The organism is Bittarella massiliensis (ex Durand et al. 2017), assembly GCF_017566145.1.
GTDB lineage: Bacteria > Bacillota > Clostridia > Oscillospirales > Ruminococcaceae > Bittarella > Bittarella massiliensis_A.
Window position 1 is genome coordinate 1 of the sequence record NZ_JABFCL010000007.1, and the last position, 112,746, is coordinate 112,746.

A 112,746-nucleotide genomic window follows, 5' to 3' on the forward strand; every position below is an offset into this window, starting at 1 on the left:
ATCGAGGTGTTTACACCTCGAAAATCAGATGGGGACACGATGGCGACTACTCGTCGCCATCGTGTCGACCGGTTTTAACCTGATTTGGATCATGCCAACGTAGGGAAAAGAGCGCCGCCCCAACCAGGGGGCGCGGGGGTGCATTCAGTCGGGTGCATCCTCTTTTTTGTGCCCAAAATTGTGCGGAGAGGGAGCGATCTTTTTGCTGGGACAGTACTTAAACGCCCTGCGGGAGCGGGGGCCGCTGATCCACTGCATCACCAATGCCGTCACCATGAACGACTGCGCCAACGCCCTGTTGGCGGTGGGGGGCAGTCCCATCATGGCCGACGACCCCGATGAGGTGGCGGAGATCACCGCCCTGGCCGGGGGACTGGTGCTCAACATCGGCACCCTGCGCCGGCAGAACCTGGACGCCTTTTACCGGGCGGGGAAGGAGGCGGCCCGCCGGGGCATCCCGGTGGTTTTGGACCCGGTGGGGGCAGGGGCGTCCCGCCTGCGCACCGAGACAGCTCGCGGCCTTTGGAGGGAGCTGCCGCTGGCGGCCATCCGCTGCAACCTGTCGGAATTGCGGGCGCTGCTGGGCGAGGGCGGCGGGGCCCGGGGGGTGGACGCGGCGCCGGAGGACCTGGACGCCAGCGCCCCTCTGCAGGAGCGGGCAGCCCAGATCGCGGCCTTTGCCCGCCGGGCACAGACGGTGGTGGCGGTCACCGGCGAGGTGGACTTTGTGAGCGACGGGGAGAGGACCTTTGCCATCCGCGGCGGCCACCCCCTGATGGCCCGGGTCACCGGTACCGGCTGCATCCTCACCGCCGTCACTGGGGCCTTTCTGGCGGCCTCGCCCGAGCAGCCACTGGAGGCCGCGGCGGCCGCCGTCTGCACCATGGGGCTGTGTGGCGCCCGGGCGCACCGGCGGCTGCTGGAGGAGACGGGACGGGAGGGCACCGGCAGCTACCGGGTGCTGCTCATGGACGAATTGGCCTGCCTGAACGGCGGGGAACTGGATGGAGGAGAGGACATTGAAATTTTCGAGAGAGCAGATTAAGAGCGCCATGCGGCTGTACGCCGTGACCGATAGGGCCTGGCTGCGGGGGCGCACCCTGGGGCAGATGGTGGAGGACTGCCTCAAGGGCGGCGCCACCTTTGTGCAGCTGCGGGAGAAAGAGGCCGGCGACCGGGAATTTTTGCAGGTGGCAAGAGAGGTCAAGGCTGTGACCGATCGCTATGGGGTGCCGCTGGTGATCGACGACAACCTGACTGTTGCCCAGGCGGTGGACGCCGACGGGGTGCACATCGGCCAGACCGACCTGCCCTGTGACCTGGCGCGCAAAATCCTGGGCCCGGACAAGATCATCGGGGTCTCTGCCAAGACCATCGCCCAGGCCCGGGAGGCCGAGGCACAGGGGGCCGACTACCTGGGCACCGGCGCGGCCTTTTTCACCACCACCAAACAGATCGACGGCACCATGTCCATGGAGGAGATGAGGGCCCTCTGCGAGAGCGTCTCCATCCCGGTGGTGGCCATCGGCGGCATCCACCCGGAAAACCTTCTGGAACTGGAGGCCAGCGGGGTAGACGGGGCGGCGGTGGTCTCGGCCATCTTCGCCCAGGACGACGTGCTGGCCGCCACCAGAGAGCTCGACGAGCTGACCCGCCGGCTGTGGAACTGACGCCCAAGGCCGCGGCCTTTGATCTGGACGGCACCCTGCTCTGGACCATGGATGTGTGGTCGGGGGTGGGGGAGCGCTACCTGGTGGAGCAGGGGGTCCCGGTGCCGGGGGATTTGGATCGGCGGCTGACGGCCATGAGCCTGGAGCAGTCGGCCGCTTGGTTTTCCCGGGAACTGGGGGTGCCCTATCCCCCGGAGGAGGTTTTGCGCCAAATTGATGAGATCGTGGCCCGCCGTTACCGGGCGGCGGTTCGGGAGCGGGGGCGCTCGGTGATCCTGCCGGGGGCGGAGGCGTACTTGCAATGCCTGGCGGAGGCAGGGGTGCCCTGCTGTGTGGCCACCGCGGTGGAGCGGGCCACCGCCGAAGCGGTGCTTGACGAGTTGGGGCTGCACAGCTATTTTGCCTTTGTACACAGCTGCACCGAGGCTGGCTGCAACAAGGAAGTCCCGGATTTTTATGCGTCTGCGGTGGCCCGTCTGGGCGCAGTGCCGGAGGAGACCTGGGTCTTTGAGGACGCCCCCCACGCCCTGGCGGCGGCCAGGGCTGCGGGTTGCCACACAGTGGCGGTGACCGGCAGCGCGGGGGTGGATCGCGTTGCCGACCGGGCGATTGTGGACTACCGGGAACTGCTGTAAGCCGTGGATAAAGAGAGAAAGGCCCCTGGGTTGCAAAGCGCGCTACCTCTTTTGTCGGAGGCAGCGCGCTTTGGGCGTCTGCGGCCACTGGCAGGGGCTGTTCCCACCAGCACGCGAGGGCGGCGCGACGGGGAAAGTGAGCCGCAGGGGGACAGCTGAAAGGTGGCGGAAGAATCCGGTTGGGCCGCGTTCTGCACAGCGAAACGGGGAAGGGCCCTGACAGGGAGGGGCGGCCTTCTCTCCCTCTGGCCCGGCGTCGGGCAGCCTCTTTTCCCCGCCGGGCAGGCAGCCAGCACAGGGGCCTTTGGTTGACGGTGGGGGGCAAACCCGGTAGAATAAGAGAAAATAAAGACGAAAAGGAAGCCGCCACCATGAGCAAACTCAACCGCTTTGAATCCCTTCACCTCTACATCCAGTCCATCTCCCTCTACCGGGAGACCGCCGAGAGTCCGGCCCTGCGGGAGCTGGAGCGCCTCTGCTCCCTCTTTGGGGGGGACTTTGACCAGGTCTGCCGGGCCTGGTGCGGCTTCTACCGCGCCCTCTGCGAGGGGGATGGCCAGGGCTCGTTGCCCGACTACCTCTTTGGCCGGGCGCTGCAGGACGAAAACCCCTTCTCCGCCCTCTGCGCCCGCGAGGGCTTTTTGGCCACCCCGTCCCACCTGCGGCAGGCGGCCAAAAACGATTTGAGCATGCTCTGCGCCCTCTCCAAGGCCTCCGCCAAGGAATTGAAGGTGCTGCTCTTCTCGGCCTACGGCGACAGGGAGCGGGTCATCGATGTGCTGCCCGAGTGGACCGAAGAACATAAGAAATACCGGGCCGAGGGGGACTGGGGGGACGAATTGGTCCGCCTGGCCGAACACTACCGGGAAAACGGCTGCGGCTTTGCGGCCCAGTGCCCGGTGTTTTGCTACACCGAGGAGGGGGAACTGGCGCCCCAGCCCCAGTCGGGCCCCAGCCGCCGGGAGACCCTGGCCGGGCTGGACGGGTGCTATGAAAAGGGACAGGCCCTCTTCTCCCTGGCGCCCCAGGGGGCAATGCCCCGGCTGCTCATCACCGGGGAGGAGGGCGCGGGCAAGACCACCCTGGCCAAGACCTGCTGGTTTGAGTGCGCCCAGGGCACCCGGCTGGTCTGGTGCCGGGGGGAGGATGTGGAGTCCCTCTTTGCGGCGCTGGGGGAGATGCCCGCCCGGTTTTTGGTGCTCTGCGACGACATCACCGACGCCCAGTTGCGCGCCATCGCCCACTATTTTACCCAGGTGGGGGCGCTGCCGGAAAACGTCTCCCTGGCGGCCACGGCGGTGAGCGCCGAGGGGCTGGCCGACGCGGGGATCGTCTTTGAGCGGGTGCTCCCTTTGCAGAAGCTGACCCAGCTGGAGTACCTGGAGCTGCTCTACAAGCTGGCCCCACTGCGGGGGCTGGACATGTCCCGGGACGAGCTCAAGCGCCGGGCGCTGGAGTGGGAGCTCAAGCAGACGGCCTTCACCCCCCAATCTGCCCAGCGGTTGCTGGGCACCCTGCTGGTGGAGGCAGATGGCTAGGCGGCGCGGGCTGGCTTTGCTGCTGGCGGCCGCCCTGCTGTTGGCCGGTTGCGGCAAAAAGGGCTTTCCGGCGACGGTGCAGGGGGTGACGATCCCCAGCGCGCCGAAGCGGGTGGCAGTGCTCTCGGAACAGCTGGCGGAGGCGGCTGTGGGGATGGGTTACGGCGGGCAGATCGCCGGGGTCTGCGACGGCAGCCAACTGCCCGGGCTGGAGGACGCCCAGCCGGTGGGGACTGCCCTCCTCCCCGACGGGGCGGCCATTGCCCAGCTGAAGGCCGACCTGGTGCTGAGCACCCAGCCCCTGCCCGAGAGGGCTGTGGACTGCCCGGTGGTGGTGCTTGCCGCCCCCACCTCCCTGGAGGGGCTGGCCGGCTTTTACCGGGACATTGCCGCCTGCTTTGCCGGCGGACAGGCCGAGGAAGGCCCCCTCTTCGCTGCGGATGTGGAGAGCTGGGTGGCAGCATTGGATGAAAAGATCGGCGCCGCGCATCGCCCCAGCTTCGCGGTGCTCTGCGACCCGCGGGGCTACCTGGCGGGGTCGGGGACGCTGGAAGCCGACCTCTTCGGCCGGCTGCTGGGGGAGAACGCTGCCGCGGCGGCAGAGGGGTACGCCGCCCTGGAGGAGCCGGTCGAGCCGGAGGTGCTCTTTTGCACCGACGAGCTGACGCTGGAGGAGCTGCAGCAGCTGCCGGGCTTTGCCGAGATGGCCTGTGTACAGGAGGGGCGGGTGACCTTTTTGCAGATGGCCCCCTTTGAGCGGTGCAGTTCGGCCCTGTTTTTGCAGCTGATTCCCGCCGTCACCGCCCAGTACCCCCAGGTGTTTGGTGGAGTGAACTGATTTTGTTTTTGTGAAAAGAGCGCCGGACAGATTTCTGTCCGGCGCTCTTTTGGTCGGTGAGGTGGTGGTCAGGCGTACTCGTAGCCGCCCCCCTCGACGGGGGCGAAGAGGGCGGTGTTCAACAGGAGGATGCGCCCGCCCTCCCGGCGGAGGGCGCCCGCCTCTTCCAGTTGGCGCAGGCAGCGCTGCAGATGGCGGTAGCTGGCCCCCAACAGGGCGGTGGCCGCCGAGAGGTTGACCTGCACCGACAGGCTGCCCTGCTGGCGGGCCTCATACCCCAGGTAGGCGCAGACCCGGGCCTTGAGGGGGTAGGAGAGGTTGATGGCGGTGTTTCCCCCGTTGCGGCGGACCATCCGCGCCAGATCTTGGCCGATGGCGCGGTAGAAGCGGGCATCCCCCTCGACGGCGCGGAGAACCGCCTCCCGCGGTGCGCCCAGGCAGAGGGAGGGGGCGAGGGCCTGCACGCTGGAAAGGTAGCTGTCGCAGAGCAGGATTTCAGCGTCCCCGATCCACCGGGGCTGGGTGTAGTACCCCTGCAGGAGGAGGTCCCCCCTCTCCAGCGGGGTATAGACCTGGGCGCGGCCCTTTACAAAGTAGTAGAAGGTGGAAAACGGCGCTCCCTTTTGGCAGAGATGGGCCCCTTTGGGAAAGGGGTAGAGGGCGAAGAGGGGACGCAGGTCGGCGGAAAAATAGCGCTGCAGTCCGCATTCGTCGTAGAGCTGGGCAGCGGTGGGCACGATCAGATCCCTTTTCTGGAAAATCGGTTTGCGGCGCGGCTAAAACCGGCGGGTAAAAGCGGTTTTTTCCCCGCTGTCAAAGCCCGCCTTGCGGTAGAAGGAGAGGGTGCCCTCATCCTTGGCGCCGCTCATCAGCATGATTTTATAGCAGCCCGCCCGGCGGGCGATCTCCTCTGCCCGGCGCAGGCAGGCCGTGGCGCAGCCCCGCCGGCGGTGGTCGGGGTGGGTGACCACGTTTTCCACCAGGGCAAAGGGCCGGGCGCCCCGGGTCAGGTTGGGGAGGAGGTAGCAGGTGCAGGAGGCGAGGATGCGCCCTTCCTCCTCGGCCACGATCAGGTGGCAGCCGGGATCGTCCAACAGCTGCTGCCAGGCGGCGCGCAGCCCTTTCCCCTCCGGGGGGAGGGAGGTCTCGTGCAGGTGGAGGTAGAGGTGCAGCAGCGAATTCAAATCGCCGGCGGCGGCTTCTCGCAGGGTCACGGCAGATCGCCCCTTTCTGTACCCCTATTATACCCTCAGAGCAAAAAAAGAGGAAGTATGACCTTTGTCCTAACGGCCCGGCGGCGAAGGGGGTATGATGGGGGTAGAAAGGCAAAGGAGGACGAAGAGATGCTGCGATCCAAAGTTGACGATCGCACCCTGGCGGCCCAGGGGGAGGCGGAGGTCGCCTGGCGACGGGCCAAGATGCCGGTGCTCCGCCAGTTCGGCGAGCGCTATGGGCGGGAAAAGCCCTTTGCAGGGCGCTCCCTCCTCATCTGTATGCACTGCGAGCCCAAGGCCGCGGTGCGCACCGAGGTGCTGTTGCGGGGCGGGGCCGAGCGGATCGTCTTTGTGGGGAACCTGGGCTCCACCAAACCGGGGACGGCCGCCTACCTGGCCGGCCTGCCGGGGGTGACGGTGCTGGCCGGCCGGGGCGACCGGTTGGAGGACCTGCGGCAAAACCTCCGCGCCGCCCTGGCCGAGGGTCCCTACGACCTGCTGATGGACAACGGCGCGGGCATCCTGCAGCAGTTTGTGCGGGAAACGCCCCCTTGGCGGCCCCTGGGGGGGATCGAGGAGACCCGTTCAGGGCGGCTGATTTTGGAGCGGGAGGGGATCGCCCCCGACTTCCCCCTGCTGGTGATCGACGACTCGCCGGTGAAGCGGCTCATCGAAAACGAGGCGGGGGTGGGCCAGTCGGTGGTGGACGGGATTTTGCGGGCCACCTCGATGCTGCTGGGGGGCAAGCCGGTGCTGGTGGTGGGATACGGCTACTGCGGCGCGGGGATCACCCAGCGGCTGCGGGCCCTGGTGTCCCAGACCATGGTCTGGGACACCGACCCGGTGCGGCTGCTCAAGGCCCGGGTGGAGGGCCACCGCACCGGATCGCTGGAGGAGCTGCTGCCCCGGGCGGAGTTGGTGGTCACCGTCACCGGCCGCTTTGACGTGCTGGGGCCCCGCCATCTGCCCCTGTTGCGGGATGGGGCGGTCCTCTGCAACGCCGGCCACTACAACATGGAAATCGACGTGGAGGGGCTGCGGGCCACCGCCCGGGAGGTCCGGCGGCTGCCCGGCGAAATCGAGCAGTTTTGCTTTGCCGGCAAAAGCGCCTACCTGCTGCAGGGGGCCAACCCCATCAACCTGGCGGCGGGGGCCGGCAACCCCCTGGAGGTGATGGACCTGGGGTACGCCCTGCAGCTGTTGAGCCTGGAGGAGATTTTGGCGGGCCGGGCCCGGCCGGGCGTCCAACCCCTGCCCCCCTCGGTGGACAGAGAGGCCTGCCGCCTCTGCCTGGAGAGCTGGCCCCAGTAGGGAAAAGAGAAAAAGAGAGAGCGGCCGCCAGACAGGCGGCCGCTCTCCGTTCGTTTGCTAGAGGCCCAGGTAGGCCTTCAGGGGCTGAATGTCCAGCTGGTCGTAGCGCTGGATGAATTGGTAGACCTTCTCGGCGATTGCCTTGGCCCCGCCGCAGTCGTCGCTCTCGATATTTAGGGGGAGGATGGGGTCGTGCAGGGACATCCGCAATAAGAACCAGCCCCGCTCCCCCTCTCCGGAGAAGCTGACCCGGATCCCCTCGTGGTTCTGGGGGGCCTTTTCCCAGCCGGGCTGGGTGTCGACATAGTTTTCCAGGTCGGCCAGCACCTGCTTGCCGTAGGCGGCAAAGTCGGGCACCCCGATCTTGAAGCGGAGCTCGACCGCCTCGGCCGGCTCCTGCAAGTCGGCCAGCAGGGTGTCGACGGTTTTGCCCACCTGCCGCAGGGTGGCGGCTTTAATGAGGATCTTGGCGCAGAGGTAGGCGCCGTCGTCCAGGTAGTAGTTTTCCTTGAGGGCGCCGTGGCCCGAGGTCTCGATGGCCAGGGGGGAGGGGATCCCCTCCTTCGCCAGGCGGATGGACTCGTTGATGACGTTTTTGTAGCCCCGCTTAAAGCGGTGGTGCACCCCGCCCAACTCCTCGATAAAGGCGCCCAGGTGGCTGGAGGTGACCGAGTCGGTGACGATGGTGCCGCCGGGGCAGTCCTCCAACACGATGCAGGAGAGCAGGGCGATGAGCCGGTTGCGGTTGATCTCCTTGCCGTTGCGGTCCACCGCGCCGGCCCGGTCCACATCGGTGTCGAAGATGAGGCCCAGATCGCAGCCCCCCTCCTTCACCGCCTCGATGATGGACTGCATGGCGGCCGGGTCCTCGGGGTTGGGCACGTGGTTGGGGAAGCGGCCGTCCGGATCCAGGTAACGGGAGGCGGAGACGTCGGCCCCCAGGGGACAGAGCACCCTCTGGGCGAAGAAGCCGCCCGCGCCGTTGCCCGCGTCCACCGCGATCTTAAAGCCCAGCAGGGGCTGGTTGTAGTGGTCGGGGTCGTCGATCCCCTCGCGGATTTTTTTCACCAGGTGCAGCGCGTAGTCGGAGATCAGGTCGGTCTGCCGCAGAGGGGCGTTCTGCCCGCAGGGCAGCTCGCCCAGGGCCAGTTCGGTCAGGGCCTCGATGTCCTCGTGTTCCAGCCCGCCCTCTCTGGTGAAGAACTTGAGCCCGTTGCGGTTGTAGGGCAGGTGGCTGGCGGTGATCATGATGGCTCCATCGTACCCGTGGCCGGGCAGAACGGTGGACATGAACATGGCCGGGGTCGAGGCCATCTGGCAGTCGACCACCGCGACCCCGGCGCCCCGCAGCCCTTCGGCGGCGGCGGCCAACAGGGCCGGGCCGGAGAGGCGGGAGTCCCGCCCCACCGAGACGGTGAGTTGGGGCAGGGGCTTGCCGGTCTTTTGGGACAGCCAGAGGGCAAAGGCGGCCGCCAGCTCCCGGGCGGCCTGCTCGGTGAGGTTCACCGGCTCGCCGGCGACCCCCTCCAACGCAACGCCGCGGATGTCGCTTCCATTTTGCAGTGCTCTGTAATCGCCCATCTGTCAGGCCTCCTCATAATCGCATCGCGAATTTGTCTGTGTCTGTTGGTGGGGAGAAAGACTCCCTCCCGTTTTGTACCTTTCATCATAGCCGGTTTGGCCGGCCTTTTCAATTGCCCATTCCGCCAAAAAAGAGGGGGATTTTTTGAAGCGCCCTTCAGCGCGCCCGCCGGATGCGGCGGGGCGGGGGGCCGGGGCGGCGGGCCGAGCGCAGGCAGAAGGGGAGATAGAGCAGGTAGATGCCGGCAAACCCCACAAAGGCCCATTTCCCCACTGTGAGACCGGGGGGATCGTAGGAAAAGACGATCTCGCACTCCCCCGCCGGGACCCGCACCGCCATAAAGCCGACGTTGGCCCGGTAAATTTTTGCCGGCTTGCCGTTGACGGTGGCGGTGAACCCCTCGTCGTAGGGAACGCTGTAAAAGACCAGGGATTCCCGCGCCAGGTGGGTGCGGGAGAGAAAGCCGGTCCGGGTCTCCTCAAAGGCGTAGGCGGACTGGGCGCGCAGGGCGTCGCAGTCGGCTTTCAGGTTGTAGCTCTCCAACTCGGCGTTTAACATGTCCGGCGCGGGGGAGAGCAGGTCCTGGTTCTCGTTGATCCCCTCCTCGTCCAGCAAGACGGCCTGGAGCATGGCCCGGGAGCGGATGGACTGGGCCAGGGCGTCGCACTGGGACTGGGTCATGTACTGGGAGTAGGCAAAGCCCATGGGCAGGTCGTTTTGGTTTTGATACACCTCAAAGTCGCCCCGCCGCCCCAGCGAGAGGTAACCCGGCAGTTGCCCGATGGGGGTGGACTGGGCGAAGCTCTGGTCGTCGTAGAGGTATTTGACCGAGAGGAGGTTTCGCAGGGCGTACTGCTCGATGGGCGGGTTGGAGTGGACGTCCCGGGTGATGCCCAGGTACTCGTAAAACTCGATGAGGGAGACCGGCACCACTGTGTGAAAGCACTGGATGGTGTTGGTCTGCCAAAACATCCCCAAATTGTCCATGGCGCTGTAATAGTCGCTGCGGTAAAAGCCGCTGTCGTCCTGTTGGACAATGCCTGCCCCGCCGGAGAGGGCGGTGTTTCGCATGTAATCACTGCCGTAGGAGTACTTGCGCCCCCAGCTGAGATAGACCAGGGAGTAGGCCACGCTCACCGCGCAGAGGCAGGCCAGGGTGGCGCGGAAGAAGAGGGGGTGCTCCCGCCGGCGGCGCAGAAGCAGGCAGAAAAGGGCCAGGCAGGCTGCCGAAAAGGCGATCCAAACCCAGAAGCGCAGGGTGTCTGCCTCGGCCCCGAGAACGATTTTCCCCGCCTTTTTGGCCGGCACCAGGCCGATGAGGGCAAAGCAGCCGATGGCCACCCCGGTGGCGATGGCGGGCTTGCGAAAGGAGACCCCCGGCAGTTCCAGCGCCTTGACCGAGCCCAGGCACATCAGGAGGATGGGCATGTAAAACCAGCGGGCGTAGTAGGAGTTGTTGAAGGCATAAAATGCGCTGTTGAGGATGGGGACGGCCGCCATCACGGCGCAGACGACGAGGGCCCGCTTGACAAAGCTCTTTTTGACGGTGCGAAAGTAGGCGATGAGGGCGGTGATCGAGAAGAGGGGCAGCCAGGCCGACATGGAGGACCACTTGGCCCACTCCTGGGGGAAGAAGTTGGGGCGGGAGGGGACCTCCGGCATGAAGAAGAGGGAGGAGAGCAGCCCGCCGTAGCGCTGGGTCTCGCCGTAGAACAGAAGGTTTTGGCCAAAGAGGAAGTTGTCCACCCGCGGGTTGCCGAGGACGGCGAGGACGCCCGGCAGAAAGAGGATCAGCCCGCCCATGCAGCCGAGGAGGGTCTCAAAGGCGAGGCCGAAGAAGACCCGGGGGGTGACGCGAAATTCCCGGCAGGGCAGGCGGCAGAGAAAGTAGAGGAGCAAAAAGACCGCCTGGCCCACAAAGAAAAAGTAGTTGAGCATCATATTCAGGGCCACGGCGATGGCGAATCCGCCCTTCTTGCCGTCGACCACATACCGCTCTAGCCCGATGAGGAGGAGGGGGAAGATGGCCACCACGTCCACGAAGTGGTTGAAGAAGATGTTGTAGACGGTGAAGCCGGAGAAGGCGTAGAGGATGGCCCCCAGCATGGCGTAGTCGCGGTTTTGCACGAACCGGCGCAGGTAGACGTAGGCAGTGAGGCCGCAGACCCCAAACTTGAGGCAGAACATGGGAGCCATCAGGTAGGGCACCCAGCTGGTGGGGAAGGGGAGCATCAGCCAGAAGAAGGGGCTGCCCAGCATGTAAAAGCTGTATGAGCCGATGAAGTTGACCCCCAGGTCGGTGCCGAGGTCCCAAAACCAGCGGCCACTGCGCACCAGCTGGTGAACGTGTTGGTAGAAGGGGATTTCCTGTACGTTGTAGTCGCCGAAGTAGAGGAAGACCCCTCCGTCGGCCACCACAAAGGGCAGCAAAAAAAGGGCCGCCATCAGGCAGCAGAGAAAAAAGACCGCCGCGGTGCGCTCTTTCTGGCCGGCGAGGGGGGAGGTTGGCTGCATGCTCACTTCCTGCTTTCTCTCTTTCATGGTATAATGGCCGCAAAGCGGATATGATACTGGAATGGCCGGGCAGATTGCGCAAACTGCGTTTGCTCCCTGCCCCATGGCCAAATACCGCTGTGTGCTGGCGGTATCGTCGCCCAAGGGCGGCCGCCCGGGGGGACGACAGCCGCTTGCGGTCATTATAGCACATTTTCCCGTCGGATTTGGGCCTTTTGGGCCGCTTTGTGCAACCTGCGAAAAACCGGCGGGCGATTTTGGGGAGGATGGTTTGCGATGGCAGAGCACAACTTCTACGGGATGGTCTCCCGGATGAAATATATCGCCCGCTGGGGGCTGATGCGCAACAACCGCACCGAAAACCTGTCGGAGCACGCCCTGGAGGTGGCGATGATCGCCCACGGGCTGGGGGCGGTGCGCAACCGCCTCTACGGCGGCCGGGTGGACCTGGGGCAGCTGGCCCTCTGCGCCATCTACCACGACGCCAGCGAGATCATCACCGGCGACCTGCCCACCCCGGTCAAATACTACAACGACGAGATCCGGGGGGCCTACAAACAGGTGGAGCGCATTGCCGACGAGCGGCTGCTGGGAATGCTGCCCGAAGAGCTGCGCCCCGATTTTGCCTGCTACTTTGAGCCCTTTGCCGACCCGGAGGTGGAACAGCTGGTGAAGGCGGCGGACAAGCTGTCGGCCCTGGCCAAGTGCATCGAGGAGGAAAAGAGCGGCAACACCGAGTTCGCCCCGGCCAAGGCCGCTCAGGAGAGGGCCCTGCGGCAGATGCGCCTGCCCGAGGTGGACTACTTTTTGGAAAAGCTGATGCCGGGCTACTACCGCAGCCTGGACGAGATGGAGGGGTAGGACAGATGGAGATCAAATACCGGCTGCCGCTGCTGGCGGTGCAGGACGTGGAGCGCTCGAAGGCCTTTTACGGGGCCCTCTTCGGGCAGAGGGTGAGCCTGGATTTGGGCAAGAACGTCACCTTTGACGGCGGCTTTGCCCTGCAGGAGGACTTTGCCTGGCTGACCGGGGTGGAGCCGGCGTCGGTGGTTTCGCGCAGCCACAACCTGGAACTCTACTTCGAGGTGGACGATTTCGACGCCTTCCTCGCCCGGGTGGAGGGGTGCGGCGGGGTGGAGCTGGCCGGCCCGCCAAAAGAGCAGGAGTGGAAACAGCGGGTGGTGCGCCTCTACGACCCGGACGGCCACCTGATCGAGGTGGGGGAGGACATGGGGGTGATCGCCCGGCGCTACCTGGCCGCGGGGCACAGCGCCCAGGAGGTGGCAGCCCTCATCCAGCACCCGCTGGAATTTGTGGAGGAGGCCGCCGCCCAGAAGGTGTTTCAGTAGCGCGTCCCGCCAGAGGGGAGGGCCAGGGGCCGACCTTTGCTGATCTGTACAGAGAGGCTGTCCCAGCCGAGGGATTGGCGAACGCCGTAACCGCCCCTTTGTTTCAGCTTATATCCCATTTACAACCGATTGTGCACCTGAGCTTAAAAAGTCAAAAAAGTGGGCAAAGTGAGACAAGGGGGCCAGAGCTGTGCCGAAGTCGCGCGGAGAAAATGGGCAGAAAAATATTATTGGCCCCAAGCTGAAGATTTTGAGGAAACAACATGGCTTGTCTCAACGCGATTTGGCAAGAGAGTTGCAGATACTGGGGTTGCCAATCGACAAAAACGCAATCACGAGAACAGGGACAGACAAGAGATGCGTCGCCGATATAGAGCCAAAGGCATTCGCCAAAATTTTTAGCTTGCCCTGCGATGCTTTACTCGATGAAGAAGGGGCGGAGAACCCCGGAAAATAAAAAGACTTCTCTATTATAAGAGAAGTCTTTTTTGCTGGCAGCTGTGAAGATGGGGGACTAGTTTTCCTCCAGGCAGCCCAGATCCAGGGCCTCTTTGGTCATCTCCTCCAGGGCCTGGTAGGTGGTGAGGGTGCCGGCCTTGGCCCGCAGTTTGGAGGCCCCCCGCCCCCCTTTAAAATACCAGGCGGCGTGCTTGCGCATCTCGGCCATGGCCCGCTTTTCGCCCTTGTGGGCAATGGCCAGTTCGGCCTGGCGCAGCAGGCAGGCCATCTTCTGGCGGGGGGTGGGGCAGGTGCGCACCTCGCCGGTCTGCAGGTACTCGCCAATCTGGGCAAAGAGCCAGGGGCGGCCCAGAGCGCCCCGCCCCACCATGACGCCGTCGCAGCCGGTCTCGGCAAACATCTGCGCCGCGGCCTGGGGGGAGTCGATCTCGCCGTTGCCGATGACCGGCACCGAGAGGGCCTCCTTCACCTGGCGGATGACGGTGCGGTCCACCGGGGGGGCGTACATCTGCTCCCGGGTCTTGCCGTGCACGGCGACGGCGGCGGCCCCCGCCTCCTGGCAGAGAAGGGCCACCTCCACGGCGTTGACCGAGTGCTCGTCCCACCCCTTGCGGATCTTGACGGTCACCGGCACCTCCACCGCCGCCGCCACTGCCCCCACGATGGCTGCGGCCAGGGGCGGGTTTTTCATCAGGCTGCTGCCGCTGCCGTTTCCGGCGATCTTGGGGGCGGGGCAGCCCATGTTGATGTCGATGAAGTCGGGTTTCCAGGCCATCACCAGTTGGGCGGCCCGGGCCATGATCTCCGGGTCGTCGCCGAAGAGCTGAATGGCAAAGGGGGTCTCGATGGGGGCGCGGCGCAGCAGGTCTTTCGTCTTGCGGTCGCTCATGGTGAGGGCCTTGGCGCTGACCATCTCACTGGTGAGGAGGCCGCAGCCAAACTCCTTGCAGAGCTGGCGAAAGGCGCTGTCGGCCACCCCCGCCATGGGGGCCAAACTCACCGGGCAGGCGATCTCCCTGCCGCCGACTGTCAACACGGCGATCCCTCCTCTTTTCAGGTGCTCAAATTTTGGCCCGGGGCCGGCCGGCCCCGGGGCACACGCTGTATTTTACCAAAAAAGCCGGCGGGATACAACCAATCGGGCGGTTTTTGTGGTATACTAATACCATCTGTTTTTGCGCGCATATTGCTCCGGGCCAGACGGCCGCCGGGGGAGGGGAGACTGGGATGAAATTCGTTTGCATCGACGGCAACAGCATTGTCAACCGGGCCTTTTACGGCATCAAGCTGCTGACCACCAAGGACGGCAGCTACACCAACGCCATCTATGGCTTTCTCAACATCCTTCTGGGCATCCGGCAGGAGGTGGAGCCGGACGGCATCGCCATCGCCTTTGACCTGCGGGCCCCCACCTTCCGCCACCTGCAGTACGACCAGTACAAGGCCGGCCGCAAGGGAATGCCCGACGAGCTGGCCCAGCAGCTGCCCCTGCTCAAGGAGATTTTGCAGAAGATGGGCTACCCCCTGCTGGCGGTGGAGGGGTTTGAGGCCGACGACATTCTGGGCACCTTTGCCCGCCTCTGCCGGGAGGGAGGGGAGGACTGCGTCCTCTGCACCGGGGACCGGGACAGTTACCAGCTCATCGGCGAGCGGGTGTCGGTGCGCCTCTCCACCACCCAGAAGTCCGAGGTGCTGACCCCCGAGACGATCCGGGAGCGCTACGGGGTCGAGCCCATCCAGATGATCGAGGTCAAGGCCCTGATGGGGGACAGTTCCGACAACATCCCCGGGGTGGCGGGCATCGGGGAGAAGACCGCCCTGAACCTGATCGCCCAGTTCGGCACCCTGGACGGGGTGTACGAGCACCTGGACGACCCGGCCATCAAGCCGGGGGTGCGGGCCAAGCTGGAAAAGGGGCGGGAGACGGCCTACCTCTCCCGCCAGCTGGCGGAGATTCGCACTGACGTCCCCATCGACGGGGACCTGGCCCACTACAAGACCGCCCCGGCGGACGAGGGCTGGCTCTACCAGACCCTTTCCCGGCTGGAGATGCAGTCGCTCATCGGCCGGCTGGGGCTGCACCCCGACGGCGCGGCCCCCGTTCCTGAGAGGGGGGAGGAGGCAGTCCCCCTGCCCCCGGCCCGGGTGGCCGACGCCCTGCCCGCCGGCGAGGGGCCGGTGGGGGTGCTGGCGCTGGAGGACGGCCGCTGGGCGGCGGTGCGGGGGACCGATGTGGCCCTTTACCCCAGCCTCGACAAAATCGCCCCCCTGCTTGCAGACGAAGCGGTCGCCAAGTGGGTTTTTGACAGCAAGGCCCTCTACCACCTGCTGCCCGGGGCGGCGGGGATTGCCTTTGACGGGATGCTGGCGGCCTACCTGCTCAACCCCACCGCCAGCGCCTACCAGCTGGAGGCACTCATCGGCGAGTACGGGGCCGCCCCGGCCTTTGCGCTGGAGGGGGAATTGCCCCAGAAGGGGGAACTCGCCGCCCTGATGCCCCTGTTTGCCACCTTGCAAGAGAAGCTGGCGGCGGCGGGGGAGACCGAGCTGCTGGAGCGCATCGAACTGCCCCTGGCCCAGGTCCTCTGCGACATGGAGGAGACCGGCGTCGCGGTGGACTGCGAGGGAATTCGCCAGTACGGGGAGATGCTCGACCTGGACATCGCCCAGGTGCAGCAGCGCATTTTTGAGCGGGTGGGGCGGGAGTTCAACATCAACAGCCCCCAACAGTTGGGTGTCGCCCTGTTTGAGGATCTGGGGCTGCCCCACGGCAAAAAGACCAAGACCGGCTGGTCCACCAACGCCGACGTCTTAAACGGCCTGCTGGGCAAGGACCCGGTGATTCAGGACATCCTGGACTACCGCAGCTACACCAAGCTCAAATCCACCTATGTGGAGGGGCTCTTGAAGGTGGTGCGGGAGGACGGGCGGATCCACTCCCGCTTCAACCAGACCGAGACCCGCACCGGGCGCATCTCCTCCACCGAGCCCAACATGCAAAACATCCCGGTGCGCACCCCCCTGGGCAGCGAACTGCGCAAGTTCTTTGTCGCCCGGCCGGGCTACACCCTGGTGGATGCCGACTACTCCCAAATCGAGTTGCGGGTGCTGGCCCACATGGCAGGTGACGAGCGGATGATCGAGGCCTTTCGCAGCGGGCAGGACATCCACACCATCACCGCCTCCCAGGTGTTTGGGATGCCGCTGGACTTCGTGACCCCCCAGATGCGCCGCCGGGCCAAGGCGGTCAACTTCGGCATTGTCTACGGCATCGGCGCCTACTCCCTGGCGCAGGACATCGAGGTCTCGGTGGCCGAGGCGGACGCCTACATCAAGGGCTACCTGGAGACCTACCAGGGGGTGCGCACCTTTATGGAGGCAACGGTGGAGGACGCCCGGGAATGCGGGTATGTCACCACCCTCTACGGCCGCCGCCGGTACATCCGGGAGTTGGCCAGCAAGAACAAGGTGTTGCAGGCACTGGGCAAGCGGATGGCCATGAACTCCCCCATTCAGGGGACGGCGGCGGACATCATCAAGATCGCCATGTGCCGGGTCTGGGAGCGGCTGCGGGACGAGGGGCTGGACGCCAAGCTGATCTTGCAGGTGCACGATGAATTGATCGTGGAGGCCCGGGAGGAGGACGCCCAGCGGGTGGCCGACTTGGTGGCCGCGGAGATGCAGGGCGCGGCCGCGCTGGCGGTACCCCTGGTGGTGGACGCCCACACCGGCGTCAACTGGTATTTGGCCAAAGGATAACAGAGACAACGAGAGTGACGGAGGGACGTGCGAAATGAAAATCCTGTTCGCCTGCACCGGCAACACCTGCCGCAGCCCCATGGCGGAACTGGTGTTTCGCGCCCGGTGCAAGGATGAGAGCATCACCTGCGCCAGCTGCGGGTTTTCCGCCTTTCCGGGGGACACCATCACCCCCGAAGCGGCGGCCGCCCTGGCGGAGATCGGGATCGACAGCGGGGCCTTTCGCTCGAGCACCCTGACCATGCGGGCGGTGGAGGACGCCGACGAGATCTACGTGATGACCGCACAGCACCGGGAGATTTTAGAGGCGGTGCTCGACAGCGGCAGCATGAAGAAGGTGCACCTGCTGGGGGGCGGCGTCTCCGACCCCTACGGCCAGGGGATCGGGGCCTACCGGGCCTGCCTGTCGCAGATTTCGGCGGCGGTCAACGGCATCTTGCAGGAGTTGGGCGCCGATGGCCGCTAGCTGGGCGGTGGTCCCCGCCGAGGGGGCGCTGCTGGAGGAGGTGGCGGCCATCGAGGCGGCGACCTTCGGCCCCAGCGCCTGGAGCCGGGGCGACGTGTTGGCCGCGCCGGGGGCGGCGGGGGCCCTCTGCCTCTGCGCCCTGGATCGGGGCCAGCGGGTGGCGGGCTACCTCTTTGCCACCCTGGTGGCCGACGACCTGCACATCAACACCCTGGCGGTGCGGCCCGACTGCCGCCGCCGCGGGGTGGCAAAGGCCCTGGCGCTGGCCCTGCTGGATCGGGGCCGGGCGGCGGGGGCCGCCCTCTGCTCGCTGGAGGTGCGGGCCTCCAACCGGGGGGCGGTGGCCCTCTACCGCCAGCTGGGGTTTGCGGCGGCGGGGCGGCGGCCCCGGTTTTACCGGGCGCCAGACGAGGACGCCCTGATTTTGAACCTGCCATTAGAGAGTGACGGAAGGAGCGCGGCTGAGGATGCTGGTACTGGGAATTGAGTCGTCCTGTGACGAGACCGCCTGTGCGGTGGTGAGGGACGGGAGAGAGGTGCTCTCCAACGTGGTGGCCTCGCAGATCGAGGAGCACCGCCTCTACGGCGGGGTGGTGCCGGAGATCGCCTCCCGCCGGCACGCCGAGGCCATCTCGCAGATCTACCGCCAGGCCCTGGAAGAGGCGGGGGTCTCGCTGGAGGAGATCGGCGCGGTGGCGGTGACCTACGCACCGGGACTGATCGGCTGCCTGCTGGTGGGTCTCAACTTCGCCAAGGGGCTGGCCTACTCGGCAGAAAAGCCCCTGGTGCCGGTGCACCACCTGCGGGGGCACATTGCCGCCAACTACATCGCCCACCCCGACTTGCAGCCGCCCTTTCTCTGCCTGGTGGTGTCTGGGGGACACAGCCACATCATCGAGGTGCTCTCCTATACTGCGTTTCGGGTGGTGGGCCGCACTCTGGACGACGCCGCGGGGGAAGCATTTGACAAGGCTGCCCGCACCCTGGGCTTCCCCTACCCGGGGGGGATCGCCCTGGACAAGGCCGCCCAGCGGGGGGACAAGGGGGCCTTCTCCTTCCCCACCCCCAAGGTGGCGGGGAAGTACGACTTCAGCTTTTCCGGCCTCAAGACGGCGGTCATCAACACCGCCCACAACGCCGCCCAGCGGGGGGCAGAACTGCCGGTGGACGACATCTGTGCCAGCTTTCAGGAGAAGGTGGCCGACATCCTCTGCCACAACCTGCTGGCGGCGGCCCGGGACCTGGGCTACAAAACCCTGGCGGTGGCCGGTGGGGTCAGCGCCAACTCGGGGCTGCGGGGCAAGTTGAGCGAGCGCTGCCGGGAGGAAGGGCTGTCCCTCTACCTGCCGCCCCTCTCCCTCTGCGGGGACAACGGGGCGATGATTGCCGCCCAGGGGTATTACGAGTACTGCGCCGGCAACCTGGCCGGGCTGGGCTGGAACGCGGTGGCCAGCCTGCCCATCGACCTGGTGGGGTAAAAAAGAGAAGAAAGGCGGCCTGCCCCCTCTGCGGGGTCAGGCCGCCTTTTTGCCCGAAGCGGAGAAATTTTTTTGATGGGAGCAGACAGCCGGCGGCAGATGTGGTAGAGTGGGGGCAGAGAGAACCCCGCTGGAGCAGGCAGGACCTGCCAAGGAAAGGAAGGTTTTTCATGCGCTATCACAGTTTGCTGGAAGAGTTTATGGACATCCACTACGATCGCCCGGCCCCGGCCCACGACATCCCGCCGGAATTCATTGTGAGCCGGCTCAAAAAGCCCGCCGGGCGGGTGAGCGCGGTGCTGGATACCGACGCCTTTAACGAGGTGGACGACCAATTCGCCCTGGCCTATATCCTGCAATCCCCCGAGCGAATCGACCTGCAGGCCATCTACGCGGCCCCCTTTCACAACGAGAAGGTAGCCAGCGCTGCCGAGGGGATGGAGCGCAGCTACCAGGAGATCCATCGCATCCTGTCGCTGATGGGGCGGGAAGAGGACTGCGGGGAGACCGTCTACCGCGGTTCCGAGCGCTTTTTGGCCGGTGAGGAGGCCCCGGTGGACTCGCCCGCCGCCCGCGATTTGGTGGCCCGGGCCATGGCTCGCCCTGACGACGACCCCCTCTACGTCATCGCCATCGGCGCCATCACCAATGTGGCTTCGGCCCTGCTGATGGAGCCGGCCATCGCCCGCAAGGTGGTGGTGCTCTGGCTGGGAGGCCACGCGCTGGAGTGGTTTAACACCAAGGAGTTCAACATGCTTCAAGACGTGGCCGCCGCCCGCGTCCTTTTGGGGTGCGGGGTGCCGGTGGTGCTCTTCCCCTGCAACGGGGTGGTCTCGGCCCTGACCACCACCGGCCCCGAGATCGAACACTGGCTGCGGGGGAAAAACCAGCTCTGCGACTACCTCTGTGACATCACCAGGGAGGAGGCGGAGTTAAACCGCCAGGGCCCCTTCTGGAGCCGCACCATCTGGGATGTGGCGCCGGTGGCCTGGCTGATGGAGATGGACGGCACCGAGACCCGGCTGGAACCCGCCCCCATCCCCTCCTACGACGGATATTACAGCGTCTGCCCCTGCAACCATCCCATCCTTTATGTATACAGCGTCCGCCGCGACTGCATCATCGGCGACCTGTACACCAAGTTGGCCCAGTAGCGGCCTGCTGCCGAGGGCGGCCCACCCCCTTTTAGGGGGCGGGCCGCCTTTTTGCATTCCTTTTGTCCCGTCCCAACAGCAGTCGCCAGGGCGGGCGGCCCCGCGGGGACCAGGAGAATAGGGCACAGGCAAATTAGCCAAAAAAAGAGAATGATTCCCGTGGGAACGCCGAAAAAAAGAGACCGTATTGTCTGTGCGGCCCCTTTGCTGATACAATAAAACAGTACGAGAAAAAATTGGCAAAGGGAGGATGAAAGATGAATCGAATTCCGCTTTTGATGGACTGCGACCCCGGACACGATGACGCGGCCGCCCTCTTCATGGCGCTGGGCAGCGGGGTGTTCGACCTGCAGGGGATCACCACCGTCCCCGGCAACGGGCTGCTGCAAAATGTCACCGAAAACGCCCTGCGGCTGGTGGCCTTTTTAGGGGAGGAGATCCCGGTGGTCCCCGGCTGTGTAAAGCCCCTGGCGGGGGAGTGCCGGCCGGCCCTCTCCTACCACGGCGCCACGGCGCTGGACGGGGTGATCCTGCCCCTGTCGGAGCGGGGGCCCCTGCGGGAAAACGCCATTGACTTTATGGCGGCCAAGATCAGGGAGGCCGCGGGGGAGATGGTGATCGCCGCCCTGGGGCCCCTGACCAACATCGCCGCCCTGCTCCTGTCCTATCCCGAATTAAAGGGAAAGATCAAGCGGTTGTGCCTGATGGGGGGCTCCACCTCGGGCGGAAACGTGACCCCGGCAGCGGAGTTTAACATCTGGCACGACCCGGAGGCAGCGGCCATCGTCTTTGGCAGCGGGCTGCCCATCACCATGTGCGGGCTGGACGTGACCGAGAAGATGGCCCTGCGCCCCGAGGAGATCGAAGAGGTCCGCCGCAGCGGGCGGGTGGGGGCCCTCTGCGCCCAGCTCTTTGACTACTGCCAGGACACCTTTGGCGGCAACGGCCGCGACCTGGTGGTGCACGACGCGGTGGTCAGCGCCTGGCTGATCAAGGAGGGGCTCTTTGACACCCGCCGCTTTTACGTAGAGGTGGACGCCGGCAAGTCCTTGAGCCGGGGCTGCACCGCCACCTACATCCGCCCCTTTGGGGTGGGCTGCAAAGAGGCCAACATCGACGTGGTGGTGGGCGGCGACCGGGACGGGTTTGCCCGGCTGTTCATCGACTGCATTGCCAAATTGGGTTAGAGGAGGGGACAAGAGATGGAAAAGCGCCCATTTATCATTGACTGCGACCCGGGGATCGACGACGCCGTCGCCCTGTTTCTGGCCGCCAGCCGGGAGGAGTTCGACATTCGCGCCGTCACCTCGGTGGCGGGGAATGTAAACATCGACCTGACCACCCAGAACGCCCTCGACCTCTGCCGGGAGGCGGGGCTGTCCACCATCGTCGCCCGGGGGGCGGCGACGCCGATGCTCTACCCCGCGTCGGACGCCTCCTTCGCCCATGGGGCGCGGGGGTTGGGGACGGTGACCCTCCCCGCCTCCCCCCAGCAGGAGGACCCCCGCCACGCCTGGGACGTGATCTACGACGAGGCGGTCAAGGCCGGCGGCCGGCTGGAGATCATCGCCCTGGGGCCCCTGACCAACCTGGGCATCCTGCTGACCAAGTACCCCGACGCCGCCCGGCTGATCGCCAACCTGACCATCATGGGGGGCTCGCGCATCTACGGCAACCAGAGCGCCTACGGCGAGTACAATCTCTGGGCCGACCCCACGGCGGCGGACATCGTCTTTCGCAGCGGGGTGCCGGTGGACATGGTGGAGCTGGAGACCATCTTCCGGGCCAAGCTCACCAGCGGCGATTGGAGCGACCTGCTGGCCTGCGACCACCGCATCGCCCGGCTCACCGGGGAGATCATGCGCTATAAGACCGAGCGGGGCGAGGGGATGCAGGACCTGATCACCGCCAAGTCCGACGATCCGTCCCCCTTCCTCTGTGACTGCATGACGGTGGCCTGTGTGGTCGACCCCTCCATCGTCACCTGGAGGCGCTGCCACGTGGACATCGAGACCGAGGACGGCCCCAGCCGGGGCCGTACCCTGGTGGACTTCTCCCCCCGGCCCAGCGGGTTTCGCAGCTGCCGGGTCTCGATGGAGGTCTCCCGCGAGGGCTTCAAGCAGGTGATGGCGGAGATGTTCCGCTTTTACGAGGACAAATAGCCCGTGTGAAAAAAGACAAAGGCGCGCCGGCCATTGCAGCCGGCGCGCCTTCTTTGTGCCGCTTTTTCCCTAGGGCAGCAGGGCGAGGAGGGCGGCCACCTCCTCCACCCAGCCCTGCACGATGCGGCCGTTTTCCTCTCTGCGGACAGGATCGCGCTCGTAGCCCTGCAAAAGGGTGTACTGCCGCTCCCAGTACCCCTGCAGCCGCTGGAGAAATACCCGCTGACCACCCAGGGCGGCCGGCCCCTCCCGCAGCAGTTCCCGCAGGGTTTCGGCCGCCCCGTCGGCGGGCAATCCCACCGACTTTTTAAAGTCCCGCAGCACCCACTGGCGCTCAAAGACGTTCATCTCCTTCCAGCCCTGGTACTGGGCAAAGAAGGTGTCGGCCACCTGTGTCAGGGCCTGGGTTGCTGCTCGGTTGTCCGCCGGGGCCCGGGCGGCTGGCTCCGGCCCCCCCTCGGGGGAGAGGCCGCAGTCCCCCAGCACCTGGACGGAGGCGATCTCCTGCCCCCGGTAGCGCCGGGCAAAGAGGGCCGAGAGGGCAAAGCCCCAGCCCGCTGCCTCGGCGCTGAGGAGGTGGCTTTCATTTTGGCGGTAGAACGCAGACAGACCCATCCCCATCCGCGCGGCCACAATCTCGATGGCGGCCTCGGCGGTGGCGGTGCGCACCAGCCCGGGGCCGATGGTGTAGACGTGGATGCCGGTCTCCTCCAGTTCCATCGAGAGGGTGGAACCCAGCTCCGCCTGGGCGGTCTTAAAGACCTCGTAGGCCCCCATGTGGGGAGCCGCCCCGGAGGAGGAGACAAAGGCGATCACCCCGCTGTTCCGCTCCCGCATGGCGGGGAGAAAGGCCCGGGTCAGCTGCAGAGGGGCGAGAAGGTTGACAGCGTAGCTTTGGTTCCAGGCGGCGAGGGATAATTCCTCCACCGCCCCCATCTGCGCCAGGGTGGCGTTGTGAAAGAGGACGTCGGGGCAGCCGAAGCGGGTCAATATCTTCCCGCAGAGGGCCTCCACCTCCCCCTCGTCGGCCAGGTTGACGGGCAGAAAGACGCCGCTGCCCGGCCGCCGGTCGCACAGCCGCTGCTGGGCGGTGAGGCCCCGCTCCCGGTCACACTCGGCGAGGAGGACGGTGGCTCCCATCTCGACAAAGGCCAGGGCGGCCTCGACGCCGATTCCACCGCCGCCCCCGGTGAGGAGGACGACCTTTTTTGCCATCTGGCCGGCAAACCGCTCGGCACCCCGCATCACCTCGCCCCCTCCCGGCGGGGGAGCATGTAGGAGGCGACCTTTTGCAGCAGCGCCGCCAGCTGCCGCTGCTCCTCTGGGGCGAGACCGCCGAGAATCCGTTCCCCCATTCCCCGCTGGTAGTCCAGGTAGCTGTGCAAAAAGGCCTGCCCCCGCTCTCCCAGTTCCAGCTGGAAGGATCGCCGGTCCCGGGGGCTGATGACCCGGCGGAGATAGCCCTGCCTCTCGAGCCGGTTGAGGGCGCTGGTGAGGGTGCTCTTGGGGATGTGGAGGGCCGCCAGATAGTCCCGCAGCAGCAGGTGGGGGGCCGCGCCGGCCATCAAAAGCAGGCGCATTTCAAGGGGGGAGCGGCCCATCAGCTCGGGGTAGCGTGCCGTCTCTTCGGGGGTGGAGCTGTACATGAGCACCTCGTGCCAGAGCTGCGCCACCTGGAGGGGGTCGGGATTGGCCATATATATAACCTTCTTTCGTATAATACGATTATCGTATAAACAGAGTGTAGGGCAGATATCACCGTCTGTCAAGGGGAAATTGCCCGCTGGGAAAAAAGGGGCAAAGTAGACAGATGCGGCGGCGGGGCAGAGCGAAATTTCTCCCGGCGATTTGCCGCTTTCCACTGGAAAAATGGCGGGGGAGAGAGTATACTGTTGGCAAATGCCATCGGACGAGCCGGCGCTTTCCCCCGGCGCGGTGGCGCAATTTCAGAGAGAAAGAGGCGAATTCCCATGGAGTATGTGACCAAAGGATACGAGCCGGCCGACGCGCTGCGCTATTTTGAAGAGCTTTCCGCCATTCCCCGGGGCAGCCGCAACGAAAAGGCTGCCGCCGAGTTTGTGATGCAATTTGCCAAAGACCTGGGCCTCTGGTGCCGGATGGACGACGCCTACAACGTGGTGGTGAAGAAACCCGCTTCCCCCGGCTGCGAGGGGCTGCCCACCGTTATGTTGCAGGGCCACCTGGACATGGTCTGCGAAAAAAACCAGGCCACCGAGCACGACTTTGAAAAAGACCCCCTGAAGCTGCAGGTGGAAGACGGCGTTCTCCGCGCCTCGGGCACCACCTTGGGGGCCGACAACGGGGTGGCGGTGGCCTATATGATGGCTGCCCTCGCCCGGGACGACTACCGCCACCCGGCGCTGGAGTGCGTCTTTACCTCGATGGAGGAGATCGGTCTGCTGGGGGCCATTGCCCTGGACTGCTCCGACCTGGAGGCCAAGTACCTGCTGAACATGGACTGCGGCCCCGAGGGGACGATGATCGTCTCCTCCGCCGGCGGGCTGCTCATCGACTTTGAAAAGTCGGCCGAGTTGGTTCCCTTTGCCGGAGAGGCTGTCTCCCTGGCGGTGCGGGGGCTGCTGGGCGGCCACTCGGCCATGATGATCGACCAGGAGATGGGCAATTCCATCAAGCTGATGGGGCGGGTGCTGCACAACATCAAAAAGGCGATGCCTGTGAATCTGGTGCGCCTCTCGGGCGGCTCGAAGATGAACGCCATCCCCCGGGAGTCCGACGCCCTGATCGCCGTGCCCGCCGGCAGAGCCGGCGAGGCCATCGCCATCGCCCAACGGGTGGCGGGGGAAATCGCCTCCGAGCTGGCTGCCAGTGACCCCGGCTTTGCACTGCAGGCGATTGCCGCCGAACCCGCCGCCCAGATGATGGACAGCACCTCCAGCGACGAGCTGATTCGCTTTGTCTACCTGCTCCCCAACGCCGTCTACACCATGAGCATGGAGATTCCCGGCCTGGTGGTCACCTCCGGCAACCTGGGGGTAGCGGTGAGCGAGGGGAACACCGTGAAGATGACCGAGTTCATCCGCTCCAGCGACCCCACCGTCCGCGACCACATGGCCGACGAGATGGCGACCCTGGCCGAGATGTGCCGGGTGAAGGCCGACCTCAACGAGCCCATGGCCGGCTGGAAGTACGAGGCCAACTCCCCCCTGCGGGAACTCTGCATGAAGATTTACAGGGAGCAGACCGGCAAGGAGATGGAGATGAAGGCCGTTCACGGCGGTCTGGAGTGCGGCATTTTGAAGGACAAGCTGCCCGAACTGGACATCATCGCCTTCGGCCCCACCGCTGACGGGGCCCACACCCCTGACGAGTGCCTGGATCTGGCCTCCTTCCAGCGGACCTTTGAGATGGTGGTAGCCGTGTTGGAAGCCCTGGCCAAGTAGCCCTTCTTCCACCTGTTAAATGAATAAAGGAGCAGCCGGACCGAGGAAGATCGGTCCGGCTGCTCTTTCTTTTTGGCGGGGCAAATACCCTTTATAGGAGCTCGTTTCCCGCTGCGTCGAAAAACTGGTATTGCGATGGCAGTGTTTCGCTGTACAGGATGTAGGGGTAGTCTCTTTCCCCGATGGAAAAGTCGCGGGCTCTCTCCCCGTCGGAGAGGCGGATCGCAGTGCAGCGCGGGTCGTTGACCAGCAGGGCGAGTCCCCGCTTCCACTGCAGGGCAACAATGTCCCTGCCGCCGCGCTCCACCGGGCGGTAGGTCCGCACAAAGGCGTACTCCTCCTCCCCGACCACGGTGCACTCCATGGGCAGATAGCTGTGCGCCTGGTACGCATTGCCTGAGATAAACCAGAGGAGGGCGTCGTCCCCCTGCACACACTGGCCGGCATAACGGATTTCGGTATTCTCCGCGTCGGCAATGGGAATTTCCGCCCGGGCTTTTTCCACCAGCGCATCGGTTCCCTTGAGGGTCTTTTGACAGCCGGCGAGGGAGAGGGAACAGGCGAGGGCAAGGGCAAGCGCCAGGAGACGGACAGAAGGGATGAGGGCGGCAGATAGGCGTTTGTTCATTGGCGGTACCTCCTTCTCTGCGGGCCTAGAAGGCTTTGCAGAAGGTCAGACAGTAGAGACCACCGCAGCGGACGTCGGCCAGGGCCACAGCGGTGACATTTGAAGGGAGGAGATCTACCGGGGGGACGATCTCCTCCCGCTCCTGAAAGGGCAGGCGCCGGCGGTGAGACACCTGCGCGGTCTTGCCGGCAAGGAGGAGGGGGGCGCCGGGGCGGGCGACCCGCACCATCTCCCGGATGGCGGCCTCGCAGTCGGAGAAGAGATCGCTGCCACCCGCGCAAAAGACCGCGTCAAAGCTCCCCTCCCGAAAGGGGAGGCACTCGGCGCGCCCCTGGCAGAGGTGGAGGGGGAGACGGTGCTTTCGCTTTTGCAAAAAGCACTGGTCCAGCCACTCTGCCGACCGTTCAATACCGTAGTAGTCGGCCTCCGGGGGGAGGCAGCGGATGTTGGCCCCAACGCCCACCGAGACCTCCAGCACCCGGTCGCCGGGGCGGATGTGCAGGTACTGCAGAAAATCGTTTCGGGCCTTCCGTCCGCCGCCGCAGAGGGCGCGGTAGAGGGCTCGCCCCCTTTCATAAAGGCGGCTGCCGGCGATATCAGAACCGGCCTCTCCCTCGCAAAAGTGGAGGATCCCCCGGCTGTCGGCAGGGTAAAGCTGGCCGGTGTTGGGGTTTTCAAAGCCGCGGCGGGCCCGGTTAAAGGCGAGGGGCTCCCCCGTCTCGGGGTCCTGCCAGATGGAAAAGTCGATCACGTCTTGAAGCGCTTCCTTTCTCGGCCGATCTAGCGGTGGCGCCGGCGCGCCTTGAGGATTTCCTGCACCACCATAAAGGGGGAGTGGGCCGCGTTGACCTGCAGGTCGCAACAGGCCTGGTAGATGGGATAGCGGCTTTCAAAGAGGGCCCGCACCTCGGCCTCGCTCTTTTCCTGCACCAGAGGGCGGGAGGAGGAGCGGATGCGCTGGTAGCAGGCCTCAAAGTCGCAGTCCAGAAAGACGGTGGTGAAGTGGCTCTGCAACACCTCCCGGTTGCGGGGGAAGAGGGCCAGCCCCCCGCCGCAGGAGAGGACCCCCCGCCGCCCGGCGGCCCGTTTTAGGTAGGCGTGTTCCAGCTCCCGAAAGCCCGCCTCTCCCTGCTGGGCAAAGATCTCGGGAATGGTCTTGCGCTCTCCCTGGGCGATGGCGGCGTCCAGGTCCCAGAAAGGGCACTGCAGCCGCTTGGCCAACTCCCGCCCCACGGTGGTCTTGCCGCAGCCCATAAAGCCCACCAGGGCGTAGTTATCCCGCATGGCTCGTCCCCTCCAGCGACCGGATCAACCGGTTGGTCAGATCGCCGTCCACCGGCTGCCCCAGCCAAATTTCCTGGGCGGCGGCGGCCTGCAAGACCAGCATCCCCATCCCCCCCAGGGCGGGGATGCCCAGGGCGCGGGCGGCCCGCAGCAGCCGGGTCTCGGCGGGGTTGTAGATGGCGTCAAAGACAAAGCCGCAGCGGGCGATGACCAGCTCGTCCACCGGGCAGCCCTCGACCCCGGGCCACATCCCCACCGGGGTGGCATTGAGCAGGGCGTCATACCGGCCCTCGATCTGCCCCAGGGGGACAAATCGCGCCGCCCCCGCCAACTCCTGGCACAGGGAGGCGGCGTTTTCGCTGCCGGGGTCGCGCACCGCCACCGTCAGGGAGCGGCAGCGCCGCAGTGCCTCTTTGGCCATCATCCGCGCCGCGCCGCCAGCCCCCAGCAGCAACACGTCCCCGGCAAGGGACTCGGCCCGCTCCCCCAGGGAGCGGAGGAAGCCGGTCACGTCGGTGTTGTACCCGGTGCGGGCGACGCAGTCGATGGTGTTGACCGCGCCGTACTCGGCCGCCTCCGGGGCGAGGGACTCCAGGTAGGGGAGGACCGCCCGCTTGTAGGGGATGGTGACGTTGAGACCGTCGTACTCGGTCAATAGCCGGGGGAAGGTGTCGGCAAACTCCCCTCGGGGAATTTCGATGAGGTCGTAATGGGCCTCTGCGCCCAGCGCGGCGAAGAGGCGGCTGTGAATCTGGCCGGAGAGGGAGTGGCCCAGCTTCTCTCCAATCAGACCAAATATCTTGCCCTGTTTCATAGGCTCCTCCAAATGTCAGTCGTATGCGGCAGGATGGGGGCGGGAAGCGGGGGCACAGCGCCCTGACCGGCCTCTCGACACCATGGCCGCGTGCGGCCGTGATACCACAAGTGCGGAGCGCGCCGTGGTATTGGCCATGGGGCAGGGAGCAAACAGCGCTTGCACATCTGCCTGGCCACCTGTGGTATAATAGCCGTTTTGCGGCTATTATACCACAAATTGAGGGGCGAGGAGGGCAGGGGAAGATGAAAATTTTTTGAATTCTGGGCCAAAGGGGGCGGCCGGGAAAGCAATCTGCCGGTGGGGTGGAGAAAAGCAATGATTTTTCATCCTTTTTCCAAATACCCATTGACAGCCGCTGTCAAAACGTGTATACAAGTATGTAGGCAATCGCCACCCCCTTTGGCGGCGATGTTTTGCAATCTTGCAGACTAGTATTTTCTTATAGGAGGAAAATGATATGGTATTCGAAAAAGTCAAAGAGATCCTGTGCGACCAGCTGGACGTGGAGGAAGAGAAGGTCACCATGGAGGCCAACATCATGGAGGATTTGGAGGCCGACTCTCTGGATGTGGTCGACCTGGTAATGAGCCTGGAAGAGGAATTTGACATCGAGATCCCCGACGAAGAGGTGGAGAACATCAAGGAAGTCGGCGACATCGTGAAATACATCGAGTCCCATATCTAAGGGCTCGCCGGAAACAGAGGGCGTCTGCTGCAGAAATGCGGCGGACGTCCCTCTGCTTTTTTAGGGCAGGGGTTGCCACCCGATTTGACGGCAGGGCTGCGGCACACTATAATGGGGACATCAAAAAAAGGCAGTTGGGCCGCAGGGCCCAGCAGATAGGGGGCAAGGTCGATGGTGCAAAACGGCAAAAGGGGCTCCCTTTGGCGGCGGGCGCTCTCCCTTCTCATGGCGCTCTCCCTGGCCCTCTGCCTCCCCGGCCCGGCGCTGGCGGCTGACAAGGCGCAGGTCACCCCCTACACCTCCCCCATCAACGGCGGGCGGGACTACCTGGTGGTGCTGGGGAGCGACAACACCCTCTCGGTTTCCTCCGGCTGTCCGGAGGGGCTGGCCGCCTCTCTCAAACGGCAGAAAAATGTCATCCAGTTCGATCAGTTTCGCGACCGGGTGGGCCTCCTCTACGCCGACGGCTCGGTGGCCCTCTTTACCCCCGACGGAGAGACTGCCTTTACCCCCCGGGGAAGGGTTGAGCAGATCGCTGTGGGGGGCACCTTTGTGGCAGCCCTTCTCAAGGATGGGACGGTACAGCTGCTGCAGGTGAGCGAGGGGCTTTACGAGGACCAGCTCCTGCGGGCAGAGCAGTGGCAGGGGGTGAAGACCCTTTCGGCCGGGCGGGGTCACCTGCTGGCGGTCACCGACGACGGTCGGGTGTTGGCGGCCGGGGCCAACGAGTTTGGCCAGCGCAGCATCAACGGAGAGACGGGGGTGGTGGCTGTTTCGGCGGCCTACAACCACTCCATCGCCCTGCGCAGAGATGGCACCCTGGTCAGCGCCGGGGACAACACCTTCGGTCAGTGCGAGGTGTCCTCCCTGCGCCAGATCATCTATGTGGCCACCGGAATGAAGAACACGGTGGCGGTGGATAGCGCCGGGAATGTCCACCTGCTGGGGGAGGAGTCCGCCGGGATGGAGGGCGCTGCCGACTGGGAGAAAACGACCTTCCTATATATAGGGAGCAACTTTCTCTGCGGAATCGGGCCCGAAGGCGAGGTGCGGGGCGCCGGCGAGCAGGGACAGGGCATCGCCACGGAATTGAGCGAGACCCGGGCCAGCTACCGCTATGTGGGAGAGTTTATCCGCCGGGCCAAGAGGGACCGGCAACGGGTGTTGGCCGGCGGGGTGCAGCCGGGAGGCTTTTGGCGCACGGTAATGAAAGCCTGGCACATTCTAGCCCTCTTTGGCCTGTTTTGGGCGGTGGTCTTTATCGACATTCGCCGGAAGCGCCGCCAGGGAGGTTGAGGGATGGAAAGGAGGACGTGCCGGACGAAGGTTGGAACAAATTCTCCAACCGGTGCAAAAGGAAGGGCCAAAAATCTCTTTTTTGCCCAAAAAGTTTGAAAAAAGCCTTGCAATGGGCTGGGCACTGGTGTATTATAATAAAGCGTGACTGCACAAGATATGCGTTGAAGCGGGAGGTTGCCACACATTTGTGTGGGTTTTTCCGTGGAGTATGTCCGATTTTAAACCGGGCGACAGTAAATACTGAACACAGCGAGAAGGGGATAGCTGCGCTTATTCCCCGCCGCTGAAAGGGCGTTTCATGCCCGTTCCCGGATATGCTTGCACACGTCAAGTGTATTCGTTTTTTTATGGCCCAACATGAAACACCCGGGTCAGTGTTTAGTTTTTGAAACCGCCCCAAAACATGTATTCTAATAGGAGGCGATTTAAAGTGGCAGTCAAGGAGAAAATTCGCATCAGACTCAAGGGGTACGATCACAATTTGGTCGACAAATCGGCGGAGAAGATCATCGAGACCGCAAAGCGCACCGGCGCCCGGGTCTCCGGTCCCATCCCCCTGCCCACCAAAAAAGAGGTCGTGACCATCCTGCGGGCCGTCCACAAGTACAAGGACAGCCGCGAGCAGTTTGAGCGGAGGACCCACAAGCGGCTCATCGACATTCTGCGGCCTTCCAACAAGACCGTCGACAGCCTGATGAACCTGCAACTCCCTGCTGGTGTGGACATCGAGATCAAGCTGTAAGCGCGATTTCCTGCCCAGCAAGCAGGTCATGTCGGCGCAAGCCGACCAATAACCGAAGGAGGGAAAAACATGAACAAAGCGATTCTCGGGAAAAAAGTTGGCATGACACAGCTTTTCGACGAAACGGGAAAGGTCATCCCGGTGACTGTTGTCGAGGCGGGCCCCTGTGTGGTCGTGCAGAAGAAGACCGCCGAAAATGACGGTTACTGCGCCCTGCAGATCGGGTTTGGAGACGCCTCTGTCAAGAGCACGAACAAGCCGATGAAAGGCCATTTTGACAAAACTGACGTGGCCCCCAAAAAGCACCTGAGAGAGTTTGCCCTGGAGGGCAGCGATCTGGAGGTCGGCGCCATCATCAAAGCCGATGTCTTCCAGGTGGGCGATCACGTAGACGTAAAGGGGACAAGCAAGGGCAAGGGGTACGCCGGCACCATCAAGCGCTATGGCCACCACCGCCTAAAGGAGTCCCACGGTTCCGGCCCTGTGGTTCGCCACGCCGGTTCCAACGGTTCCACCTCCACCCCTTCGCGGGTTTTCAAGGGCAAAAAGCTGCCCGGGCACATGGGCGCCGAGACGGTCACTGTGCAGAACCTGGAGATTGTCAAGATCGATACAGAGAATAACCTCATTGCGCTCAAAGGTGCGATCCCCGGCCCCCGCGGCGGCCTGGTCGCCATCACCGACAGCGTCAAAGCCTAGTGGAAGGAGGAGAAGCACATGCCTAAAGTCAAAGTTATGAATATGGCCGGCAAAGAGGTCTCCGAGATCACTCTGAGCGACGCCGTATTTGGTATTGCCCCCAACGAAGCGGTCATGCACGCGGCTGTGGTCAACTACCTGGCCAACCAGCGCCAGGGCACCCACTCCACCCTGACTCGCACCGAGGTCAGCGGCGGCGGCCGCAAGCCCTGGAGACAGAAGGGCACCGGCCGGGCCCGCCAGGGTTCTACCCGGGCTCCCCAGTGGACCCACGGCGGCATCGTCTTCGGGCCCAAGCCCCGCGACTACAGCTACTCCCTGAACAAGAAGGTCAAGAGACTGGCCCTCAAGTCTGCCCTGTCGGCCAAGGCCGCCAGCGAGAGCGTTGTGGTCGTCGACAAGATCGAGCTGGAGGGCTTTAAGACCAAAGCCGTCAGCGAGATGCTGAGCGCCCTGGGCGCCGGCAAAAAGGCCATGATCGTCATGCCTGAAAAGTGCGACAAGCTCATCAAGAGCGCCGCCAACATCCCCGGCGTGAAGACCGCCCTCATCAACACCCTGAATACCTACGACATCCTGAACTGCGATACCTTCATCATCGCGCAGGACGCCGTCTCCAAACTCGAGGAGGTGTACGCATAATGCGCCTGGCACAGGACATCGTCATCAAACCCGTCATCACCGAGGCCAGCATGGCCAATATGCAGCTGAAGAAATACACCTTCAAGGTTGCCAAAGACGCCGAGAAGGTGGAGATCGCCAGAGCGGTGGAAGAGCTCTTCGGCGTGAAGGTTGCGAAGGTCAACACCATCAGCGTGCGCGGCCGCGAAAAGAGAATGGGCCGCAACTCCGGTTACACCCCTTCCTGGAAAAAGGCCATCGTCACCCTGGCTGAGGATTCCAAGGGGATCGAGTTCTTCGACAACATGATGTAACCGCCCGCCCGGCCCGCCGAGGCCGGGGGCAACGTATGGGAGGGCAAGCCCCTTCCGCTAAGCCTGATAATAGGAGAGTGAAACCCAATGGCGATTAAGAAATACAAACCGACTACGCCGGGCCGCCGCGGGATGACCGTCACCGATTATTCCGAGCTGTCCAAAGTAGAGCCGGAGAAGAGCCTGCTGGCCCCCCTGAAAAACCATTCGGGCCGCAACAGCTACGGCCGGATCACCGTCCGCCACCGCGGCGGGAAGCAGAGAAGAAAGTACCGCATCATCGACTTTAAGCGGAGCAACTTCGGTGTGGAGGGGACCGTCAAGACCCTGGAGTACGATCCCAACCGCTCCGCCCACATCGCCCTCGTCGAGTTTGTCGACGGCGACAAGCGCTACATTCTGGCCCCGGTCGGCCTGAAAGTCGGCGACAAGGTGGTCGCCGGTCCCGATGCCGACATCAAGCCGGGCAATGCTCTGCCCCTGCAGAACATCCCCGACGGCACCGTCATCCACAACATCGAGCTCTACCCCGGCAAGGGCGCCCAGCTGGTGCGCTCCGCCGGCAACTCCGCCCAGCTGATGGCCAAAGAGGGCAAATACGCCCTGATCCGCCTCCCCTCCGGAGAGCTGCGCAACGTGCCCGCCAGCTGCATGGCCACCATCGGCCAGGTCGGCAATGTGGATCACGAGAACGTGAACCTGGGCAAGGCCGGCCGCAAGCGCCACATGGGCATCCGCCCCACCGTTCGCGGTTCGGTCATGAACCCCTGCGACCACCCCCACGGCGGCGGCGAGGGCAAATCCCCCATCGGCCGTCCTTCTCCTGTGACTCCTTGGGGCAAGCCCACCATGGGCCACAAGACCCGCAAGAAGCACAAGCAGTCCGACAAGTTCATCGTCAAGCGCGCCAACTCCAAGTAGGCGTCTGTAATCGAAAGGAGGCAAATAGAAAATGGGCAGAAGCGTTAAAAAAGGACCTTTCGTACAGGCTTCCCTGCTGAAGAAGGTTTTGGCCATGAACGAGGCCGGCGAGAAGAAAGTCCTGAAGACCTGGAGCAGATCCTCCACCATCTTCCCTGATTTCGTTGGACATACCTTCGCCGTCTACGACGGCCGCAAACACGTACCGGTCTATGTGACTGAGGACATGGTTGGGCACAAACTCGGTGAGTTTGCCCCCACCCGGACCTACAAAGGCCACGCCGGTTCCAAAACATCCAACAGAGGTTAAGGTCGAAAGGAGGATTCCAAATGGAAGCAAGAGCTTATCTTCGCCATTTGCGCATTGCGCCGAGAAAAGTGCAGATCGTTTTGGACCTGATTCGGAACCAGCCCGCCGACAAGGCAATGGCCATTCTGAAGCACACCCCGAAGTCTGCCAGCGAGCCCTTACAAAAGCTCCTCAAATCGGCCATGGCTAACGCTGAGAACAACCACAACATGGACAAAAACAGCCTCTACGTCGCAGAGTGCTTTGTTTGTCCCGGCCCCACGCTCAAGCGCATTCGCCCGAGAGCACAGGGCAGAGCATTCCACGTCCTGAAGAGGACCTCGCACGTGACGATGGTTCTCAAGGAAAAGGAATAAGCTGAAAGAGGAGGTAAACTATGGGCCAGAAAGTAAATCCCCACGGTCTTCGGGTGGGCATTATCAAAGACTGGGACTCCCGCTGGTTTGCTAAGGATAACGCTTTCGGCGATATCCTGGTAGAGGACTACAAACTCCGTAAATTCATCAAAAAAGAGATTTACGGCGCCGGCGTCCCCCGCATCGAGATCGAGAGAACTGCCAACAAGATTCGCATTCACATCCACTGCGCCAAGCCTGGCATGGTCATCGGCAAGGGCGGCAGCGAGATCGACAAGCTGCGCAAGAACATCGAGAAATTCATCGGCAAGCCGGTGAACATCAATATCGTCGAGGTCAAGCAGCCCGACGTCAACGCCCAGCTGGTGGCCGAGAGCGTTGCCAAACAGCTGGAGAAGCGCACCTCGTTCCGCCGGGCCATGAAGATGGCCATCGGCCGGGCCATGCGCCTGGGCGCCAAGGGCATCAAGATTCAGGTCTCCGGCCGTCTGGGCGGTGCGGACATCGCCCGCACCGAGCAGTACCACGAGGGGACCATCCCCCTGCAGACCCTGCGCGCCGACATCGACTACGGCTTTGCCGAGGCGGACACCACCTACGGCAAGATCGGCGTCAAAACCTGGATTTACAGAGGCGAAGTGCTGCACGACGCCAAGAGAACCACCCGGAGGGAAGGAGGCAAACGGTAATGCTTTTGCCAAAGAGAGTCAAGTATCGCCGCGTGCACAGAGGTCGTCTGACCGGTAAAGCGTACCGCGGAAACAAGGTGACCTATGGCGAGTATGGCCTGGTTGCCCTGGAGCCCGCCTGGATCACCGCCAATCAGATCGAGGCCGCTCGTATCGCCATGACCCGTTACACCAAGCGCGGTGGTCAGGTCTGGATCAAGATTTTCCCCGACAAGCCCATCACCGAGAAACCCGCCGAGACCCGCATGGGCTCCGGTAAAGGGTCCCCCGAGTACTGGGCTGCCGTCGTGAAACCCGGCCGGGTCATGTTTGAGATCGCCGGCGTTTCCGAGGATGTCGCCCGCGAGGCTCTTCGCCTTGCCAGCCACAAACTGCCCATCAAGTGCAAGTTTGTCAAAAAAGAAGAATTGGAGGGTGAAGAGTAATGAAAGCGTCTGAGATCCGTGAGATGAGCGCCGACGAACTGAACGCGAAGTTGATTGACCTCAAAGCCGAGCTCTTCAACCTGCGCTTCCAGCACGCTGTGAACCAGCTTGAGAATCCCATGCGGATCAAAGCTGTGAAAAAGGACATCGCCCGCGTCAACACCCTGCTGCGCGAGCGGGAACTGAAAGACAGCGCGAACTAACGAGAAAGGGAGGCAAGAGCTGTGAGCGAAAGAAACCTGAGAAAATCGAGGGTCGGCAAGGTCGTCAGCGACAAGATGGATAAGACCATCGTCGTCGCCATCGAGGACAATGTCCAGCACCCCCTGTACAAAAAGATCATCAAGCGCACCAGCAAGTTCAAGGCCCACGACGAGAAAAACGAGTGCGGCATTGGCGACACTGTTGAGATTATGGAAACACGCCCCCTCTCGAAGGACAAACGGTGGAGGCTCGTCAGAATCATCAACAAGGCGAAATAGAACCTGTTAAAACCGAAAGGAGGAACGCACTGTGGTACAGATGCAAACTTACCTCAAGGTGGCCGACAACACCGGCGCCAAAGAGATTATGTGTATCCGCGTGCTGGGCGGTTCCCGCAGAAGATATGCCAACATCGGCGATGTGATCGTCGCTTCTGTGAAGAAGGCCGCTCCCGGCGGCGCCGTGAAAAAAGGCGACGTCGTCAAAGCTGTGATTGTTCGTTCTGCCAAGGGTGTTCGCCGCGAGGACGGCACCTACATCCGGTTCGATGAGAACGCGGCAGTTCTGATAAAGGAAGACCAGAACCCCAGAGGCACCCGTATTTTTGGGCCCGTGGCCAGAGAGCTGCGTGAGAAAAACTACCTGAAAATACTCAGCCTCGCACCCGAAGTTCTGTAAGGAGGAGGAAATCTCATGGAAAAATTGCATGTCAAGACCGGCGATACCGTGGTGATCCTCTCCGGCAAGGACAAGGGCAAGCAGGGCAAGGTCCTGCAGGTCAGCCCCAAAGAGGGCAAAGTCATCGTGGAAGGCTGCAACATGGTCACCAAGCACGTCAAACCCCGCCAGATGGGCGAGGCCGGCGGCATTGTGAAGGCCGAGGGCGCCCTGTACGCCAGCAAGGTGATGCTGGTCTGCCCCAAGTGCGGCAAGCCCACCCGGCTGGCTCACAAGGTGCTGGAAGACGGCAAAATGCGGCTGTGCAAACACTGCGGCGAGACTTTCTAGAGTAAGGAGGAAACAACATGGCTAGAATTAAAGACCTTTACGAAAAAGAAGTCGCGCCGGCTCTGATGAACAAATTCTCCTACAAGAGCGTCATGCAGATCCCCAAGCTGGACAAAGTCGTCATCAACGTGGGCTGCGGGGAAGCGCGCGACAACCCGAAGGTCATCGACTCCATCATCAGCGACTTGATGCAGATCACCGGCCAGCGGCCCATCGTCTGCAAGGCCAAGAAATCGGTGGCCAACTTCAAACTGCGCGAGGGGATGAACATCGGCGTGAAGGTGACCCTGCGGGGCGACCGGATGTACGAGTTCGTCGACCGCCTCTTCAATGTGGCGCTGCCCCGCGTGCGCGACTTCCGCGGAATCAACCCCAACTCCTTTGACGGCCACGGCAACTACTCCCTGGGCATCACCGAGCAGCTGATTTTCCCGGAGATCGACTACGACAAGATCGATGCGATCCGCGGCATGGACATCGCGTTCGTGACCACTGCGAAAACCGATGAGGAGGCCCGCGAGCTGTTGAGCGCCCTGGGCGCTCCCTATGCGAAGTAAAGGAGGAATCTGTTGTGGCAAAGAAATCGATGATCAATAAACAGCAAGGGCCCCAGAAGTATTCCAGCAGAGAATACAACCGGTGCAAAATCTGCGGCAGACCTCATTCATATCTTCGCAAATTCGGCATCTGCCGCATCTGCTTCCGGGAGCTGGCCTACAAAGGCGAGATCCCCGGTGTGAAGAAGGCCAGCTGGTAAAAAACAGCCAAAGGAGGTTCACGGTATGCAAATCACCGACGCGATTGCAGATTTCCTGACCCGGATCCGGAACGCGAACTCTGCAAAACACGACACGGTCGACATCCCCGCTTCCAACATCAAAAAGGCCATGGCCCAGATTTTGGTGGACGAGGGATATATCAAGAAATTCACCGTCATCGATGACAACAAGCAGGGGGTCATCCGCATCACCCTGAAGTACGGTGAGAACAAATCGCAAGTCATCACAGGGCTGCGCAGAGTCTCGAAACCCGGCCTGCGCATCTACGCCAACTGCGAGGAGATGCCGAAGGTCATGGGTGGCCTGGGCATTGCCATCGTCTCCACTTCCAAGGGCATTATGACCGACAAGGCCGCCCGGAAGGCCAACGTGGGCGGCGAAGTCCTGGCATTTGTCTGGTAAGGGGGTGCAGTAGAGATGTCTCGTATTGGTAGAAAACCCATCGCAGTCCCCGCCGGCGTGGAGGTCAAGATCGAGGGCAGCACCGTGACGGTGAAGGGCCCCAAGGGCACCCTGACCAAATCCTTCCACCCCGACATGAAGATTGCCATGGAGAACGGTGAGATCACCGTGACCCGCCCCTCTGACAACAAGGAGCACCGCTCCCTCCACGGCCTGACCCGCACGCTGGTCAGCAACATGGTCGTGGGCGTCACCGAGGGCTTCCAGAAAGAGCTGGAAATCAACGGCGTCGGTTACCGCGCCGCCAAACAGGGCACCAGCGCCAACCTGACCCTGGGCTTTTCCCATCCGGTCATCATCGAGGAGACCGAGGACATCAAGATCGACGTCCCCGCCCCCAACAAAATCGTGATCTCCGGTCCCGACAAGCAGAAGGTCGGCCAGTTCGCCGCCGAAGTGCGGGAGAAACGCCCGCCCGAGCCGTACAAGGGCAAAGGCATCAAGTATGTGGACGAAGTGATCATCCGCAAAGAGGGCAAGGCCGGTAAGGGCAAATAGAGGAAAGGAGTGACCAAATAATGGTGAAGAAGCCAGACAGCAACGAAGCTCGGCTTAGAAGACATCGCCGGGTGCGCGGCAAGGTTGCCGGCACTCCCGAGCGTCCCCGCCTGAATGTGTTTCGCTCCGCAAAGCACATTTACGCGCAGATCATCGACGACAAGAACGGCGTGACGTTAGCCGCTGCCTCTTCCATGGACAAGGACTTCGAGGGCCAGGGTGGCAACAGAGAAGCCGCCCAGAAGGTCGGCGCTGCCATCGCTAAGAAGGCCATCGAAAAGGGCATCACCGAGGTGGTGTTTGACCGCGGTGGTTACATCTACCACGGCCGCGTCCAGGCGCTGGCCGAAGGGGCCCGCGAGGGCGGCCTGAAATTTTAGTGAGGGGGTATACTTTTGGCTAAAATCGACGCAACAGCTCTTGATTTGCAGGAGAAAGTTGTTTCCATTAACCGCGTGTCCAAGACCGTAAAGGGCGGCCGGATTTTCAAATTCTCCGCTCTGGTCGTTGTGGGCGACGGCAAAGGTTCCGTCGGCTACGGGCTGGGCAAAGCTTCTGAGGTTCCCGACGCCATCCGCAAGGGCATCGAAGAGGCCAAGAAAAACATGATCAAGGTCTCCCTGTACGGCACCACCATCCCCCACGAGGTCGTGGGCGAGTTCGGTGCCGGCAGAGTGCTGCTCAAGCCCGCTGGAAAAGGTACCGGCGTTATTGCCGGCGGCGCTGTCCGCGCAGTCGTGGAAGCGGCTGGCATCAAAGACATCCGCACCAAATGCCTGCGCTCGAACAACCCGTGCAACGTGGTGACCGCCACCATCAACGGGCTGAAGTCCCTGCGGGATGCCAAGCAGGTCGCCGCCATCCGCGGCAAGAGCGTCCGGGAAGTATTGGATTAAGGAGGGTCACGCTCCATGGCTGATTACAGAATCAAGTTGATCAAAGGCTTTCAGGGCCGGAAAGACAACCAGATTGCCACCGCTCACTCGCTGGGCCTGCGCAAGATTGGCGATGTCACCATCCAGCCCGACAACGAGGCCACCAAGGGAAAAATCGCCAAGATCGCACATCTGATCGAGGTTACCGAAGCGTAAAAAAGGAGGTGCAAGCAAAATGAAACTGCATGAACTGTCTCCGGCTCCCGGCAGCACCAAAGAGCCCAAGCGCAAGGGCAGAGGCGCCGGTTCCGGCAACGGCAAGACTGCGGGCAAAGGCCACAAGGGCCAGAAGGCCCGTTCCGGCGGCGGCGTCCGCCCCGGATTTGAAGGCGGCCAGATGCCCCTGCAGCGCCGGCTGCCCAAGCGCGGCTTCCACAACCACTTCGCCACCGTTTACGCCAATGTGAACGTGGCCGACCTGGAAGAGAAGTTTGAAGACGGCGCGGTCGTTGACACCGAAGCCATTCTGGCTGCCGGTCTGGTCAAGAAAGAACTGGACGGCATCAAGGTTCTGGGCGACGGCGAACTCACCAAGAAGCTGACCGTGAAAGCGGCCAAATTCTCCTCCTCTGCGAAGGAAAAAATTGAAAAGGCAGGCGGGAAGGCTGAGGTGATGTAAGGTGTTTGAAACCTTTAAGAATGCGTGGAAGATCGCGGATTTAAGGAAGAAAATCCTTTACACCATCATGGTCATTGCGGTGGTCCGCCTGGGCTCTGTGGCTCTGCCCGTGCCCTTTTTGGACCCCTCCTCCCTGCAGTCGATGGTCAACCAGACCGGCAGTATGCTGGGCTACATCGACATTCTGACCGGTGGCGCCTTTGCCAACGCCACCATCTTTGCCCTCTCCATCACCCCCTACATCAACGCCTCCATCATCATCAACCTGCTCACCATAGCAATTCCCCCGCTGGAGCGGTTGTCCAAGGAGGGGGAAGAGGGGAGACGCAAACTCAACAAGATCACCCGCTACACCGCCCTGGGGTTGGCAGTGGCCCTCTCTGTGGCCTACTACTTCCTCCTCAAGCGGCAGGGCGCTCTGCTCTACACCGGCGGCTTCGCCGGCATCTTCTCGGCCATCGTCATCATCACCGCCTTTACGGCTGGCGCCATGCTGATTATCTGGCTGGGTGAGCAGATCGACAAAAAAGGCATCGGCAACGGCATCTCCCTCATCATCTTTGCCGGCATCGTCTCCCGCGGCAAGCAGCTGGTCTCCGCCATCATCGCCTACTTCAAGCTGGCGGCACAGGGCGAGTGGAAGTTCTACATCTACATCCCCCTGATCCTGGTGCTGGCCGTTGTCATCATCGGCTTTGTGGTCATGATGACCGAGGCGGAGCGGCGGGTTCCCGTCCAGTACGCCAAGCGCGTGGTCGGGCGGAAGATGTACGGCGGGCAGAGCTCCTTCATCCCCATCAAGGTGAACATGTCCGGCGTGCTGCCCATCATCTTCGCCAGCTCGATCATCTCGATCCCTGGCACCATCAAGGCGTTTTTCGACACCGACGCCTCCACCTGGTGGGGCAAGTTCCTGTCGATCTTCGACTACAACTCCCTGGCGTATGCCATCATCTATTTCTTGCTCATCATGGCATTTAACTACTTCTACGTGGCGGTCCAGTACAATCCCCTCGAGATCGCCAACAATCTCAGAAAGAACAACGGCACCATCCCCGGCATTCGCGCGGGCAAACCGACTGTGGATTTCATCACCCGGATCCTGTCCAAGGTGACCCTCATCGGCGCCCTCTTCCTGGCGGTCATCGCTGTCTGCCCCATCGGCATCAGCGCGGCCACCGGGATGAACATCGCCCTGGGCGGCACCTCGATCCTCATCGTGGTGGGCGTTTCGCTGGAAGTGGTCCGGTCGCTGGAGGCGCAGATGATGATGCGCCATCACAAGGGCTTTTTAGAGTAAACGGGCAAGAGTAGAGGAGGCAGCTATGAATCTCATCTTTTTGGGCGCTCCCGGCGCGGGCAAAGGCACCCAGGCCGAAAAGGTCTGCGACCTGCTGAAAATCCCCGCCATCAGCACCGGCAACATCCTTCGCGAGGCTGTGAAAAACGGCACCGAGATGGGCCAGAAGGCCAAGTCCTACATGGATGCGGGCAACCTGGTCCCCGATGAAGTGATCATCGGCATCGTGAAGGAGCGGCTCGCACAGAGCGATTGTGAAAACGGATTCGTTCTAGACGGCGTCCCCCGCACAGTGGCGCAGGCCGAGGCCCTGGACGAAGCGGGCGTGAGAATCGACCGGGTGGTCAACATCCAGGTCGAGGATGACGCCATCGTCCGGCGGATGTCCGGCCGGCGCGTCTGCGGCGACTGCGGCGCGTCCTACCACACCGACTACAAGCCGTCCAAGATCGACGGCGTCTGTGACAAGTGTGGCGGAAAATTGGTGATCCGGAAGGATGACCAGGAAAGCATCGTGAAGGACCGCCTGCAGGTCTATCACGATTTGACCGAGCCCCTCATCGCCTACTACGAGAAGAAGGGTGTTTTGAAAACAGTCATCGGTCAGGAGCGCGTAGAGGATACCAGTGAGTTGGTCCGCCGCGCCCTGGGGGTCTAGAGAATGATCGTTCTCAAGAACTCCAGGGAGCTCACCGCCATGCAGAAGGCCTGCCGCCTCTCGGCGCAGGTGCTCCAGCTGGCTGGCGAGATGGTCGAACCCGGTGTGACCACCGGCGAAATCGACCGGGCGGTGAAGAAATTCATCCTCTCCCACGGGGCCAAACCGTCCTTTTTGGGGTACGGTGGATTCCCCGGCAGCGCTTGCATCTCGATCAACGACCAAGTCATTCACGGCATTCCCGGCGGACGGGTCATCCAGGCGGGCGACATCGTCAGTGTGGATGTGGGGGCCTTCATTGGGGGCTTTCACGGCGACAACGCCGCCACCTTTGCCGCGGGGGAAGTCTCCCCAGAGGCCCAGCGCCTGATGGACGCCACCCGGCGTTCGCTGGAACTGGGCATCGAGGCCGCCGTGCCGGGCAACCGCATCGGCGACATCGGCTTTGCGGTGCAGTCGTATATCGAGAGTCAGGGCTTTTCGGTGGTGCGGGAATTTGTGGGTCACGGCGTCGGCCGGGACCTGCACGAGGAACCGGAGGTGCCCAACTACGGCCGCCCGGGCCACGGGGCCCGGCTGGTTCCCGGCATGACCATCGCCATCGAGCCCATGGTCAACCAGAAGGGCTATCAGGTGGAAGTTCTGGGGGACGGATGGACCACCGTCACCAAAGACGGCGGGCTGTCTGCCCACTTTGAAAACACGATTGCGATCACCGAGAGCGGTCCGGTGATTCTGACCCGCCCTTAGGAGGTGCACCAGATGGTGACAATCCGAGAGGGAAGTGTGGTCAAGAGCATTGCCGGCCGCGACAAAGAGCGGTACTACGTGGTCGTGTCCCCTGCGAACGGATACGTTTTTATAGCCGACGGAAAAGTGCGAAAGCTCGAACACCCAAAGAAGAAGAATGTACGACACGTCTGGCCGACAGAGGGGGTCATCCCCCTCGGCCCGGAGACGACCAACCGGCAGATCCGGACCATTTTGTCCGGATACAACGATGGAACATCCATCTGTCACGAAGATTAGGGAGGTATTCGCTTGTCCAAGGAAGACGTCATTGAAGTCGAAGGCATTGTCGTGGACGCACTGCCCAACGCCACCTTTCAGGTGGAACTGGAAAACGGGCATAAGATACTGGCTCACATCTCCGGAAAGCTGCGGATGAACTTTATCCGCATTCTGCCTGGGGACAAGGTGACGGTGGAGATGTCTCCGTACGACCTCACCAAAGGGCGCATCACCTGGCGCTCGAAATAAGCAACCGAAACGTCTAGGGTACTAGGAGGTAATAATCGTGAAAGTAAGACCTTCCGTAAAACCCATTTGCGAAAAATGCAAAGTCATTAAACGCAAGGGCCGCGTAATGGTAATCTGCAAGAACCCGAAGCACAAACAGCGTCAGGGCTAAGTGCTTGGCATACCGAGATAATGGAGGTGCAACGAACACATGGCGCGTATAGCTGGTGTTGACTTGCCGAAAGAGAAGCGAGTCGAAATTGGTCTGACCTATATCTACGGCATCGGCCGTAAATCCGCAGAGAAGATTCTCGCCGCCACGGGCATCAGCCCGGACACCCGTGTCAAGGACTTGACCGAGGACGACGAGATCAAGCTGCGCGAATACATCGACAAAAACTTTGACGTGGAGGGCGATCTGCGCCGCGACGTGGCGCTCAACGTCAAGAGACTGGTGGAGATCGGCTGCTACCGCGGCGTCCGCCACAGAAAAGGGCTGCCCTGCAGAGGGCAGAGAACCAAGACGAACGCCCGGACCTGCAAGGGCCCCAAGAAGACGATCGCCAACAAGAAGAAATAAGGGAGGGGTGTAACAGATGGCACAGAAGAAACCCGTCATTCGCAAGCGCCGTGAGCGCAAGAACATCGAGCGCGGCGCTGCACATATCCAGTCCACCTTCAACAACACCATTATCACCATCACCGACGTTCAGGGCAACGCGATCTCCTGGGCTTCCGCCGGCGGACTGGGCTTTAAGGGCTCTCGCAAGTCCACCCCCTTCGCCGCGCAGATGGCTGCTGAAACCGCCGCCAAAGCCGCTATGGAGCATGGCCTGAAGACCGTTGAGGTCTTCGTCAAAGGCCCCGGTTCCGGCCGTGAAGCCGCCATCCGGGCCCTGCAGTCCGCCGGGCTGGAGGTCAACATGATCAAAGATGTGACCCCCATCCCCCACAACGGCTGCCGCCCGCCCAAACGCCGTCGGGTCTAATCAAACATCAGGAGGTGTCATAATGGCTAGATATACTGGTGCGGTGTGCCGTCAGTGCCGCCGTGAAGGTCAGAAGCTGTTCCTGAAAGGGGAACGCTGCTATTCCGATAAATGCGCCATCTCCCGTCGGGCTTACGCCCCGGGTGAACACGGCCAGAACAGCAGAAGAAAGGTGTCCGAGTACGGCCTGCAGATGCGCGAGAAGCAGAAGGCCCGCCGCTACTACGGCGTCCTGGAGAAGCAGTTCGCCGGCTACTACGAGGAGGCCGCCCGCAAAGAGGGCGTGACCGGCAGCATCCTGCTTCAGATCCTCGAGAGCCGCCTGGACAACGTGGCCTACCGCTGCGGCTTCGCCTCTTCCCGCAAAGAGGCCCGTCAGCTGGTGCTGCACAACCACTTCACCGTCAACGGCAAGAAGGTCAACATCCCCTCTTACCGGGTGAAGGCCGGCGACGTCATCGCTGTGAAAGATTCCAGCAAAGACAGCGTCAAGGTCAAAGAGCTGGCGGAGGCCAACGCCTCCCGCCCGACCCCCATCTGGCTGGATGTGGACAGAGAGAACCTGAAAGCCACCGTCACAAAGCTGCCCGCCCGCGAGGACATCGACTTTGAAGTCGACGAGCAGCTGATCGTCGAGTACTACTCCAAATAAGTGAGGGTTCGGCGAGAAACGGCGATGGCCCATGGGCACATCGACACAATCTGTCTGAAGGAGGGTCATAAATGATTGAGATTGAAAAGCCGAGAATCGAGACGGAAGAACTGGCTTCTGACGGTTCTTATGGAAGATTCGTGGTAGAACCCCTCGAGCGCGGCTATGGGATCACCCTGGGCAACAGCCTGCGGCGGGTCCTGCTCTCCTCGCTGCCCGGAGTTGCCGTCACCTCTGTCAAGATCGACGGCATTCAGCACGAGTTCTCAACCATTCCCGGTGTGAAGGAAGATGTCACCGAAATCATCCTGAACATCAAAGGCCTCACTGCCAAACTGCACTGCGACGAGCCGAAGGTGGTCTACATTGAGGCCAGCGGCGAGTGCGAGGTGACTGCCGGCAGCATCCAGGCCGACAGCGAGGTGGAGATCCTGGACCCCGACATGCACATTGCATGGCTGGGCGCAGGGGCCACCTTGAGCATGGAACTGGTGCTGGAGAAGGGCCGCGGTTATGTGCCGGCTGACAAGAACAAGCAGAGCCAGCATGTGACCATCGGCGTCATCCCGGTGGACAGCATCTACACCCCGGTGCTGAAGGTCAACTACAAGGTGGAAAACACCCGTGTAGGCCAGATCACCGACTACGACAAGCTGACCCTCGAGGTCTGGACCGACGGCACCATCTCCGCCAAGGAGGCTGTCTCTCTGGGCGCCAAGGTGATCATTGAGCACCTGAACCTGTTCGTCGACCTGTCGGGTGAGGCGTACAGCGCGGAGATCATGGTGGAGAAGGACGACAAGGGCAAGGAGAAGGTTCTGGAGATGACCATCGAGGAACTGGACCTGTCCGTCCGCTCGTCCAACTGCCTGCGCCGTGCGGGAATCAACACCGTTGAGGACCTCACCAACAAGACCGAGGATGAGCTGCTGAAGGTCCGCAACCTGGGCCGCAAGTCCTTTGAAGAAGTTATCAACAAGCTGGACTCGCTGGGAGTCAGCCTGAAGGAGAGCGAGGAGTAAACCTCCCTCCTCCTTTCAAATCCCGCAAAAGGAGTGAATTTCTATGCCTAGAAAATTGGGCAGGGCAAGCGACCACAGAAAGGCGATGCTGCGTGCCATGGTCACCTATCTGCTGGAAAACGGCAAGATCGAGACCACCGTCACCCGCGCCAAAGAGGTCCGCTCGGCTGCTGAGAAGATCATCACCACCGGCAAGGAGAACACCCTTCACGCCAAGCGCCAGGTCTACTCTTACGTGACCAAAGAGGGCGTTGCCAAGAAGGTGTTTGACGAGATCGCCCCCAAGTACGCCGAGACCAAGGGCGGCTACACCCGCATCGTCAAGATCGGCCCCCGCCGCGGCGACGCCGCCGAGATGGCCATCATCGAGCTGGTTTAAGAGACGGGCTTTTTAGAGATGCGCAGTCCTGCTCGCAGGACTTAAAAAGAGGGACAGGCAGAGATGCCGGTCCCTCTTTTTTTGTGTCCATATCAACGACAGGGAAGGACACACTGTCAAACTATAAGACACAAATGGAATCAGCGGAGAGACTGGAGCGCTCTCTGCTATTGAAAGAGGCTCATTTCGACAAGCATGGACGCCTTTTTGCCAAATTTAAATTTTGTCGAATACAGAAGATTGTTGTCGGAAAAATCTGCACTTTGTATAATAAAATCTAAAGAAATAGGGAGAAATAGAGAAAAAATAATGTACATATTTACAAAAACTAAAAAATATGCTATTTTACAACCAAGGAAAGCCCGTTCCAATAAATGAACGGGAGGGTATGATGATGAAAAAAGGGTTGGCAGGTGTTGCTGCGATTTGCTGTCTGCTTGCTGTGGCCTTACCGGTGGGCGCGCAAACGGTGACAGCAAATATCACAGGCACAGGGAAGTGTTATTCCAGTAGAACATCCTATACGTCGACCTATGCATCTGGGAAGTTGGAAACCTATTATAATACCGGTACGGTTGTTGGTGAGGGAGCCTATCAGAACGGCACCTACCATGTCGTCATCTCGCTTAAATGCGGCGGTGGCGACGTCCGTGAGGGCAGCAGCGATGCTGATGGATCTAGTCGCTATTGGCGGGCGCAGGGACAATCGGCTTACGGCCACCCGGTAACCGCCGCCATGCATGTGACCATCTAGGTTTTTTCAGAATACGGGAGTGGAAAGGGGAGAGCGTTTGCTTTCCCTTTTCTACTCTGACAGACGGGCGGGGTGTACAGTGAACCTTTTTAAGAGCAGTTGGAAAGTTTTCTGGAGAAATCCCATTACCATGGTGGCCGCCATTGCCCTGTTTGTCGTGTGCAACGGCATTGGAATCTATCTCGCTTTGCAGTTTGATTATGTCCTGGTGTTTACGAGTAGTTTGCTTCGCTGCCAGCTCATCTGGTTCATTGGCTTTGGCATTCTCGGCCAGATTTTTATCGGCAGCGCCAAAGACAAACGGCTGTGGGAGGCCCTGGGGGTGATTCCCGGGGGGAGAGGAAAGCAGTTATTTTCGCAGGGGTTGGTGCTGGGCGCAATTTCCCTCATTTTATTTGTCAACCTTTTTTTGTATGCGTGCATTATCATGGCGAGACAGGGAGACAACAGCGCCGCTATATTTTTTCATTTTTTTAAGGTCTATCTGCTGGATGTGTGGCTTTTGTCAATGATGGGAATTGCCCTGGGTGGGGCAATTGCCGTGGCCTTTGGCAGGGGAGTTGTGTCATATGGGATGCTGATTGGCGCGTTTTTGCTCTTCAGCCCCTCGTTTCAGTGGTTTCTTGTTCAGGTGGGCTATCAAAGCGACGTTGTGCAGTATGGGTCTCTTCTAGAACTTTTTCCTTATCGGACGGGCAGTAGTTTTGTTTATGACTTTTTTTATGGCTACCCCAATGAGGCGGTTCGCTGGAATCGGATTTTGTTCTGGGTGTTTTTCTTCACTGCCATCCTGTGCTGGCTGCTAAAGGGGAAAAGAAAAGTCGGATGGGCGGTTACAGCTCTGTGCACCGTCGTTGCAGTTGGGCAGTTGGCCGGCTTTTTCCTCGGTGGAAGCCAGCACTACTGGGGATACGATTTAAGCAGAGATATATGGCTAGCAGATCAGGACTACTTTGAAAAGCGATCGGACAAAGAGAGACCGGGAAATGTTTCGATTGTGGCATACGACATGAAGTTGTCCGCCAGGCGAGAGCTGCAAGCTGCCGTCACGGTGGAGCTGGCAGACGTGCAGGAGACAGAGCTGCCCTTCACCCTTTACCACGGCTATCGACTGCGCTCCATCAAAGATAATCGAGGGAAAGAGGTCCCCTTTGAGCGGGATGGGGATTACGTTTTGGTCTCCGTTGCCGCCGCCGATCCATCGGCACTGACCTTTCTCTACGAGGGGAATGGCGCAGGGTATTACAGCAATTCCCAGGGAATCCTGTTGTTGGCCAACTTCCCGTACTACCCCATGGCCGGTTATCTGCCGATGGCTCAATTTCAAAAAAGAGCGGACGGATTGGGGGATACCTCTTTCCTGACGTCGGAGAAGGAGTTTCGGGTTGACATTGAGAGCGGCGTCTTCTCCCTCTTTTGCAATCTGCCGGGAGAAAATGGCCACTACGAGGGGCGCGCCAGAGGGCTCACCCTGGTTGGTGGCTTGGGGAAAGCCGTGCGCCTCGGTGAAACGGAAATCTATATGCCACTCCTGAACGAGGACGAAAGTCAGAGTTGGATGAATGCGGAAGAGGCGTTTCGCCTTTCCGAAGAAGAGAGGGAGCAGCTTTGCCAAAAACTTGGCCTATCCGCTGAACAGCTACACAGTCCCAAAATCATTGTTGGCGGCGGAAACCTGCCTGTCAGTTCGTTTCTCCAATTGCCGGACCATACCTATACACTTTTAAATATACGCAGCCTGAATAACCTTAGTCTGCAAAACAGCTTGCCGGACTACATTCAGCGAAGATCTTATTCGGCGCTGGAAGTGCTCAAAGGGGAGACCGGCAATCCGATGATCGATGAAAAGAGAGAGGTCTTGAAGGCGTTTTTAAGCTTCTCGCTCTACGGAAAGCGGGCGGTTGTGGAGAGATTGGGACGGGAGAGCGACGGAATCGCCTATCAAATTGGCCGGTCGATCATGGAGGACGGAGAGGCAGCCGTCCTGCAAAAGCTCTATCAATATTTGCTGGACGAAGAAGATATGCGGCCTCTGCAAGAGGTGTTGGAGGTGCAGGGATGATTCGGGTAGATCATCTGGAGAAGCGCTTTGGCAAAAAAGTTGCCGTACAGGACATCACCCTGACATTGGAACGGGGGGTATACGGCCTGTTGGGCCCCAACGGGGCGGGAAAAACGACCCTGATGCGAACGATTTTGGGCCTTTACAAGCCAGACGGAGGCCAGGTGCGGTGGGGCGAGGCAAATGCCCGCGGCAGTGACTTTTCTTTCGGCTACCTGCCGCAGCAGTTCATGGCCTTTGAAGAACTTACGGTAGAGGAGACGCTGGCCTATTTTGCCACCTTGAAAAAGATTCCCAAATCCCAGCGAAACGAAGAGGTTGCCCGCTGTTTAAAGCTCGTAAGGCTTACGGGGGAGGCAAAAAAGAAGATGGGCGCCCTTTCGGGGGGAATGGTTCGCCGCATTGGAATTGCCCAAGCCCTTCTGGGCAACCCGTCCGTCGTCTTTTTTGACGAGCCCACCGCCGGGCTGGACCCAGAGGAGAGAATGAATTTTAAAATGTGTATTGCGGAGATCAAAAAGCAAGCGACGGTGTTGATTTCCACCCACATTGTATCCGACGTGGAGGGAATCTGTGATCACATTCTGATCCTCCATAATGGTCGGCTGGCGGCCACAGGCACAAGAAAAGAGATTGAAGAGATTGCCCGCGGAAAGGTATGGGTGGTTCCGGCAGAGGCCAAAAGGGAAAGCACAGAGGGACACTGGCACTTAATCAATGTTTACGAGCAAGATGGGCAGGAGTGGATGCGGGTGTTGTCCGGCGAACAATTGGCTGAAGGCAAACTGGTACAGCCCAATGTGGAGGATGGGTACTTTTGCTGTATCAGGGGGATCGGGGGGGAGAGCAGATGAGAGACCGGCTGCGAATTCTCTATTCGGGGTTTCGCAATATGGGAAAGGTGTACTGGGCCCCTTATTTTCTGCTATTTCTTTTTCTTCCCTATATGGCCTATCAACCGGTGGCAGTGGCGCAATTCAGCGACCAATTTGTTCCACTCATCTCAACCGATATGCTGCAGTCATTTTCCGCTTATATCCCCCTGATTCCCGTTTGGTATTTGGTATTTTACTTCAGAGGGCAATTTGAGCCGGGTGCGGCGGAGCTGCTGCTGGCCTACCGCCGAATTCCCTATGTCAGGTCATTTGACGCACTGTCGATCTGGGCGCACACGGCCTTCTTACTGCTCCCCTTTGCCCTTCTTTTAAAAATGTGGCTGCATTTTACCAATCTGCTTCTCTATTCGCTGCAATATGCAATCATTATGTTTGTTTACTGCGTGGTGTTTTTCACCATCATGATCCTCTTTCGCTCGGTCCTGTTGGCGGCGGCAGTTCCAATCATATATCATCTGCTGACTTCAATTGGGGGAGAGGAGAGCATTCTGTTTCTCGGCAATCGGGCGTTGAATGGCGAAATCCTGCTCACCAAATACCTGCCACTGTTTTTCCTGTCGTTGGCAGTGGGCATTGGCGTTGCGCAGATTGACCAGAACAGAAAGACCTTGGAGCGAACGGTTGCCCCACAGATCAAAAAGTTGCGATACGGGAAGTACAAAACGCTTTTTTTTGCCGGGATGACGGTGCTTGCAATTGGTGGGGGAGTGCTGATTTATCAGACATTCAAACCTGACAAAACGGGGCACAAGGTCTATGAGGGAGAATCGTTGGTTGCCTCCCTTCTCAAACATTTTCAGACGGAAATCCCAGCAGGAACTACTCCATACTTTTATTTTGCCGAACGGTGTGCCGCAGGACTCGCCCCCATGATGGAGAAAGACGATTCGGTTGAGAGCTCTGCCGAAGCCGGATCGGCGGATGCCTACCTCTACTTTTACTATTTTGACCAGATGTGGCGGCGATTTGCGCCGCAGCGAGAGGCGGAGAGCCTGATAGAACAGAACCGCCAGGTGCTGTGTGTGCAGGCACCCAGTATTTTGGAAAAGCAACCCTATGCGGATTATACGGTTGCAAGCTACCATTGGATGTACCGACAGCGCCTTTGCAGGGAGATGGTGGAGGAGGGCTATCAAGAACAGGGTGAATACTATCAAAAAGAAATTCAGGAATTGGTCTGGGAAAATGTAGAGGAAGATGTTCAATTCCTCCTTCAGCAATCGAATCTAGGGGATGACACACCGGCGTTTTGGGAACGGGCAGCACTGGATCGGGACTGGATTTACACCCGACTGTCCCTTTCGGCAAAAGACCAGACCAAGGTTCTGTCCTACGCCAGGTTGGCCTATATTCGCCATCGTGCATCAGAGCTGGGGTTGGCCTGTCCTGACTATCGGGGCAAGACAATTGGAAATTTAGAGGTGCAGACCTCTGAGTTGGTTGAAGAGATCAACGGGAGCCCCTCACAGATGCAGAAAAATGAAAGGTATAATTCCCCATACTCGCACTGTGGAATATGGCCTAAGGAGTGGATGAATTTTTAATCCATTTGGCATTCGTGAAAAAGAAACTGTGCTATACTGATTGATATATAAAAGAAAGAGGAGTCATGACCATGCACCCCGTTTTTACCCCGGTGACCCTGCGGACCATGACGGTAAAAAACCGGATCGCCCGTTCCGCCACCCACGACTATATCGGCAACGAGACCGGCTATGTGAGCGACTTACAGGCCGACATCTGGGAGGAGCTGGCCCAAAATGACCTGGGCCTCTTCATCACCGGCCACCTCTATGTGGATGCCCTGGGCCAGGCGTCGGCCAGCCAGAACGCCCTGGACCACGACCGCTACATTCCGGCCCTGGCGCGCGCGGTGAAGCGGGTGCAGCGCCACGGCTGCAAAGTGGTGGCCCAGCTCAGCCACGCTGGGGCCAAGGCCACCCCGGAGGTGCCCCTGGCCCCCTCCGCCATCACCCTGGAGCCGGGTGCGCCGGCCCGCGCCATGACCAAAGAGGAGATCGCCCAGGCGGTGGCGGCCTTTGCCGCCGCCGCGGGGCGGGCCCAGGCAGCCGGCTGCGACGGGGTGCAGATCCACTGCGCCCACCTCTACCTGCTTTCCCAGTTCATCACCCCCTGCTGCAACCGCCGCGACGATGGGTACGGCGGCAGCCGGGAGAACCGCTTTCGCATTGTGGAGGAGGTGCTGGCCGCCGTGCGGGCCCGCTGTGGAGAGGGCTACCCGATCTTTGTCAAGATCAACAGCAACGCCCCCGAAGGGGACGAGGCGTACGCCGCCGACCTGCCCTATATGATGGAGCGGTTTGCCGCCTGGAAGGTGGAGGCGGTGGAGTTTAGCGGCTGTGATTTCTACCAGCGCAAGGGGCAGCACAACTACTACCTGAAGCGGGCCGCCCAGCTGCGAAAGACCGCCGACCAGCCGGTGATGCTGGTGGGAGGCGTGCGCACCCTGGAGGACATGGCGGCGGTGCTCGACCGGGGGATTGAGATGGTCTCTCTCTGCCGCCCCTTTATCTGCCAGGCAGACTTGATCCCCCGCCTGCGGGCAGGGGAGGGGGCGGCCTGCGTCAGCTGTGGCCAGTGCAGCAGTACAGGCAGCAAGCCGGGCCAGGCCCGCTGCATCTTCAACCGCAAAATCCCCGGGGCAGTTTGAGGGGAGAGGCACTAAAGGAGAAAGAGCGCCCCCCGCCGGGAACTCGGCGGGGAGCGCTCTTTGACGGTGGTTTTGAAGCGGAGAGGGGGTTAAGCCAGGCGGAGGGCGACCCCCGTCTCCTCCAAATCGGCTTGCCACTGGGGGGAGAGCTGGGTGTCGGTGACGATGGTGTCCAGCTGGGAGAGGTCGCAGAAGTGGGAGGAGCGCACCTGGCCGAACTTGCCCGAGTCCGCCACCAGGATTTTTTGAGAGGAGGACTGAAGGACCGCCTCCTTCACCGCCACCTCGTAGGGGTTGGCGCAGGTGACCCCCAGGGTCTGGTGGATGCCGGCAGCCGAGAGAAAGGCCTTGTTGACCCGGATGCGGCGGATGAAGGACACCCCCTCGGCGGATTCCAACATCTCGGTGTTGGGGTGGTAGACCCCGCCGCACATCAACAGGCGGATGCCGGGCCGGTTGCGCAGGGCGAAGAGGACGTTGGCGTTGTAGCAGAGGACGGTCAGGTCGTAGTTGGTGGGGATGTGGGGCAGGATTTTGGCGGTGGTGCTGCCGGTGTCGATGGCGATGACGTCCCGCGGCTCGATGAGGGCGGCGGCGGCCCGGCCGATCTGCTCCTTCTGGGCGTTGGCCTTTTCCAGCTCCTGCAGCAGGGAGTAGCCCCCCTCCTCCCCGTCGGAGGGGTGGCCCAGCTCCAGTTCGGCCAGGTCCCGGCGCACCGTCATCTCCGACACCGCCAGCCGGGTGGCCAGGGTGCGGATGGGCAGCATCCCCTGGGCGGATATTATCTGCAGCAGAAGGCTCTGCCGCTGTTCCTTTTTTGTCATAAAAACACCCCATTTGTTTCCGATCTTCTTTCAATTTATCATGTCTGCCGCGCTATGTAAATAGAAAGTGGGCCAGCTTTTTGTGTGGCTTTCACAACTCTTTGTCAAACCGTTTCCTTTTTGTTGACGATTGTATTTTACCATGTTATGTTGTAAATAACAAATGTTATATTTAAAGCACCATTTGTTTTAATACGGTCACGTCGGCTGGGCAGAGACCTGCTGTGCCGGCGGCAGAACAGAGGAGGATATGAATGATGGCAACGCCACACAACACAGCAGAAAAGGGACAGATCGCCAGCACCGTTCTCATGCCGGGGGACCCTCTGCGCGCCAAGTACATTGCAGATACCTACCTGGACAATGTGAGCGAGTTCAACCACGTGCGGGGGATGCTGGGCTTTACCGGCACCTACCGGGGCAAACCGGTCTCGGTGATGGGCAGCGGGATGGGGATCCCCTCCATCGGCATCTACTCCTACGAGCTGTTTCACCACTACGGGGTGGACAATATCATCCGCCTGGGCTCCTCCGGCTCCTATGTGGAGGGGCTCAACCTCTTCGACGTGGTGATGGCCACCGCCGCCTGGAGCGCCTCCACCTACGCCCTGGCGCAGAGCGGGTACGACAAGGACCTCACCTACCCCAGCACCCAGCTCAACGCCCAGCTCAAGGAGAGCGCCCAGCGCCTGGGGAAAGAACTGGTGGAGGGGGTCGTCCACTCCAGCGACGTGTTCTACTACCACGGGGTGGACAAGGCCGCCTACATTGAAAAACTCAACCGGGAGCACGGCTGTATCTGCATCGACATGGAGAGCTTTGCCCTCTTTCACAACGCGGCCCTCAACGGCAAGAGAGCCGCGACCCTGCTGACCATCTCCGACACCCTGAAGGGGGAGAAACAGTCCATCTCCTCGGCCGACCGGGAGTTGGCCCTCACCAACATGATGGAGATCGCCCTGGGCATTCTGTGAGGAATTGCCCCTGTCAAATCGCTGTCGAGAGCCCCTGCCCCGTTGGGGGCGGGGGCTCTCGGCGCGCTGAGGAAGAAAAGCCCTGGGCCGGGCCCCCAAATGCCGCCGCTGGAATGCCTGTGCGGGGAGATGCGCCTGCCGTCCGCCCTGCCGGGGGATATAGGCGCGCCCTTTTCAGGGCAGGGTTTCCCCCTTTGAGCGCTGAGGGCGTCCTTCGCCCCCCTGCAGCGGGGGAGGTGGTGGGCTCCCCGGCGATTTGCGCCGTTGCGCCGTTCCATCTGCCCGGCAAGGAGCGCCGGGGTTTGACGGCCCCCGGGCCATTGCCGGCAGTGCCAGTCCGGCAGTCTTTCAGGGCGCGGACAGGACCGCGCCAAAAGGGACAGCGCCCCGGCGGAAATCCATCCGCCGGGGCGCTGTTTCTTCTCTGTGGGGACTATTCCAAAAAGAGGGTGAGAAAGTCGACAAGGGCCTTCCAGGCGTGGGGGTACTCGTCCAAAATGATCCGGCGCAGCGAATCGGGAGTGCAGCTCCCGCGGGGGATGGTCAAACTTCCCCGCATCCGTTCACCAAGGGCGATGTGGCCAGAGGCAAACCCGCCGATGGCCACCCGGTCGGCCAGGGCCGCGCCCCCCACTGCATAGACGCCGATGGAGAGCCCGCCCAGGGAAACCACCCCCACCGCCAGCCCGCCAATGGCCAGCAGGCCGATCGCCGCCCCGCCCAGGGCCACCCCGCCCAGAGCGAGCCCGCCGATGGCCAACAGCCCCAGGGAGAGCCCGCCGAGGGAGAAAAGGCCGGCCGAGAGCGCCCCCAGGGAGAGGAGGCCGGTGGCCAGATTGCCGATGGCCAATATCCCCTTGGCGCGGCAGAGCCCCCACCCCAGGTGGATGTGTACCAGGGGCAACCCGAAGAGGGTTCGCTTGCTCTTGTACTCCCAGTGCAGGCGGCGGGGGAAGGGCGTTGCGTCATCGGCCGGGGGGAGCGGCTGTCGGGGCTGCTTCTCCCCCTTGACCAGTTCGTCTAGGCTGACGTCAAAGTAGTCGCTCAAGGCGACCAGGTTGCCCACGTCGGGGGTGGAAGCGCCGGACTCCCACTTTTGCACCGCCTGGCGGGAAACCCCCAGAACTTCGGCCAGCTCTTCCTGCGAGAGTTGGCGGGCCCTGCGCAGCGCGTACAGTTTTTCAGATATGCCCATTGATTTTTATCCACCTTGTTCATCAGTTTGCCGGGCGCCGTCGCCGCGGCTGTCTCCACTATAGGGGAAAGCCCCCTTTTCTTCTACCAACCGAGGGAGGCAATTTTGACAACCGCTGGTTGCACATCGCATGGCGGCGCGTTTTGGGGGAAAAAGATTGCGCCGTTTCAGTATACTCCATCTGTGCGGAGAAGCAAAGAGAAAGGGAGGAGAAAGCCCCTTTTCTGAGTAGAAAGAGGGGGAAGGGGCTTCTGCTGGCCGAGGGGTGTTTGAACCGTGGAAACCCCAACTGAACTGTCAAAGCTGCCGAGCAGCCTGATGAACCACAGTGCTGTCGCCATATATTTTTGCCCGGCATAACAAAAGCCCCCTGATGGAATCTATTCCTCTCCATCGGGAAGCCTTTGCCGACTCTCCGTTTTTACCCGTTCGATTTGTTGAGGGACGGCTTTTTGAAAAGGCGGGAAGAGGCGGCGTTTACCCCTCGCCCTCCCGGCGGTGTTGCAGGTGGATGCCAATGTGCCCCACCCCCAAGACCAGGGCGGCCAACACCATCCAGATCACCCGGCCGTAGATGCCCAGGGCGAGGAGGGCCAGCACCGGCAGGGTCGCCCCGGCCACTGGGATGCCCAGCAGCGGGCGATAGAAGTCCCGCAGGGTGCGCCCGCTGCGAAAATAGCGCACCCACCAGCACTCATAGGCGACCATCAGAATAAAGGAGAGGGCTAGTCAAAGGCTGCGGGGGGAGAGGGGGCGCAGGTTGAAGTCGGAGAAGAGGAGGGCGCAACAGGTGACGCCGGCTTCGCCCACCCGCTCCAGGGCCGCCAGCAGCCGGTTTCCCCCAGCAGGGGTGTAGCCGGCGGGCTGGCGCTTGACCCAGTACAGGTTGGGGATGAAGAGCATTGCCAGCCAGAGCAGGCCGATGTGGGAAAAGCCCAGATGCCCCACGGCGATTCCCCCTTTCCGCCGCCGGAGCGGCTATTTTTTGAGGACGGCCCGCCGGGTCAGCAGCCAACCGCAGAGGGTGAGGAACAGTGCCAGCACCATGGCAGTGGCCATGGGGGGCCAGGCGCTGTGAGAGGTGATCCCCAGAATGGCCGAGAAAAAGCGGGTCAGGCCGCCGGTGACGGACTGGGGGAGGATCGGCCAGAGGAGGGTGGTGAGGACGACCAGCAGCCAGGGAACCACCCAGAAGGTCATCCGCAGCAGTTTGCTCATCCGGTAAAAGAGGGTGCTGATAAAAAAGCCGATCAGGTAGATGGCAAAGCCCAGCACCGCCAGGAAGAGAAAGCTCATCAGCAGGGTGAGGGCCTCTTTGCCCGCGCTCTGGGCGCTGATGGCCACGCCGTCCGGCTGGAAGATCAGCCGCTCCCGCTCAAAACACAGGGTGTACAGGGTGGGCATGGGGTAAAAGAGGCCGACGAGGCGGTTGATGACAATCATCACCGCCGCCGAGAGAATGGACGGCAACAGACCGCTGAGGGCGGTGCCCAGAAAGAAGTCCCGGCGGGAGACGTTGTTGGCCATGGCGAAGAAGAAGTTGTAGCGAAAACCCACCACTCCACAGATAAAGAGGAAGATGAGGATAGACATATCGCTGCCGACGGTGTTCCCCCCTGGGATCAGATAGGAGAGCAGGGCGTTGAGGAGGACGATGGCGGTGTAGATAAAAAAGAAGATGGCTGTGGGCCGCAGGGAATCGGATAGATTGTAGCGCATGACGGTGAGGGTGTGTTTCATTACAGTGTGCCTCCTTTGCCCTGGGTCAGGTGGATGAACAGGTCTTGCAGCTTGGGCCGCATCAGGGTCAGGTGCAGCCGGTCGGCCTGTTCCCGGTCGGCCGGGCCGGCCACTGTGGCCGAGAGGTAGGGGCCCATCCGCTCGGTGTGAACGGCCGCCCGCCCGGAGAGGTAGCCCAATACTTCGCCCTCGGCTCCGGAGACGCAGTGGTAGCCGTCCAGCAGTTGGTCCACGCGCTCGCTCACCAGCACCCGGCAGTCCTCCAGAATGATCACCGACTCCAACAGGTCGGAAATCTCCTCGATGATGTGGGTTGAGAGGACCACCGTGCAGCCCTTCTCCCCGTAGAGGGAGAGGACCTCTCTGTAAAACAGGCTGCGGTGGCCCGCATCCAGCCCCAGCACCGGCTCGTCGAAGATGAGCACCTCGGCGCCGGAGGAGAGGGTGACGATCAGCTTGACGATGGAGGCGTAGCCGGTGGAGAGGGACTTGATTCGCTTTTGGGGGTCGAGGGCGAAGGCGGCGGTGAGGCGGTCGGCCCGGGCCCGGTCGAAATGGGGGTAGAAATCAGCTGTCCAGCGGTAGAGCTCGGCCACCCGCATGTTTTCGGGGTAGAGGGCGACCTCGCTCATGCAGTAGATTTTGCGCAGGGGGTCCCCGGGCCCACCCACGGGGGTCCCATCCACAGAGATCTCCCCCCGGTCGGGAAAGATGCGCTGGGTGATCAGGTTGAGCAGGGTGGATTTGCCCACCCCGTTGCGCCCCAGCAGGCCGTAGATGCGGCCCTGCTCAAAAGTCAGGTCGATGTCTCTGAGCACTTCAGCTTTGCCGTAGCTCTTGCAGAGACCGCGAATTGCGATGGTTGCCATGGTAGAACTCTCTCCTCTCTTTTAGCCGCGGTCGGCTTTGGCGCGCTGCAACAGGGCGATGACGTCGTCCACACTGATCTGCAGCTTTTCGGCCTCTTTGAGCAGGGCGCTCACATAGGTGCCGTAAAAATCCTCTCTCCTCTTGGCCAGCAGAATCTCTCTGGCCCCCTCTTTGACAAACATTCCCACGCCTCTTCTCTTGTACAAAATTCCCTGTTCCACAAGGAGGTTATACCCCTTGGCCACGGTGGCGGGATTGACCTTGTAGCCCACCGATATTTCGGTGGTGGAGGGAATCTGTCCCTCTTCCGGCAACACCCCCAGGACGATGTCGTCCTCAATGGAGCGGGTGATCTGCTGATAGATGGGCAGGTCGCTGCCAAAGTCCAGGTGCATGGCGATCCCTCCCTCTTGTTATTTGGTTCATTACTTGTGTAATTGACTATATAACTTTGCGTTCCCCTTGTCAACGGTTTTCCAAAAATTTTTTGTCGGAGGGCGGTTGGCAAAAAAATCCCCCGCCCTGTTGGGCGGGGGAGAGGGGGACGAGTGGGGTTACAGCTTGACGAATTTGTCGGCCCCCTGGTGGCAGATGGGGCAGATAAAGTCGGGGGGGAGGGTCTCCGACTCGAGGATGTAGCCGCAAACGGTGCAGCGCCAGCCCTTGACGGCGGGCTGTACCGCGGCCTCGCCCTTGTAGGAAGGGGCGTTTTTGGGGGTGCCGCCCTTTTTCACGGTCTGGTAGTAGGTGTAGGTGAGCACCTCGTCCTGGCTCAAGGTCTCGGCCTCCTCCGCCTCGCCGATGAAGAGGATGTGGGTGCCCAGGTCCAGCTGGTCGATCACCTTGCAGCTGACAAAGGCGGCGGCGCTCTCGGTCACGTAGGGGATGCCTGCCCTGTCCCGCGCGTGGGGGGTGGCGGCGAACTTGTCCTCATCGGCGCTGGAGCGAAAGCCAAAGCGGCCGATGAGATCCATGCTGGCCTCTTGCAACAGCGAGATGGCGGCAAACCGCCCCGACTTGGCAATGATCTGGGTGGTGAAGTTGTCCTTGCTCACCGCCACCGCCACCTTGACGGGCTCAGCCGTTACCTGGGTGAGGGTGTTGACGACGCAGCCGGCCGCCTTCCCTTCAAACTCGCTGGAGAGGATGTAGAGCCCATAGGTGAGTTTGTAAAATGCTTTTAAGTCCATACCTGCGCCTCCATTATTTTTTAATAATAGGAATCATTCCTGTTTCTGGTATTAACTATACTATATTTATCCAAAAAATGCAAGGGCTTTTGCAAAAAAGTGGGGGAAAGGGAACCCCCTCTCCTTTCAGGATAGGCCGACAGGGGATGATTTATGAGAGAGATAGTTCGATCGCACAAAAAAACCGCCCGGCAGATGGGGGCGGTTTTAAGGGGGTTAGCCCTTGCGGGCCTCTTTGAATTTGACGTAGCCGAAGAAGGGGTTGTACTCGATGTGCTCGGCCTTTTCCCCCTGCACGAAAAACTGCGCCTGGTAGTAGAGGGGGATGATGCAGCCGGTATGGAGGACGACCTCCTCCAGCTGTTTGCAGAGAGCTTCCTTCTCGGCGGTGGAGGTGGCGTTGTTGACCTGCTCCAACAGGCCGTCCACCGCCGGGTCGGAGAGGCGGGGCAGGTTCCACTCACTGCCGGTGGCAAAATCGCCCAGGTAGGCCTCGACGCTGTTTTGGGTGGAGGTGACCGGCAGCAGGGCGATGTCGAAGTCGCCGGAGTTCACCAGGGCCTCCACCTCGGAGAGGGGTTGGGCGGCGGCCTGGGTGGGAAAGAAGTTCAGGTCCCGCTGCCAGAGCTGCATCAGTTCGCCGAGATAGCCCTCACTCCCCTCGGGACAGAGGACGGTGAGGGCGTCGGGGCGCTCTTTCCCCAGGGCGGCCAACCCCTGGGAGAAGAGCTCCTTGGCCGTCGCCGCGTTGGGGGCCTCGACGACGGTGGTCCCGGCGTACTCCCGAAAAGACTGGCCCATCATGGTGACGCTGGGGGGGACCAGGCCGCCGGCGACCTTCAGGTAGGCGGGCAGCAGGTCCTTGATGGCGCTGGTGTCGGTGGCCAGCATCAGCCCGCGGCGGACAGATTGGTTTTGCAGCATCCCCCGCTGGGTGTTGAGCACCAGGCACCAGGTGGTGTTGTCGTAGGTGAGGGCCCGCTCGGCCAGCTTGCCGCCCGGGTGCTCTCGGTACAAAAAGCAGTCGCTCTTGCCGCTCTCGAATCGGGCCTTGCGCTCGTCATATCCGCCCTCCACCGAGAGCAATACGCTCCCCGCCACCACCGGCGAGTCGGATTTGTAGGTGCTGTTGGCCTTTAGGAAGAGGTAGTTGGCGTCCTCGTTGTCGATCCAGGTGTCCAGCAGGAAGGGCCCGTTGGAGAGCAGGTCCTTGCTGCTAAGGCCGTAGCCGCCCTTGGTCCCCTCGAAAAAGGCCTGGTTGCAGGGAAAGGCCGCCGGGGTGGTGAGCAGGTCGGTGAAGAAGGGGTCGCTGTGCCAGAGGTCGATGACCAGGGTGCGCTCGTCCACCGCCTTGACCCCCAGCCCCTCCAGCGAGCCGGTGCCCTCGTAGTAGGCGCGGCTGCCGGAGATGGAGAAGAAATCCCCCGCATAGGGCGAGCGGGTGGCCTTGTCGAACAGGCGCTGGAAGGCAAAGGCAAAGTCATAGGCGGTCACCGGGGTGCCGTCGGACCAGGTGGCGTCGGCGCGCAGGGTGAACCGATAGCGCTTTTCGCTGTTTTCGGTGGTGTAGGACTCGGCCACCCCGGGCACGATCTCCCCGCTGGCGGTCTTGACCAGCAGCCCCTCGAAAATGTTCCCCACCACCGTGAGGGAGGCGCTGTCGCTGGCCAGCTGAGGGTCGAGGTTTTCGGGGTTTTGCCCTAGGTCGTAGACGATCTTTTTCCCCCCGCCCCGGTTGCCACAGGCTGTCAGCGACAGGCAGAGGGCGGCGGCCAGCAGGGCGGCTGTCCACCGTTGCAGCCCCTTTTTGAGCGCCCTCACAGCAGGTGGATGCCGTGGCGCGCGCAGGCGGCCACGTCCTCCTCCGGCCAGACGCTGGCCTGCACCTCGCCGATGTGGGCCTTTTGCAGAAGCAGCATGCAGATGCGGGACTGGCCGATCCCCCCGCCGATGGTCAGGGGCAGGGTCTCGTCGATGAGCATCCGGTGGAAGGGGAACTTCACCCGGTCGGTGGCCTTTCGTTCGGCCAGCTGGTAGAGGAGGGCCTCCCGGTCCACCCGAACGCCCATGGAGGAGATCTCCAGCGCCCGCTCCAGCAGGGGGTACCAGACCAAAATATCCCCGTTGAGGGACCAGTCGTCGTAGTCGGGGGCGCGGCCGTCGTGGGGTTCGCCCCCCTGCAGCTTGCCGCCGATCTGCTGTAAAAAGACCAGCTTCTTCTCCCGGCAGATCAGGTCTTCCCGCTCTTTGGGGGTGCGCTGGGGCCAGCGGTCCTCCAGCTCCTGGGTGGTGACAAAGGCGATCTCGCTGGCGATCACCGGCTCCACCTGGGGAAAGGCCTCGCAGAGTTTCTGCTGGGTGGTGTAGAGGGCGTCCACGATCTGGTTGACCGTCTCCCGGAGGGTGTACTCGTTGCGGGTCTGGCGGGTGATGACCTTCTCCCAGTCCCACTGGTCGACATAGACCGAGTGCAGGTTGTCCAGCACCTCGTCCCGGCGGATGGCGTTCATGTCGGTGTAGAGGCCGGTATCCGGCCCAAAACCGTATTTTTTGAGGGCCACCCGTTTCCACTTGGCCAGGGAGTGGACGATCTCCACGTCTGATCCGGCGTCGCGGATGTCGAAGGAGACGGGGCGCTCCACTCCGTTCAGGTTGTCGTTGAGGCCGCTGTCCTGGGTGACAAAGAGGGGGGCCGAGACCCGGGTCAGGTTGAGGTTTTGCGCCAGTTCCCGCTCGAAGGTGTCTTTGATCAGTTTGATGGCCACCTGGGTCTCCATCACCGAGAGGGGGGCGCAGTACCCCTCGGGAAAGATGAGGGCTTGTACAGACATGGGCATTCTCCTTTTTATAGGGGCAGAGGGCGCCTTTCTGGCAAACAAGTTGCACAGGAACAGCCCTTGATATTTGTGACATTTATGGATGAAATTATCATACCATCCCCACCGGTCGATTTCAACCGCAACCGGCGCTCTTTTGCCCTTTTTCGGGGGATTTGGTTGCCTTTGGCAGGGGGAAAACGTATAATAAAAATATCTGTGGACAGCGCGCCGCGGGTCTGGCCCCGCCGGCCGCCGAAAATTGCGCGCAAAAGGGCCGGGGCGGATCGCCCGCGCCGGCGATTGTCGGGCGCCCGGACGGGCCAGAATCAATGCAGGGGGGATTTGCCGATGAAGAGCAAAGCAGCGCTTTTTTTTGAAGGGATGAAGGGGAAGACCGTCTCCTTCGTGGGGGCGGGGGTCAGCCATTTTGACTGCATCCGCCTCTTTCGCGAGAAGGGGATTCGGGTGCTGGTGCGCGACCGCGCCGGCCGCGAAAAGATGGGGGAGACCGCCGACCGATTAGAGGCCATGGGGGTCTCCCTGATTTTGGGGGAGGGCTATTTGCAGGACATCTGCGAGGACGTCCTCTTTCGCACCCCCGGCATGAAGTTTTACACCCCCGAACTCACCGAGGCCCGGGCCCGCGGGGTGGTAGTCACCTCTGAGATGGAGGTATTTTTCGCCCTCTGCCCCTGCAGGATCATCGGGGTCACCGGCAGCGACGGCAAGACCACCAGCACCACCATCCTCTCGGAGTTTTTGAAGGCAGAGGGGAAGACGGTCCACCTGGGGGGGAATATTGGCCGGGCCCTGTTGCCCATTGTCGAGGAGATCGGCCCTGAGGACTTCGCGGTGGTGGAACTCTCCAGCTTTCAGCTGATCTCCATGCGCCAGAGCCCGGACATCGCCCTCATTACCAATGTGGCCCCCAACCACCTGGATATGCACAAGGACATGGCCGAGTATGTGGACGCCAAGCGCAACCTCTACCTCCATCAGGGCGCTTTTTCCAAGACGGTGCTCAACTTTCACAACGACATCACCCGCTCCTTCGCCGAGGGGGTGCGGGGGGATCTGTACTGGTTTGACCGCTTTGCCCCGGTGGCGCGGGGGGCCTTTTTAAACGAAGAGGGCGTGCTCTGCATGGCCGACGGGGCGGGGGTGCACCCCCTCTTTCACAAGTCGGAGATCCGCATCCCCGGGGAGCACAACGTGGAAAATTACCTGGGGGCCATCGCCGCTGCCTGGGGCCTTGTCTCCCCCGAGACCATGCGGAAGGTGGCGGCGGCCTTCGGCGGGGTGGAGCACCGCATCGAGTTTGTGCGGGAGCTGGACGGGGTGCGCTACTACAACGACTCCATCGCCAGCAGCCCCACCCGCTCCATCGCCGGGCTGCGCTCCTTTGACCGGCGGATCATCATGATCGCCGGCGGGTACGACAAGAAAATCCCCTATGATCCCCTGGGACCGGTGGTGGCCGAGCGGGTCAAGGTGCTGGTGCTGATGGGCGCCACCGCCGAGAAGATCGAGGCGGCGGTCACCGGCTGCCCCGCATACGACCCCCAAAAGCTGCAGATCCTCCACGCCGCCGACATGGCGGAGGCGGTGGCCAAGGCGCGGGCGGCCGCCCAGCCGGGGGACATCGTCAGCCTCAGTCCGGCCTCGGCCAGCTTTGATCTCTACAAAAATTTTGAGGTGCGGGGCAACCACTACAAGGACATTGTCAACGCCCTTTAGGGCGGCGGAAGGGAGCGAGAAGATGGAGACATTTGAACTGCTGAAAGCCCTCTGTGACGCCGACGGCCCCGCCGGGGACGAGGGGCGGGCCGCCGACTGGGCGGCCCGCTGGCTGGCCGGCTGCTGCGGCCCGGTGGAGCGCACCCCCCTGGGCAGCGTTTGCTGCACCGTCGTTCCCCCCCAGGAGGGCCGGCCCCACCTGCTGCTGGACGCCCATCTCGACGAGGTGGGTTTCCTCGTCACCCACATCGACGAGGAGGGCTTTGTCAAGATCGCGCCGGTGGGGGGGATCGACCACCGGCTCCTCCTCTCGGCGCGGCTGTGCATCCTGGGAGGGGAGGAGGTGCCGGCGGTGGTCAGCTGCCTGGCGCCCCACCTCTCCGCGATGGAGGGATTTAAAAAAGCCCCCCCTCTGGACAAGCTCTACCTGGACACCGGTTTCGGGAGGGAGGAGCTGGAGCGGCTGGTGGCCCCCGGCGACCGGGTCTGCTACCGGGCCCCCCTGCGGCGGCTGCTGGGCAGCCGGGTCACCGGCAAGGCGCTGGACGACCGGGCCGGCTGTGCCGCCGTCTGCCTGGCGGCCAAGGCGATCAAGGAGTCGGGCTTTGACGGCTGCGGGGTCACCGCCCTCCTCTCCACCCGGGAGGAGGTAGGCGGCCAGGGGGCGGCCACGGCGGCCTTTCTCGCCGCCCCCACCCACTGCGTGGCGGTGGATGTGTCCTTCGCCCTCTCCCCCGGCTGTGATGCCGCCGACTGCGGCGAACTGGGGGCGGGGCCGATGATCGGTTACGCCCCCACCCTGGACCGGGGGATGTACCAGGCCCTTTGCCGCACGGCGGCGGGGGCGGGCATCCCCTTCCAGCGGGAGATCATGGCCGGGCGCACCGGCACCAATGCCGATGGGGTGGCGGTGGCCGGAGGCGGGGTGCGCTGCGTCACCCTCTCCATCCCCCAGCGGTACATGCACACCCCGGCCGAGGTCTGCGACCTGACAGACATCGAGAACACCGCCGCCCTGTTGGCGGCCTATGTGAAAGGGGGCGAGTGGTCGTGCTGAACACCCTCAAACAGCTCTGCGCCCTGGACGGCGCGTCCGGCAGCGAAGAGCAGGTGCGCTATTTCGTCACCGACCGCCTAAGCGAGATGGGACTTCCCTATCAGGTGGACGCCTTGGGCAGTGTGATCGTCGAGAAGAAGGGGGCCCGCACCCCCGCCCAAAAGCGGATGGTCTGCGCCCACATGGACGAGGTGGCGCTGATTGTCACCGGTATCGACGAGGGAGGCTATCTCCGCTTTGACTGCGTCGGTGGGATCGACGAGAAGGTATTGCCCGGCAAGGCGGTGCGGGTGAACGGCCTCGCCGGGGTCATCGGCGCGGTGCCCATCCACCTGCAAAAGGCAGAGGAGCGGGAGGGGGAGATCCCTCTGCGCCAGCTGCGCATCGACATCGGCGCCGCCAGCCGCGAGGAGGCGATCTCGCGGGTGCAGCTGGGGGACATCGCCTATTTCGACGTCCCCTTCACCCCCCTGGGAGAGGGGCGGATCGCCGCCAAGGCCATTGATGACCGGGCGGGGGTCGCCATCCTGCTGGCGCTCCTCAAACAGCCCCTTGAAAACGACTGCACCTTTGTCTTTACCACCCAGGAGGAGGTGGGCTGCCGGGGCGCCCAGGCGGCGGCCTACACCGTGGCCCCCGACCTGGCCTTGGTGCTGGAGGCCACCACCGCTGCCGACAACCTGGGCCTGCCCGAGGGGCAGCGGGTCTGCGCCCTGGGCGGGGGCGCGGTGGTCGGCCCCATGGACCGGGGGACCATCTACGACCGGGAACTCCTGCAACTGGCCCGCCGGATCGCAGAGGAGCGCAAAATCCCGATCCAGCAAAAGCAGGGGGTGTTCGGCGGCAACGACGCCGGGCAGGTTCACCGCAGCCGGGGCGGGGTCAAGACCCTGGCCATCTCGGTTCCCTGCCGCAACCTGCACACCGCCAGCTGTGTGGCCAGCGCCGCCGACATCCATGCCGTCTACGAACTGGCCAAGGGGCTCATCGATGCCGTCGATTGACCCCTTGGCCCCCGGCGGCACCCTCCCCTTGGAGGGGCGGGAGGGCGCGCTGACCGCCGTCAAGCTGGCCGCCCTCTACCGGGTGTGGGAGCCGGCGCTGGGGGCGCGATTTTACTGTTTTTCGGGCGGGGGAGCCCTCTGTACCCTGGGGGAACAGGCGACGGTCTGTCTGGCGGACGCCGGGCAGTGGCCCCAGGCGGAGGAGTTCCTCCGCTTTTGCGGGGTGCGCCGCTACCTGGTCAACCTGCCCGTCGGGGGGGAGGAGCGGCGGGTGCTCGCCTGCCGCTGCCCACCGGGGCCGCCCTCTGCCCTCGAAGGCCCGCCCTTGGCCGAGGTGGCCGCCCTGCTGGCCCGGTGGGACACGGCCTTCGGCGGCTCTGTTTTCTACGGCGAGCTGTCTCACCGGCTGCGCCACGGGGCGGCCCTGCTGGCGGGGGCACGGGCGGACGGGGCGCTGCGGGCCACCGCCGGGGTCTACGCCCTGGACCCCGGTTCCCGCCAGGGGGTGATCGAACAGGTCTACACCCAGCTGCAGTACCGGGGGCGGGGGCTGGCCGCCCGGGCGCTGGCCGACTTGCGGGCCGCGCTGCCCGGCTACCGGCTGCTCCTCTGCTGCGCGCCGGAGCGGGCGTCGTTTTACCAATTCCAGGGCTTCGCGCCCTGTCAAAGCACATGGGAGGGAATCATACAGTGACAGCATTTTTTCATTTTTCCGAGCGGGTCGAAGCCCTTGCAGCGGCTGCCGAAAAGCGGTGCCAGGGAGCCTTTGAACGCATTGAGGAGATACAGGCCTACAACCAACAAAAAATTCTCTACGCCTTTCAGGCCCAGCGCATCGGCGGCTCCCACCTGACCGACACCACCGGCTACGGCTATGACGACCGGGGGCGGGACGCCCTGGACCAGGTCTTTGCCACCGCCGTGGGGGCCGAGGACGCCCTCTTTCGCGCCGGCTTTGCCTCGGGCACCCACGCCATCACCGTCGCCCTCTTTGGGGTGCTGCGCCCCGGCGACGTGATGCTCTCGGTCTCCGGCAAGCCCTACGACACCCTGGAGGAGGTCATCGGCCTGCGGGGGAAGGGCAACGGCTCCCTGAAGGACTTCGGGGTGGAGTACCGCCAGCTGGAGCTGCGGGAGGACGGCCGCTTTGACCTGCCCGCCATCGCTGCGGCCTGCAAGGGGGTCAAGCTCTGCTACATACAGCGCTCCCGCGGGTACAGCCTGCGCCCCTCCTTTACGGTGGAGGAGATCGGAGAGGTTTGCCGCACCGTCAAGGCGGCCAACCCCGACTGCATCGTCATGGTGGACAACTGCTATGGTGAGTTCTCCCAGAAGGTCGAGCCGGTGCAGGTGGGGGCCGACATCATGATGGGCTCCCTCATCAAAAACGCCGGCGGGGGGATCGCCCAGTCGGGCGGCTACATCGCCGGCCGCCGCGACCTGGTGGAGCTCTGCGCCTACCGGCTCACCTCCCCGGGGACAGGGCGGGAACTGGGCTGCTCCCTGGGGCAGAATCGCGCCCTCTACATGGGGCTGTTTCACGCCCCCACCGTCACCGGCGAGGCCATGAAGGTCTCCTGCTTTGCCAACGCCCTCTTCGAGGAGCTGGGCTACCAGGTCTACCCGGCGGTAGACGATACCCGGGCCGACATCATCTCGGCCATCTGCCTGCGGGACAAAGAGCGTCTCTGTGCCTTCTGCCGGGGCATTCAGGCCGGGGCGCCGGTGGACTCCTTTGTCACCCCCGAACCCTGCCCCATGCCCGGATATGAGGATGAGGTGATCATGGCGGCAGGGACCTTCACCATGGGCTCCTCCATTGAACTGTCGGCAGACGCCCCCATCCGCGAGCCCTTTGCCGTCTGGTTTCAGGGCGGGCTCAACTACGCCACCGGGAAGATCGGCATCCTCAAGGCGGCGGAAGAGGTGTTAAAGGCCGATGGGCAAACCGCCTAAGGTTGCAGCCAATGTGGAGAGGGCTTTGGGCAGAATCTGAAAACGCAGAAATTTCCTAGAAAAATTGCAAAAACCCCTTGCCAAAGCCGAGCGAGCGCGCTATAATAACAAACGTACTCGCGGATGTGGCGGAATTGGCAGACGCGCTAGATTCAGGTTCTAGTGGTAGCAATACTGTATGGGTTCAAGTCCCTTCATCCGCACCAAAAGAGAAGCCCCAGAAATCGCATTGTTTAGCGGTTTCCGGGGCTTTTCCTTTTTGTGTATAATTGACATTTGTTGTTTGATTAGTTCACGCTTGAACTTGACGATATTCTGACGACTTTTAGACGGGGTTTTCGATTGCCGCGGCCGCCGCCGGCGAAAAGATAATCGTCACCGACCATCTGGCTGCGCAGTCAACCGTGCGAGGCGTTTCGGCTGATGAGATTGTAGACGTCTTGACAAGCCCGCTCAAGGCATGTACAGTCAGGATGAATGAGTTCGGGAGAAAAAGCCGCCAATTGATTGGGAAGACGGTCACGGTGACGATTAAGCCGGAAACCGGGCCTCTTATTATCGCGTGGAAAACGAGCCACAAAAAGGAGAGCCAGGAATGAAGCTGTATAGTGTGTTAGACTGTGAGGAAAGGAAAATGGTTGGCCGGTGCTGGGGGCCCATTGAGGAGGGGCGAGAGTACACCGACGACGACCTATTGGAAATCGTGGACGCGCTGGGGGACTATTTCCAGGCCCACGGAATTGAGAACGACGAGGAAAACGCCATCGGGACAGTCTGCGTCAATGCCCTGAACGCCCTAGCAGAACCGTGAGAAAACAAATGGTTTACCCGTATACCGTCTCCACATTGAGCGGGCGACCGGCACCACCCGGCGGAGCGGCAAGGAGGGGCAGGGAATCCAATGTTTAAGCGTCAAGTCCACTCGTCAGATCATAGCAGGCCCAAGTATATAGGTTCGGCGAAGATGGGATGGAGCCATATCCTGTGCACGAATATACCTGGGGAGAAGATGGGGTCTTGGAAGAGCGAGCAATAAGGCCTCTTACAGATGAAGCGAAAATAGAGAAGGCAGACTTGCTGGAAGGTGGGAAGGCCGTCGGGGAATATGCGAATAGCGCCAAGGAAGCAGGCTAAAAAAGCTTTGCGCCCTACAGACTAGGCAATTGGCAGACTGTTGGATGTGCGGAATCTGTAGTGCACAAAAAGGAGGGAGCTAAATGTTAGCTCCCTCCTTTTTAGGAGTTGACTTGTTCAGTTTTTCCCCTTGCGCCGGAAAAATCCGCCCAATTTCTTGGCCAAGGAGCCGCCGGCTCCCTTCTTCAGTTCTTCCGCCGCCCGGCGGCTGCCGCTGTCGGCGGCCTTTTGCAACCAGTACTGGGCCCACTGTTGGCTGTCCGGCGAAGACACCTCGTCCCGATACCACAGCCCCAGCCAGAGCATGGCCTCCTCGTCGCCGTCCTCCGCCGCCCGGGTGTAGAGTTCGGCGGCCTTCTGCCGGTCCACCGGCACCCCAATGCCCTGGGTGTAGCAGCGGGCCAGGTCGGTCACTGCGGGGGAGAAGCCCATCTCCATTGAGCGGGTGTAGCAGGCCACCGCCTGCGCAGGGTCGCGCTCGACCCCCAGCCCGTCGCGGTAGCAGTCTCCCAGCAAGTCGATGGCGCGGGAACTGCCGTTGTCGGCGGCCTTTTGCAGCCAGGGGATGGCCTGGGCGGGATCCCTGGCCACCCCGATGCCCCGCAGATAGCAGTAGCCCAGGTTGCACTGGGCAGCCACGCTTCCCAGGTCGGCGGCCTGGCGGTAGTACTCCGCCGCTTTGGCCTTGTCCATCTGGACGCCCCGCCCGTTTTCATAGCAGAGCCCCAGGTCGCAGACGGCGGTGGGGTACCCCTGATCGGCAGCCTGGCGGTAGAGTTCTACCGCCCTGCTCTTGTCCACGGCGACGCCGTCCCCGTTGAGGTAGCAGTCCCCCAGCAGGTCGAGGGCGCGGGGGTAGCCGTGTTCAGCCGCCCGCTCCAGCCAGGCGATGGCCTGGACGGCATCCACCTCGCAGCCGATGCCTCGCAGGTAGCAAAAGCCAGCATTGGTCTGGGCGGCCAGGTTGCCCAGCTCCCCGCTCTGCAAGTAGAGTTGTAGGGCCCGGGCCTTGTCCATCTCCACCCCGGTGCCGTTTTCGTAGCACAGCCCCAGGTCGCACAGGGCCACCGAGTAGTTTTGCTCCGCCGCCTGGCGGTAGTAGTCGGCGCCCCGCTTCTCGTCCTTCTCCACCCCGTCGCCGTAGAGGTAGCAGTCCCCCAACAGGTCGAGGGCGCGGGGGTGGCCCTGCTCGGCGGCCCGCTCCAGCCAGGGAATGGCCTGGGCGGCGTCCACCTCGCAGCCGATGCCCCGCAGGTAGCAGTAGCCCAGGTTGCACTGGGCGGCGGCGTTGCCGAGCTCGGCCGAGCGGGTGTAGTATTCCACCGCCTTGGCCTTGTCCTCCTCAACTCCGTCCCCCATCTCATAGCACAGCCCCAGATCGCAGAGGGCGGGGGCGTAGTTCATCTCCACGGCCTGGGCATAGTGGCGCGCCGCTTGGGCGGCGTCCTGTGCCACCCCTCTGCCGTCGCGGTAGCAGCCGGCCAACAGGGCGATGGCCCGGGGATAGCCGTCCTGGGCCGCCTTCTCCAACCACTCGACGGCCTTCTGGGCATCCGCCTCGCAGCCGATGCCCTCCAGATAGCAGTAGCCCAGATTGCACTGGGCGGGCACATAGCCCCGCTCGGCGGCCTGCAGGTAGTAGGAGAGCGCCTGGGCCTTGTCCATCTCCACTCCGTCGCCGTTTTCATAGCACAGCCCCAGGTCGCACAGGGCGGTCAGGTAGCCCAAATCGGCGGCCTTGCGGTAGCAGGCCACCCCCTGCACCGGGTCTTTTTCCACCCCGTCGCCGTAGAGGTAGCAGTCCCCCAGCAAATCGAGGGCGCGGGGGTACTCCTGCTCGGCGGCCTTTTGCAACCAGGGAACGGCCTTGGCGGCGTCCGCTTCGCAGCCGATGCCCCGCAGATAGCAGTAGCCCAGGTTGCACTGGGCGGGGGCGTGCCCCAGCTCGCCCGCCTGGGTGTAGAGCTCGACGGCCCGGGCCTGGTCCTGCTCGACCCCTTCGCCCATCTCGTAGCAGAGCCCCAGGTCGCAGAGGGAGGGAGGATATTCCAGCGCGCTGGCCTTTTCAAAGTAGCCGGCGGCCCGCACCAAGTCCTGTTCGACGCCGTTTCCGTCCCGATAGCAGCTTCCCAGAAGCCCCAGGGCGCGGGGGTGCTCCTGCTCGGCGGCCTTTTCCAGCCAGGGAATAGCGGACTGGGGATCTGCCTCGCAGCCCACCCCCACCAGGTAGCAGAAGGCCAGGTTGCACTGGGCAGGGGCGTACCCCTGTTTAGCAGCCTTTAGGTATTCGGCCACGGCGGCTTCGGCGTCCTTCTCCGTCCCCAGGCCCAGCTCCAGGCAGAGCCCCAGGTTGTGGTGGGCGGGGGGGTGTCCCTGCTGGGCGGCCTGTCGGTAGCACGCCACCGCCTGGACCTTGTCCTCTTCCATCCCAATGCCGTGGAAGTGGCAGTCCCCCAAGATGTTTAGCGCCCGGGGGAAGTCCTGATCAGCGGCCTTTTGCAGCCAATGCACTGCGGCGGCCTCGTCCTTTTCCACCCCGATCTCGTTGAGGTAGCAGACAGCCAGGTTGCACTGGGCAGGGGCGTAGTCCTGGTCTGCGGCCCGCCGGTAGAGCTGGGCGGCGTGGACTTTGTCCATCTCCACCCCGGTGCCGAACTCGTAGCAGAGCCCCAGGTCGCAGATGGCGGGGGCGTAGTCCTGGTTGGCCGCCATCTGGTAGAGGCGCACGGCCTGCTCCTCGTCCTTTTCCACCTGCCCGCCGGCCTCGTAAAAGCCGCCCAGGATACTCTGGGCGCGGGGGTTTTCCTGGGCCACGGCCCGCTCCAGCCACTCCATCCCCAGGGTGTCGTCCTTTTCCCCCCCGATGCCGTTGAAGTAGCAGACGGCCAGATTGCACTGGGCGGGGGCGTAGTCCTGGTCGGCCGCCATCTGGTAGAGGCGCACGGCCTGTTCCTCGTCCTTTTCCACATGGGCCCCGTTTTCAAAAAAACTGCCCAGGATGGTCTGGGCGCGGGGGTGGTTTTGGGAGACCGATTTCTCCAGCCATTCCATCCCCAGGGCGTCGTCCTTCTCCACCCCGATGCCGTTGAAGTAGCAGACAGCCAGGTTGCACTGGGCAGGGGCGTAGTCCTGCTCGGCGGCCTGTCGATACCACTCGGCCGCGGCTTTGGGGTCGCGCTCGGTGCCGTCGGCGTTTTCGTAGCAGAGCCCCAACTCGCACTGGGCCGAACAGCTGTCCTGTTCGGCGGCCTGGGTGAGGAGTTCCAGCCCTTTTTTCTCGTCCTTCTCCACGCCGCGGCCCTCGAAGTAGCAGCGGGCCAGGGCCTCAATGGCCCGCAGGTCCCCCACCTCGGCGGCCTGGCTGAACCAGTAAACCGCCTTTTCAAAGTCGGCCTCCACCCCGTCGCCGCTGGCGTAGTGCTCCCCCAGGTCGTATTGGACCGAGGTGTCGCCCAGTTCTGCCTGCTCGAGCAGGGACTGAAAGTCCTCTTTGGACTGTTTCAGCTCCTTGGCTGCCCGCAGCAGGTTCTGGGTGTCCACCAAGACGATGTTCTGGTCCTCAAACAGGTTGTCCCCGTTCTGTGTTGCCTCCATCTCTACCCATCCTCCTCTTCTCGTGCGTTCGACAAACTTCTATTAAAAAATAGTACCAGCCGGGGCTGGCAAAGTCAATGCAATTGCAGTGATAAAGAGGGTATAAACAAAAAAGCAGAGCTTGCTCATTTAGAGTAAGCATCTGCTTGATTTTGCTATTTGGCCCAGAATTCTCGATACGGTTTGTGAAAGTCAAGCACGACATTCGCCCGCTCGCAGTGGTTTGCCCGATCGGTAAGGGGGGGAGGGCTCATGTACTCCCCATAAACTGCCTTGAGGTATTCGTCGTACCCGATAGGGGCAGGAAAGGACATCCCCTCAAAAGGTAGTTGCACTGTCTCTCGAAAAATTTCTCCGGAAAGAACAGTGGGCGGTTGCCCATCGCTGTAATCGGCAAAGTATGCCTTTGATTTCCCCTGGCGCGCAATTAGTTTTGAGAGTATTTTCTGTGAGTAGTAGCGGTTTGTCCAATCAGGCAGGAGGGCGTGAACCATCTTTTTGCATTTTCCCACCAGGCTAGACTCCCTCTTGATGGTATGTACGTGAAGGTATTTCTCGCTGAGCAGTTGGTAGCGCTTCATCAGTTGGTTGTAGGCGGGCCACTGTGTCTGGTCGTCGGGCAGAGAAAACAAGGGAAAAATATCGATGCAGATACCGTTGTCTGCGGGCAAATCGAGAAACTCTCGCTCGTTGCAGGTTGTTCCCTTTAACCCAATGCGATGCCAGAAGATGTAGTTGTATTTGTTTTGGGTGCGGCTGAGATAGTAAAATTCCTCTCCCAAATCCCGCTTGCAGGCCTTTTCAAAGCGGAACATGTCCTCAATGCTCATGCAGACGTCTATGTCATCGTCCCAGGGGATGAACCCTTGGTGGCGCACAGCCCCCAACAATGACCCCCAGGCCAGATAGTAAGTGATGCTGTTCTTTTTGCAGATGTGATCCAGCTCCTTTAGAATTTGCAACTGGGTCAACTGCAATGCGCGAAATGTTTCCATACAATCCCCCGACGGTTTAAGTAAACCAATCCATTCTGTAAAAAACGATGGGTGCTGGCGATTTTAGCACCTCAGTTTTCTGTATTTCCCCCTGCAAGAAAAGGTTTAGGTTTTCATTCAGAGAGCAACTCAGCTTTCTTTGAGTATAACAAGAGTTTAGAGACGAGACAAGGCGGGTGGCTAAATTTGTCGAATGGGAAATGGTTTTCGGCCGGTCCTTTGCGCCTGCGGAGGCCACAGGGCAGAAAGCGGCAATCCTCTTTCTATTTCCCTTCCTTTGCAGTATAATAGAGGTACTTTTAAAAAATCGTCTCGACAAAGAGGAGGAGCACTGTGAAGAAAAATCGCTGGGCCGGCGCACTGCTGGCCCTCTGTCTGCTACTGGGTACCTTGCTGACCGGCTGCGGCAGGGACAAGGAGTACCAGTACAACTTCGACAACGGCTGCATCAAGGCCCAGTACGACGAGAGCTACTGGGAGTACCTGGACGCCGGCAAGAGCGGGGACTACTACGAGCTGCTGTTTTACGAAAAGGGGCTGGACGAGGAGGAGACCTATGAGGAGGGCAACCTGGTCGTTGTCCGCTACGGCGACCGCCGATCCATCGACGAGGAGGAGTATGTCGACGAAGCCAAGGGGGACGAGAGGGACGACGGCTATACCGTCAGCCGGGAGAGCCACCGCAGCGGCAGCGTGAACGGCAGCTCCACCAGCACCTACAAGTACCGTTTGGACGGCAGCGTCGAGCGCACCATCATCTTCCACAGCGATGAGGAGGGCGAACTCATCATCGACGTCTGGATGGGCGCTCCCGACCGCGCGGTGGGGGACAAGGACCTGGTCAACAGCATCCGCAGATACGGCCCCCTGTCCGACTACGAGTGGAGCTTTGACGGCCAGACCGACCCCGGCGGGAGCTCCTCTTCCGGGAGCAGCGGCAGCCAGCCCTCCGGTTCGGAGAGCGGCGCCCCCAAACCGGCGGAGGGATTTACCTATCTCTCGCAAATCACCCTGCAGACCGAGGGCAAGTCTCTGGGCGTCTACTGCCTCGAGGATGAGGACATCTACCTCAACGGCGACTACGCCTCCACCACTGCCTCCGGCATCGAACTCACCACCTTCCTGTTCACCAGCAGCGGCGCGGGGGCAGACACCCCCAAAGAGCAGGTGCGCACGGATGTAGAGGGAACTCTGGCGGTCAAAGGCTCGCTGGATTTTTACAGTGATGTCGCCGCCGAAGAGCTGCTCACCGGCGACGGTTGGGCCCTGCAGCAGGTCAACTTCAACTACATCGGCTACGACGGGGAGAAGTACCCGGGCTTTGTCATCCACAAGGTGGACCAGGTGGACGCAAACACCTTTTTGAGCATTGAGGTGGAAGTCAACGGCTACGACGCAGATAACACCACTCGTCCCGCTTTTGAGGAGGTCTGTAAGGCCTTTGGCATCCAGTTCGATTTTGGCGACTAGGCGGATCGATTTGTAAAATTGACCGCAGATAAGCGGATAAAAAGAGAGGCCAAACGGCCTCTCTTTTTATCATACATTTCTTTGCCCCAAGAGCGTCCACAGCGACGCGGGCAGCGGCAGGTCCCCTCTGGGGATCTTCGCCCAGGAAAAGAGGGGGATGAGTTCCTGCGCCCGCACCGGCTCCGGCCGTTCCAGCAGCCCGCAGAGCCATCCCAACAGCCCCAACAGCGGTTCGGGGCCCGGCAGCCGTCGGCGGATGGCCCCCAGGTCCAGGTCTCCGTCCCGCTTGGAGAGCCGCCGCCCGTCCGGCGCGGTGAGCAGGGGAATGTGGGCGAAGGTGGGCGCGGGCAACCCCAACAGCCGGTAGAGGTAGAGCTGCCGCGGGGTGGAGGAGAGCAGGTCCGCCCCCCGCACCACCTGGGTCACCCCCATGGCCGCGTCGTCCACCACCACCGCCAGCTGGTAGGCAAACACCCCGTCGGAACGGCAGACCAGAAAGTCGCCGCACTCCCGCTGCAGATTTTCCGAGTAGGGGCCCAGGTGTTTATCGACAAAGGAAACCGTCTCGTCCGACACCCGCAGCCGCAGGGCAGGGGGGCGCTCCCGCCGCCGCTGGGCGACCTCTTGGGCGCTCAAATCCCGGCAGGCGCCGGAATAGAGGACCCGCCCGTCCGAGAGGTGGGGCGCCTGGGCCGCATGGAGCTGGGCGCGGCTGCAAAAGCAGGGGTAGACAAGCCCCTGCTCCTCCAACCTGGCCAGGGCCGCCCGGTAGAGGGCGGTGCGCTCGCTCTGATAGTAGGGCCCGTCCGAGCCTCCGGAGGACCCTCCCTCATCCCAGGAAAGGCCCAGCCAGCGCAGGTCGTCCTCCAGCAAGTCGGCGTATGCCCGGGGGCTGCGCATGGCGTCCAGGTCTTCGATGCGCAGCACCACCCGTCCCCCCTCGGCCCTGGCCGAAAGCCAGGCCAGCAGGGCGCACAGCAGGTTGCCCAGGTGCATCCGCCCGCTGGGGGTGGGGGCAAACCGCCCCTTGACCGCCCCTCTCTCCATCTGTCATCCCCCTTTTGCTCTGCGCGTCTCTGGGGCTATTGTACCACCGCTTGGGACCGCTGAAAAGGGGGGCTTGCCGCGGGGCAATCAGGCCTCCACCTGGCCGAGGGTGGCCTTGAGATGGGCGGCGCACCGTTCCAGCTGGTCCTGTTCTTCCGGCTGCAAGGGCACCTCGATGACCTGCTCCACCCCGTTTTTGCCCAGGATGCTGGGCAGGCTCAAGGCCACCCCCGAGAGGCCGCAGGCCCCGTTTTGCACGGTGGAGAGGGGGAGGATGCAGCGCTCGTCCAGCAGGATCCCCTTGACCACCCGGGCCACACTGGCGGCGATGCCGGCACTGGTGTAGCCCTTGCGGGTGATGATCTCAAACCCGGCCGCCTTGGTCTTTTCCAGCAGCTCTTCCCGGTTGAGGGGGGCGGGGAGGTCAAAGGCAGTGTGCAGCTTGTCCACCGGTACCCCGGCCACATCCACCAGCCCCCAGGGGACAAAGGCCCCGCCGCCGTGTTCCCCCAGCACATAGCCGTGCACGTTCTTGCCGTCCACGTGACAGCTGGCGGCGATCATCTGCCGCAGGCGGGCGGTGTCCAGCAGGGTGCCGGTGCCGATCACCCGTTCCCGCGGGTAGTCAAACTCGGCCTGGGCGCAGAAGGTGACGATGTCTACCGGGTTGGTGACGGCAATGAGGATGGCCTCGCGGGTGTAGCGGGTGATCTGGGCCATCACCTGGCGGGTGATCTGGGTGTTCTGCCCGGCCAGTTTCAGCCGGTCGGGGGTCTCGCCGGGCTTGATGCTGGGCCCGGCGGTCATCACCACGATGCCCGCGTCGGCGCAGTCGGCGTAGTCGCCCGCGCGGACCTGGGCTCTGGCGGAGTAGGCGAAGGCGGTGGTGTGGCTGGCGTCCAGGGCTTCGCCCGCGGCGCGGTCCCGATTTTGGTCGATGAGAACGATCTCCGAGAGCAGGTTGTCGCCCAGCAGGGCGCCCAGCACGGCGGCCCCCACCATTCCGGCCCCGACGATGATGGCCTTGTTTGGGTTTTTTTCCACTGTGTTTTCCTCCTATTTTTTGCTAAACTCCTGTCGGGGCGGGAAGGCGTGGCACTCCACCGCCGGCGCGCCCAGGGGATTTTGTGACATCCTACAATCCGGCGCGCCATATTTGTGACAGGATATGAATAGTTATTTTCCCCAAAGGGTGGTAGTATATACTAAAATATGACTGGAATACGCTCTGCGATTCAGTAACATTCACAACATGGCCGGGGCTCCCGGCCAACGACTTGGAGGGAAGACAACCATGAAAAACTATCGACCGGAGCAGATCAAAAACGTCGCTGTACTGGGCCACGGCAATGCGGGCAAGACCACCCTGGTGGAGGCTTTGCTGTGGAAGGCCGGCGCCAGCGACCGGCTGGGCCGGGTGGACGACGGCACCTCCTTAAGCGACTATTCCGACGAGGAGCAAAGCCGCAAGACCTCGGTCTTTTCATCGGTTTTGCCCTTCTCCTGCGCCGTGGGGGAGGAGGAGTACAAGTTCAACCTCATCGACGCCCCGGGCCTCTTTGACTACGAGATGGGCCAGTACGAGGCGCTGATGGCCTGTGAGAGCGTCCTCATCGCCGTGTCCGGCAAATCCGGTGTCTCGGTGGGCACCGAGAAGGCCTACAAGATGGCGGTGAAAAACCAGAAATCCAGCATCTTCTTTGTCTCCAAGATGGACCGCCCCCACGCCGATTTCTACAAGGTGCTCGAGGAGCTCAAGACCCACTTCGGCCCATCGGTCTGCCCGGTGGTGGTCCCCTACAAGGACGGCGAGAAAAACGGCTACATCGACCTGATCTCCGGTCAGGCCTACCAGTACGACGACAAGGGCGTCCCCTCCAAGGTGCCCATGCCCGACCTGGAACACCGGATCGACGGCCTGCGGGAGGCCATGAGCGAGGCGGTGGCCGAGGCTGACGAGGAGCTGTTTGAGAAGTTCTTCTCCGGCGAGGAGTTCACCGAAAAGGAGCTGATTCGCGGCATCAAAAAGGGAGTTAAGTCCGGCAGCATCACCCCGGTGGTCTGCGGTAGCGCCCTGATGATGGAGGGGATCGACCTGACCCTCGGGATGATGGCCGAACTGCTCCCCACCGCGGCCGACGCGGCCCCCACCGCGGCCGAGACCGAGGCGGGGGAACTGGCCGAACTGCCCTGCGACCCCGCCGGCGATCTGGCAGCTCTGGTCTTTAAAACGGTCAACGACCCCTTTGTTGGGCGGCTCTCCTTTGTCAAGGTGTTCAGCGGCACCCTGCTGCCCGAGACAAAGCTCTACAACGCCACCCAGCAGAAGGCGGAGAAGATGGGCAAGATGGTGTCCCTCTTCGGCAAAAAGCAGAGCGAGATCAAGGCCATTGCCGCCGGGGACATCGGCGCGGTGACCAAGCTTTCAGGGGTGCTCACCGGCGACACCCTCTGCGCCGAGGGCAAGGTCTACAAACTCGACCGGCCCGCCTTCCCCGAACCCACCCTCTCAATGGCGGTACACCCCCTCGACAAGGGGGATGAGTCGAAGATCGGCCAGGGCATCCTCCGCCTCTGCGAGGAGGATCCGACCCTCCACTTTGCCACCAACCGGGAGACCAAGGAGCAGGTGCTCACCGGCCTGGGCGAACAGCACCTGGACGTGGTGATTGCCCGCCTGAAGGCCCGCTACGGGGTGGATGCCAAGCTGGAGGTGCCGATGGTCGCCTACCGCGAGCGGATCAACAAAAAGGTCAAGGTAGAGGGCAAATACAAAAAGCAGACCGGCGGCCACGGCCAGTACGGCCACGTCTGGGTCGAGTTTGAGCCCTGCGACAGCGAAGAGCTGGTCTTTGAGGAGAACGTCTTTGGCGGCGCAGTGCCCAGAAACTACTTCCCCGCCGTGGAAAAGGGGTTGCAGGAGGCCGTTCGCCACGGCGTCATCGCCGGCTACCCGGTGGTGGGCCTCAAGGCCACCCTTCTCGACGGTTCCTACCACCCGGTGGACTCCTCTGAGCTGGCCTTTAAGACCGCCGCCTCCCTGGCCTACAAAGAGGGGATGAAGCAGGGCGCGCCCTCCCTGCTGGAGCCCATCGGCACCCTCAAGGCATACCTGCCCGAGAGTTATACCGGCGACATCATGGGTGAGATCAACAAGCGGCGCGGCCGGGTACTGGGCATGAACCCGGCGGAGGACGGCCTGCAGGAGATCGTGGCCGACGTGCCCATGGCCCAGATGGCCGACTTCTCCACCGTCATGCGCTCCATGACCCAGGGCCGGGGCAGCTTTACCTATGCCTTTGCCCGCTATGAGCCCCTTCCCCCCCAGCTGGAGGAGAAGGTGGTGGAAGAGGCCAAAAAGTTCTTCCAAAAGGGAGAGTAGCCGCGTATATGGCCTCGGCTTAGACCGTTTTAAGAGAGAGCAGCCCAGCTGTGCCGGGCTGCTCTCTCTTCACATTGCAATCAATCTGCAAAAACAGGCAGATGTCGCCAGCTGCGGGGGAAGGGGGCGCGCTGTATTCAGGAGAGCCGAAGTCGCCATCGGGGCCGTCCCCCTCCTTTCGCCGGTTGCGGGCGGGCCGGACGGATGTCCTTGTAAATGGCCGGTTTCACGCTATACTAAGAGGCAAGAGACACCCCCACGCCAACACGAGAAGGAGGGATTCCCGTGGACAAAAGGAAGGTTATTCTCGACGTAGACACCGGGTCCGACGACGCCATCGCCCTCATCTGCGCCATGGCCAACCCCGCGTTTGAGGTGTTGGGCATCACCACCGTCAACGGCAACCGGGCGGTTCCCATCACCACCGAGAACACCCTGCGCATCAGCGAACTGATGGGAGGCAAGGTGCCGGTCTACCGGGGCTGCGCCCTGCCCTGGGTCAGTGTGATGATGGGGCTGCGCCCCTACATCCCCCAGTACGAGCCAGCCGACCCGGCCTATGCCGGCATTCACCGCACCTATATCGAGCAGTGTCCCCCCGCCACCATCCACGAGGAGGAGACTCCGGCGGTGGTTTGGCTGATTCAGACCCTGATGGCCGCCGAGGATGGGGAGATCACCCTTATCCCCTTGGGGCCGATGACCAACATCGCTTACGCCCTGCGCATCGAGCCCCGCATCGCCCCCAAGATTAAGGAGATCGTCTACATGGGCGGCGGCTACAAAATCGGCAACGAGACGGCTGCCGCCGAGTTCAACGTCTGGGTCGACCCCGAGTCGCTGCAGGCGGTGCTGGACGAAAATATCCCCTTCACCTTCATCCCCCTGGACGCCACCCACCAGGCCTACCTCACCGAGGAGGACGCCCAGCGGCTGCGGCGCATCGGCACCCGTCCCGCCCAGGTGGCGGCCGACCTGGTGAGCCAGCGCATCCGCGGGTACAGCACCTGGCAGAAGGTGGCCGAGGAGCCGGCTGCCCCCATCCACGACCCCCTCTGTATCGCCTACCTGGTGGACCCCGCCGTCATCACCGAGCTGATCCCCGCCCACTGCGAGGTGGACTGCGGCCGGGGCGCGGCTTATGGGCAGACCATCTTCGACATCAAAAATGGGCGGATGGGGGCCAAAGCGCCCAACTGCAAGGTGGCCCTGGGGGCCGACCGCGTCCGCTTTGCACAAATTTTGGAAGAACTGTTGGAGCACACCCGCTGAACTCCCGCGCGGATCTGTTGGCCGCGCAGAAAGAATAGAAATCAAAACAAAAAAGGAGAGATGAACTGTGGAAAAGAGAAAGGTCATTATGGATGTAGACACCGGCTCGGACGACGCCATCGCCCTGGTGGTGGCCATGGCCAACCCCGCGTTTGAGGTGCTGGGCATCACCACCGTCAACGGCAACCGGGCGGTTCCCATCACCACCGAAAACAGCCTGCGCATCAGCGAGCTGATGGGGGGCAAGGTGCCGGTCTTCCAGGGCTGCGCCCTGCCCTGGACTTCCTGCATGCTGGGGCTGCGCAAGAACTACCCCCAGTACAAGGCGCCGGAAGAGGCCCTCTACAAGAACATCCACGGCACCTACATCGACCAGTGCCCCCCCGCCACCATCAAGGCCCAGCCCCAGAACGCCGTCAGCTGGTTGGTGGACACCCTGATGGCCGCTGAGGATGGAGAGATCACCCTGATCCCCCTCGGCCCCCTGACCAACATCGCCCACGCCGTGCGCATCGAGCCCCGCATCATCCCCAAAATTAAGGAGATCGTCTACATGGGTGGCGGTTTCCGGGTGGGCAACAAGTCGGCCCTGGCCGAGTTCAACGTCTGGCTTGACCCCGAGGCCGCCCAGGCGGTGGTCGATGCGAACATTCCCTTCACCTTCGTCACCCTGGACGCCACCCACCAAGCCTACCTGAACATGGAGGACGTGGCCCGCATCCGCGCCATCGGCACCAAGCCGGCCGAGGTGGTGGCCTCCCTCTGCGAGCAGCGCATCAAGGGGTACAGCACCTGGCAGAAGGTGGCCGAGGAGCCGGCAGCCCCCATCCACGACCCCCTCTGTGTGGCCTACCTGGTGGATCCCACCGTCATCACCGAGCTGGTGGACGCCCCCTGCGAGGTGGACTGTGGCCGCGGCAGCGCCTACGGCGTGACCATGTTCGACATCAAAAACGGCCGGATGGAGGCCAAGGAACCCAACTGCAAGGTGGCCCTGTCCGCCGACCGGCAGAAGTATGTAGACATCCTCTGCCAGCTGTTGGAATACACCAAGTAGTTAGAGCGACCTGCGAGAAAAGGGCCGCCCCGCCTGCCGCTGGGGCGGCCCTTTTGCGTCCCCTTCCAAAAAGGCAGGGGCGAATTTGTGAAAAATCACCCTCTCCCAGGGCCGGTTCCCCCCTTTTTTTGAAAAACCGTTTTTGCTATACTTGTTGTAAACGCTGATACACAGCGCCGGCAGGGCCGGCAGAGAGAGGGGGTTCCCGTTGGACAGCAGAGAATTGGAGAGGCTTTTGGCCACCTGTCCCCAATCGGTGAAAAATCGGATGGAGCGCTGCCACTACGCCCAGGGAGAGTACATCATTCGCGCGGGCGAGACGGCCCGCTGGGTCTACCTTTTGGCCAAGGGGCGCATACGGGTGTTTTACTACACCGGGGGCGGCGACCTGGTCATCAACTACCTGGGGCACAAAAACCGCACCATCTTCGGCGAGTCCGAGGTGCTGCAGGAACTGCCCACCATCTTTTACAATGTTCAGGCCGAGACCGACTGCGATACCCTGCGCCTCTCGAAGGACGACTTCTGGTACTGGTTGGAGAGAGACCACGCCTTTTGCATCTATCTCATCCGCTGGCAAAACCGCCGCAGCAGCGACGCCTCCCGCTTCGGGGTGATGGCGGCCCTGCTCCCCCTGCGGGTGCGCACTGCCGTCCTCATTCAGGAAAATCTGGCCCACGACGGCCGGGTGAAGATCGACAAGACCACCCTGGCAGGGCTGCTGGCCACCAGCATGCGCAGCACCAACCGCATCGTCAAGACTCTGCGGGAAGAGGGGGTTTTGGCAGTGGACGGCGAGAACCTGCGGGTCCTGGATCCGGAGGCGCTGCAGGCCATTGTCGACATCCGGGCCGACTTTGAACCCGATCAGGATTACACCGTCGGCCCCGATCCCGACGGGCTGGACGATGAGGGCCTGTCATATTGAAAGAAGGAGCCGAGCGCGGGAGAGAGAATTCCTCCTCCGCGCTCCTTTTTTCTCCCACACCGCCCTCTCTGCGCTTTCCCTTGCCCGGCATACCCTCCGGGTGGCGCGCATACACTTGATAACAGAAATGAGACAGTGGGGAAGGCGGGGAACAGCGATGTTCGTTTGTATGGTTAAGGCCAAAAAGCTGGCGCTGGGGGCGGGCTGTTTTGCCCTGGCCCTGCTCTGTACAGCGGGGGCGTTTCGCTACGCCGCGGACCGCAGGGAGTTGGGGGAGGCCAGGGAGACCGCCACCCAGCAGGTGGGCTATTCCCTGGACGGCAAAACCGCCGAAAAGCGGCTGCAGTTTTTGGAGAGCGTGGGATTGCAGGTGGAACCGGAGCCCCTGGAGGTGGTGGAGGTAAAGGTGCCCTCCACCTTTGACGACACCTACACCGCCTACAACGAACTGCAAAAGCAGGCGGGGTTTGACCTGAAAAAATACGCGGGCAAGACCCTCAAGCGCTACCGCTATCAAAAGACGGCCGAGAAGGGGGTCCCGGCTGAGTATGTCCACCTCCTCCTCTATAAAAATACCATCGTCGGGGGCGACGTGACCCCCGCCGAGGCGGGAAGCGCCAGCGCCCCCCTGGTACAGAAATAGCGGGCGTGCAGGTGGGGCGTGGGGCCGGCGGGTCGCCGCCCCCTGCTGCAAACGGGTGAGACAGCCGAAAAAGGCGGCTGTCCCGCCCGTTTTTTGCGCCCTTACGGCGAAAAACAAAAAAATTTTTAGAGAGGAGAAATGCAGTCCCAAAAAACAAATTGCCCAAAATGGAGTGTATTTTTTTGGCAAAAAGAGAGAATGGGGAGGGCGGTGCAGGATGCAGGAAATCGGCTTTCAGCCGTCGTTCCCCCGGGGAATAAAAAGGGCCCAAATGGCTTTGGGGCAGGGAAGAGGGCGGTTGCAAAAGGATTTGATTGTGGTATACTGATACCGCAAATTCGGGGTCGCGGCAGCGACGGATCCGCAGCGGGGGGCAATTTTCATGAAGAAAAAAGCGACCGATTTTTTGTTGATGACCTTTGGCACCGTCCTAGTTTCGGTGGGGACCTATTTCTTTAAATTTCCCAACCACTTCTCCTTTGGCGGGGTCAGCGGCCTCTCGGTGGTGCTGGGGCAGGTGTTCCCCTTCCTCAGTCCCGGCGCCTGGAACACCATCTTCAATCTCCTCTTTCTGGTACTGGGCTTTGTCTTTCTCGACCGGGGGTTTGGCTTCAAGACCGTCTACTGCAGCCTGCTCTTTGCCGGACTCACCCAGGGGCTCGAGTACATCTTCCCCCTGGCCGGCCCCCTGACGGACCAGAAGATGCTTGAGCTCATCTTTGCCGCGGCCCTGCCGGCGGTGGGATCGGCCATCCTCTTCAACATCGACGCCAGCTCGGGGGGCACCGACATTCTGGCTATGATCCTGCGCAAGTTCACCCGGCTAAACATCGGCAAAGCCCTCCTTCTCAGCGACGCGGTCATCGCCCTCTCGGCCCTCTTTGTCTTTGACATTCAGACCGGGCTCTACTCCATCGTGGGCCTTGTGATGAAATCCTTCCTGGTGGACATGGTGATTGAGAACATCAACATGAAAAAGAGCTTCACCATCGTCACCACCCACCCGGAGGAGGTCTGTGAATTCATCAACAAAAACCTCCACCGGGGGGCCACTATCTGGCAGGCCAAAGGGGCCTTTACCGACAAGCCCCACTGGGTCATCCTCTCGGTGATGAGCCGGATGCAGGCGGCCGCCCTGCGCAGCTATGTCAAAAACGCCGACGCCCACGCCTTTATGCTCATCTCCAACGCCACCACCATCGTCGGCAAGGGCTTTCGGGAGATGTAGAGCCGTCTTTCACCAAAAAAATCCCGCCCCCCTGACAACCAGGAGGGCGGGATTTTTTTTGACAGTGCTATTCGGCGAACTGGGAGTTGTAGAGTTCGGCGTAGATGCCGCCCTGTTCCAACAGCCGGTGGTGGTCGCCCTGCTCGGCGATCCCCTCGGGGGTGAGGACCACGATCTCGTCGGCGCTTTTGATGGTGGAGAGCCGGTGGGCCACCACCAGGGTGGTCCGCCCTTGGGACAGCTCGCCCAGCGACTCCTGAATCAGGTGTTCGGTGGCGTTGTCCAGGGCAGAGGTGGCCTCGTCCAGGATGAGGATGGGCGGGTTTTTCAAAAAGACCCGGGCGATGGAAATGCGCTGTTTCTGCCCGCCCGAGAGGCGGACCCCCCGCTCCCCCACATAGGTGTCGTAGCCATCGTCCAGGGAGAGGATGAAGTCGTGCAGGTTGGCCCGCTTGGCGGCCTCCACGATCTCCTCATCGGTGGCCCCCAACTTGCCGTAGGCGATGTTGTCGCGGATGGTGCCGGTGAAGAGGAAGATGTCCTGCTGCACAATGCCGATGTGTTCGCGCAGCGAGTGGCGGGTGTACTGGCGGATGTCCCGCCCGCCGATCCGGATCGCGCCGTCGTCCAGTTCGTAAAAGCGGGGCAGCAGGTGGCAGAGGGTGGTCTTGCCGCCGCCCGAGGGGCCCACCAGGGCCAGGGTTTTGCCGCTGCCGATGTGCAGGTCGATGTCCCGCAGAATCTGGGTGTTGTTGTCGTAGGAGAAGCGCACCCCCTCAAAGGCGATGTCTCCCCGGGCCTCACTGTCGCCCATGGGGACGGCGCCGGGGTCGTCTTTCTCCTCAGGCTGATCCATGATCTCGCAAAAGCGCTTGAAGCCGGTGATCCCCTCCTGAAACTGCTCGACAAAGGCCAGCAGCCGGCGGATGGGGTTTAAAAACATCGACACGTAGAGCAGGTAGGCCACAAAGTCCCCCACGGTGATGGCCCCGGCAAAGAGGAAACAGGCCGCGGCGATCAAAACGGTGAAGTTGAGGGCGTCGGTGAAGAAGTTGGTGCTGGCCGAGAACTGGCCCATCACCTTGTAGGCGTCGGAGCGGGCCTCCACAAACTCCCCGTTGCGGTGCTCAAATTTGCGAATCTCCCCCTCCTTGTTGGTGAAGGCCTTGGCCACCCGGATGCCGGAGATGCTGTTTTCCAGCTCGGCGTTGACCTCGCCGGTCTTTTCCCGGGTGACGCGAAAGGCGTGGTTCATCCGGGTGCGGAGTTTGGCCACCAGAAAGACGCCGACGGGCAGCAGGGCAAAGACGATGAGGGTCAGGGGGACGTTGATGCCGCAGAGGATGATGAAGGAGCCCAGCAGCATGATCAGGGAGATGAACAGGTCCTCCGGCCCGTGGTGGGCCAGCTCGGTCACCTCCATCAAATCGTTGAGGATGCGGGACATGATGACGCCGGTCTTGTTCTCGTCAAAGTAAGAAAAGGGCAGTTTTTGCAGGTGGGTGAAGACATCCCTTCTCATGTGGGCCTGAATGCGAACCCCCATCACGTGGCCGTAGTACTGGATGAAGTAGTTGAGCCCGGCCTTGAGCAGGTAGATGCCCAGCAGCACCGAGGCCCAGACGATGATCAGCCGCAGGTTTTTGTTGGGCACGTAGTCCTGGATGATGCTGCGGGTGATCATGGGGTAGAAGAGGTCGCAGACCGCCACCACCAGGGCGCAGAACATGTCCGCAAAAAAGAGCTTTTTTTGCGGCTTGTAATAGCCGATGAATTTCTTTAACATCTTGGCACTCCTCTTTTTAAAATGTCAATACAAAATCCATTATAAAAGCCGGCGTTGAGAAAAGCAACCGCTCCCGCGAGAACCGGCGATATGCCCCCGGATCCCCGCTTTTTTCTGTGCCTTTTGCCGGTGTGGGAAAGACAGGAAGAGACCCGGCGCAAATTTTGCGCCGGGTCTCTCGGGGTGCCGGTGTACGGCTATTCAAAATAGTAGTAGATGGTGTAGTCCTCTGGGTTTTCTTTGGGTTCGACAACCACTTGACCTTTGGCGGTGGTCATTGTTCCGAGGGCGATGGCGCGAATTTGGCTGGTATCCACAGCCCAAAAGTTTTCCCCCTGGAAGATGAGTTCCTGATTTTTTCCACCGCTGCATCCAGTGTTTAAAATGCGTGTGGAGCCGTCCTTCAGGTAGAAAATGATCTCCGCAGTTGCACCGTTGTCAAATGATAAGCCCTCGTCGTTGAGATCGAAGCGAGCGCCCTTGTACTGGGGTGTCAGTACGATACGCGCCGTCAGAGGGGAGAGAGCGATCTCGCTGAATGTCCAGTCGCCGCCGGCAGTGATGGTTTGGTTGGGGGTATGGCGCTCGGTTTTCAAAAGTAAGCTGTAATCCACTCGAAAGGAGACTTCCCAACTGCCCGGCACCTCGGGAGTTGCCGTTCTGTCATCGATACCAGCTCTAGACAGGTCTGTAAAAGAGCTGTAAAAAAAATCGGAAAGGCGGACAGTGAGGATTTGTCCGTCGATGGATTCTTTGGGGGATGCGACAAACATGTAGTTCTGTACAGCAGCCCCTTTTTGCGTATTCCCCTGGCTCACATCTCCGGCTTCTAGCCAGCCCCCGCCGTCACAGACCCACCAGTCCGGCTCCTTTCCATCTAGAAAATACTCAATGGTGCGAAAGCCGCCCTGCCACCCTCTGCCGTCTACGCTCTCAACCTGGCAGAGTACCCTGATCTCGTTTTCGTCCCCAATCACCTGTTGGAAGGTGACGGCCACCCCGTCGTGCTCCACCCGGCAGTTCAGGTCCTTGCCGGTGTGGATCAGCCCCTCGCGGATGGTCTCGGGTGGGTTGTACTGCTCCACCAGGGGCTGGTTCCAGCGAAAGACCGCCGCCGCCAGGGCAGTTCCCGCCGCCGCCACGCAGACGGCCGCGGCGATGAGCAGAGTCCGCTTCCAGCGCTTGACAGGCGGTTTTTCCGCCTTTCTGGCCCGCTCGGCCCGCCGCCGGGCCTTGGCCCAGATGATGTCCAGAGGCGGCTCCCCTTCCTGCCGAATCGAGCGCGCCATCTCCTCTGCCGGGAGGAGGTCCATCCAATCAGACAGCTTCAATGCGGTCAATCCCCCTTTCCTCCAGCTTCTTTTGCAGGGCTTTGCGCCCCCGCAGCAGCCGGCTCTTGACGGTGTTTTCGTTGAGTCCCAGCAGGCGGGCGATCTCGCTTACCCGCTGGTAGAAATAGTAGTGGCGAACGAGAATTTCCCGGTCCAGTTCCCCCAGTTCATTCAGGGCCTCCCGCAGCAGTTGGGCCTGCTCCCTGGCCTCCAACTGGGCGGCCGGGAGGTCCAGTTCAGGGTCCTCTACCCCCTCTTCCAGGGGGAGGCCGGGGGTGAAGCGCCGCAACTTGTTCCTGGCCAGGTTGCGGGCGGTGGCGGCCAGATAGGCCTTTAGCCCTCCCGGTCGGCCGTCCAGCCGCTCGGCCACCCGCCAGAGGTTGGCAAAGGCGTCGGCCGCCACCTCCTCAATGTCCTCCTCGGCCATCCGCCCGCCCAACACCGCCTTGACGACGGTGTAGACATAGCCGCCATACTGGTAGACCACCGCCTTTAGTGCCGTGGCGTCGCCCGCTCGCAGCCGGGCGACGAGATTGCTCTCCTTCAAGATCGCTCCCTCCTCTCCAAAAGCTCTTCACCCTTCAATACACCGCTTGGCCCCATTTGGGTGCACCTCGCACCCAATGTGCAAAAAAGAAAGGGTCAAACAGCCCACTGCTGTTTGACCCCGTCTCTGGGGAAAGGCGTGTTCTCAATAGACCACTGCCGCCTGCAAGATCACGTTGGGGTAGGGGGTGAACTCCCCAGTGCGCACGGCAAACTTGATCTGCCCTGACATCTCCTTTAAGTCCACATGGTCGATCATCTCGTGGCTGGTCCCCGGCAGCTTTTCCTGAATGTAGGACCAGATCACCGGGTTGTGCTCGCCGATCTCCTTGGCCACGGTGTAGTGCTCCACCGCCACCTCGCCCATGATCGCGTCCATCACCTGGCGGAAGGTGGGCACCCCGCCGCAGACCGCCAGGTCCACCACCGGTACCCCCTTGGGGATGGGCATCCCTGCGTCGGTGATCATAAAGCACTCCTTGTGGGCCAGCCCGGCGATATACCCCGCCAGCTGGGCGTTGAGAATTCCCTTTTTCTTCATGCCATTGCACTCCTTTCAGCCCGGCGACAGGGAGATGTCCTCCCTTTTGTCGAACCGTTTTTTCACACCTTTGATTATAGCGGATTTGGCCGATTTGGCAACCGTTTTCCCCCAACAAATCCAGCGTCTGAAACCATTTTGGCGGCTTGGCCAAACCCGGCGGTCCCGGCCTGGGCAGATTGGCGTAAAAAATGAAAAAACGGCCCGTTTTGACAGGGCTGTTTTTGGTTGGCGATGTGTCCCGAGCGGGGGAGGCAGGGAGCGCGGGGAACCAGACGCCGCCTCCAGCGGCGGAGGGCTCAAGCCGAGATGCCGGCCGGGGGGTCTGCCCCCTCTGCCAGGGGGAGGGCGAACCAGAAGGTGGTGCCGGCGGAGCTGCTCTCCACCCCGTAGGGCAGCTGGTGCAGTTCCAACACCCCTTTGACGATGGAGAGCCCCAGCCCGGTGCCCACGGCAGGCCGCTTGTGGCTGCCGGTCTGCTTGTAGTAGCGGTCCCAGATATAGGGCAGGTCGTCCGGGGCGATGCCCTTGCCGGTGTCCCGCACCTGCAGGTAGGCCATCCCCTCCCGCACCGTCTGGCCGACAAAGACGGTCTTGTCTGCCCCAGTGTAGGTGACGGCATTGTTGACCAGGTTGTAGAGCACCTGGTAGATTTTGCTCTCGTCGGCCTGGACCTGCGCCTCCCGGTCGGCTGACCAGATCAGCCGGTAGCCCTGGGGGGCCAACAGGGCCCCCAGCCGCTCCACCGTCTCCCGACCCAGTTCGGTGAGGGAGAAGCGGGTGGGGGTGAGCTTCTGGGCTCCCGCCTCCAGCTGGGAGAGGTCGAGCACGTCGGTCACCAGGCTGCTCATCCGGTTGACCTCTTCCAAAATTACGTTGAGGTTTTCCGGGGTGTTTTCCCCGGGCAGATCCCGCATCATCTCGGCGTAGCCGGCAATCAGGGTCAGGGGGGTGCGCAGGTCGTGGGAGATGTTGGCCACCAGCTCCCGCCGCAGGTGGTCCACCTTGGAGAGTTCCCCGGCGGCGTAGTTGAGGGTCGCAGCCAGTTCGCTCACCTCCCGGTAGCCGCTCTCGTGGAAGGTGACGCTGTAATTGCCCCCAGCCAGTTCCCTGGCCGTCTGACTGATGCTGACGATGGGGGAGGTGATCCGCCGGGAGAGAAAGAGGGCCAGCACCGCCGAGAGGGCCACCAGCAGCAAGCTGATGTAGATGAGCTGCACCTGCAGCGTCTGGGTGGTGGTGCTCACCGGGGTCAGGGGGGTGCTCAAAAAGAGGTAGCCCTCCTCCCCGCCGGGAAGGGAGACCGCCGTCCCCAAAATCAGGGTCTGGATGTTGTCGATGGTGCTGTCGCGGGGCTGGATGTTCAGTTCGGGCGGGGAGAGTTGGGTGGGGAATCTGTTCTTGCCGAAGAGGTAGCCCCCACCGTCGTCCGCGGCGATCCAACTCTTGTACTGCAGCCGGGGGGCCGAGACGAAGAGGATCTCCCCCGAGGTCTCGATCTGGGCGGCCAGCTGGTCGATGGTGTTGCTCCCCAGCCGGGTGATGGTCTCGCCGGGGCTGGTGACCACGCTGTAGCGCAGCTGCCCCTGGGTGGTGTAGATGGCGGCGGCCACCCCCTCCTTCAGGGCCAGGGTGGCCAGAAAGTCCTCCGGGCTCTCTTGGCGGGCCAACTGCCGCACCACCTGGGCCCGGCAGTCCTTCAAGTTTTGCTCTTTGATGGACTTGTAAAAGCTCTCCAAAAACACCACCTGAAAGAGCCAGAGGCAGCCCAGCATCACCGCCACAAAGCAGAGCAGGTAGACCAGCAGCTTCCACTTGATGCCCAGCCTCCGCCGGCCTTGGCGCCCGGGGCGGCTAGCGGTCTTCAAAGCGGTAGCCCACCCCCCGCAGGGTGGTGATCAGCCCGGCGCAGTCGCCCAGCTGGCGGCGCAGCAGCTTGATGTGGGTGTCCAGGGTCCGCTCGTCCCCGAAAAAATCGTAGCCCCAGACGGTGGTGATCAGCCGCTCCCGGCTCAAGGCGATGCCCCGGTTTTTCACCATGTAAAAGAGCAGGTCGTACTCCTTGGGAGAGAGGTCGACTGGCTCCCCCTTCACGTAGACCAGGCGGCCGGTGAAGTCCACCGTCAACTCGCCGCTGGTGTAGATGTCCTTCTTGGCCCCCTCGGCGCCGCCGGAGGCCCGCTTGGCGATGGCGGCGATGCGCAGCATCAGCTCCTTGGGGGAGAAGGGCTTGCAGACGTAGTCGTCCACCCCCGCCTCAAATCCGCGGATGCGGTCGAACTCCTCCCCCCGGGCCGAGAGCATCAGCACCGGGGTGTCGGTGAATGTGCGGATTTTCTGGCAGGTGGCAAACCCGTCCATCCCCGGCATCATCACGTCCAGCACGATCATGTCAAACGGCTCGCTCCGGCAGAGAGCCACCGCCGTTTCGCCGTCAGCCGCCTCTTTCACCTGGTGCCCCTCGTGCCGGGCATACTTGGCCACCAGCTCGCGGATGCGCGCCTCGTCGTCGACCACCAATAAGCGCATCAAAACCCCTCCTCCAGCTGTTTTTCTGCTATTATACAGCATATCGGCACAATGTGAAACCCGTGTGAAGGGGGCTCTCTAGGCCTGGAAGGAGATTGACAAAGCGGGGGAATGTGGGGTATCATAAAGGGGCACAAGGCGGCCGCCGGCCGCCTTGTGCCCCTGTGTGCGGGAGTGGCGGAATGGCAGACGCGCTGGTCTTAGGAGCCAGTTCCTCGGAGTGTGGGTTCAAGTCCCATCTCCCGCACCAACCAAAAAGGGCCGGGAGCCAATGCGCGCTCCGGGCCTTTCCTTTGCCCCCAACCGCCCCTGTGCGGCCTTTTTAACAGCAGTGGTGTGGGGGCCGCAGCGGTCGCAGCTGCACCGCCCCCCAAAAGGAGAGGGGCCGCCGCGGGGATTTGCAGACGGTGTTTTTACAGCCGCATCGCCCCCACAAAATGTCGGGCGCCGCCAGAAGGGGGATGCCCTTTATACAGGCTATTTGCAGAGGGGCCGAGGGCATATCGCCCCGCTCCGGACAGAGCGAAAGGAAGAGAGATTGCCATGACCGAACGGGAAATCGCCGAGATCCGCCGCCGCTACCGGCCGGAAAAGACCAACATCACCCACCTGCGGGGCTGCTATGTCAACGAGAAGAAAGAGATCGTCTCCCAGTTTGACCAGCCCCTCTCGATGATGAGCGAGGAGGAGGCGGAGAAGATCCTCGCCACCCTCAAGCGCACCCTCTCGGGGGCCCAGGGCCGCAACCTCTTTGACGTGGAGTTCGCCACCCAGCAGGTGGTGGACAGTGAGGAGCACCGGCTGCTCATGTCCCTGCGCAGTTCCGGCCTGGGGGACGAGGAGGCGGTGCAGGCCTTTTTGCAGAAGGTCATCGCCTCCCTGGCGATGGAGGGCAGCTACCTCATCCTCCTGGCCCACGAGACCTATGACGTCCCCTACCGATCGGCCGACGGGGGGCGGCAGGACGACGCCTCCGACCAGGTCTACACCTATTTCCTCTGCAGCATCTGTCCGGTCAAACTCACCACCCCCGCCCTGAGTTACTTTATCTACGAGAACAAGCTCTCCAACCGGCCGGCGGACTGGCTGGTCTCCCCCCCTGAACTGGGCTTCCTCTTCCCCGCCTTTGACAGCCGCTGCGCCAATATTTACAGCGCCCTCTACTACACCCGCAACCCCGCCGAAAACCACCAGGAGTTCGCCGGCGCCATCTTCAACCGGGAGATCCCCATGCCCGCCACCGAGCAGAAGGAGACCTTTCAGTCCCTGTTGGGGGAGAGCCTGGGAGAGGACTGCAGCCTGGAGGTGGTGCAGGCGGTGGAGGACCAGCTCACCGAGATGATCGAGGCACACAAGGAGCGCAAAGAGGAGGAGCCCCTGGCCGTCTCCAAGTACGCTGTCAAGCGGGTGCTGGAGGGCTGCGGGGTGCCGGAGGAGCGGCTGAGCGCCTTCACCCAGCGCTACGACGAGGCCTTTGGCCCCGATTTGGACTTGAGCCCCCGCAACCTGGTCAACGCCCGGGCGCTGGAGGTCGCCACCCCTGACGTCACTGTCAAGGTAAACCCCGAGCGGGGGGACCTGGTGGAGACCCGCGTCATCGACGGGGTCCGCTACATCCTCATCCGCGCCGAGGAGGGGGTACAGGTCAACGGGATCGACATCCACATCTCCTAGTCCCCTGGCAGAGGGCGCGGTGTCCCGACGGATGGGCGGGCCTGGCTTGCAGCTGAATGCAAGCCAGGCCCGCTTTTTTGTGAGGGACGTGGCGCTTTGATCCCTTTGGCAGAAAGGGGGGAGACTCCCCGATGGGATGGGAAGACCTACCCCTCGCCGCCGAAAGCACCCTTCTGCCCGACGGCGTTTTGCTGTCCGCCCTCCGGCCCGGTGGCGATGGCTCTTTCCGGGCGGGCCGGGTTGACGTGCACCATGCAGTGCTTGATTTGGGGGAACTCCGCCTCGACGGCCCGGTGCACCCCCTCTGCAATTCGGTGGGCGGCCTCGAGGGAGAGGCGGCCGTCCACCGCGATCTCCATGTCCACATAGGCCCGGGCCCCAAACTGCCGGGTGCGCATCTCGTCCAGTCCCGCCACCCCCTCCCGGGCGCGGACGGCCGCGGCAATGGCCTGCACCGTCTGGGGGTCGCAGGCTTTGTCCACCATCTTCTCCACCGCGTCGCAAAAGATGTCCAGGGCCGCCTTGCAGATGAAGAGACTGATGACAGCGCTGGCCAGCGGGTCGAGGATCGGCCACCCCAGCCGGGCCCCCAAAATCCCCACAAAGGCCCCCACCGAGGAGAGGGCGTCGGAGCGGTGGTGCCAGGCGTCGGCCATCAGTGCCCCTGAACGCACCCGCCGCGCCGCCCGCCGGGTGTAGCGAAACATCCACTCCTTCACCGCGATGGAGACGGCCGCCGCCGTCAGGGCCAGCGTCCCCGGCGCCGCCAGTTCGCCCTGTCCGCCGCATATCTGGGCGATCCCCTGGGCGCCGATGGCCGCCCCGGTGGCTGCCAGAATCGCCGCCAGAAGGATGGCGGCCACGCACTCCAGCCGTTCGTGGCCGTAGGGGTGATCCCGGTCGGGCTGCCGGGCAGCCAGGTTGATACCCCCCATCACCACCAGGGTGCTGAAGACGTCGGAGGCGGAGTGGACCGCGTCGGACACCATCGCCCCCGAACGGGCCAACAGCCCCGCGGCCAACTTGAAGGCCGTCAGCGCCAGGTTGAGCGCAATGCTCACCCTCGACACCCGCATGGCCACCCGCCGTCCCTCGTCTGCCTCTCTCACAGCAATTCCCCCCTTATCTCGCGCCGACGCCCTCTTTGCCGAAGGGTGTCGGCGCACCCCCAGCCTATGCGCCGGGCCCGCCGCAGTTGACAAGAGGGGGAAGGGGGCGGTACGATAGAGAAGACTTTTGAGAGAGGGGGCGTCGGCTTTGCGCCTTTGCATTGCAGGAGCTTCGCGCAAGGTCCGCTAGTCGGGCGGCGCTGCGCGAAGCAGATAGAAAATAGACGTATTCCACCCGACAGAGGGGCTTTGCGCGTTTGGAACAGCCATCCGGCCTGGCCGGAAATCCAAACAAAGGAGCAAAGTCCATCGTGTTTTCCAAAATGAAAGTCCGCTACCGCGGCCTGGGGGCCTTTTTTGTCCTCTGGTCCACCCAGTCCCTCTCGGCCCTGGGCAGCGCCATGACCAGTTTTGCCCTGGTGGTCTGGTCCTATCAGCAGTGGGGTTCGGCCCTTTCCACCGGCCTGCTCTCGGTCTGCTCCTACGCCCCCTATGTGGCCCTGAGCATCTTCTCCGGCGCCTTGAGCGACCGCTGGGACAAGCGAAAGACCATGCTGCTGTGCGACGGCGCGGCGGCCCTCTGCACCCTCTGCGCCCTCGCCCTCCTGTACACCGGGGGGCTGGCCATGGGTCACCTCTACCTTCTCAATGCCGTCAGCGGGTTGATGAACACCTTTCAGCAGCCCGCCTCCGACGTGGCCGTCAGCCTGCTGGTCCCCCGGGAGCAGTACCACCAGGTGAGCGGGCTGCGCGCCCTCTCCAACTCCCTGGTCACCGTTCTCGCCCCCGTCCTGGCCAGCGCGGTCTTTGCCTTTGGGGGGCTGGGGGCGGTGATCGCAGTCGACCTCTCCACCTTTGCCGTGGCCGCCGCTGCCCTCTGCCTGGCCGTCCGGCTCCCCCGCACCGCCGCCGAGGCGGGTCCGCGGGAGCCGGTCTGGCAGGTGGCGAGGGCGGGGCTCGCCTTTCTCGCCCAAAACAGGGGGGTGCTCCACCTCATCCTCTTTTTGGCCGCCATCAACCTCACCGCCTCGATGTACAATGCGGCCCTGCCCGCCCTCCTCCTTCCCCGGGCCGGGGGAGGGGAGATGGCCCTGGGGCTGGTGAACACCTGCGCTGGCCTTGCCAACCTGGTGGGCAGCGCCGCGGTCTCCCTGGCCCCGGTCCCCAAAAGCCGGGTGCGGGTGATCATGGGGGCCCTCCTCTTCTCCATGAGCACCGAAAACCTCCTCCTCTCCCTGGGGCGGGGGCTGCCGGTCTGGTGCCTGGGGGCGGTGCTGGGCTGGCTCTGCATCCCCGCCATGAACGCCAACCTCGATGTGCTGCTCCGGCTGCACATCCCGGTGGAGATGCAGGGCCGGGTCTACTCGGTGCGCAACGCCCTGCAGTTTTTCACCATCCCCCTGGGATACCTGGCGGGGGGCGCGCTGGTGGACGGGGTCTGCGAGCCCCTGATGGCCGCCCAGCCCGCCGGCAGCCCCCTGCGCGCCCTCTTTGGCGAGGGGAAGGGCGCGGGGGCCGCCCTCCTCTTTTTCTTCCTGGCGGCGCTGGGGGTGAGCACCTGCCTCCTCTTTCGCCGCTCCCGGGCCATCTGGGCCTTGGAGGAAGAGACGACCCGCCGGTAACTGGCAGAAAAGAGCGCCCGTCCCCTGTGAAAAGGGGGCGGGCGCTCTCGCCGTTGGGGCAGTCTTTAGCGGGCGGGAACTTCGGCGGCGAGGAAAGCGGCGGCTTCGGCCCCGGGCAGGGGGCGGGCGTAGAGAAAGCCCTGGATCAGTTCGATGCCGCAGTCGAGGACAAAGCGGTTTTGCGCCTCGTCCTCCACCCCCTCGGCCAGCACCTGCATCCCGATGCGGTGAAAAATTTCGGTCAGGGCCCGGACCATGGCGGCGGTGTTCTCCTGCTCCACCGCCGCCCAGATGAGGCTTTTGTCCAGCTTGACGGTGTCAAAGGGCAGGGCCAGCACCGAGCTCAAGTTGGAGTAGCCGGTGCCGAAATCGTCCAGCCCCAGGCGAATGCCCATCTGCCGCATCTCCCGGGCGAACTCGCCCACCAGTTCCGGCTTTTCGGCCAGGGCGGTCTCGGTAAATTCGATCACGATCTGGGAGAAGGGGACGCCGCTGTCCCCGATGATCCGGCGCACCCGCTCCACCACCCCCGGCTGCCCGAACATCACCGCCGAGAAGTTGACGTGCACTCCCGCCACCGAAATGCCCTGCTCTTTGAGGGAGAGAAGGTAGCGGCAGACCCGCTCCAACACCTGATAGGTCAGTTCCACAATGTCGCCGGTCTCCTCGGCCAAGGGGATGAACTCCGCCGGTGAGACCGGGTCGGCGGGGGTGCCCTCGATGCGCATCAGCGACTCGGCGTAGAGAAAGCGCCCGCTGGACACCTCGTAAATGGGCTGGTAGCGCAGGGAAAAAGCGCCCTGGGAGCAAGCCCGCTTCACCGCCTGCAACACCTGTTCCCGGCGGCGAATTTCCCCCAGCATGGCGGGTCCGCAGTAACAGATGTTGCGGCCGGGCCGGCGCTTGGCTTGGGAGACGGCGTAGGCGACCCCGCCGGCCAACCCCTCGCCGGTGTCGGCGCTGTTGGGGTACTGCACCACCCCCATGGCCCAGGGCAGGGCGCGCAGGTAGTTGCCGGCCCGCCAGGGGAGGGCCATCCGCTCCCGAATGGCCCCCAGCACCCGGCCCACCTCCTCCCGCCCGCCGTCGCGGATGAGGACGGCGAACTCGTCCCCGCCAAAGCGAAAGACGTTTTTCTCCCCCGCCAGCTGCCGCAGCCAACCGCAGACCTCTTTTAAAAAGAGGTCCCCCACCGACTGGCCGAAGCGGCTGTTGATCTGCTTGAAGTCCCGCAGGGAGAGGACCGCCACTGTAAAGGTGGGGAGCCGCTTTTCAAAGAGGAGCAGGTCGATGAGGTTGACCAATTCCTGCCGGTTGGGCGCGCCGGTGAGGGAGTCCAGAGCCATCTGCTTGTTTTGCAGGTGCAGGTAGATGATGAGCAGGGCGCAGGTCGCCGCCGAACCTGAGAGGATGACGGTGGGGTAAAACTGCTGTACCAAAATGACCACGAGGGCCACCGCCGGAAAGGAGAGGAGGATGGTTCGCGTCGAGCGCTCCACCTCCGCCCGAAAGCGCAGCACCAACAGCAAGCTGGCGGCGCAGTAGGCGTAAAAGAGCAGGTAAGTCAGGGCGATCCATTCCCCCTGCCGGTAGCCGCCCTCGGGGGTGATAAAGAAGAGCTTGCCGTTGAGGGGGTCGGCCAGGACCAGCAGGGCATAGAGGGCGCCGAGGAAAATCCCCCCGGCAAAAACCCAGCGCAGCAGGGACTTTCCCTTGCAGAGGATGGCGGCCGAGTAGAGGAAATAGGCCAGCCCCATCAAAGGGGTGCAGACAAAATAGAGGGTGGTCACCCCCCAGACCAGCCATTGGGGAGCTAGGCCGGGGTGCATCAGCAACAGGGTGGAGAGGATGTTTGTGGACACCGCCAAAAAGGTGACGGTCAAGCAACCTTGAAATACCCGGTTTTTTAAATTGGGCAGCGGGCTGCCCCGGCGGGAATACCCCCAGATGATGAGCAGTATGACTGCCGAAACGCACTCCGGCGCGATGTCCCAGCGCATGCAATCCCTCCGCCGCCCCGCAGGGCAAAAATAGAGAATCGAGAAACAAAGGCTAAAAACGTGTCAAAATGGTAGAGATAAATTCATCATAGCCGAAACCCTTCAAAAAAGCAATGAAAATTCACCCCGCCTCTCTGTTTGGCGCTGGGAACAAAAAGGGGTATAATAAAAGACAAAGGTGTGCCCGGCGCTGGGGGAAAACGCGGCGCGGGGCGCAGGGAGGGTGGACGCTTTGGGCAATATCTTTGACTATCTGGATTGGCGGGGCGACCTGCGCTTTGACCAGGCGCCCTTTACCTGTGTGGACGACCTCATTCTCTGCCGGCTGTCCTATGTCCCCTTTGACGGGGTGGTCCCCCCGCCGGAGGAGGGGGGACAGATTCCCCTGCGCCAGGCGGCGCAGCGGCTTTTCTCCCCGGCCTTTGCCCGCCAGGCAGAGCCGATGTGGGGGCGCGACCGCGACCTGCTGCGGGCCCTGGCCGCCAGCACCCGCTTTGGCGAAATGCCCCTTTTGGGCTATGTCAACGACGTGGACGCCGACGAGCAAAAGCAGTTTTCCGCCCTCTGCGCCCTGCCCGGCGACGGCACTGGCTTCGCCGCCTTCCGGGGGACCGACGACACCCTGGTGGGCTGGAAGGAGGACTTCAACATGGGCTTTGCCACCCCGGTGCCCGCCCAGAGAGAGGCGGTCTCCTACCTCTGCCAAGCGGTGGGGCGGGGGCCGGAAAACTGGCGGGTGGGGGGCCACTCGAAAGGGGGCAACCTGGCAGTCTACGCCGCCGCCTTCGCCCCGCCGCCGGTGCAGAGGCGGCTGCTCTGGGTGCAGAACAACGACGGCCCCGGCTTTGACGGCGGGGTGCTGGACAGCCCGGGTTACCGGGCGGTGCGGGAGCGGGTGCACACCTACCTGCCCCAGTCCTCGGTGGTGGGGATGCTGTTGGAACACGAGGAGGCCTACACGGTGGTCCACAGCGGCCAGGTGGGGCTGATGCAGCACGACCTCTACTCCTGGGAGGTAAAGGGCCCCGATTTTGTCTGCCTCGACGAGGTGAGCGCCAGCAGCAAGTTCATCGACAAGACCCTCAAGGACTGGGTGGCCGGAATGAGCAGGGAGGAGCGGGCCACCTTTTTCGACACCCTCTACCAGCTGTTGGCGGGCACCCAGGCCAAAACGGTGGGAGAGCTCTCCGGCGACTGGCTGCACAGCGCCGGGGCGGTATTGCAGTCGCTCAAAAATGTGGACGAGGACACCCGCCGCCTGATGGGCCAGGTGATGGGCGGCCTCTTTCGCTCGGCGCGGGAGAACCTGCGCACCGCCCGCCCCCGCCCGGAGGCGGGCGAGCGGGGGTAAGGGCCTTCTCCCCGACGCTCTGCCCAAACCCCGCCGAGGGCGTCTCCATGCGCCCTGGCGCGCAAGTCCCCCTTCCAAAAACGGTCTGTTACAGCACTTTTTTGCCGCAAGATCGGCAAAATGACGGTTGACTGGGTGCACAAGATGTAGTATGATTTGACCAATCTGTTTCAGAATCAAACTAGATATGGAAACGAAAGCACGTGGGTGCCCGGCCTGTCATCGGGCCGGGCGGCAACAGGGAAGACGGGTGAAAAGCCCGCGCGGTCCCGCCGCCGTAAGGAGAGAGTGCGCCCCAACTGCCACTGGTCCCTGGGGGGCTGGGAAGGCGGGGCGCGCGTGGAATCCGAGCCGGAATACCTGCCCGCTGTGCGCGCGCTGCCACGGTGTATGGCTTCAAGCGGGCTCTGGTGAGTGACCTTTGTCGCGCCCCCGCCTGCCTCGGCCGGCGGGGGCTTTTCAGTGCTCTGGGCGTCTCCAGCGGGTTTCTGAAACCACTTTGATGGGAGGACACAATACGATGATTGAGTCGATTCGCAAGCGCAGTGGGGACATCGTCCCCTTCGATCCGGAGAAGATCACCTGGGCCATCTTCAAGGCGGCCGCCGCCGTGGGGGGAGACGACTGGCAGCGGGCGGAGGAGCTCTCCTCCCAGGTGGTGGAGATGGCCGCGGCCCGCACCGGCGTGCTGGACGTGGAGGAGGTGCAGGACATGGTGGAAAAGGTCCTCATTGAAAACCGCCACGCCCGCACCGCCAAGGCCTACATCCTCTACCGGGAGAAGCGCCAGGGCGCCCGGGAGGCCAACGCCCTCATCGGCGCCACCATCGACATGTTTTCCCAGTATCTGGACGACATGGACTGGAAGATCCAGGAGAACGCCAACACCCAGAAGTCCATCAACGGGATGAACAACTACATCCGCGAGGCCTTTACCAAGCAGTACTGGCTCCACGAGATCTACCCCGAGGAGATTCGCCGCGCCCATACCTCGGGGGACCTGCACCTGCACGACCTGGGCTTTTTCGGCCCCTACTGCGCCGGTTGGGACCTGCGCCAGCTGCTGATGCAGGGCTTTGGCGGGGTGCCCGGCAAGGTGGAGAGTGGCCCGGCCAAGCACCTGCGCTCCTTTTTGGGGCAGATTGTCAACTCCACCTTCACCACCCAGGGGGAGTCGGCCGGCGCTCAGGCCTGGTCCTCCTTTGACACCTACTGCGCCCCCTTCATCCGCTACGATCACATGGACTACGCCTCGGTGAAGCAGGCGCTGCAGGAGTTTATCTTCAACCTCAACGTCCCCACCCGGGTGGGCTTTCAGTGCCCCTTCTCCAACCTGACCTTCGACATCGTGGTCCCCTCCACCCTCAAGGACCAGTGCGTGGTCATCGGCGGCCAGCCCATGGACGCCTGCTACGGCGACTTTCAGGCCGAAATGGACCTGCTCAACACCGCCTTCTGCGACGTGATGATGGAGGGGGACCGCCACGGCCGGGTGTTCACCTTTCCCATCCCCACCATCAACGTCACCAAGGAGTTTGACTGGCAGAGCCCGGTGGTGGACAAATTCATGGAGATCACCTGCAAGTACGGCATCCCCTATTTTTCCAACTACATCAACTCCGACCTCTCCCCCGAGGACGCCCTCTCCATGTGCTGCCGGCTGCGGCTTGATACCAGCGAGCTGCGCAAGCGGGGCGGCGGCCTCTTCGGCTCCAACCCCATGACAGGCTCCATCGGGGTGGTCACCCTCAACCTGCCCCGGCTGTGCTACCTGGCCCAGGACGAAAAGGACCTGATGCAGCGGCTGGACGGGCTGCTGGAACTGGCCAAAAACAGCCTGGAGATCAAGCGCAAGACCATTGAAAAGCAAACTGAAAATGGGATGTACCCCTACTCGGCCCACTACCTCGAAGAGGTCAAGGCCCGCACCGGCTCCTATTGGTATAACCACTTCAACACCATCGGCCTGGTGGGGATGAACGAGGCCTGCCGCAACTTCCTGGGCTGTGAGATCACCGCCCCCGAGGGACAGCAGTTCGCCCTGCGGGTACTGGGCCACATGCGCCAGGTCATCACCCGCTTCCAGGAGGAGACCGGCCACGTCTACAACCTGGAGGCCACCCCCGCCGAGGGGACCAGCTACCGCCTGGCCCAGCTGGACCGGAACCGCTACCCCGACATCCTCACCGCCGGGGAGGAGGTGCCCTACTACACCAACTCCACCCAGCTGCCGGTGGGCTACACCGACGACATCTTTGAGACGCTGGACCTGCAGGACGAGTTGCAGTGCATGTACACCGGCGGCACGGTGCTCCACCTCTACCTGGGCGAGCAGATTCGGGACATCGAGGTGGCCAAGGCCCTGCTGCAAAAGGCCTTTACCAACTACAAGCTGCCCTACCTCTCCCTGACCCCCACCTTTTCGGTCTGCCCCGAGCACGGCTACATCAGCGGCGAGGTGTACAGCTGCCCCGACTGCGGCGCCGCCACCGAGGTGTGGAGCCGGGTGGTGGGCTACCTCCGCCCGGTGCAAAACTTCCACAAGGGAAAGAAGGAGGAGTACCGCCAGCGGGTCAAATACGTCATCAAAGAGGGCGAGCTCTCCGAGGCGGCCGCCCAGTGAAGATCGCCGGCATCCAGCGCACCAGCACCATCGACTTTCCCGGGGTGCTGGCCTGCGTCCTCTTCACCCGCGGCTGCGACACCGACTGCTTTTACTGCCACAACCGCGATCTGTTGGGCCCCGGCGACTGCCTGCCCGAAGGGGAGGTGGAGGCCTTTTTGAAAAAGCGCCAGGGGCTGCTGGACGGGGTGGTGGTCAGCGGCGGAGAGCCGCTGCTCCAACCCGATCTGGAGGGGTTTCTGGCCGCCCTCAAGGCCATGGGCTACCGGGTCAAGCTGGACACCAACGGCCGCCAGACCCAGCGGGTGCTGGCCCTGGTGGAGGCGGGGCTCTGCGACTACCTGGCCATCGACTGGAAGGCCCCCCGTCAGCAGTACCTCCAGGTGTGCGGCGTCCCCCCCGAACAGGGGTACGACGCCACCCGCGCCACCCTCTGCCAGCTGGCCAAGAGAGGGGCCCCCTGTGAGGCGCGGACCACCCTCTACCCCGGTCTCACCGCCAGGGCGCTGGTGGAGTTGGCAGGGCAGCTGCCCCCGCTGCCCCGCTACCGGCTCAACTTCTTTCGCGCCCCGGCCTGCGCCCGGCAGCGGCACCTCCCCCTGCTGGAGCGCCCCTTCCTCACCCCCGAGCAGGTGCGGGCGGTAGAACCCCAGCTCCGGGCCCTGCAACCCGGCCTCACCTTTTGAAAACAGCTGTTTTTTGAACGCGGCCCAGCGCGGGAGAGCGGCAACGCTCTCCCGCGCTTTTTGCGGTGCGCCCTTTCTCCCGGAGCGTTTGGCGGGGCCGGTGGCGGCGACTTCCCGCCCCTGCACAGGGGAGCGGTGGGAGACAAAAAACACCATTTTTTTACAGCTGATCCGACTATATTGGAGGGGAGGCCCAGTTGGGCGTTCACGGCAAAAGGGGGAGATTTGGTGAACGAGAGGATGAGTGGCGAGGCGCTGCTGACGGCGGCGGCCCGGGGGGTCAAAGGGGGGCTGGTTCGGCTGCAGCTGGGACAGGCCAACCCCCACTGGTCGCCCGACGGCGGATTTCTGGCCCTGCTGGACTGCACGCCGGCGCTCTTTGCCCGCACCCAGGGAAAGGACCCCTGGTTTTTCCTGGGGGCCCAGGGGCGGCGGCTGGCCGCCCGCAAATTGGCCCGGGCCCGGCGGACGGGGCGGATACAGGCCGATTTTCCCTGCTACACCCCGGCGGGCCAGTTGCGCTGGCTGCGCTGGTGCGGGGTGCTAGAGGCCCCGCACCGCTGGCGGTTTTTCTGCCTGTATATCGGCCGCTGGCGGCAGGTGCAGCAGGAGCTGGAGGGGGAGCGAGAGCGGCGGCAGGTGCTGTTGCGCTGCACCGACGGCTTGGCCTTTGAGTACGACGGGGTGGAGGATGTCATGACCTTTTGCGACCGCCGTCCCGGCCGGACGGGGGGTGGCATCTGGCGGGCAGGGGGCTATCTGGCCGCCCTGGAAGAGAGCGGCTGCCCTGGGGCGGCGGCCTTTGCCGCCATCTGCCGGGGGAAGAGCATCGGCCCGGCCGAGGTGCGGCTGGAGGGGCGGGCCTTCCCCGGCCGCGAGGGGGGCTGGTTTTCGGCTTCCGGCGCGCCGGTGGAGGGCCAGGGGGGGCGCACCTGCGTGCTGGGGGTACTGCGGGACATCAGCGCCCACAAAAAGGAGACCCAGAAGCTGCGCTCCCGCTGCTGCCGCGACCCCATGACCCGGCTGTACAACAAGCTGTCCACCGCCGAGGCGGTGGACAGCTATCTGCAAAGCCCTTGCCGGGGCGAGTCCGGCGCTCTGCTGCTCATCGACCTGGACGACTTCAAGGGAGTCAACGACCGCTACGGCCACCAGTTTGGCGACGCGGTCCTCACCGAGGTCAGTGCCAGGCTACAGGCCAACTTCCGCGCCACCGATATTGTTGGCCGGGTGGGGGGCGACGAATTTGTGGTCTTTATGAAGGATGCCGCCGCCCCGGTGGTGGGGGAGACGGTGGAGCGCCTCTGCCGGCTGTTGGAGCGGGAGTTGCCCACCCGGCGGGGCCTCTCGGTGCGGGGGAGTATCGGCGTTGCCCTCTGGCCCCGGGACGGCGCCACCTACGAGACCCTTTTTGCCGCCGCCGACCGGGCCATGTACGAGGCCAAACGGGCGGGAAAGGACCGCTATCGAATGGCCGCCGGCGCCCCCGCGCCCACCCTTGGCGGGGGGGCGAAGGGGGAAGTCGGCTGCCCCCTCTGCCTGGGGAGGCTGCTGGAGCGGGCGACGGCCGCCCCCACCCCGGAGGAGGGGGTGCGCCGGGTGCTGGCCGACCTGGGGGACGCCCTGGGCGCCCACCGCACCTACTTTGTTTGGCGGGGAGAGGCTCCCCTGTACCTCTGGGCGGCCCCCGGGGTGGCTGTCGGCCTCCCCGACGGGCCGGCGGCGCCTGCCCTTCTGGAACGGGCGGACCTGCAGCCCTATTACGATCCCGCCGCCGGACTGCTCTACTGCCCCGACGCAGAGGCCGCCGGGGAGAGCGCCCCCCGCTTTGCCGCCCTCTGCCGGGCGCGGGGGGCCCGGGCGGTGCTGCAGTGCCGCGTCAGCGCCGGCGAGCGGGTGGGGCTTTTGGGGGCCGAGGTCAACGGCGCCCGGCGCTACTGGAACAAGGAAGAGGTCGCCCTCCTCAAAGGGGCGGCCCGCATCTGCCAACTGCTGCTGTGCTAGGAGCAGCTGGAAACCGCCTATCTGCCGGCCTTTGCGGGCCTTTTTCGCAAAGGCCGGCTTTTCTTGGCAAAAACGCAACAAATTTTGTCTATAAATAGCTGCTTCTAATTGTAAAGGTTGGGAGATAATGATATGATAATAGAAAAATTGGTCGTTTTTGCCCGCTGGGCAGAGGCGGGCGGGGGGGGGCGCTGTGTCCGGCGGGAAGTGTTCCGCTCCACCAAGAGGAGAGAGTGCTGTGTCAAAACAAACAAATTGTCGTTCTCGCCGCGGTCTGCGGGCGGTGGCCCTGGTGCTGAGCGCCGCCCTGGCCTCTCTGGGGCTCTTTGCCGGCTGCAAGGACAAAAATCACGGGCTGAAAAAAGACAGCCCGGTCTCCATCTCCATCTGGCACTACTACAACGGCGCCCAGAAGCAGATGTTTGACGAGATGGTCACCGAGTTCAACGAGTCGGTGGGGGCTGAAAAGGGGATCGTGGTCCAGGCGTACAGCCAGGGCAGTGTCAACGACCTCACCGCCAAGGTGATGGACACCATCGACAAGAAAGTCGGCGCCGAAGAGGTGCCCGACGTCTTTGCCGCCTATGCCGACACCGCCTATGAGATCAACCGCCGGGGGATGGCCGCCGACTTGAGCCAATACCTCACCAAGGAGGAGCGGGACAGCTATGTCTCCGCCTACCTGGACGAGGGGGCCTTCAGCGAGGAGGGGAGCGTCAAGCTCTTCCCCACCGCCAAGTCCACCGAGGTGCTCACCCTCAACAAGACCGACTGGGACAAATTTGCCGCCGCCACCGGCGCCAGCGAGGAGGACCTGCAGAGCTGGGAGGGGATCTGCAAGCTGGCCAAGTCCTACTACGAGTGGACCGACAGCCTCACCCCGGAGAAAAACGACGGCAAGGCCTTCTTCGGCCGGGACGTGATGGCCAACTACTTCATCATCGGCAGCATGCAGCTGGGGCAGGAACTGTTCTCGGTCGAAAACGGCCAGGTCACCTACAACCTGGACAAGGCGGTGATGCGCCGCCTCTGGGACAACTACTACACCCCCTATGTCAGCGGCTACTTCACCTCCATCGGGCGCTTTCGCAGCGATGACGCCAAGACCGGCGACATCATCGCCCTGGTGGGCTCCACCAGCGGCAACACCTACTTCCCCACCGCCGTCACCCTGCCCGACGGCAGCAGCTACCCCATCGACGCCAAGACCTACGCCCTCCCCAACTTTGAGGGGACCAAGCCCTATGCGGTGCAGCAGGGCGCGGGGATGATGGTCACCAAGAGCGACGAGACCCGCGAGTACGCCGCCACCCTGTTTTTGAAGTGGTTCACCGAAAAGCAGCAGAACGTCCGCTTTGCCATCGGCTCGGGCTACCTGCCGGTGAAAAAGGACGCCAATACCGCCGAGGCCATCGGCGAGGCGGTGGCGAACTCTCCCGAACCCATCTCCCAACTGATGGAGGAGACCCTCCTCACCGGGGTGGAGATCACCCAGAACTACACCCTCTACACCAACGAGGCGTTTGAAAACGGGACCGAAGCCCGGGCAGTGGTGGAGAAATCCCTTCAGCAGAAGGCCGCCGCCGACCGCGAGGCGGTAAAGGCTCTTTTGAACGGGGGCAGCACCCTGGACGACGCGGTGGCCCAGTATGACACCGACGAGAACTTCGAGAGCTGGTACCAGGGCTTTTCCGCCCAGCTCGCGGCGCTGTAAACGGGGTGTAGCCCCATCAACGGGGAAGGAGGCGAGGGGATGAAGGCCGGTCGAAAAAGGAGAGGGCGCACCATCTTGCGAAAGATGCTGATCCCGGTCACCGCCATCGTGTTGGCCCAGGCGGCCCTCTACGCCGTGGTCTTTTTGCAGGGCGGCGTCCTCTCCCACACCGATGCCAACGCCTATGACATTTTGGGGGAGCGCACCATCAACCGCCAACTCTACCTGGAAAACGAGATGATCCACCGATGGTCCAATGTCAAGGAGCACGAGACCGCCATCCTCTCCTCGGTGGAAGCGACCTTAAAAAGACAGGGCGCCTCTTTAAAGGACATCGCCACCGACGCCGCCCTGGGCACCCAAATCCTCGACGGCCTCTCCGACAGCCTGGTCTATATGCTGCGCAAAAACGGGGTCACCGGGGCCTTTGTCGTCCTCGACGGCGTGGGGGTTCAGGGCGATGAGAGCGGCCAGTCCAAGGCGGGCCTATATTTGCGGGACCTGGACCCGGTCAACAACTCCTCCGGCGTCTCCGACATCCTCATGGAGCGGGGGATGCCCACCACCTCCCGGCGGATGGGGATTCCCCTGGACAGCTTCTGGCGGGCCGATTTCCTCTTCACCGGGGAGGAAGGGCGGGCCGACGAGCAGTTCTTTTTCGCCCCCTTAAATGCCGCCCGGGCCAGCACCAATCGCGAGAGCAGCAACTTCGGCTACTGGAGCCCGGCGTTCTCCCTCTCCGGCCAGGACGGGCAGGTCATCACCTACTCCATCCCCCTCATCGCTTCTGACGGCACCGTCTTTGGGGTGATGGGGGTGGACATCACCCAGAACTACTTTGCCTCTTTCATGAACTACGAGGAGTTGGGGGTGGATAACAGCGGCGCCTATGTCCTGGCAGTCACCGACAGGAAAGGGGAACGGTTTCAGACAATCTTTTCCAACGGACCCCTCTATCAGATGAAATTCGGTGTCAGCCAGACGATTGCCGGGAAAAAGAGTGAGCACAAAAATATCTCCACCTTCACCCGCGAGGGGGAGGGGGGGAAGAGCAACCTCTACGGAAGCGTGCAGCCCTTTTCCCTGTACAACACCAACACCCCCTTTGCCGGGCAGCAGTGGGTGCTCATCGGCCTCTGCGAAGGGGATACTCTGTTGCGGTTTTCCCACCAGATCCGTCAGATCATCTACCTGTGCACGGTGGCGGCCCTTCTGCTGGGCATCCTGGGGGCTGTTCTGGCCTCGCGAATGGTGGCAGAGCCCATCACCGCCTTGGTGCAAGACCTCAAGCGCAGCGACCCCAACAAGCCCATCAAGCTCAAAAAGCTGAATATCGAGGAGATCGACCAGCTCACCATCTCCATTGAAAATCTCAGCAACGCCGCGGCGGAGTCGGCCTCGAAGTTCGGGCAGATCATCTCCACCACCAACATCCCGGTAGGGGTGTTCGAGTATAGCCCCCAAGCGCCTTCGGTCTTTTGCAGCACCAACATCTTCCCCATTCTGGGCTGGCCCCAGGAAGAGCAGGTGGAAGGCAGATTGCCCCGTAAAATTTTTGAGCGGCGGATGAAGGCGCTGCAGGAGTGTTTGGTGGAGGACGGGGAAGAGGGGCGCCTCTACCGGTTGCCCGCCGCCCCGGAGGAGGAGCGCTGGGTGCGTCTGACCTTCCTCAAAGAGGGAGAGCAGACTCTGGGCGCCATCACCGACGTCAGCAAGGAGATGGCAGAAAAGCGGAAAATCGAGTACGAGCGCGACTACGACATCCTCACCAACCTCTATAACCGCCGCGCCTTCGCCGCCAATATGGAGCGGCTCTTCGAGACCCCCGAGGTGCTGGGCACCGCCGCCCTTTTGATGTGGGACCTGGACAACCTGAAATTCGTCAACGACAACTACGGCCACGACAGCGGCGACCGCTACATCGAGGCCTTTGCCCGCTGTCTCTCCTCCTTCCTCTCAGAACAGAGCCTGGTGGCCCGCCGCTCCGGCGACGAGTTCTACGTCTTTCTCTACGGCTACCAGAGCAAGGAGAAGATCCGCCAGATCATCCGCAAGGTTTGGACGCAGATTGGGCACACCACCTTCCTCCTGGCGGGAAAGGACTTCAAGATTCGGGTCTCCGGTGGGCTGGCTTGGTACCCCGACGACGCCTCCAGCTATGAAGAGCTCATCCGCTACGCCGACTTTGCCATGTACAGCGTCAAACACAGCGAAAAGGGCAGCATTCAGGAGTTTGAGCGCACCTCCTACCAGGCCGATTCCTTCCTGGTGCGCGGTCAGGAGGAGCTCAACCGTCTCATCGACCATCGGTTGGTGCGCTTTGCCTACCAGCCGGTGCTGGAGGTGGCCACCGGCAGCGTCTACGGCTACGAGCTGCTGATGCGCTCCCAGGTGGAGGCGCTTCGCAGCCCGGTGGATGTGTTGCGCCTTGCCAGAGCCCAGTCCAAACTCTACCAGATCGAGCGCATCACCTGGTTTGAGGCCATGGCCTCCTTCAGCCAGCAGATCAAGGCCGGCCGGATCAGGCCGGGCGAGCGGGCCTTTATCAACTCCATTGCCAACCAGAGCCTCACCGGCTCGGACATCACCGCCCTGGAGGACCTCTACGGCCCCTATCTGGCGCGGGTGGTGCTGGAGGTCACCGAGCAGGAGCCCTGGGACAACGAGCGCACCCGCTTTAAGATCCGCACCGCCAAGCGCTGGGGCGGCCAGCTGGCCATCGACGACTTCGGATCGGGCTACAACAGCGAATCGCTGCTCATCTTCCTCTCGCCGGACATCGTCAAGGTGGACATCGCCATCGTCCACGACATCGACCGGGACGGCGACCGGCTCAGTTTGCTGCAGAACCTGCTCTCCTACGCCCACAGCCGCGGCATCAAGGTGCTGGCAGAAGGGGTGGAGACCCGCGCCGAGATGGAGACGTTGGTCGCCCAGGGAGTCGACTACTTACAGGGCTACTATGTGGCCCGCCCACAGCTGGAGGTGGCCCCGGTGGAGCCGGAAGTTCTTCGGGCGGTGCAGGCAGCCCGGAAAAAGGCACAGTAAAATTTCCTTGCAGACGGGGCGGCCGAAGCCGCCCCGTCTGGTCACAATTGGGCGTCTGCAGAGATGGGTTGGTGATAAAACCGCAGAGCGGTGCGGTTTTCGGGGAATATTTCCCTCCTGATTTTTCGTGCAAATGGGGGCGAAATGGCAGTAGTTTCCTTGTAAACGGGGTCGATCTGTGTTACAATTGGGAACCGTCTAGAGAAGTATTTAGCGGGGCATTGCACCCCTTCCCCCTATGGGGGCCTGTGAAAAGAGGAGGAGAGAGGCGATGTTTAAAAAGATCGTGTCAGCGGCGGTGGCCTGCGCCATCCTGCTGGCTTTCAGCAGCTGCGGCGTCGACAAGGGCGCCGAGGGCGGTTCCGGCGTGCAGGAGGGCGTTGCCCTGGCTGTCAACCGAATCGATACCAAGGAGTATATGGCCGCCCTCTCGGCCGACCTGGAGGAGGCGCTGGCCGCCGAGGCACAGGCGGCGGAAGAGGCCGAGGCCCAGAAGGCCGAGGAAGAGGCCGCCAAGCAGCGGGAGGAGGCTGCCGCCAAGGCCAAAAAGGCGGCGGAGGAGGCCCAGAAGGACACCAGCAAGTACAAAAACGACAGCGCCCACAGCTACGAGGACCCGGGCAAGCAGGACAACCAGAAGCAGGAGAGCGAAATCGAGGACTCGGTGGTCGTTCCCCCCACCCCCGAACCCGCTCCTGAGCCCACGCCCCCTGACAATGGCGGGGGAAGCGGCTCCAGCGGCGGGAGCAGTGAGCCCGCCCCCACCCCGGTGCTCAACGGCTGGCAGGTCATCGGCGGCAAGACCTATCTCTACATCAACGGCAACCCCTTGACCGGCTGGCAGACCCTTGAGGGGATCAAGTACAAGTTTGACAACAGCGGCGTCCTCAAGAGCCGCTGGGGCGTCGACGTCTCCAAGTACCAGGGCAACGTCAACTGGAGCGCGGTCAAGGCCGCGGGCTGTTCCTTTGTCATGATCCGGGTGGGCTACCGGGGCTATGGCACCGGCGCCATTGTCGAGGATCCCTACTTCCGGCAGAACATCGCCGGGGCCAAGGCCGCAGGGCTGAAGGTGGGCGCCTACTTCTACACCACCGCCATCAACGCCGAAGAGGCGGCCGAGGAAGCGGGGGTGGCCGCGGGCATCATCCGCTCCACCGGGTACAGCCTGGACTATCCCCTGGCCATTGACATCGAGTGCACCCAGGGCCGGGTAGAGGGGATGACCAAAGCCCAGAATACCGAGGTGGTCAACGCCTTTTGCACCGCCGCCAAGAGCCTGGGGTACCAGACCATGGTCTACGCCAACAAAAACTGGCTCTACAACAAGCTGGACACCAGCCAGTTCGGCAGCTATAAGATCTGGCTGGCCCATTACACCAACCAGACCGACTACTCCGGCCGCTACAACATCTGGCAGTACACCAGCGGCGGTTCGGTGCCGGGGATTTCTGGCAAGGTGGACATGAACGTGGAGCTGCTGTAAAATCCTGCCCACACAACCGAGAATAGGGCGCGGCCTGCCGGCCGCAGGGAGCGAGCGCCAGGGGAGACCGCGGGGTTTCCCCTGGCGCTCGTTTTCGCGCAGCCGCCCGCCCCCGGAGAGGAGCGCCAAATGATGGATACGCCGATCTTTTAAGAGCCTATCATCCCGCCATTCCCTCGAAAAAGGAGGTCGCCTTTTGATGCTGGCTCCCATCTGGCAGATTGCATAGCAGAGGCTATCGCAATCTCCTAAAAAATTGCTGAAATAGCCTCTGCACACCCGATTTTATCAAAATCAAGAGATGCAAGATGGGCTATTTTCCCCTTTCGGGGGCCTTTCGGATGGCCCCCATCGACACCTATACCATTGTGCGTGGCTGCGCGGGCTGCGACGGCAAGAGCACCTACCGCTGTGCGGACAGGTTTCGCGTCAACGCCAACGGCAAGCGGCTGGACGTCTGGCTGATCTACCGCTGCCAGCGCTGCAAGCACACCTACAACCTGCCGGTTTACTCCCGCATTTTGCGGGACTCCCTCTCCCCGGGGGAGTATCGGGCCCTGCTGGCAAACGACCCCGCGGCCGTGACCCGCGTCGGGCAGGACCGCGCCCGCTTCCTTCGCTGCGGCGCGCAGCTGGGGGGCGAGTTGTCCTACCGGCTTTTGAGGTTGCCCCATCGGGCGGAGGAGGGGCTGTGGGTGCAAAACCCCGCGCAGATACGCGTTTGCCCCGACAAACTGTTGGCCCAGTGCCTGGAAATTCCCCGCGCCCGGGCCAAAGCGCTGCTGAGGGGCGGCGAGATTGTCGCCGAGGCGGCAGGCGGCGGCTGGCGATTTATCCCCGCCCGCTGACCGTTTTATAGCGAGAGAGGCGTCCCAGGGCCTGTGCCCCGGGACGCCTCTCTCATTGTCGTCTATCCCGCTTCCCGTCAGCCCTTGAGCCCGCGGGCCTGGCGGTCCATGTCCTCAATGACGATGTCGAATATCTCCCCCAGAGAGGCGCAGTATTCCAACACCCTCCAGGGCTCGTTGGTGTGAAAGTGGATCTTGACGAGGTCCTCATCCCCCACCGCCAGCAGGCAGTCCCCCTGAAAGTGGCCGGCAAAGTAGTCGCTGATCTCGTCCTCGTCCAGGTTTTCCCCCTCCAGAAGCAGCTGGGTGTCGTATTTGAATGTGAGCACGGCGCAAAATCCTCCCTCTCGTTTTCTCTGCCCCTATTTTACCCATTTTGGCCCTCCTTTGCAAAGGGATGCCTTTGCAAAGGAGGGGAGAGGGGGAAGAAACCGGCAGGGGAAGAGCGCCTCTGCAGGGAAAATGGCCTATTTTGGTCGCCCTGTCTCCCTCTAAAGAAAAAAGCGATTGCAAATGGCACTTCTTTTTGGCGCACTTAAAAAAACGGCTTTTTTGAAATGTTTGGCGGGGCGAGGTCTCTTCTGAACGGTATTGTTTTGCGCTGTATGGCAGGCGGGAGGATATAGTGGAAAAGGAAAATAGAGCGCTGTTTCGGAGGGAGCAACTGGCCAAGGGGGAGGCGGATCAATGCGATCTGCACGGTCTGCCTGGTGGCGCTGATGCTGCTCTACCTGCTGATGACCATCATCAGTTCCGCCCGGCTGGCAGCGCAGACCGACATCATCTCCGAGCACCCCTTTGAGGTGGTCATCTCCGCCGGCGACGTCAAGCTCTACCTCTCTGAGATGCAGGTGCGCACCGAGCGGCTGCTGCGCTATCACGGGGCGGCCGATGTGGATACCGTTCGACAGGCCCTGGAAGAGCTCCACGGCAACCTGCAACAACCCCTGGATCAGATAGAGGAGCTCTACCTGGGCGACGGGGAGGACGTCCGCCGGCTGCAGAGCACCCTGGAGCGGGTCCGGGCGGAGCAGGGGGCGTTTTTGGAGTGCGTCGCCCGCAGCGACACCGAGGAGGGCGAAATTGCCGCCTACGGCGCACAGCACCTGTTGCCCCTCTACCAGCAGGCGACCGATGAGGCGGAAAATCTCATCTCCGTCGCCCAGGGGAAGAAGGTGGGCGACGGAGAGACGGCCAATCGGCTGCGCCGGACCACCCTGGCGGGATCGGTGCTCCTCATTGCCGCCACTGTGGGGGTGTTTCT

115 protein-coding genes, 2 tRNA genes and 1 riboswitch (1 of these 118 only partly in view) are annotated in these 112,746 nt (G+C 62.6%); of the genes, 83 read left to right on the plus strand and 34 right to left on the minus strand.

Going from position 1 to position 112,746, the window contains the following annotated elements; translation table 11 throughout:
* Positions 1-202 precede the first annotated feature (202 nt).
* The 5 genes from thiM (at position 203) to HJY11_RS08340 (ending at position 4,681) form a co-directional block, all read left to right on the plus strand.
* Complete coding sequence (gene thiM / locus HJY11_RS08320; protein WP_208075528.1) at positions 203-1,045, plus strand: hydroxyethylthiazole kinase; 843 nt, start codon at positions 203-205, stop codon at positions 1,043-1,045.
* A complete protein-coding gene (gene thiE / locus HJY11_RS08325; RefSeq protein ID WP_243764353.1) occupies positions 1,020-1,670 on the plus strand; it encodes a thiamine phosphate synthase in 651 nt (216 codons plus the stop codon). Before thiM ends, thiE begins: the two co-directional genes overlap by 26 nt.
* Positions 1,661-2,305, plus strand: a complete 645-nt coding sequence (locus tag HJY11_RS08330; RefSeq protein WP_208075529.1) for an HAD family hydrolase — start codon at positions 1,661-1,663, stop codon at positions 2,303-2,305. Before thiE ends, HJY11_RS08330 begins: the two co-directional genes overlap by 10 nt.
* Before the next feature lie 371 nt (positions 2,306-2,676).
* The gene (locus HJY11_RS08335) at positions 2,677-3,843 is read left to right on the plus strand and encodes a hypothetical protein (protein WP_208075530.1); all 1,167 of its coding nucleotides are present in this window, start codon (positions 2,677-2,679) and stop codon (positions 3,841-3,843) included.
* Complete coding sequence (locus HJY11_RS08340) at positions 3,836-4,681, plus strand: ABC transporter substrate-binding protein (RefSeq protein WP_208075531.1); 846 nt, start codon at positions 3,836-3,838, stop codon at positions 4,679-4,681. Before HJY11_RS08335 ends, HJY11_RS08340 begins: the two co-directional genes overlap by 8 nt.
* 68 nt (positions 4,682-4,749) lie before the next feature.
* Here the strand turns inward: HJY11_RS08340 and HJY11_RS08345 are convergent, their stop codons facing one another.
* Both HJY11_RS08345 and HJY11_RS08350 read right to left on the minus strand, forming a co-directional pair.
* Entirely contained in the window at positions 4,750-5,418 is a 669-nt protein-coding gene (locus HJY11_RS08345; RefSeq protein WP_208075532.1) for a Crp/Fnr family transcriptional regulator, read from the minus strand.
* 39 nt (positions 5,419-5,457) lie between these two features.
* The gene (locus HJY11_RS08350; protein ID WP_208075533.1) at positions 5,458-5,895 is read right to left on the minus strand and encodes a GNAT family N-acetyltransferase; all 438 of its coding nucleotides are present in this window, start codon (positions 5,893-5,895) and stop codon (positions 5,458-5,460) included.
* 129 nt (positions 5,896-6,024) lie between these two features.
* Here HJY11_RS08350 and HJY11_RS08355 point away from each other — a divergent pair, with 129 nt between their 5' ends.
* Entirely contained in the window at positions 6,025-7,206 is a 1,182-nt protein-coding gene (locus tag HJY11_RS08355; RefSeq protein ID WP_208075534.1) for an adenosylhomocysteinase, read from the plus strand.
* A gap of 57 nt (positions 7,207-7,263) precedes the next feature.
* On the opposite strand, the gene HJY11_RS08360 is transcribed toward HJY11_RS08355, so the two are convergent.
* Together HJY11_RS08360 and HJY11_RS08365 are read right to left on the minus strand one after the other, a co-directional pair.
* Entirely contained in the window at positions 7,264-8,787 is a 1,524-nt protein-coding gene (locus tag HJY11_RS08360) for a phosphomannomutase/phosphoglucomutase (RefSeq protein ID WP_208075535.1), read from the minus strand.
* 157 nt (positions 8,788-8,944) lie between these two features.
* Complete coding sequence (locus tag HJY11_RS08365) at positions 8,945-11,302, minus strand: YfhO family protein (protein ID WP_243764360.1); 2,358 nt, start codon at positions 11,300-11,302, stop codon at positions 8,945-8,947.
* A gap of 276 nt (positions 11,303-11,578) precedes the next feature.
* On the opposite strand from HJY11_RS08365, the gene yfbR reads away from it, so the two are divergent.
* The 3 genes from yfbR (at position 11,579) to HJY11_RS08380 (ending at position 13,108) form a co-directional block, all read left to right on the plus strand.
* Positions 11,579-12,163, plus strand: a complete 585-nt coding sequence (yfbR, locus tag HJY11_RS08370; protein ID WP_208075537.1) for a 5'-deoxynucleotidase — start codon at positions 11,579-11,581, stop codon at positions 12,161-12,163.
* Between the two features lie 11 nt (positions 12,164-12,174).
* Positions 12,175-12,651, plus strand: a complete 477-nt coding sequence (locus HJY11_RS08375) for a VOC family protein (protein WP_208075634.1) — start codon at positions 12,175-12,177, stop codon at positions 12,649-12,651.
* A gap of 190 nt (positions 12,652-12,841) precedes the next feature.
* Complete coding sequence (locus tag HJY11_RS08380) at positions 12,842-13,108, plus strand: helix-turn-helix domain-containing protein (RefSeq protein ID WP_208075538.1); 267 nt, start codon at positions 12,842-12,844, stop codon at positions 13,106-13,108.
* Between the two features lie 57 nt (positions 13,109-13,165).
* Here HJY11_RS08380 and dusB read toward each other — a convergent pair whose 3' ends face one another.
* On the minus strand, positions 13,166-14,146 hold the full coding sequence (dusB, locus tag HJY11_RS08385; protein WP_368041564.1) for a tRNA dihydrouridine synthase DusB: 981 nt from the start codon (positions 14,144-14,146) through the stop codon (positions 13,166-13,168).
* 191 nt (positions 14,147-14,337) lie between these two features.
* Between dusB and polA the strand changes: the two genes are divergently transcribed.
* The 7 genes from polA (at position 14,338) to HJY11_RS08420 (ending at position 22,129) form a co-directional block, all read left to right on the plus strand.
* Positions 14,338-16,869 carry a DNA polymerase I gene (gene polA / locus HJY11_RS08390; RefSeq protein ID WP_208075539.1) on the plus strand — a complete coding sequence of 844 codons (2,532 nt, stop codon included), beginning with the start codon at positions 14,338-14,340 and terminating at the stop codon, positions 16,867-16,869.
* A gap of 34 nt (positions 16,870-16,903) precedes the next feature.
* Positions 16,904-17,335 (plus strand): low molecular weight phosphatase family protein, encoded by a 432-nt coding sequence (locus tag HJY11_RS08395; RefSeq protein ID WP_208075540.1) that lies wholly within the window; start codon positions 16,904-16,906, stop codon positions 17,333-17,335.
* The gene (gene rimI, locus HJY11_RS08400; RefSeq protein WP_208075541.1) at positions 17,325-17,822 is read left to right on the plus strand and encodes a ribosomal protein S18-alanine N-acetyltransferase; all 498 of its coding nucleotides are present in this window, start codon (positions 17,325-17,327) and stop codon (positions 17,820-17,822) included. Before HJY11_RS08395 ends, rimI begins: the two co-directional genes overlap by 11 nt.
* Complete coding sequence (tsaD, locus tag HJY11_RS08405) at positions 17,803-18,813, plus strand: tRNA (adenosine(37)-N6)-threonylcarbamoyltransferase complex transferase subunit TsaD (RefSeq protein ID WP_208075542.1); 1,011 nt, start codon at positions 17,803-17,805, stop codon at positions 18,811-18,813. Before rimI ends, tsaD begins: the two co-directional genes overlap by 20 nt.
* 170 nt (positions 18,814-18,983) lie before the next feature.
* Positions 18,984-19,967 (plus strand): nucleoside hydrolase, encoded by a 984-nt coding sequence (locus tag HJY11_RS08410; RefSeq protein WP_243764355.1) that lies wholly within the window; start codon positions 18,984-18,986, stop codon positions 19,965-19,967.
* 257 nt (positions 19,968-20,224) lie between these two features.
* Positions 20,225-21,154, plus strand: a complete 930-nt coding sequence (locus HJY11_RS08415; protein WP_208075543.1) for a nucleoside hydrolase — start codon at positions 20,225-20,227, stop codon at positions 21,152-21,154.
* A 15-nt stretch (positions 21,155-21,169) separates the two neighbouring features.
* Complete coding sequence (locus tag HJY11_RS08420) at positions 21,170-22,129, plus strand: nucleoside hydrolase (RefSeq protein ID WP_208075544.1); 960 nt, start codon at positions 21,170-21,172, stop codon at positions 22,127-22,129.
* Positions 22,130-22,198: 69 nt separating this feature from the next.
* On the opposite strand, the gene HJY11_RS15490 is transcribed toward HJY11_RS08420, so the two are convergent.
* Entirely contained in the window at positions 22,199-23,374 is a 1,176-nt protein-coding gene (locus tag HJY11_RS15490; protein WP_279571065.1) for an SDR family oxidoreductase, read from the minus strand.
* Positions 23,374-23,826 carry a MarR family winged helix-turn-helix transcriptional regulator gene (locus HJY11_RS08430; protein WP_208075546.1) on the minus strand — a complete coding sequence of 151 codons (453 nt, stop codon included), beginning with the start codon at positions 23,824-23,826 and terminating at the stop codon, positions 23,374-23,376. The genes HJY11_RS15490 and HJY11_RS08430 overlap by 1 nt, the downstream gene beginning before the upstream one ends.
* A gap of 273 nt (positions 23,827-24,099) precedes the next feature.
* On the opposite strand from HJY11_RS08430, the gene pepD reads away from it, so the two are divergent.
* Positions 24,100-25,551: a beta-Ala-His dipeptidase gene (gene pepD, locus HJY11_RS08435; RefSeq protein ID WP_208075547.1), complete on the plus strand. Its 1,452-nt coding sequence runs from the start codon at positions 24,100-24,102 to the stop codon at positions 25,549-25,551.
* A gap of 91 nt (positions 25,552-25,642) precedes the next feature.
* Here the strand turns inward: pepD and HJY11_RS08440 are convergent, their stop codons facing one another.
* The 4 genes from HJY11_RS08440 to HJY11_RS08455 are packed head-to-tail and all read right to left on the minus strand — an operon-like array spanning position 25,643 to position 28,277.
* Entirely contained in the window at positions 25,643-26,179 is a 537-nt protein-coding gene (locus HJY11_RS08440) for a hypothetical protein (RefSeq protein ID WP_208075548.1), read from the minus strand.
* A 25-nt stretch (positions 26,180-26,204) separates the two neighbouring features.
* On the minus strand, positions 26,205-26,930 hold the full coding sequence (locus tag HJY11_RS08445; protein WP_208075549.1) for a class I SAM-dependent methyltransferase: 726 nt from the start codon (positions 26,928-26,930) through the stop codon (positions 26,205-26,207).
* A 29-nt stretch (positions 26,931-26,959) separates the two neighbouring features.
* Complete coding sequence (locus tag HJY11_RS08450) at positions 26,960-27,463, minus strand: shikimate kinase (protein ID WP_208075550.1); 504 nt, start codon at positions 27,461-27,463, stop codon at positions 26,960-26,962.
* The gene (locus HJY11_RS08455; protein ID WP_208075551.1) at positions 27,453-28,277 is read right to left on the minus strand and encodes a shikimate dehydrogenase family protein; all 825 of its coding nucleotides are present in this window, start codon (positions 28,275-28,277) and stop codon (positions 27,453-27,455) included. Before HJY11_RS08455 ends, HJY11_RS08450 begins: the two co-directional genes overlap by 11 nt.
* Positions 28,278-28,737: 460 nt before the next feature.
* Here HJY11_RS08455 and acpP point away from each other — a divergent pair, with 460 nt between their 5' ends.
* The 39 genes from acpP to HJY11_RS08650 all read left to right on the plus strand — a co-directional run bounded on the left by acpP (position 28,738) and on the right by HJY11_RS08650 (position 52,468).
* Entirely contained in the window at positions 28,738-28,965 is a 228-nt protein-coding gene (gene acpP, locus HJY11_RS08460; protein WP_021659671.1) for an acyl carrier protein, read from the plus strand.
* A 171-nt stretch (positions 28,966-29,136) separates the two neighbouring features.
* Positions 29,137-30,261, plus strand: coding sequence for a hypothetical protein (locus HJY11_RS08465; protein ID WP_208075552.1), 1,125 nt, complete (start codon positions 29,137-29,139; stop codon positions 30,259-30,261).
* A gap of 433 nt (positions 30,262-30,694) precedes the next feature.
* A complete protein-coding gene (rpsJ, locus tag HJY11_RS08470) occupies positions 30,695-31,006 on the plus strand; it encodes a 30S ribosomal protein S10 (RefSeq protein ID WP_044992681.1) in 312 nt (103 codons plus the stop codon).
* A 69-nt stretch (positions 31,007-31,075) separates the two neighbouring features.
* Entirely contained in the window at positions 31,076-31,705 is a 630-nt protein-coding gene (gene rplC, locus HJY11_RS08475; protein ID WP_208075553.1) for a 50S ribosomal protein L3, read from the plus strand.
* Positions 31,706-31,723: 18 nt separating this feature from the next.
* The gene (gene rplD, locus HJY11_RS08480) at positions 31,724-32,347 is read left to right on the plus strand and encodes a 50S ribosomal protein L4 (protein WP_208075554.1); all 624 of its coding nucleotides are present in this window, start codon (positions 31,724-31,726) and stop codon (positions 32,345-32,347) included.
* Positions 32,347-32,640 (plus strand): 50S ribosomal protein L23, encoded by a 294-nt coding sequence (gene rplW, locus HJY11_RS08485; protein WP_021659677.1) that lies wholly within the window; start codon positions 32,347-32,349, stop codon positions 32,638-32,640. The genes rplD and rplW overlap by 1 nt, the downstream gene beginning before the upstream one ends.
* A gap of 87 nt (positions 32,641-32,727) precedes the next feature.
* Positions 32,728-33,561, plus strand: coding sequence for a 50S ribosomal protein L2 (gene rplB, locus HJY11_RS08490; protein ID WP_208075555.1), 834 nt, complete (start codon positions 32,728-32,730; stop codon positions 33,559-33,561).
* Between the two features lie 31 nt (positions 33,562-33,592).
* On the plus strand, positions 33,593-33,871 hold the full coding sequence (rpsS, locus tag HJY11_RS08495) for a 30S ribosomal protein S19 (protein WP_021659679.1): 279 nt from the start codon (positions 33,593-33,595) through the stop codon (positions 33,869-33,871).
* A 20-nt stretch (positions 33,872-33,891) separates the two neighbouring features.
* Positions 33,892-34,227: a 50S ribosomal protein L22 gene (gene rplV, locus HJY11_RS08500; RefSeq protein WP_021659680.1), complete on the plus strand. Its 336-nt coding sequence runs from the start codon at positions 33,892-33,894 to the stop codon at positions 34,225-34,227.
* A gap of 20 nt (positions 34,228-34,247) precedes the next feature.
* Positions 34,248-34,916, plus strand: coding sequence for a 30S ribosomal protein S3 (gene rpsC / locus HJY11_RS08505; protein ID WP_021659681.1), 669 nt, complete (start codon positions 34,248-34,250; stop codon positions 34,914-34,916).
* Positions 34,916-35,341: a 50S ribosomal protein L16 gene (gene rplP, locus HJY11_RS08510; RefSeq protein ID WP_208075556.1), complete on the plus strand. Its 426-nt coding sequence runs from the start codon at positions 34,916-34,918 to the stop codon at positions 35,339-35,341. The genes rpsC and rplP overlap by 1 nt, the downstream gene beginning before the upstream one ends.
* Positions 35,341-35,544, plus strand: a complete 204-nt coding sequence (rpmC, locus tag HJY11_RS08515) for a 50S ribosomal protein L29 (RefSeq protein ID WP_021659683.1) — start codon at positions 35,341-35,343, stop codon at positions 35,542-35,544. The genes rplP and rpmC overlap by 1 nt, the downstream gene beginning before the upstream one ends.
* Positions 35,545-35,565: 21 nt before the next feature.
* Positions 35,566-35,823, plus strand: a complete 258-nt coding sequence (rpsQ, locus tag HJY11_RS08520; protein ID WP_059004310.1) for a 30S ribosomal protein S17 — start codon at positions 35,566-35,568, stop codon at positions 35,821-35,823.
* 40 nt (positions 35,824-35,863) lie between these two features.
* Positions 35,864-36,223, plus strand: coding sequence for a 50S ribosomal protein L14 (gene rplN, locus HJY11_RS08525; RefSeq protein ID WP_243764363.1), 360 nt, complete (start codon positions 35,864-35,866; stop codon positions 36,221-36,223).
* Between the two features lie 15 nt (positions 36,224-36,238).
* Positions 36,239-36,553: a 50S ribosomal protein L24 gene (rplX, locus tag HJY11_RS08530; RefSeq protein WP_021659686.1), complete on the plus strand. Its 315-nt coding sequence runs from the start codon at positions 36,239-36,241 to the stop codon at positions 36,551-36,553.
* A 17-nt stretch (positions 36,554-36,570) separates the two neighbouring features.
* Complete coding sequence (gene rplE / locus HJY11_RS08535; protein ID WP_185915772.1) at positions 36,571-37,110, plus strand: 50S ribosomal protein L5; 540 nt, start codon at positions 36,571-36,573, stop codon at positions 37,108-37,110.
* Positions 37,111-37,124: 14 nt separating this feature from the next.
* The gene (locus tag HJY11_RS08540; protein WP_044992686.1) at positions 37,125-37,310 is read left to right on the plus strand and encodes a type Z 30S ribosomal protein S14; all 186 of its coding nucleotides are present in this window, start codon (positions 37,125-37,127) and stop codon (positions 37,308-37,310) included.
* Between the two features lie 25 nt (positions 37,311-37,335).
* Complete coding sequence (gene rpsH / locus HJY11_RS08545; RefSeq protein WP_021659689.1) at positions 37,336-37,734, plus strand: 30S ribosomal protein S8; 399 nt, start codon at positions 37,336-37,338, stop codon at positions 37,732-37,734.
* Between the two features lie 15 nt (positions 37,735-37,749).
* Positions 37,750-38,292, plus strand: a complete 543-nt coding sequence (rplF, locus tag HJY11_RS08550) for a 50S ribosomal protein L6 (RefSeq protein WP_208075558.1) — start codon at positions 37,750-37,752, stop codon at positions 38,290-38,292.
* A 20-nt stretch (positions 38,293-38,312) separates the two neighbouring features.
* A complete protein-coding gene (rplR, locus tag HJY11_RS08555; RefSeq protein ID WP_208075559.1) occupies positions 38,313-38,672 on the plus strand; it encodes a 50S ribosomal protein L18 in 360 nt (119 codons plus the stop codon).
* A 15-nt stretch (positions 38,673-38,687) separates the two neighbouring features.
* Complete coding sequence (gene rpsE / locus HJY11_RS08560) at positions 38,688-39,188, plus strand: 30S ribosomal protein S5 (RefSeq protein ID WP_021659692.1); 501 nt, start codon at positions 38,688-38,690, stop codon at positions 39,186-39,188.
* Positions 39,189-39,203: 15 nt separating this feature from the next.
* Entirely contained in the window at positions 39,204-39,383 is a 180-nt protein-coding gene (rpmD, locus tag HJY11_RS08565) for a 50S ribosomal protein L30 (protein WP_208075560.1), read from the plus strand.
* 19 nt (positions 39,384-39,402) lie between these two features.
* A complete protein-coding gene (rplO, locus tag HJY11_RS08570) occupies positions 39,403-39,846 on the plus strand; it encodes a 50S ribosomal protein L15 (protein WP_208075561.1) in 444 nt (147 codons plus the stop codon).
* Between the two features lies 1 nt (position 39,847).
* The gene (gene secY / locus HJY11_RS08575; protein ID WP_021659695.1) at positions 39,848-41,146 is read left to right on the plus strand and encodes a preprotein translocase subunit SecY; all 1,299 of its coding nucleotides are present in this window, start codon (positions 39,848-39,850) and stop codon (positions 41,144-41,146) included.
* Positions 41,147-41,171: 25 nt separating this feature from the next.
* On the plus strand, positions 41,172-41,804 hold the full coding sequence (locus tag HJY11_RS08580; RefSeq protein ID WP_208075562.1) for an adenylate kinase: 633 nt from the start codon (positions 41,172-41,174) through the stop codon (positions 41,802-41,804).
* A gap of 3 nt (positions 41,805-41,807) precedes the next feature.
* Entirely contained in the window at positions 41,808-42,554 is a 747-nt protein-coding gene (map, locus tag HJY11_RS08585; RefSeq protein ID WP_208075563.1) for a type I methionyl aminopeptidase, read from the plus strand.
* Positions 42,555-42,566: 12 nt separating this feature from the next.
* Positions 42,567-42,833: a KOW domain-containing RNA-binding protein gene (locus tag HJY11_RS08590; protein ID WP_208075564.1), complete on the plus strand. Its 267-nt coding sequence runs from the start codon at positions 42,567-42,569 to the stop codon at positions 42,831-42,833.
* Between the two features lie 12 nt (positions 42,834-42,845).
* A complete protein-coding gene (gene infA, locus HJY11_RS08595; protein WP_021659699.1) occupies positions 42,846-43,064 on the plus strand; it encodes a translation initiation factor IF-1 in 219 nt (72 codons plus the stop codon).
* Between the two features lie 37 nt (positions 43,065-43,101).
* A complete protein-coding gene (rpmJ, locus tag HJY11_RS08600) occupies positions 43,102-43,215 on the plus strand; it encodes a 50S ribosomal protein L36 (protein WP_073261210.1) in 114 nt (37 codons plus the stop codon).
* Between the two features lie 39 nt (positions 43,216-43,254).
* Positions 43,255-43,623, plus strand: a complete 369-nt coding sequence (gene rpsM / locus HJY11_RS08605) for a 30S ribosomal protein S13 (protein WP_021659701.1) — start codon at positions 43,255-43,257, stop codon at positions 43,621-43,623.
* Positions 43,624-43,639: 16 nt separating this feature from the next.
* Positions 43,640-44,032, plus strand: coding sequence for a 30S ribosomal protein S11 (rpsK, locus tag HJY11_RS08610; protein WP_021659702.1), 393 nt, complete (start codon positions 43,640-43,642; stop codon positions 44,030-44,032).
* Positions 44,033-44,054: 22 nt separating this feature from the next.
* Entirely contained in the window at positions 44,055-44,684 is a 630-nt protein-coding gene (rpsD, locus tag HJY11_RS08615) for a 30S ribosomal protein S4 (protein ID WP_208075565.1), read from the plus strand.
* 71 nt (positions 44,685-44,755) lie between these two features.
* The gene (locus HJY11_RS08620) at positions 44,756-45,706 is read left to right on the plus strand and encodes a DNA-directed RNA polymerase subunit alpha (RefSeq protein WP_021659704.1); all 951 of its coding nucleotides are present in this window, start codon (positions 44,756-44,758) and stop codon (positions 45,704-45,706) included.
* A gap of 43 nt (positions 45,707-45,749) precedes the next feature.
* Positions 45,750-46,085 carry a 50S ribosomal protein L17 gene (gene rplQ / locus HJY11_RS08625; protein WP_185915768.1) on the plus strand — a complete coding sequence of 112 codons (336 nt, stop codon included), beginning with the start codon at positions 45,750-45,752 and terminating at the stop codon, positions 46,083-46,085.
* Between the two features lie 394 nt (positions 46,086-46,479).
* Positions 46,480-46,839: a hypothetical protein gene (locus HJY11_RS08630; RefSeq protein ID WP_208075566.1), complete on the plus strand. Its 360-nt coding sequence runs from the start codon at positions 46,480-46,482 to the stop codon at positions 46,837-46,839.
* A gap of 79 nt (positions 46,840-46,918) precedes the next feature.
* Positions 46,919-48,901 carry a hypothetical protein gene (locus HJY11_RS08635; RefSeq protein WP_208075567.1) on the plus strand — a complete coding sequence of 661 codons (1,983 nt, stop codon included), beginning with the start codon at positions 46,919-46,921 and terminating at the stop codon, positions 48,899-48,901.
* Complete coding sequence (locus HJY11_RS08640) at positions 48,898-49,755, plus strand: ABC transporter ATP-binding protein (protein WP_208075568.1); 858 nt, start codon at positions 48,898-48,900, stop codon at positions 49,753-49,755. Before HJY11_RS08635 ends, HJY11_RS08640 begins: the two co-directional genes overlap by 4 nt.
* On the plus strand, positions 49,752-51,341 hold the full coding sequence (locus HJY11_RS08645) for a hypothetical protein (protein ID WP_208075569.1): 1,590 nt from the start codon (positions 49,752-49,754) through the stop codon (positions 51,339-51,341). The genes HJY11_RS08640 and HJY11_RS08645 overlap by 4 nt, the downstream gene beginning before the upstream one ends.
* Before the next feature lie 71 nt (positions 51,342-51,412).
* The gene (locus HJY11_RS08650; protein ID WP_208075570.1) at positions 51,413-52,468 is read left to right on the plus strand and encodes an NADH:flavin oxidoreductase; all 1,056 of its coding nucleotides are present in this window, start codon (positions 51,413-51,415) and stop codon (positions 52,466-52,468) included.
* 89 nt (positions 52,469-52,557) lie between these two features.
* Here HJY11_RS08650 and HJY11_RS08655 read toward each other — a convergent pair whose 3' ends face one another.
* On the minus strand, positions 52,558-53,292 hold the full coding sequence (locus HJY11_RS08655) for a DeoR/GlpR family DNA-binding transcription regulator (protein WP_208075571.1): 735 nt from the start codon (positions 53,290-53,292) through the stop codon (positions 52,558-52,560).
* Between the two features lie 257 nt (positions 53,293-53,549).
* Between HJY11_RS08655 and deoD the strand changes: the two genes are divergently transcribed.
* Entirely contained in the window at positions 53,550-54,266 is a 717-nt protein-coding gene (deoD, locus tag HJY11_RS08660; RefSeq protein WP_208075637.1) for a purine-nucleoside phosphorylase, read from the plus strand.
* Positions 54,267-54,699: 433 nt separating this feature from the next.
* Here deoD and HJY11_RS08665 read toward each other — a convergent pair whose 3' ends face one another.
* The 9 genes from HJY11_RS08665 to asnA all read right to left on the minus strand — a co-directional run bounded on the left by HJY11_RS08665 (position 54,700) and on the right by asnA (position 62,092).
* Positions 54,700-55,461, minus strand: a complete 762-nt coding sequence (locus HJY11_RS08665; protein WP_208075572.1) for a helix-turn-helix domain-containing protein — start codon at positions 55,459-55,461, stop codon at positions 54,700-54,702.
* A gap of 477 nt (positions 55,462-55,938) precedes the next feature.
* Positions 55,939-56,145: a hypothetical protein gene (locus HJY11_RS15780; RefSeq protein WP_438820428.1), complete on the minus strand. Its 207-nt coding sequence runs from the start codon at positions 56,143-56,145 to the stop codon at positions 55,939-55,941.
* Between the two features lie 45 nt (positions 56,146-56,190).
* Complete coding sequence (locus HJY11_RS15785) at positions 56,191-56,409, minus strand: hypothetical protein (protein WP_438820429.1); 219 nt, start codon at positions 56,407-56,409, stop codon at positions 56,191-56,193.
* Between the two features lie 30 nt (positions 56,410-56,439).
* Positions 56,440-57,201 (minus strand): hypothetical protein, encoded by a 762-nt coding sequence (locus HJY11_RS08675; protein WP_208075573.1) that lies wholly within the window; start codon positions 57,199-57,201, stop codon positions 56,440-56,442.
* Complete coding sequence (locus HJY11_RS08680) at positions 57,201-58,070, minus strand: ATP-binding cassette domain-containing protein (RefSeq protein WP_208075574.1); 870 nt, start codon at positions 58,068-58,070, stop codon at positions 57,201-57,203. The genes HJY11_RS08675 and HJY11_RS08680 overlap by 1 nt, the downstream gene beginning before the upstream one ends.
* 21 nt (positions 58,071-58,091) lie before the next feature.
* Positions 58,092-58,466, minus strand: coding sequence for a GntR family transcriptional regulator (locus HJY11_RS08685; RefSeq protein ID WP_021658427.1), 375 nt, complete (start codon positions 58,464-58,466; stop codon positions 58,092-58,094).
* Positions 58,467-58,625: 159 nt separating this feature from the next.
* Positions 58,626-59,261, minus strand: coding sequence for a flavin reductase (locus tag HJY11_RS08690; RefSeq protein ID WP_208075575.1), 636 nt, complete (start codon positions 59,259-59,261; stop codon positions 58,626-58,628).
* Between the two features lie 216 nt (positions 59,262-59,477).
* Complete coding sequence (locus tag HJY11_RS08695) at positions 59,478-61,082, minus strand: peptide ABC transporter substrate-binding protein (RefSeq protein ID WP_208075576.1); 1,605 nt, start codon at positions 61,080-61,082, stop codon at positions 59,478-59,480.
* Positions 61,079-62,092 (minus strand): aspartate--ammonia ligase, encoded by a 1,014-nt coding sequence (asnA, locus tag HJY11_RS08700; RefSeq protein WP_208075577.1) that lies wholly within the window; start codon positions 62,090-62,092, stop codon positions 61,079-61,081. Before asnA ends, HJY11_RS08695 begins: the two co-directional genes overlap by 4 nt.
* A gap of 336 nt (positions 62,093-62,428) precedes the next feature.
* On the opposite strand from asnA, the gene murD reads away from it, so the two are divergent.
* The 7 genes from murD to HJY11_RS08735 all read left to right on the plus strand — a co-directional run bounded on the left by murD (position 62,429) and on the right by HJY11_RS08735 (position 68,645).
* On the plus strand, positions 62,429-63,817 hold the full coding sequence (gene murD, locus HJY11_RS08705) for a UDP-N-acetylmuramoyl-L-alanine--D-glutamate ligase (RefSeq protein WP_208075578.1): 1,389 nt from the start codon (positions 62,429-62,431) through the stop codon (positions 63,815-63,817).
* A gap of 22 nt (positions 63,818-63,839) precedes the next feature.
* The gene (locus HJY11_RS08710) at positions 63,840-64,874 is read left to right on the plus strand and encodes a M42 family metallopeptidase (RefSeq protein ID WP_208075579.1); all 1,035 of its coding nucleotides are present in this window, start codon (positions 63,840-63,842) and stop codon (positions 64,872-64,874) included.
* Entirely contained in the window at positions 64,868-65,878 is a 1,011-nt protein-coding gene (locus tag HJY11_RS08715; RefSeq protein ID WP_208075580.1) for a M42 family metallopeptidase, read from the plus strand. Before HJY11_RS08710 ends, HJY11_RS08715 begins: the two co-directional genes overlap by 7 nt.
* Positions 65,865-66,572, plus strand: a complete 708-nt coding sequence (locus HJY11_RS08720; RefSeq protein WP_208075581.1) for a GNAT family N-acetyltransferase — start codon at positions 65,865-65,867, stop codon at positions 66,570-66,572. The genes HJY11_RS08715 and HJY11_RS08720 overlap by 14 nt, the downstream gene beginning before the upstream one ends.
* Positions 66,569-67,834 carry an aminotransferase class I/II-fold pyridoxal phosphate-dependent enzyme gene (locus tag HJY11_RS08725; RefSeq protein WP_368041565.1) on the plus strand — a complete coding sequence of 422 codons (1,266 nt, stop codon included), beginning with the start codon at positions 66,569-66,571 and terminating at the stop codon, positions 67,832-67,834. The genes HJY11_RS08720 and HJY11_RS08725 overlap by 4 nt, the downstream gene beginning before the upstream one ends.
* Before the next feature lie 119 nt (positions 67,835-67,953).
* Positions 67,954-68,040 (plus strand) — tRNA-Leu (locus HJY11_RS08730).
* A gap of 428 nt (positions 68,041-68,468) precedes the next feature.
* Positions 68,469-68,645 carry a hypothetical protein gene (locus tag HJY11_RS08735; protein ID WP_208075583.1) on the plus strand — a complete coding sequence of 59 codons (177 nt, stop codon included), beginning with the start codon at positions 68,469-68,471 and terminating at the stop codon, positions 68,643-68,645.
* 440 nt (positions 68,646-69,085) lie between these two features.
* Here HJY11_RS08735 and HJY11_RS08740 read toward each other — a convergent pair whose 3' ends face one another.
* Together HJY11_RS08740 and HJY11_RS08745 are read right to left on the minus strand one after the other, a co-directional pair.
* Positions 69,086-72,562, minus strand: a complete 3,477-nt coding sequence (locus HJY11_RS08740) for a tetratricopeptide repeat protein (RefSeq protein WP_208075584.1) — start codon at positions 72,560-72,562, stop codon at positions 69,086-69,088.
* A 155-nt stretch (positions 72,563-72,717) separates the two neighbouring features.
* A complete protein-coding gene (locus HJY11_RS08745; protein WP_208075585.1) occupies positions 72,718-73,557 on the minus strand; it encodes a LicD family protein in 840 nt (279 codons plus the stop codon).
* 333 nt (positions 73,558-73,890) lie between these two features.
* Between HJY11_RS08745 and HJY11_RS08750 the strand changes: the two genes are divergently transcribed.
* Positions 73,891-75,027 carry a hypothetical protein gene (locus HJY11_RS08750; protein ID WP_208075586.1) on the plus strand — a complete coding sequence of 379 codons (1,137 nt, stop codon included), beginning with the start codon at positions 73,891-73,893 and terminating at the stop codon, positions 75,025-75,027.
* Between the two features lie 69 nt (positions 75,028-75,096).
* On the opposite strand, the gene gluQRS is transcribed toward HJY11_RS08750, so the two are convergent.
* Together gluQRS and HJY11_RS08760 are read right to left on the minus strand one after the other, a co-directional pair.
* Positions 75,097-76,074: a tRNA glutamyl-Q(34) synthetase GluQRS gene (gene gluQRS, locus HJY11_RS08755; RefSeq protein WP_208075587.1), complete on the minus strand. Its 978-nt coding sequence runs from the start codon at positions 76,072-76,074 to the stop codon at positions 75,097-75,099.
* Between the two features lie 87 nt (positions 76,075-76,161).
* Positions 76,162-77,118, minus strand: coding sequence for an L-lactate dehydrogenase (locus HJY11_RS08760; RefSeq protein ID WP_208075588.1), 957 nt, complete (start codon positions 77,116-77,118; stop codon positions 76,162-76,164).
* 250 nt (positions 77,119-77,368) lie between these two features.
* On the opposite strand from HJY11_RS08760, the gene HJY11_RS08765 reads away from it, so the two are divergent.
* From HJY11_RS08765 to HJY11_RS08790, 6 genes are all read left to right on the plus strand, one after another.
* On the plus strand, positions 77,369-79,456 hold the full coding sequence (locus HJY11_RS08765; protein ID WP_208075589.1) for an elongation factor G: 2,088 nt from the start codon (positions 77,369-77,371) through the stop codon (positions 79,454-79,456).
* Positions 79,457-79,741: 285 nt separating this feature from the next.
* A complete protein-coding gene (locus HJY11_RS08770; protein ID WP_208075590.1) occupies positions 79,742-80,728 on the plus strand; it encodes a nucleoside hydrolase in 987 nt (328 codons plus the stop codon).
* A 67-nt stretch (positions 80,729-80,795) separates the two neighbouring features.
* Positions 80,796-81,785 carry a nucleoside hydrolase gene (locus HJY11_RS08775; protein ID WP_208075591.1) on the plus strand — a complete coding sequence of 330 codons (990 nt, stop codon included), beginning with the start codon at positions 80,796-80,798 and terminating at the stop codon, positions 81,783-81,785.
* A 208-nt stretch (positions 81,786-81,993) separates the two neighbouring features.
* Positions 81,994-82,713, plus strand: a complete 720-nt coding sequence (locus tag HJY11_RS08780) for a Crp/Fnr family transcriptional regulator (RefSeq protein ID WP_208075592.1) — start codon at positions 81,994-81,996, stop codon at positions 82,711-82,713.
* 157 nt (positions 82,714-82,870) lie between these two features.
* Positions 82,871-83,356, plus strand: coding sequence for a DUF4830 domain-containing protein (locus HJY11_RS08785; RefSeq protein WP_208075593.1), 486 nt, complete (start codon positions 82,871-82,873; stop codon positions 83,354-83,356).
* A 382-nt stretch (positions 83,357-83,738) separates the two neighbouring features.
* Positions 83,739-84,584, plus strand: a complete 846-nt coding sequence (locus HJY11_RS08790) for a YitT family protein (RefSeq protein WP_208075594.1) — start codon at positions 83,739-83,741, stop codon at positions 84,582-84,584.
* A gap of 67 nt (positions 84,585-84,651) precedes the next feature.
* Here the strand turns inward: HJY11_RS08790 and HJY11_RS08795 are convergent, their stop codons facing one another.
* The 6 genes from HJY11_RS08795 to HJY11_RS08820 all read right to left on the minus strand — a co-directional run bounded on the left by HJY11_RS08795 (position 84,652) and on the right by HJY11_RS08820 (position 91,320).
* Positions 84,652-86,370 carry an ABC transporter ATP-binding protein gene (locus tag HJY11_RS08795; protein ID WP_208075595.1) on the minus strand — a complete coding sequence of 573 codons (1,719 nt, stop codon included), beginning with the start codon at positions 86,368-86,370 and terminating at the stop codon, positions 84,652-84,654.
* Positions 86,371-86,567: 197 nt separating this feature from the next.
* Positions 86,568-87,701 (minus strand): DUF4179 domain-containing protein, encoded by a 1,134-nt coding sequence (locus HJY11_RS08800; RefSeq protein ID WP_208075596.1) that lies wholly within the window; start codon positions 87,699-87,701, stop codon positions 86,568-86,570.
* Complete coding sequence (locus HJY11_RS08805; RefSeq protein WP_208075597.1) at positions 87,688-88,248, minus strand: RNA polymerase sigma factor; 561 nt, start codon at positions 88,246-88,248, stop codon at positions 87,688-87,690. The genes HJY11_RS08800 and HJY11_RS08805 overlap by 14 nt, the downstream gene beginning before the upstream one ends.
* A 144-nt stretch (positions 88,249-88,392) precedes the next feature.
* Positions 88,393-88,788, minus strand: coding sequence for a D-ribose pyranase (gene rbsD / locus HJY11_RS08810; RefSeq protein WP_208075598.1), 396 nt, complete (start codon positions 88,786-88,788; stop codon positions 88,393-88,395).
* A gap of 299 nt (positions 88,789-89,087) precedes the next feature.
* Positions 89,088-90,656, minus strand: a complete 1,569-nt coding sequence (locus HJY11_RS08815) for a sensor histidine kinase (RefSeq protein WP_208075599.1) — start codon at positions 90,654-90,656, stop codon at positions 89,088-89,090.
* A complete protein-coding gene (locus tag HJY11_RS08820; RefSeq protein WP_208075600.1) occupies positions 90,643-91,320 on the minus strand; it encodes a response regulator transcription factor in 678 nt (225 codons plus the stop codon). Before HJY11_RS08820 ends, HJY11_RS08815 begins: the two co-directional genes overlap by 14 nt.
* 165 nt (positions 91,321-91,485) lie before the next feature.
* Here HJY11_RS08820 and HJY11_RS08825 point away from each other — a divergent pair.
* Both HJY11_RS08825 and HJY11_RS08830 read left to right on the plus strand, forming a co-directional pair.
* A tRNA-Leu gene (locus HJY11_RS08825) sits at positions 91,486-91,567 on the plus strand.
* 293 nt (positions 91,568-91,860) lie between these two features.
* Complete coding sequence (locus HJY11_RS08830) at positions 91,861-92,991, plus strand: DUF4317 domain-containing protein (RefSeq protein WP_208075601.1); 1,131 nt, start codon at positions 91,861-91,863, stop codon at positions 92,989-92,991.
* A 146-nt stretch (positions 92,992-93,137) separates the two neighbouring features.
* Here the strand turns inward: HJY11_RS08830 and HJY11_RS08835 are convergent, their stop codons facing one another.
* Positions 93,138-94,067 (minus strand): cation diffusion facilitator family transporter, encoded by a 930-nt coding sequence (locus HJY11_RS08835; protein WP_208075638.1) that lies wholly within the window; start codon positions 94,065-94,067, stop codon positions 93,138-93,140.
* A gap of 356 nt (positions 94,068-94,423) precedes the next feature.
* On the opposite strand from HJY11_RS08835, the gene HJY11_RS08840 reads away from it, so the two are divergent.
* Entirely contained in the window at positions 94,424-95,722 is a 1,299-nt protein-coding gene (locus tag HJY11_RS08840) for an MFS transporter (protein WP_208075639.1), read from the plus strand.
* Between the two features lie 65 nt (positions 95,723-95,787).
* Here the strand turns inward: HJY11_RS08840 and HJY11_RS08845 are convergent, their stop codons facing one another.
* Complete coding sequence (locus HJY11_RS08845; RefSeq protein ID WP_208075602.1) at positions 95,788-97,722, minus strand: putative bifunctional diguanylate cyclase/phosphodiesterase; 1,935 nt, start codon at positions 97,720-97,722, stop codon at positions 95,788-95,790.
* Positions 97,723-97,954: 232 nt separating this feature from the next.
* On the opposite strand from HJY11_RS08845, the gene HJY11_RS08850 reads away from it, so the two are divergent.
* The 8 genes from HJY11_RS08850 to HJY11_RS08885 all read left to right on the plus strand — a co-directional run bounded on the left by HJY11_RS08850 (position 97,955) and on the right by HJY11_RS08885 (position 111,482).
* Positions 97,955-99,073 (plus strand): DUF2974 domain-containing protein, encoded by a 1,119-nt coding sequence (locus tag HJY11_RS08850; RefSeq protein WP_208075603.1) that lies wholly within the window; start codon positions 97,955-97,957, stop codon positions 99,071-99,073.
* A gap of 191 nt (positions 99,074-99,264) precedes the next feature.
* Positions 99,265-99,455: riboswitch (cobalamin riboswitch) on the plus strand.
* Between the two features lie 138 nt (positions 99,456-99,593).
* Positions 99,594-101,696, plus strand: coding sequence for a ribonucleoside triphosphate reductase (locus HJY11_RS08855; RefSeq protein ID WP_208075604.1), 2,103 nt, complete (start codon positions 99,594-99,596; stop codon positions 101,694-101,696).
* Positions 101,693-102,382, plus strand: coding sequence for an anaerobic ribonucleoside-triphosphate reductase activating protein (locus HJY11_RS08860; protein WP_208075605.1), 690 nt, complete (start codon positions 101,693-101,695; stop codon positions 102,380-102,382). The genes HJY11_RS08855 and HJY11_RS08860 overlap by 4 nt, the downstream gene beginning before the upstream one ends.
* Positions 102,383-102,610: 228 nt before the next feature.
* On the plus strand, positions 102,611-104,386 hold the full coding sequence (locus tag HJY11_RS15180; RefSeq protein WP_208075606.1) for a GGDEF domain-containing protein: 1,776 nt from the start codon (positions 102,611-102,613) through the stop codon (positions 104,384-104,386).
* A gap of 238 nt (positions 104,387-104,624) precedes the next feature.
* Entirely contained in the window at positions 104,625-106,100 is a 1,476-nt protein-coding gene (locus HJY11_RS08870; protein ID WP_368041566.1) for an extracellular solute-binding protein, read from the plus strand.
* Between the two features lie 39 nt (positions 106,101-106,139).
* Positions 106,140-109,148, plus strand: coding sequence for an EAL domain-containing protein (locus tag HJY11_RS08875; protein ID WP_208075607.1), 3,009 nt, complete (start codon positions 106,140-106,142; stop codon positions 109,146-109,148).
* A 271-nt stretch (positions 109,149-109,419) separates the two neighbouring features.
* A complete protein-coding gene (locus tag HJY11_RS08880) occupies positions 109,420-110,634 on the plus strand; it encodes a glycoside hydrolase family 25 protein (RefSeq protein WP_208075608.1) in 1,215 nt (404 codons plus the stop codon).
* 308 nt (positions 110,635-110,942) lie between these two features.
* Positions 110,943-111,482, plus strand: a complete 540-nt coding sequence (locus HJY11_RS08885; protein WP_208075609.1) for a DUF1062 domain-containing protein — start codon at positions 110,943-110,945, stop codon at positions 111,480-111,482.
* Positions 111,483-111,559: 77 nt separating this feature from the next.
* Here the strand turns inward: HJY11_RS08885 and HJY11_RS08890 are convergent, their stop codons facing one another.
* Positions 111,560-111,811, minus strand: a complete 252-nt coding sequence (locus tag HJY11_RS08890) for a kinase to dihydroxyacetone kinase (protein ID WP_208075610.1) — start codon at positions 111,809-111,811, stop codon at positions 111,560-111,562.
* Positions 111,812-112,201: 390 nt separating this feature from the next.
* Between HJY11_RS08890 and HJY11_RS08895 the strand changes: the two genes are divergently transcribed.
* A protein-coding gene (locus tag HJY11_RS08895; RefSeq protein WP_208075611.1) for a hypothetical protein crosses the window boundary here: on the plus strand, positions 112,202-112,746 show its 5' portion. 127 nt of this gene lie beyond the right edge of the window; 545 of the gene's 672 nt are visible here — the first part of the coding sequence; the start codon lies at positions 112,202-112,204; the stop codon falls past the right edge of the window.

Bases quoted from the DNA above. Each gene is read 5' to 3' on its own strand.
- HJY11_RS08620 (WP_021659704.1), top strand. From the start codon at position 44,756: ATGATTGAGATTGAAAAGCCGAGAATCGAGACGGAAGAACTGGCTTCT.
- HJY11_RS08430 (WP_208075546.1), bottom strand. From the start codon at position 23,826: ATGGCCAATCCCGACCCCCTCCAGGTGGCGCAGCTCTGGCACGAGGTG.
- HJY11_RS08740 (WP_208075584.1), bottom strand. From the start codon at position 72,562: ATGGAGGCAACACAGAACGGGGACAACCTGTTTGAGGACCAGAACATC.
- HJY11_RS08685 (WP_021658427.1), bottom strand. From the start codon at position 58,466: ATGCACCTGGACTTTGGCAGCGACCTGCCCATCTATCAGCAGATCACC.
- rpsS (WP_021659679.1), top strand. From the start codon at position 33,593: ATGGGCAGAAGCGTTAAAAAAGGACCTTTCGTACAGGCTTCCCTGCTG.
- HJY11_RS08875 (WP_208075607.1), top strand. From the start codon at position 106,140: ATGAAGGCCGGTCGAAAAAGGAGAGGGCGCACCATCTTGCGAAAGATG.
- HJY11_RS08655 (WP_208075571.1), bottom strand. From the start codon at position 53,292: ATGACAAAAAAGGAACAGCGGCAGAGCCTTCTGCTGCAGATAATATCC.
- HJY11_RS08720 (WP_208075581.1), top strand. From the start codon at position 65,865: ATGCCGTCGATTGACCCCTTGGCCCCCGGCGGCACCCTCCCCTTGGAG.
- HJY11_RS08840 (WP_208075639.1), top strand. From the start codon at position 94,424: ATGAAAGTCCGCTACCGCGGCCTGGGGGCCTTTTTTGTCCTCTGGTCC.
- tsaD (WP_208075542.1), top strand. From the start codon at position 17,803: ATGCTGGTACTGGGAATTGAGTCGTCCTGTGACGAGACCGCCTGTGCG.
- yfbR (WP_208075537.1), top strand. From the start codon at position 11,579: ATGGCAGAGCACAACTTCTACGGGATGGTCTCCCGGATGAAATATATC.
- HJY11_RS08580 (WP_208075562.1), top strand. From the start codon at position 41,172: ATGAATCTCATCTTTTTGGGCGCTCCCGGCGCGGGCAAAGGCACCCAG.
- rpmD (WP_208075560.1), top strand. From the start codon at position 39,204: ATGGCTGATTACAGAATCAAGTTGATCAAAGGCTTTCAGGGCCGGAAA.
- murD (WP_208075578.1), top strand. From the start codon at position 62,429: ATGAAGAGCAAAGCAGCGCTTTTTTTTGAAGGGATGAAGGGGAAGACC.
- HJY11_RS08590 (WP_208075564.1), top strand. From the start codon at position 42,567: ATGGTGACAATCCGAGAGGGAAGTGTGGTCAAGAGCATTGCCGGCCGC.
- rpsC (WP_021659681.1), top strand. From the start codon at position 34,248: ATGGGCCAGAAAGTAAATCCCCACGGTCTTCGGGTGGGCATTATCAAA.
- rplX (WP_021659686.1), top strand. From the start codon at position 36,239: ATGGAAAAATTGCATGTCAAGACCGGCGATACCGTGGTGATCCTCTCC.
- HJY11_RS08765 (WP_208075589.1), top strand. From the start codon at position 77,369: ATGAAAAACTATCGACCGGAGCAGATCAAAAACGTCGCTGTACTGGGC.
- HJY11_RS15490 (WP_279571065.1), bottom strand. From the start codon at position 23,374: ATGCGGGGTGCCGAGCGGTTTGCCGGCCAGATGGCAAAAAAGGTCGTC.
- HJY11_RS08455 (WP_208075551.1), bottom strand. From the start codon at position 28,277: ATGAAACAGGGCAAGATATTTGGTCTGATTGGAGAGAAGCTGGGCCAC.
- rplV (WP_021659680.1), top strand. From the start codon at position 33,892: ATGGAAGCAAGAGCTTATCTTCGCCATTTGCGCATTGCGCCGAGAAAA.
- gluQRS (WP_208075587.1), bottom strand. From the start codon at position 76,074: ATGGAGAGAGGGGCGGTCAAGGGGCGGTTTGCCCCCACCCCCAGCGGG.
- rplW (WP_021659677.1), top strand. From the start codon at position 32,347: ATGCGCCTGGCACAGGACATCGTCATCAAACCCGTCATCACCGAGGCC.
- HJY11_RS08640 (WP_208075568.1), top strand. From the start codon at position 48,898: ATGATTCGGGTAGATCATCTGGAGAAGCGCTTTGGCAAAAAAGTTGCC.
- HJY11_RS08845 (WP_208075602.1), bottom strand. From the start codon at position 97,722: ATGCGCTGGGACATCGCGCCGGAGTGCGTTTCGGCAGTCATACTGCTC.
- HJY11_RS08675 (WP_208075573.1), bottom strand. From the start codon at position 57,201: ATGAAACACACCCTCACCGTCATGCGCTACAATCTATCCGATTCCCTG.
- polA (WP_208075539.1), top strand. From the start codon at position 14,338: ATGAAATTCGTTTGCATCGACGGCAACAGCATTGTCAACCGGGCCTTT.
- rplE (WP_185915772.1), top strand. From the start codon at position 36,571: ATGGCTAGAATTAAAGACCTTTACGAAAAAGAAGTCGCGCCGGCTCTG.
- HJY11_RS08340 (WP_208075531.1), top strand. From the start codon at position 3,836: ATGGCTAGGCGGCGCGGGCTGGCTTTGCTGCTGGCGGCCGCCCTGCTG.
- HJY11_RS08420 (WP_208075544.1), top strand. From the start codon at position 21,170: ATGGAAAAGCGCCCATTTATCATTGACTGCGACCCGGGGATCGACGAC.
- rplO (WP_208075561.1), top strand. From the start codon at position 39,403: ATGAAACTGCATGAACTGTCTCCGGCTCCCGGCAGCACCAAAGAGCCC.
- rpsK (WP_021659702.1), top strand. From the start codon at position 43,640: ATGGCACAGAAGAAACCCGTCATTCGCAAGCGCCGTGAGCGCAAGAAC.
- HJY11_RS08395 (WP_208075540.1), top strand. From the start codon at position 16,904: ATGAAAATCCTGTTCGCCTGCACCGGCAACACCTGCCGCAGCCCCATG.
- HJY11_RS08360 (WP_208075535.1), bottom strand. From the start codon at position 8,787: ATGGGCGATTACAGAGCACTGCAAAATGGAAGCGACATCCGCGGCGTT.
- HJY11_RS08650 (WP_208075570.1), top strand. From the start codon at position 51,413: ATGCACCCCGTTTTTACCCCGGTGACCCTGCGGACCATGACGGTAAAA.
- HJY11_RS08885 (WP_208075609.1), top strand. From the start codon at position 110,943: ATGGGCTATTTTCCCCTTTCGGGGGCCTTTCGGATGGCCCCCATCGAC.
- pepD (WP_208075547.1), top strand. From the start codon at position 24,100: ATGGAGTATGTGACCAAAGGATACGAGCCGGCCGACGCGCTGCGCTAT.
- HJY11_RS08735 (WP_208075583.1), top strand. From the start codon at position 68,469: ATGGTTGGCCGGTGCTGGGGGCCCATTGAGGAGGGGCGAGAGTACACC.
- rplP (WP_208075556.1), top strand. From the start codon at position 34,916: ATGCTTTTGCCAAAGAGAGTCAAGTATCGCCGCGTGCACAGAGGTCGT.
- HJY11_RS08855 (WP_208075604.1), top strand. From the start codon at position 99,594: ATGATTGAGTCGATTCGCAAGCGCAGTGGGGACATCGTCCCCTTCGAT.
- HJY11_RS08415 (WP_208075543.1), top strand. From the start codon at position 20,225: ATGAATCGAATTCCGCTTTTGATGGACTGCGACCCCGGACACGATGAC.
- asnA (WP_208075577.1), bottom strand. From the start codon at position 62,092: ATGTCTGTACAAGCCCTCATCTTTCCCGAGGGGTACTGCGCCCCCCTC.
- rplB (WP_208075555.1), top strand. From the start codon at position 32,728: ATGGCGATTAAGAAATACAAACCGACTACGCCGGGCCGCCGCGGGATG.
- rbsD (WP_208075598.1), bottom strand. From the start codon at position 88,788: ATGAAGAAAAAGGGAATTCTCAACGCCCAGCTGGCGGGGTATATCGCC.
- HJY11_RS08335 (WP_208075530.1), top strand. From the start codon at position 2,677: ATGAGCAAACTCAACCGCTTTGAATCCCTTCACCTCTACATCCAGTCC.
- deoD (WP_208075637.1), top strand. From the start codon at position 53,550: ATGGCAACGCCACACAACACAGCAGAAAAGGGACAGATCGCCAGCACC.
- rplN (WP_243764363.1), top strand. From the start codon at position 35,864: ATGCAAACTTACCTCAAGGTGGCCGACAACACCGGCGCCAAAGAGATT.
- HJY11_RS08665 (WP_208075572.1), bottom strand. From the start codon at position 55,461: ATGGGCATATCTGAAAAACTGTACGCGCTGCGCAGGGCCCGCCAACTC.
- HJY11_RS08835 (WP_208075638.1), bottom strand. From the start codon at position 94,067: ATGCGGGTGTCGAGGGTGAGCATTGCGCTCAACCTGGCGCTGACGGCC.
- HJY11_RS08355 (WP_208075534.1), top strand. From the start codon at position 6,025: ATGCTGCGATCCAAAGTTGACGATCGCACCCTGGCGGCCCAGGGGGAG.
- HJY11_RS08465 (WP_208075552.1), top strand. From the start codon at position 29,137: ATGGTGCAAAACGGCAAAAGGGGCTCCCTTTGGCGGCGGGCGCTCTCC.
- HJY11_RS08710 (WP_208075579.1), top strand. From the start codon at position 63,840: ATGGAGACATTTGAACTGCTGAAAGCCCTCTGTGACGCCGACGGCCCC.
- HJY11_RS08450 (WP_208075550.1), bottom strand. From the start codon at position 27,463: ATGCGGGATAACTACGCCCTGGTGGGCTTTATGGGCTGCGGCAAGACC.
- rplC (WP_208075553.1), top strand. From the start codon at position 31,076: ATGAACAAAGCGATTCTCGGGAAAAAAGTTGGCATGACACAGCTTTTC.
- rplR (WP_208075559.1), top strand. From the start codon at position 38,313: ATGGTGAAGAAGCCAGACAGCAACGAAGCTCGGCTTAGAAGACATCGC.
- rimI (WP_208075541.1), top strand. From the start codon at position 17,325: ATGGCCGCTAGCTGGGCGGTGGTCCCCGCCGAGGGGGCGCTGCTGGAG.
- HJY11_RS08790 (WP_208075594.1), top strand. From the start codon at position 83,739: ATGAAGAAAAAAGCGACCGATTTTTTGTTGATGACCTTTGGCACCGTC.
- rpmC (WP_021659683.1), top strand. From the start codon at position 35,341: ATGAAAGCGTCTGAGATCCGTGAGATGAGCGCCGACGAACTGAACGCG.
- HJY11_RS08680 (WP_208075574.1), bottom strand. From the start codon at position 58,070: ATGGCAACCATCGCAATTCGCGGTCTCTGCAAGAGCTACGGCAAAGCT.
- HJY11_RS08440 (WP_208075548.1), bottom strand. From the start codon at position 26,179: ATGAACAAACGCCTATCTGCCGCCCTCATCCCTTCTGTCCGTCTCCTG.
- HJY11_RS08830 (WP_208075601.1), top strand. From the start codon at position 91,861: ATGACCGAACGGGAAATCGCCGAGATCCGCCGCCGCTACCGGCCGGAA.
- rpsM (WP_021659701.1), top strand. From the start codon at position 43,255: ATGGCGCGTATAGCTGGTGTTGACTTGCCGAAAGAGAAGCGAGTCGAA.
- HJY11_RS08785 (WP_208075593.1), top strand. From the start codon at position 82,871: ATGTTCGTTTGTATGGTTAAGGCCAAAAAGCTGGCGCTGGGGGCGGGC.
- rpsD (WP_208075565.1), top strand. From the start codon at position 44,055: ATGGCTAGATATACTGGTGCGGTGTGCCGTCAGTGCCGCCGTGAAGGT.
- HJY11_RS08690 (WP_208075575.1), bottom strand. From the start codon at position 59,261: ATGGACTTAAAAGCATTTTACAAACTCACCTATGGGCTCTACATCCTC.
- HJY11_RS08630 (WP_208075566.1), top strand. From the start codon at position 46,480: ATGAAAAAAGGGTTGGCAGGTGTTGCTGCGATTTGCTGTCTGCTTGCT.
- acpP (WP_021659671.1), top strand. From the start codon at position 28,738: ATGGTATTCGAAAAAGTCAAAGAGATCCTGTGCGACCAGCTGGACGTG.
- rpsH (WP_021659689.1), top strand. From the start codon at position 37,336: ATGCAAATCACCGACGCGATTGCAGATTTCCTGACCCGGATCCGGAAC.
- rplQ (WP_185915768.1), top strand. From the start codon at position 45,750: ATGCCTAGAAAATTGGGCAGGGCAAGCGACCACAGAAAGGCGATGCTG.
- HJY11_RS08745 (WP_208075585.1), bottom strand. From the start codon at position 73,557: ATGGAAACATTTCGCGCATTGCAGTTGACCCAGTTGCAAATTCTAAAG.
- HJY11_RS08365 (WP_243764360.1), bottom strand. From the start codon at position 11,302: ATGCAGCCAACCTCCCCCCTCGCCGGCCAGAAAGAGCGCACCGCGGCG.
- HJY11_RS08410 (WP_243764355.1), top strand. From the start codon at position 18,984: ATGCGCTATCACAGTTTGCTGGAAGAGTTTATGGACATCCACTACGAT.
- HJY11_RS08880 (WP_208075608.1), top strand. From the start codon at position 109,420: ATGTTTAAAAAGATCGTGTCAGCGGCGGTGGCCTGCGCCATCCTGCTG.
- map (WP_208075563.1), top strand. From the start codon at position 41,808: ATGATCGTTCTCAAGAACTCCAGGGAGCTCACCGCCATGCAGAAGGCC.
- HJY11_RS08795 (WP_208075595.1), bottom strand. From the start codon at position 86,370: ATGTTAAAGAAATTCATCGGCTATTACAAGCCGCAAAAAAAGCTCTTT.
- rplD (WP_208075554.1), top strand. From the start codon at position 31,724: ATGCCTAAAGTCAAAGTTATGAATATGGCCGGCAAAGAGGTCTCCGAG.
- rplF (WP_208075558.1), top strand. From the start codon at position 37,750: ATGTCTCGTATTGGTAGAAAACCCATCGCAGTCCCCGCCGGCGTGGAG.
- HJY11_RS08645 (WP_208075569.1), top strand. From the start codon at position 49,752: ATGAGAGACCGGCTGCGAATTCTCTATTCGGGGTTTCGCAATATGGGA.